This window comes from Streptomyces sp. NPDC002499 (genome assembly GCF_053595415.1).
On sequence record NZ_JBSFXO010000010.1, the window covers coordinates 169,442 to 283,221 of the forward strand.

The following is a 113,780-nucleotide window of genomic DNA, read 5'->3' on the forward strand; positions in this document are numbered from 1 at the left end:
CGCCTATCGCGCCCGCCACCACCGGGCCCACCGCGATGCCGCCGCTCACGAACGCTCCCCACACACCCGTCGCGTGCAGCCGTCCGCGCGGACTCGGGAAGGCGTGCACCAGCAGGCCCAGGCTGCTCGCCAGGACGGCCGCGCTCGCCGCGCCCTGCGCGACCCGGGCCAGCGTGAACAGCAAGGTGGAGGAGGCCAGGGCGCCCAGCGCCGTCGTGATGCCCAGCGTCAGCGTGCCGGCCAGGAAGATCCGCCGGCGGCCGTAGTCGTCGGCGAGGCTGCCGGCGACCAGGAGGAGGGCGGCGAGGCCGAGCGGGGTGCCGTTGATGAGCCACGCCTGCGCGGAGACCGCGGTGTGCAGGTCGGCCGCCGTGTCCGGGAGCGTGACCAGCGGCGCGGTGTACGTCATCAGCGCCACGGCGGTCGCCGCGCTGGTCAGGGCGAGGGTGGCCCGTGGGTGCGGGGGCGCCTCGGCGGCGGGCGGGGCTGGTGTCGGGCTGATCGGCGCGTTGGCCGGTGCGTCGGTCGATGCGTCGGCCGATGTGTCGGCCCCCGTGAGGGTTCGTTCATTGAACCTTGTCATGTGGAGCACCGTAGCATCGTGGGTTCATTCATCGAACCAAGACGTCGAAAAGTCGCTACAGTGGACGCCATGGCACTCGGCAAGGACTACGCGACCCAGGAGTGCTCACTCGCCCGCGCCCTGGAGGTCATCGGCGAGCGCTGGACACTCCTGGTGATCCGCGACGCCCTCTACGGCGTCCGGCGCTACAACGACTTCCTCACCCACCTCGGCATCCCGCGCGCGGTCCTCGCCGCCCGCCTCCAGATGCTGACCACGGAGGGGCTCCTGGAGAAGCGCCGCTACCAGCAGTCGCCGCCGCGCGACGAGTACGTCATCACCGAGCGCGGCATCGCCCTGTGGCCGACGGTCCGCTCCCTCGGCCGCTGGGGCCGCGAGCACTTCAGCGAGACCCAGCTGCGCCGCTTCGAGCACGTCGACTGCGGCACCGAACTCGGGCCGTACGGCGAATGCCCCGCCTGCGGAGGCGTCGTACCCGTCGCGGACGTCGTCATGGTGCCGGGCGCCGGCCTCGACCCGAACCCGACGGACCCGGTCGGCCGCGCACTCCTCAAGCCGAAGCGACTGCTGGAGCCGATCGAGACGGTTCCTGTATAACGGCAGGGAGAGCAGCAGGAGTTCGGTTCGTACGGCGGACGTCGTGCGACGGATTTCGTACGAGGGATTTCGTACGACGGAAGGGGGAGGGCATGAGCAGGTACCGCGCGTTCCCGCGTCCCGCCTCCCTCGCCGCCCCCTTCTTCCTCGTCCTCCTGCTCCAGCTCGCCCTGCTCGACACCGGCAGTCTCACCGCGGCCGTCGCGCTCGCCGCCACCGCCGCAGTCGGTTCCGCGCTCGCCGCCTGTGCCCTGCTCACCGCGCGCTCCGCGCCCGCCGTACCGCCCACCCGGGTGCGTACGGCCATCCGGGACCGGGCCCGGCGTACGGCCTTCCTGCCGCAACGCGATCCCGACGCCAGGGGGCGCACCCGCCCCCGAGCCCCAGGACACGCCCTCCCGGCGACCGTCGCGTAGGGCAACTCTCTTATGTAGTCGCCCTCTTGGGTCGCCATGCCGCCATGTCCAGTTCCCGGCATGACCCTCGGAGGGCTCAACCATGTCTGTTCTCTCAGCGTTCGCCCAGGTCGTCGAGCAACTCGCCGACCTGCTTCAGCCGTTGTTCGGCGCCACTGCGGCAGCCGCCGCGATCGTCCTGTTCACCGCCTTGGTACGGCTGCTCGTCCATCCCCTGTCCAGGGCCGCCGCGCGCGGGCAGCAGGCCCAGGCCCGACTCCGGCCGCAGCTCGCCGAGTTGCGCAAGCGGTACGCGAAGCAGCCCGAGAAGCTCCAGCAGGCGGTGCTCGACCTGCATGCCGAGGAGAAGGTGTCACCGCTGTCGGGGTGCCTGCCGAGCCTTCTGCAACTGCCGGCGTTCTTCCTGCTCTACCGGCTGTTCTCGACCGAGGGGGACGCCCTGCTGTCCCACCGGCTGTTCGCCGCGCCGTTGGGTGGGCGCTGGATGGACGCCCTTGATGCCGGCGGGCTGTTCGGGGCCGCGGGGCTCGTGTACGTCGGCCTGTTCGCGGTGGTCGCGGCCGTGGCCGGCTTCAACTACCGGCGCACCAAGAGGACGATGGACACGGACGGCCCCGCGGCGTTGAAGGTCATGCCGTACATGTCCTTCTTCACGCTCGTCACCGTGGCGGTGGTGCCGCTCGCCGCCGCGCTGTACGTGGTGACCAGCACGGCGTGGAGTGCGGTGGAGCGGGCCGCGCTTTATCGATGAGCCGCGCAGACCGTCCGCCGTCGGCAGGGGAAGGCTACGGTCCAGTACGTGAACCAGCTCTTGCATACCGCACGCTGAGCTTGGAGGATCGACCAGTCCTCCGATGGCTGCACCCATCGGTCGACCGCACGCGATCGAGGGAGATGGTGACGATGAAGCTGCTGCGAGTCGGTACGGCGGGAGCGGAGAAGCCCGCGGTGCTCGACGCCGAGGGGGTCCTGCGGGACCTCTCGGGGGTCGTGGCCGACATTGACGGGGCGGTGCTCGCCGACGGCGCGGCGCTCGGTCGGATCCGGGCCGCCGCCGAGGGCGGTGAGCTGCCCGTGCTGGACGCGGCGGGGCTGCGGGTCGGGCCGCCGCTCGCGCGGATCGGCAAGGTCGTGTGCATCGGGCTGAACTACCACGACCACGCCCGTGAGACCGGGGCCCAGCCGCCCGCCGAGCCCGTCATCTTCTTCAAGGCGGCGGACACGGTGATCGGGCCGCACGACACCGTGCTGGTGCCGCGCGGGTCGGTGAAGACCGACTGGGAGGTCGAGCTGGCGGTCGTCATCGGGCGTACGGCCCGGTATCTGGAGTCCGCCGAGGACGGGCTCGCGCATGTCGCCGGGTACGCGGTGGCGCACGACGTGTCCGAGCGGGAGTTCCAGATCGAGCGGGGCGGGACCTGGGACAAGGGCAAGAACTGCGAGACGTTCAACCCGCTCGGACCGTGGCTCGTGACGGCGGACGAGGTGCCGGATCCGCAGGACCTGTCGCTGAAGCTGTGGGTCAACGGGGAGCTGAAGCAGAACGGCACCACGGCCGAGCAGATCTTCCCGGTGGGCGAAGTCGTGCGCTACGTCAGCCAGTTCATGACGCTGTACCCCGGGGACGTCATCAACACCGGTACGCCGGCGGGAGTCGCCCTCGGACAGCCCGAGCCCAAGCCGTACCTGCGGGCCGGAGACGTGGTGGAACTGGAGATCGCCGGCCTCGGCAGGCAACGACAGGAGTTCAAGAACGCGTAGGCGTTCCACCGGGTCGGCCGGGAAACAGCGGGTGGTGCGGGTGAGTTGTCGGCCGCAGGCCGTGCGTGGCTGGTCGCGCCCACGCGGCGGAGCCGCATGTCGACACAGCCCCGCGCCCCTGAAAGCCGAAGCACCGCCTCACTTCAGCAGGGCCGCCAGGCGGCGCCACGCCTCCCTCGGCAGGGTCTGGCGCGCGTTGCCGTCCACCACCTGGAGGGCCACATGGTCGGCCCCCGCCTCGTGGAAGGCGTCGACGCGCGCCCGGATCGCGTCGTCGTCGCCCCACGCGAACACCGCGTCGACCAGCCGGTCGCTGCCGCCGTCCGTGAAGTCGGCCTCCGTGAAACCGTGACGGAGGAAGTTGTTCGTGTAGTTGGGGAGCCCGAGGTAGGGGGCCAGGCTGCCGCGGGCCAGGGTGCGGGCCCGGGTCGGGTCCGCCTCCAGGACGACCTTCAACTCCGGTGCCAGCAGCGGTGCTTGCCCCAGGATCTCGCGGGCGTGGGCCGTGTGCTCGGTCGTGACGAGATACGGGACCGAGCCGGCCGCGCGCTCGCGGGTCAGTTCGAGGGACTTGGGGCCGAGGGCGGCGACGAGGCGGCGGTCGGCGGGGACGCCGGCCGCGTCCAGCGTGTCGAGGTAGGCGTTCAGCGCGGCGAGCGGCCGGCGGTAGCGGTCCGAGAGCCGGGCGTGGCTGACGCCGAGGCCCAGCACGAAGCGTCCCGGGTGGGCCGCCTCCACGTCGGTGAACTCCGCGGCGGCCGACGCCGCTTCGGCCTGCCAGATGCTCTGGATGCTGGTGCCGACGGTGATCTTAGAGGTGGCCTCGATCAGCGGCTGTGCGTTACGGGCCGTGCTGTTGCTGCCGAGCCAGACGGCGCCGTAGCCCAGCTGCTCCAACTCGGCGACGGCATCGGCGAGTTCGGCGCGCCGGCCGGGCTCCTCCGCACGCAGGCCGATGCTCCAGATGCCGTGGCGGCCGACGCGGTCCTTCAAGAAGTCGGTCATGGTCGCGGTCCCTCCGGTCGGTGAGATCTACGGCGGTCCCAACCGGAGGGGGACCCTCGATAATCCCCGGACCTAACGAAGTGTCAGCCCGAGCGGGGTATCGGCCCGAATCGAGTGTCAGCGCTTGAGGAACTCCTCCAGCGCCTCCACCACCATCCGGTGGTCCTCGAGCTGCGGCAGCCCGCTCACCGTCACCGAGCCGACGACGCCCACGCCGTCGACCGTGATCGGGAAGGAGCCGCCATGGGCCGCGTACTCGTCCGGGTCCAGACGGGAGGAATCCTCGAACGTCGTGCCCTTGGCGCGGAACCGGGCGCCGACCAGGTAGGAGGCGCTGCCGTAGCGCTCCACCACCCGGCGCTTGCGCGCGATCCACGCGTCGTTGTCCGGCGTCGAGCCCGGCAGCGCCGCGTGGAAGAGCTGCTGGCCCGCGCGGTGGATGTCGATCGCGACCGGCGCCTGCCGCTCCCTGGCCAGGTCGACCAGGAGCGAGCCGAGCGCCCACGCGTCCTCGAAGGTGAACCGGCTGAAGACCAAGTGGCGTTCCTGCGCCTCCAGTTCCTCCAGCGGCGGGGTGATCTCCGGTTGGAACTTCGGCGTGATCCCGGTGTTGTGCGTCACAGCGTCACCGCCACTCCGTCGCGGGCCGAACGACGCGCCGCCTCCAGTACGTCGAGAGCGGCCGCCGCCTCCACCGCGGTCACCGGGTTGGCGCCGCCGTCGGTGAGGGCCCTGGTCACGGCCGCATAGTACGCGGAGTAGTCGCCGGGAAGGGTCGGTACGGGGGTGCCGCCGCCGCTCAGCGGGGACTCGCCGGCGCCGAGCCGGCCCCACAGCTCCGCGGGCTCCGTGCCCCAGTCGGCGGTGGTGTCGGGGCGCCTGCCCTCGCGCAGGGCGGCCTCCTGCGGGTCGAGGCCGTACTTCACGTAACCGGCCTTCGAGCCCAGGACCCGGAAACGCGGGCCGAGTTGGGCGGTGGTCGCGGAGACGTAGAGGTGGGAACGGACGCCGTTCGCGTGGGTCAGCGCGATGAACGTGTCGTCGTCGGTCTGCGCGCCGTCGCGCCGGATGTCCGACTCGGCGTAGACCCGCGTGACCGGGCCGAAGAGGACGAGAGCCTGGTCGACGACGTGACTGCCGAGGTCGTAGAGCAGACCTCCGATCTCTGCCGGGTCGCCGGACTCGCGCCAGCCGCCCTTCAGCTGCGGGCGCCAGCGCTCGAACCGGGACTCGAAACGCCAGGCGTCGCCCAACTCGCCCTCGGCGAGCAGCGCTTGGAGGGTACGGAAGTCGTTGTCCCAGCGGCGGTTCTGGAAGACGGAGAGCAGCAGGCCGCGCGCCTCGGCCCGGGCCGCCAGCTCGCGCGCCTCGGCGGCCGTGCCGGCGACCGGCTTGTCGACGACGACCGGGAGCCCGGCGTCGAGGGCGGCGGTCGCCAGCGGGACGTGCGTCTTGTTCGGCGACGCGATCACGACCAGGTCCAGGTCGGCCGCGCGGGCGAACAGCTCGTCGGGCGTGGCCGCGATGCCGACGCCCGGGAACTCGTCGCGGGCCTGCTTCTGCCGCTCCGGGTTCGAGGTGACCACCGTGTCGAGCGTGAGGCCCTCGGTGGCGGCGATCAGCGGGGCGTGGAAGACGGAGCCCGCGAGACCGTAGCCGATCAGGCCCACGCGGAGGGGAGTAGCGGTAGCAGTCATGCCCTCCACTTTCGCAACGCTGTTGCCAAAGTGCAAGCGCGAGGGAGAATGGGGGTGTGGACGGGGCGAGGAGTTGAAGAGCGGTGGGCCGGAGAGCGGCGCGGTGACCGGCGTGGGGAGCGCTGCCGGCGGTGGAGTGAACCTGCTCGCCCTGCGCAGTCACAACAGTGCCCTCGTACTGGACCTGCTGCGCACGGCCGGCGCCGACGGCATCAGCCGGCTCGAACTCGCCGCACGCACCGGGCTGACCCCGCAGGCCGTCAGCAAGATCACGGCCCGGCTGCGCGACGACGGCCTCGTGACGGAGGCGGGCCGCCGCGCCTCCACCGGCGGCAAGCCGGCGACCGTACTGCGCCTAGTGCCGGAAGCGGGCCACGCGGTCGGACTGCACCTGGACCGCGACGAGCTGCGGGCGGTGCTGGTCGATCTGACCGGGGCCGTGGTGGGGGAGCGGCGCGCCTCGCTGGACCTGGGGGCGGGAGCGGAGGCGGTGCTGGGTGCCGTGGCGAGGGAGGCGGAGGCGCTGGTCGGGGGCGGTGGGTCCGTACTGGGTGTGGGGGTGGCCCTCCCCGGCCCTCTCGACCACACCAGCGGGGTCCTGCACCGCGTCACCGGGTTCCCCGAGTGGGACGGGTTCCCGCTGCGGGACGCGCTCGCGCGGCGGCTCGGGGTGGCGGTCGCCGTCGACAAGGACACGAACGCCGCCGCGCTCGGCCTCGCCGTCGGCGGTGAGCGCGGGTCCTTCGCCTACCTGCATCTCGGTACGGGGCTCGGGGCCGGCCTCGTCATCGGCGGCGCCGTGCACCGGGGCGCCCGCACCGGCGCGGGCGAGTTCGGGCATCAGGTCGTCCAGCTGGACGGGCCACGGTGCAGTTGCGGCAACCGTGGCTGCGTCGAGGCGCTGTGCCTGGCGGCGGTGGCGCGCGGCGACCTCGCGGAGGCGGCCCGCGTCCTCGGCACCGGCGCCGGCAACCTCGTCGCCCTGCTCGACATCGACCTCGTCCTGCTCGGCGGCCGTACCGTCACCACCACCCCGGAGCCCTTCGTACGAGGCGTGCGCGCCGTCCTCGACGAACGCGCCCGGCGCGTCGGCGAGCCCCCGGTCCCGGTCCGAGCCGCCGCCGGCGAGGTGGCCGAGGGCGCGGCCCAGCTCGTACTGGCAGGGATCTTCGGTCGCGCCGACGCGTGATGTCTCCGACGGTTCGGCAGGTGGGTGCGTGATCTCTCCGGCGGTTCGGCAGGTGGGCTCGTGATGGATTCGGCGGTACGGCAGGTGCCGGACTGGGCCGGGATCCGCCGAACGAACGGATTTCCCCCAGCCCCCGGAGCGGCGCCACCCAATACCCGTTTCCACCCGGCAGGGTCACCTGTCCATGCGACTGTGCACGCCTGTCCCCCTCTGCCTTGCAGCAGCCGCCACTCTTCTCTCCCTCTCCGCGGCACCACCGGCCGTGGCGGCCCCCAGCTGCGCCGAAGCCGCCCGCTTCCCCCTCACCACGCGCATCCAGAACGGTCCCGCCACCTACGAAGCCGGTGGCGGATACGGCCTCTGGGAGGTGCGGCTCACCAACACCACCGCCCGGACCTGCACGAACGTCCACCCGGTCGTCGTGCTCGTCGACGGGGCGCGGGCGTTGCGGCCGGCGCAGGCCCGGCTGGATTTCTACGAGGGGCAGCGGCCGCATCCCGTGCGGTTCGAGGTGAGTGACGAGGACGAGCTGGTCGGTGCCTTCGACGACGGGTTCGCGGGGTTCACCGTCGGCCCCCGCGGGACCGTCACCGTCAAGGTCAGGCTCGCGTTCACCTCGGACGCGGCGCCCGACGGTGTCACCGTGAACGCGGCCGTCGTCCAGCGGCACGACGAGGACGGCGACTGGGTCGGGCAGTCGAACGACTACCGGTTCGAGGTCGAGTCCGACCCGGCGGCCTCCGACCCCACGGACTCCGCCTCCGACCCGGCCGCGTCATCCGCCCCCGACTCCCGCCGCGACGAAGGTTTCCCCTTCACGCCGGAAGCCGAAGAACTCGCCCGCACCGGTCTCGGCACCCCGCACCGGACCCTCGCGACCCTCGCCGCCCTCCTCACCGCCGTCGGCACCCTGCTGCTGACCCGGAGGGCGTGGCGGCGCCGCTGAAACCGGGCGCGGTCCAAGAGGCACCGCCGAAGCACCCCGCACGCTCCGTCTGCGACGATCCTCGCGTGGACTACCCGAACGACCAGGCCCCCGGCGCCCCCGTCCGCTCCGGCATCCCGGAGCACGGCCGGATCCCGAAGTACTACGCGGTGAAGGCGCGGATCGACCGGCTCGTCGGTGAGCTGGGGGAGGGCGGCCTGATCCCCACCGAGCGCGATCTGTCCGAGCAGTACGGGGTCGCCCGCGAGACCGTCCGGCAGGCGCTGCGCGAGCTGGTGCTGGAAGGGAAGCTGCGCCGGCAGGGGCGCGGCACGGTCGTCGCCGGGCCCAAGCTCGCCCAGCCGCTCTCTCTCGCCAGCTACACGGAAGGCGTACGACGACAGGGCCGCACCCCCGGCCGCAGCCTGGTCACCCTCGACCGCTTCCCCTGCCCGGCCGCCCTCGCCGCCGAGACCGGCCTGGAACGCGGCGAGCCCGTCTGGCACCTGGAGCGCGTGCTGCTCGCCGACGACGAACGGGTCGGCCTGGAGAGCACCTACGTCGCCGTCGCCCGACTCCCGCACCTGGACACCGAGTTCGAGCCCGACTCCTCCTTCTACGCCTACCTCCATGAGCGCGGCATCGGCTTCGGCGACGCCGACGAGCGCATCGAGACCGTGCTGGCCACCCCGCGCGAGGCCCTCCTCGTCGGCACCCCGCCGGCCCTTCCGATGCTGCTGATCCACCGGATCTCCCGGGACACCGAGGGCCGGCCGCTGGAGCGGGTGCGGTCGCTGTACCGGGGGGACCGGTTCTCCTTCACCACGCATCTGCGCGGCTGAAAGCACCTCTCACCGCACCCGGTCGAGTATCACGAAAAGATAACGGGTCTAGCCCAAATGTGATGGCTCGTTCAGGCTCTCGTTGTCAGCCGGACCCTTCCGGTTCCCCGTGCGCGAGGAGCGTGACCGACGTGAGAGTGACAGTCGTAGGAGCAGGCGTGGTGGGCACCATGCACGCCTGGCAGGCAGTGGAACGCGGCCACGAGGTCGTGCAGATCGAGCGCGAGGCCGAGGCCCGCGGCGCCTCGCTGCGCAACTTCGGGCAGATCTGGGTGAGCGGGCGCGCAGGCGGGGACGAACTCGAAACCGCCCTGCGCGCAAGGGAGTTGTGGGAGGACATCGGCGAGCGCGTGCCCGGGCTCGGGTTCCGGGCCAACGGGTCACTGACCCCGCTGCGCGGTGCGTACGAACTCGCCGTCGCCGAGGCCGCCGTGGTCCGCGCCGACTCCGCCGCCCGGGGGCACAAGCTGCTCACGCCCGGCGAGGCCCGCGCCCTCAACCCCGCCCTGCGCGGTGCGTTCGACGCCGCCCTGTACTGCGAGCGGGACGCGGCCGTCGAACCCCGTACCGCTCAACTCGCCCTGCGCGCCGAGCTGTCGAAGTCCCCGAACTACACCTTCCTGCCGGGACGCGAGGTCCGTGACGTGGTCGGCCCCGGTGCCGTCCGCGACGACCACGGCGACGTGCACACCGCCGACGCCGTGGTGCTGTGCACCGGCGCCTGGCTCGGCGGCCTGGTGCGGGAGCTCGCCGGGCCCGAACTGCCCGTGCGGCGCGTGCGGTTGCAGATGATGCAGACCGAGCCACTGGGCGAACCGCTCACCACCTCGGTCGCCGACGCCGACAGCTTCCGCTACTACCCGGCCTACGCCTCGCCGGCCCTGGACGCGCTCAACTCCCGGCAGCCGCAGGCTCCGACCGCCGCCGAGCACCGTATGCAACTGCTGATGGTCCAGCGCGCCGACGGCGGCCTCACCATCGGCGACACCCACGAGTACGAGCACCCCTTCGCCTTCGACACCCTCGAAGATCCCTACGACCACCTCACCGAGGTCGTCGAATCCCTCCTCGGCCGCCCGCTCCCCAAGGTCCGGCGCCGCTGGGCCGGGGTGTACGCACAGTGCACCGAACCGGGCCGGGTCGTGCACCGGCAGCAGGTGCGCGACGGGGTGTGGCTGGTGACCGGGCCCGGCGGGCGCGGCATGACCTGCTCGCCCGCCATCGCCGAAACGACCGCGAACGAACTGGGCTGGTGACACCCGACATGACCGACAACACCGACGACATCCGTACGCCCGACATTCGTACGTCCGACATCCGTCTCGTCGTCCTCGACATGGCCGGCACCACCGTCGCCGACGGCGGTCTCGTCGAGCAGGCCTTCACTGCGGCGGCCCATCACCTGGACGCCGACCCCGACGAGATGATCGGCTACGTCCGCGCCACCATGGGCGAGTCCAAGATCTCCGTCTTCCGGCACCTGTTCGGCGAGGAGGCCAGGGCGCAGGAGGCCAACAAGGCCTTCGAGGCCGCGTACGCCGAACTCGTCGACGGCGGCCGGGTCGAGGCGCTGCCGGGCGCCCGCGAGACCATCGAGACGCTCAAGTCCCGTGGGCTCACCGTGGTGTTGACGACCGGCTTCGCGCGCACCACGCAGGACGCGATCCTGGCCGCGCTCGGCTGGCAGGACCTCGTGCCGCTCACGCTGTGCCCCGCCGACGCCGGGGGCCGGGGGCGGCCGTACCCGGACATGGTCCTCGCCGCGTTCCTGCGGACGGCGGCCGCGGACGACGTACGGCAGATCGCCGTCGTCGGCGACACCTCGTACGACATGCTCAGCGGGGTCCGGGCCGGGGCGGGTCTGGTCGCCGGTGTGCTGACCGGCGCGCACGACGCGGACGCGCTGCGGGCGGCCGGGGCGACCCAAGTGCTGGACGGTGTGGGGCAGTTGCCCGGAGTGCTCGCATGACCAGCGGCATCCGCTTCGACTCCGTCACGGTCGCCTACGACGGCACCGTCGTCCTCGACGCCCTCGACCTCAGCGTCGAACCGGGCGAGGTGATGGCGCTGCTCGGGCCGTCCGGGTCCGGCAAGACCACCGCGCTGCGGGCGGTCGCCGGGTTCGTACGGCCCGTCTCCGGGCGGGTGTTCCTCGGCGACCGGGACGTCACCGACCTGCCGCCGTACCGGCGGGGCATCGGGATGGTCGTCCAGCAGTACGCCCTCTTCCCGCACCTGCGCGTCGAGGACAACGTCGCTTTTGGGCTCAAGGCCCGGCGGATCGCCCGCGACGAGATACGCACGCGGGTCGGTGAGGCGCTGGAGATGACCGGCATGGCGGCCTACGCCCGCCGGCATCCACGGGAGTTGTCCGGCGGCCAGCAGCAACGGGTCGCGATCGCACGGGCGTTGGCGATCCGGCCGGAGGTGCTGCTCCTGGACGAGCCGCTCTCCGCGCTCGACGCGCAGCTGCGGTCCGGGATGCTGGCCGAACTCGCCCGACTGCACCGGGAGTTGCCGGACGTGTCGATCCTGTACGTCACGCACGACCAGGTGGAGGCGCTGACCCTGGCGGACCGGATCGCCGTCATGGACCGGGCGCGGTTGCAGGAGTGCGGTACGCCCAGGGATCTCTACCGGGCGCCGAAGAGCGAGTTCACGGCGTCCTTCGTCGGCAACGCGAATCTGTTGCCGGTCACGGTGGGGGAGCGGGGCGTGTTCTTCGGCGGGCAACGGGTCGAGGTGCGGGGCAGTGCGCGCGGGGAGGCCACTCTGTGCGTACGGCCGCACCGGGTCGGCCTCGGCACCGGACCCAATCAGCTCTCCGGGACGGTCGGCGAGGTCCAGTGGCGCGGGGCGACCCATCGGCTCCACGTCGATGTGGAGGGCCACCGGGTCATGGCGGACCTGGGGGAGTTGAGGAATCCACCGGCTCTGGGGGACCGGGTGACCCTGCACTTCGCCCCGGAGGATGCGGTGTTGCTGACGGCCGGAGCCACCCATGGTTAGAAGGTCGCTGTGGACGCTTCCCCCCATCGCCCTCCTCACCCTCTTCTTCCTCTACCCCCTCGCCCTCGTCGTCCAGCAGTCCTTCCAGCCCGACTCCGGCGGTACCTCCCTCCAGCCCTACGCCGATGTCTTCGCGTCGGAAGCGTTCCGGCACGCGCTCTGGACCACCGTCTGGATCGCCGTCGCGTCCACCGTCGGGTGTCTGGTCCTCGGGTTCGTGCTGGCCTTGGTCATCGCCTTCGTACCCTTCCCCGGGGCGAAAGCCGTGGCGCGGTTCATCGACGTGTATCTGTCCTTCCCCTCCTTCCTCATCACCCTGGCCCTGCTGTTCATCTACGGCACGACCGGCGTCATCGGGTCCTTCCAGTTCCTGACCACGCCCTGGGGCGTGCTGCTCGCCGAGGTCACCTACTTCACGCCCTTCGTGATGCGCCCGCTGCTCGCCGCGTTCTCGCAGCTCGACACCGCGCAACTGGAGGCCGCGTCCAGCCTCGGCGCCCGCGCGCCCCGCATCGTCCGGCAGGTGATCCTGCCGGAGGCGTTGCCCGCGCTGGCGGCCGGCGGGAGCCTCGTACTGGTCCTGTGCCTGAACGAGTTCGGGATCGTCCTCTTCACCGGCGCCAAGGGGGTCACGACCCTCCCGATGCTCGTCTACAGCAAGGCGATCCTGGAGTCCGACTACCCGGGCGCCTGTGTGGTCGCCGTCGTCAACGTCCTGATCTCCGTGGGTCTTTACGGCCTCTACCGGGTGGTGAGCCGTCGTGCTGGTGCATAGCCGCGGGGCCAAGTGGGCGGTGTGGGCGGTGTTCCTCGTGCTCTTCCTGCCTCTGTTCGCCCTGCCCCTCCTCGTCGTCCTCGGCGCCTCCTTCGCCACCCACTGGTCCGGCGCCCTGCCCTCCGACCTGACCACCGCCAACTACCGCACCGCCACCCGCGGCGAGGCCCTCCAGGCGCTCACCACCAGCCTGGTCACCGCCCTCACCGCGAGCCTCCTCGCACTGACCGTCGGCACCTGGGCCGCGCTGGCCGGGGCGGCCCTGAAGAAGGGCCAACGCCGGGTCCTGGACGCCCTGTTCGTGCTCCCGGTCGCCGTGCCCTCGGTGGTCGTCGGACTGTCGGTCCTCGTCGCCTTCTCCAAGCCGCCGCTCCTCCTCAACGGCACCCGGTGGATCGTGATCCTCGCCCACACGGTGCTGGTGACCGCGTTCGCGTACCAGTCGGTGTCGGCGGCGATCACCCGTCTCGACCCGGCCTACGAGCAGGCCGCCGCCTCCCTCGGCGCCCGGCCCGCCTACGTGCTGTGGCGGGTCCGCCTGCCCCTGCTGCTGCCTTCGCTGACCGCCGCCGCCGGCCTCTGCTTCGCCCTGTCCATGGGGGAGTTGAGCGCCACGATGATGCTCTATCCGCCGGACTGGACCCCGTTGCCCGTCCTCATCTACGCGGCCACCGACCGCGGCGCCCTCTTCACCGGCTCCGCCGTCGCGGTCGTCCTCATGGCGGCGACCCTGATCGCCCTGTTCGCCGTCTCCCGCATCCGCAACCGAGCTTCGTACCGCTGATCCGGAACCGCTGATCCAACACCCGTACCCACGCAAGGAGTCAGCCTCGCCATGCCCAGAAACGCGCTCAAGATCTCCGTAGCCCTCTCCCTCCTCGCCACCCCGCTGCTGTCCGCCTGCGGCGGCACCTCGGCCGCCTCCGACGAGAAGGTCGTCACTGTCTACAGCGCCGACGGACTCAAGGGCGAGAACGGCGACGGCTGGTACGACACCGTCTTCAAGGACTTCCAGAAGCAGACCGGCATCAAGGTCGAGTACGTCGAGGGCGGTTCCGGCGAGGTGGTGCAGCGCGCCCTGCGGGAGAAGAGCAACACACAGGCCGACGTGCTGGTCACCCTCCCGCCGTTCATCCAGCAGGCCGACGGCAAGGGCCTGCTCCAGAAGTACGAGCCCAAGGGCGCCGAGTCGGTCGGCGGCGCCGACAAGTCCGCCGACGGGACATGGACCTCCGTCGTCAACAACTACTTCGCCTTCGTCTACGACAAGGGGCAGTTGAAGCAGGCGCCCACGACCTGGGACGAGCTGCTCGACGGCCGGTACAAGAACAAGCTCCAGTACTCGACCCCGGGTGTCGCCGGTGACGGAACCGCCGTACTGATCAAGGCGATCCACGACTTCGGCGGCAAGGACGCGGCCCTCGCCTATCTGAAGAAGCTCCAGTCCAACAACGTCGGCCCGTCCGCCTCCACCGGCAAGCTCGCGCCCAAGGTCGACAAGGGCGAACTGCTGGTCGCCAACGGCGATGTGCAGATGAACTACGCCCAGTCCAAGACCATGCCGAACCTCGGCATCTGGTTCCCGGCGAAGGCGGGCGGCAAGCCCACCACGTTCGCGCTGCCCTACGCCGCCGGCCTCGTCACCAAGGCACCGCACAGCGCGAACGGCAAGAAGCTCCTCGACTTCATGCTCGGCCGCGCGGCCCAGCAGCAGGTCAGCGAGATCGGCGGCGGCTTCAGCGCCCGCACGGACGTCAAGGCCGTCGACGCCAACGCCGTCGCGCTGACCAAGCTGATGGCCGGCGTGGAGATCTTCACGCCGGACTGGAACGACATCGACGAGAACCTCACGTCGTACGTCGAGGACTGGAAGTCCGCGACCGGCAGCTGACGGCGGACTGGGCGGAGTCCTGACTTGCGGCAAGGCCTAGGCTGGGGGCGTCGGCACGGCGCGGTACCGGCGCCCCCCGCCTCACGCTCGTACGCAACGCCAGGAGACACGCACATGGCAGACCGCAGGCCCATCGAGTCCTGGCTCACCGACATGGACGGTGTGCTCATCCACGAGGGCGTGCCGATCCCCGGCGCCGACTCCTTCCTGAAGAGGCTGCGCGAGTCCGGCAAGCCCTTCCTGGTGCTGACCAACAACTCGATCTACACCCCGCGCGACCTGCACGCCCGGCTGCGGCGCATGGGCCTGGACGTGCCGGTCGAGTCGATCTGGACCTCGGCCCTGGCCACCGCCCAGTTCCTGGACGACCAGCGGCCGGGCGGCTCGGCGTACGTGATCGGCGAGGCGGGCCTGACCACCGCCCTGCACGACATCGGGTACATCCTCACCGACCACGAGCCGGACTACGTCGTCCTCGGCGAGACCCGCACGTACTCCTTCGAGGCCATGACCAAGGCGGTCCGGCTGATCGACGCCGGCGCCCGATTCATCTGCACCAACCCGGACGAGACCGGGCCCTCCGCCGAGGGCGCGCTGCCGGCGACCGGCGCGGTGGCCGCGCTGATCACCAAGGCGACCGGCAAGCAGCCGTACTTCGCCGGCAAGCCCAACCCGCTGATGATGCGCACCGGGCTCAACGCGATCGGCGCCCACTCCGAGACCAGCGCGATGATCGGCGACCGCATGGACACCGACGTGCTGGCCGGCATGGAGGCCGGGATGCAGACCTTCCTCGTCCTGACCGGCCTGACCCGGCCGGAGCAGATCGAGGACTTCCCGTACCGGCCGTCCAAGGTCGTCGACTCCATCGCGGACCTCGTCGACCGGATCTGAAACCCCGGCACACCCGTACGGAGCAACAGGACCCCGCTGAGGATGCGGGGGCCGCTCCCGAGGAGGAGTCTCCAGATATCTGGAGGTTCACGATGGGTTCAGCAAAGGTCACTCTCGGTGCGGCCGCGGTACTCGTGGCCGTCCTCACCCCGACGGCGTACGCGCAGGACGGCGGCATCGCGATCCGCCCGGCCTCCCCGGCTCCGGGCGCCGATGTCGCCGTACGCGTGGACGGCTGTGGGCAGCGGACGGCGACGGCGGTCTCCGCGGCCTTCGTCGCGGACGCGAAGCTGACCGGCACCGGCGGCACACTCGTCGGGGAGACCCGCGTCCGTTCCGCACTGAGCGCCGGCAGCTACGACGTGAAGGTCACCTGCGGCGACACCGAGCGCAAGGGCAGGTTCACCGTCGGCGGCGGTACGGCGGAGCCCACCGCGCCCGCGTCGCCCGTCGCCCCCGTCCACGCGGGCGGTGGCGGCACCGCGCACCTCGCCGCCGTGGACGCCGACGCCCGGGCCGCCGGGCCCGGTACGGCGCAGGCGGTGACCGGTCTCGTGCTGGCCGGGATCGCCGTCGCGGCCGTGGCGCTGCTCGGCGCCCGCCGGAGCCGCGGAACGGGCTGACCATGTCCGACCACGAGCGTTCCAGCGGCTCGGGACGGCTGCTGATGGGCCTCGCCTGGGCGCTGCTGCTCCTCGGGCTGTGGCTGTGGGGGCGGCAGGTCACCGACATACGCCAGGGGATATCCGCGCCGACCACCGGTGACATGGCCGCCGTCGGACGGCCGCCGGAGGTCGAACTGCCGCCCGCGGCAAGCCCGTTGGGCGACGCCCTGCCGCAGCGCGTGGACATCCCCGACCTCGGTGTGCAGGCGCCGGTCGTGGCCCGCGGCCTCGACGGACAGGGCGCGATCGACCCGCCGCCCTTCGACCAGGCGGGCGTCGTCGGCTGGTACGCGGCCGGCGCGAAGCCGGGCGCCAAGGGGACCGCGCTGCTGGTGGGGCACGTCGACACCGAGACCCGGCCGGCCGTCTTCTACAAGCTCAGCGCGCTCGAGCCCGGCGAGACGATCCGGGTGATCCGCGCCGACGGCAAGGTCGCCGAGTTCACCGTCGACGACGTCACGGTGCTGAACCGGACCGGCTTCGACGCCCAACAGGCCTACGGACAGCGCGAGTCGGGCCGTGCCGAGCTGCGGCTGATCACCTGCGGTGGCACCTTCGACCGGACCAGCCGCAGCTACACGGCCAACGTGATCGTGTCCGCGTATCTCACGGGGACCGGCCTCTGAGCGGGCGGCTCGTGCGCATGAGGCACCGGCTCGACAGGGCTCGATCGACTCACGCCGGATCTCTGCCGGCACCGGGCCCTGCCTCTGATGGCACCTGAGCCCGGTCGACGACCCGCTCCCCCCGAAAAAGCCGTCGACCGGGCCGGTCCTCGACCGCGCTCGCACGGGCTGCGGGAGTAGCCCGGCGACCGCGCGGGAGGCTTTGACCGACCGGGGGCCCGGGTCGTCTGGGACGACTCTAGAACGGATGAGCGCCCGGGCCTAGGGGCTGTTCGACGCCAAGTCCCCGACCGGTGGCTCTCGGTCATCCACGCAGGTGGTATGAGCCGTTACACCTGCCCCGGCCCGGACGGACCCTGAGCCTCGGCGCGCAGCTCCGCGTCGGCCACCGCCCCGTCGACGACCGCGCCCGCGACCTGGTCCATGGTCAGCCGACGGCGCCGCGCGTAGCGCCGCAGCGCCGTGAAGGCCTCAGTGGTGCCGGTGTTCCAGCGCTCGGCGAGCATGCCCTTGGCCTGTTCGATCCGGATACGGCTGGACAGCGCCTCCTGCAACTGCGCCGACAGCGTGCGGTACCGGGAGTACCCGCGATGGTTGACCAGCCCGACGGCCGCCGCGTCGGCGAGTGCCTGTGCGACCGACAGCTTCGGCTCCCAGCCGTCGTTGCCGCCGCCGGTGCCGTCCGCCGCGAACACGTTGAGCGCGCCGAGCGCCGTCCCGCGCCGGCGCAGCGGTACCGCGAACGTGGTCGTGATGCCGTGGTCGAGCGCGACGCCGGTGAAGGCCGGCCAGCGGGCGTCCGCGTGCGCCGCCCGCACGGAGACCGGTGCGACCGGGCGCCCCGAGCCGTGGCTCTCCAGACAGGGCCCGCTGTCGGACTGGGCCCGCAGCAGGTCGAGCGCGACCTCCCGTGCCCCGCCGCTGCCCGCCAGCGCCACCGTCCGCTCCCCGTCGACGAGCATGATCCCGGCCGCCCGCGTGGCCAGCAGCTCCACGCAGTGGTCGGCCACCCGCCGCAGATGGACCGTGGCCTCGAAGTCCTCGGCGAGTGTGTCCGCGGCCTCCACGAGCGCTGCCGCCAGCCGCAGTTCCCGGGTGGTGTCGTGCATGACCGCGCACTCCCTTTCCCTGAACGCCCGCCCCTGCCGCACACCTACCCCACCATGGGTGCTGTAACAGCTCCCCGACAAGGCTCGGGCGATCTCGTGGCCGTGGCGTGGCGTATGTCAGGATTGACACTTGGAACGGTGCACCCAAGGGGGAGTTGGATGTACGGCAGCAGGGGGGCCGGAGTGAGGGCTTCCGCGACAGTGCTGGGGGCGGCACTGATCATCGCGGGATGTTCCTCCTCATCGGACGACGGCGAGCAGGACGGCGCCGGCGCCACCATCACTCAACAGCCCAAGGAGAGCGACCCGTTCTGGGTCAACCCCGACGGCAACGCGGCCCAGCAGGTGGCCGCCTACGCGAAGTCCGGAAAGGACAAGGACGCCGAGCAGATCCGCAAGATCGCCGAGCAGCCGACCGGTGAGTGGATCGGCCCGGAGAACCCGAAGGACGAGGCACAGGGCTTCACGGAGGCCGCCGACAAGGCCGGCCGCACCGCGCTCCTGGTCCTCTACAACATCCCGCACCGCGACTGCGGCCAGTACTCACAGGGCGGCGCCGCCGACGGTGACGCCTACCGGGACTGGATCGACGGGGTCGCCGCGGGCATCGGCGACCGCGCGGCCACGGTCGTCCTGGAGCCGGACGCCGTACTGCACCTGGTCGACGGCTGCACCCCGGACGAGTTCCACGAGGAGCGCTACGACCTCCTCAAGGGCGCCATCAGCAAGCTCACGTCACTGAAGTCCACGAAGGTGTACCTGGACGCGGGCAACGCGGGCTGGGGCCACCCCGACGAGATCTTCGAGTCCCTCCAACTGGCGGGCGTCGAGGACGCCGACGGCTTCGCCGTCAACGTCTCCAACTTCTACTCCACCAAGGACTCCATCACCTACGGCAAGCAGCTCTCCGGCAAGGTCGGCAACAAGCCCTTCGTCATCGACACCAGCCGCAACGGCAACGGCCCCTACACAGGCGGCGACGAGGACGAACGCTGGTGCAACCCACCGGGCCGCGCCCTGGGCGAGACCCCGACGACCAAGACGTCGGACGACCTGGTGGACGCGTACCTGTGGGTCAAGCGCCCGGGAGAATCGGACGGCGAGTGCAAGGGCGGCCCGAAGGCGGGCGAGTGGTGGGCGAGTTACGCACTCGCCCTTGCCAAGGGCAGTAAGTAGTCGTGGTCCGGTGGTCGATCAACTACCGGACGGCTACGGAACCTTGACCCACTGTGCCTCGCTCGGCGTCCCCTGATCATCGTCAACGAACACCATGTACCACCCCGACTGAACAAGGTTCTTGTTCTTCGGCACGGTCACCTTGATCTTGTTCCCGGACGTCGTGAAGTCCAGCGCGATCGACCGCTGATCCACATCGGTCACGTGGGTCGACGCGCTGGGCCTGATCATCCGCACCTTCTTGATCGCCGAAGCCTGCGGAGACGTGAACGTCCCCGAAGCGCCGCGGGCAATCGTCTGCGGACCGCCCGACAGCGACGGCCGGGAGTCCCGGTACAGATACGGCGGCGTGTAGATCTCGATCCGCTGCTCGAACTTGCCCGGCTTGGTGTCGGCCTTGTCGGCGTACAGCGAGTCCGACCCGAAGAACATCACGCGCCCGTCGGGCAGCAGCAGCGACCCGGAGTGGTAGTTGCGGCCCACCAGCGGGTCGGCGACCTGGTCGAACGTGTTGGTGTCCGGGTGGTAGAGCCGCGCCTGGAGGATGTTGGAGTTGCCCCGCCCGCGGTAGTCCTGCGAGCCGCCCGACACCAGCACGCTGTCGTCGGGGAGGATCGAGGCCTGCGGATACCGCGTGCCCTTCTCCAGCGTCGGCCCGTCGGTGAACGTCGGGTTCTTGTCCTTGAGGTCGATCAGCCGCGTCTTGTTGCTGGACTCCTTGGACTCGCCGACCCCGCCGCCGCCGATCACCATGAACTTCTCGTCCTGCGCCGGCGGCAGCAGCACCGTGCCGGACGTCTCCATCTCCTTGTCGTCGCTGAGCCCTTGGAGCTTGGTGAACTTGTTGGTGTCCACGTCCCAGACGCCGGGCTCACGGCCCACGTTGTCCGGCCCGTACCCCGCGTTGGACCCCGAGTAGAAGATCTTGCCGTTCTGCATCAGGAACAGCGCCGGGTAGGTCGGGAACTGCCGGACCGTCTTCAGGTACGTCCACTTCTTGGTGGCCGGATCGAAGACCTCGTTCTTGCCCGGCACCAACTGCCCGATGTCGTCGAGCCCGGAGACGCTGAGGATCTTGCCGTCCGACAGCGTCGTCAGCGTCGGGTACCAGCGGGCCTCGTTCATCGGGTCGACCTTGATGTACTTCTCGGCCACCGGGTCGAACTCGAAGGCGTCCCTGATCCCCTGGAAGTCCTTCTTGTCCAGGGCGAGCTTCTGCGCGATGCCGTAGGTGTTGCGGGCGTCGGTGCCGGTCAGGCCCTGGATGCGGTAGTTGTCCTGGGTGCCGGTCTCGTACTTGGTGCCGCTCTGCTTGGCCTCGACGTAGATCCGGCCGAGCCCGGGGTCGTTGCGCAGGAAGACGCCGGTCTTCTTGTCGAAGACCTTCTTCGCGCGCGGCACGAGCACCGGGTCCTTCGACACGAAGGTCTTGCCGTTCTCCTTGCCGGTGAACTTGGTGCCCGCCGGCAGCGTGATCGGCGCGTCCGGGTTCTCGTTGTGCACCACCATCAGGCCACCGGCCTTGGTGACGTCACCCTTCAGCTTCTCGTACCGCTTGGTGCCGCCGGCGATCAGCAGATTGCCGTTGGCGAGCTGTGTGTGCCCGGTGCAGAACAGGTCGGCCGGGGTGGGCACCTTCTTGATGGTGCCCTTGACCGGGTCCCAGATCCGGGTGTCGAACTTCTTCGCGTCGAAGTTGTCCTGGTTGTTGCCCGAGCCGGCGACGAGCAGCACCTTGCCGGTGCGCAGCAGCGCCGCGTGGATGGTGTTCAGGCGGTACTTCTCGGGGAAGTCGACGATCTGCCAGTGGCCGTTGTCCGCTTTGTACTCGGGTCTGTTGATCTTGTACTGGTGGTATTTCTCGGTCCCGAAGCGGTACAGCCACGGCCCGTTCATCCCGGCCAGCGCGAGCACCACCACCGTGCCGATCGCGAGTCGACGGGCCCGGCGGTGGCCTGCACGGTCGTTCATTCCTTACGTCCCCCGAGTCCACCGAGTGCGATCTGCATGGTCTGGTCGTTGCCACCGCTGGAGGAGGCCCAGCTGGGCTTCTGCCCGCCGCCGTGCGGCGCGTGCTGCGCGGGCAACGGCTGCGCCTGGTACGGCTGCTCGGCGGCCGACGGCTGCGCCTGCGGCGGTATCGACGCCGGCGGCCGCTTCTTCGTCTGCCGCAGCTCGTACCGCCACGCGATGATCGGCGAGGCGGTGATCAGCAGGGCGAAGGTGGCCCACACGAGCATGGCCGGGTGGCCGTGCCCGAGGGTGAGACCGGCGGCGATCGAGGCACCGAAGACCAGGATGAAGAACAGGTGGATGCGGAAGGTCCCGAACAGCGTGTCCGGGCTGGCCGAGTCGCCCTTGGGCGTCACCACGAACTTGCTCTTGCGGCGCAGCACGGTGTCCAGCAGCGAGCGGGCGTAGATCGGCGCCGACAGCGCCGACATCACCATGCCCGCCACCCCGCCGGAGCCCTCCGGCTCGTGCGGGGAGACGTTGTGCCGGCGGTTCCAGACGTACAGGCCGATCTGGAGCGCGGACGCGTTGCCGTACAGCATCAGCCAGACCGTCGGGTCGATGTTCACGCCCGAGGCGCCCAGGCCCAGGAACAGCGCACAACTCAGCGCCGCCAGGATCCAGTTGAGGGCCGACATCGGGTAGAAGATGATCATCATCGTGTAGTTGAAGAGCTTGCTCGGCGGAAGCGAGTACCAGCCCTTCCAGTACTGCTTGAGGATCGTCTCGTACGTGCCCCGCGACCAGCGCAGCTGCTGGGTGAAGAAGTCCGTCCAGGCGCCCGGCCCCTCACCGACCGCGAGCACGTCCGGCGTGTACACCGACCGCCACTTCTTTCCCGTCGCCGGGTTCTTGGCGCGGTGCATCTCGAAACCGGTCGCCATGTCCTCGGTGATCGAGTCGTACAGGCCGCCGATCTGCTTGAGGGCCCTGATGCGTACGGCGTTCGACGTGCCCACGAACATGGGCGAGCCGTACCGGTTGCCCGCCCGTTGGATGAGGGCGTGGAAGAGGAACTGCTGGGACTCGGCGGCCTTGGTGATGGGGTTGTCGTAGTTGCCGTACACCTGCGGGCCGATGACGAAGCCGACGTCCGGGTCGCGGAAGAAGCCGAGCATCCGCTCCAGGTAGTTGGGCAGCGGCACATGGTCGGTGTCGACCGAGGCGAAGAAGTCGTACTGGTCGCCGTGCGCGTCCAGCCAGGCGTTGTAGTTGCCGTGCTTGGTCTTGGCGCGGTGCGCGCCCTTGGCCTGGTTCCACTGCGCGACGCCCTTGCGAGAGAAGTGGTGCACACCGAGCCGGGCGCAGACCGCCTTGACCTCGGCGTCGTCGCCCTCGTCCAGCAGCCAGACGTGCAGCAGACCCCGGTGCCGCAGCCGGACGGCCGCTTCCAGGGTCTTGGTCACCATCTCCAGCGGTTCCTTGCCGGGCACGTACGTCGTGATGAACGCCACTCTCGTGCCGGTCTCGGGCACCACCGGGATCGGGTCGCGGGCGACCAGGGTGGCGTGCGCGTTCGACAGCACGTTCATGCAGCGGAAGAACTCGATCAGGCCGATCGAGACGAGCATCACTATGTCGAGGGCCGGCAGGAAGGCGAAGGCCGGGTAGTCGCGCTCGGTCCAGTGCTCCGGCTGCAGCAGCCAGGCGAGCAGGACGAGAGACAGCAGCGGCGCGGCGCCCAGCATGAGCGCGGCCCGCAGCCGGTGCGGCTCCTGCGACAGCAGCGAGCGGTACTGCACCTTGTACGGCTTGCTCGGATCGGGCTGTGTGAGGGGACCGGCCAGCCGGCTGTAGTGCTCGTAGTCGTATCTCGGCAGTGTCTTCTTGATCCGGCGGAACTGGCCCGTCTGGCTGTTTCGGTGCGAAGGCACTCTGAGCTGGGTGGTTTCTGACGGGTCGAAGTTCTGCCGGGCGCCCGTCGGCGTCGACGTCATGAGTCATCCCCCCACACGCGGGTCACCCGCGTGTTGTGTCGGTTCCTTCCGTCCGCGGCGAGTCCCCCTCGACTCACCACGCACGTGTCAGTGGCGGGCCACAGTCACCACATTTTGCACACTCTTAGACATGGAACTGTGCCCTTCCGGTTGCATGATGCCCCCCTCGGCATCGCCTCGTGAACGGGGCCCCTCTCCCCGCAGACCCGGCAACCGGTTACTTGATCCCCCAACTGCCGCGTATCCGCAGCATCTTGAAAAACAGGGTTCTACGCCGTTCATCATGATCGCAAGATGCGAAACGCGGTGTTTACCGGTCATACGCGTTCATTGTGGCGCCTGTGGGGGTCTTGTGGATCGGTTGTGGACAGCCGGGGCCGGGTTGTGGACAACCGGGCGCGGATGTTCCCGAAGTGTTCCCTTATCGCCTCCTCCGCCCGTATCGCACCGCCCGAGCGCACCGCGTCGAGGATGTCCCGGTGCTGCCGGCAGGTCACTTTCGGATCCTGCGGCACGCCCCCGAGGTCCGTGTGCACCCGGTGGAAGGCGTCCCAGAACGCCTCCAGCACCTCACCGAGCAGCACGTTGTCCAACCCCCGGTAGAGAGTGGCGTGAAATGCCCGGTCGGTCTCGGCGAGACCGTCGCCTCCGGCGGCTGCCTGCCGATCCATACGTGCCACGAGCGCGTCCAGTTCAGCCAGATCCCGCTCGGGCAGCCGGCCCGCGAGCCGGGAGATCAGTCCCGTCTCCACCGCCTCGCGCAGTTCGAGCAGCTGGAGCAGGCTGTCCTCGCCGCGGTAGTGCCCGGCGACCGTACGGAAGGCGAGACCCTCGATCATCGGGGCCAGGGACATCGCGCCGACATAGGTGCCGTAGCCGTGCCGGATCTCCACGATGCCCATCGCCTGCAGCGCCTTGAGCGCCTCCCGCACCGAGTTCCGGCTCGCGCCCAGATACGCCATCAGTTCGGGCTCGGTCGGCAGCGGCGCCCCGGACCCGAGCCGGCCGTCGATGATGAGCTTCTTGATCCGCTCCTGGAGGTCACGCGCTGCCATGGCGAGAGGGTATCCGGCCATGCAGAAGAAGGTCCCCCATGTGTATGGAGGACCTTCTTCTCTACGTGCGCCGCCAGGGACTCGAACCCCGGACCCGCTGATGCTGCATCTCCCGGGGGATAACCCCCGGACCCCCAGCAGCGCGTGCGGAGCCGGCGAGAGTCCGTACCGACGACGAAGGCCCCCCGCGTCTGCGAGGGGCCTTCTCTACGTGCGCCGCCAGGGACTCGAACCCCGGACCCGCTGATTAAGAGTCAGCTGCTCTAACCAACTGAGCTAGCGGCGCGCGCTGACGGGTCAACTCTACCGGATCTCCAGGGGTGCTCCGGACCAGCCGGGCGGCCCGCCGGGACCGCTCCCCGGGGCGGCTTGTACATCATTCGGACCGTCAACATGCGCGTCGGGAAGACAGTTGGGAAACTGATCAACGTGCACACGCGCGGCCATTTCCATCTGGAGTGTGAGGGGTATCGCATGGAGACTCCGGTATTCGAGGAATTCGATCCCGCGAGCGACTGCGACTGCCCCGGATGCGCCCACTGGCGCACGGTTCTGCCGTATGCGCGAGCGTCCCGGCATCCCGCGGCGCACCGCGTGGTGATCGTGGCGGCCGCCGCCTCCGCGGCCCTCGGCGCGAGCGGTGCCGTACCCGCGATCGCCGCCCCGCACGCACCCGCGCGGCCCGGTGATCCCGCAGGTGACGAGCCCGACACCCCGCAGGGCAGCAAGGCCCCGCTGCACGGCCCGAGCGGGCACCCGGCCAGACCGCCGGCCGCGGTCAAGGCGCCCGCGACCACCCGCTCGGAGATCATCAGGCGGGCCAAGACCTGGGTCGCCGCCCAGGTGCCGTACAGCATGACCGCGTATTGGTCCGACGGTTACCGCCAGGACTGTTCGGGCTTCGTCTCGATGGCCTGGACGCTGCCCGGAAACGAATGGACGGGCAGCCTCGACCAGTACGGCGACCGCATTCCCAAGGAGGATCTTCAGCCCGGCGACATTCTCCTGTTCCACAATCCGTCGAACCCCGAAAAGGGCTCGCACGTCGTCATTTTCGGCGGCTGGACGGACTACACGCACACCTACTACATCGCCTACGAGCAGACGCCCCCGCGGGCCCGCCGACAGGCCACCCCCTACGCGTACTGGAGCCACTCGGACCAGTACGTCGCCTACCGCTACAAGGGCCTCGCGCCGGACACCGCCGGTGCGGAGGCCCCGGGCGTCCCGATCACACCCACCGTCCCGGCCAAGTCGACGCTGTACCCAGGAGCGGGGTCCTTCGGTCCCGGCGCGAACAACAAGTACGTCACCCAGCTCGGCACGATGCTCGTCGCGCGCGGTGCCGGGCGCTACTACGCGACCGGTCCCGGCCCGCGCTGGTCGGACGCGGACCGGCGGGCCACCCAGGCCTTCCAACTGGCCCAGGGCTGGCGGGGCGCCGACGCCGACGGGCTGCCCGGACCGCTGACCTGGCAGCTGCTGGTCACCGGGAAGGGCAAGAACATCACGGCCGGGGCGGCGGGCCCGCCGGCGCCCTCCTCGCACGGGACGCCCTCCTCGCACGGGACGCCCTCCTCGACCGGGTCCACCTCCCACGGACCTTCCTCGCACGGACCCTCCTCGCACGGGGTCCCCGCCTATCCGGGCCGGGCGGCGTTCCGGCCCGGCGCGAGCAGCGGCTACGTCACGCAGCTCGGGAAGCAGCTGGTGAAGAAAGGGTTCGGCAAGTACTACACGACAGGACCGGGGCCGCGCTGGGGCGAGGCGGACCGACGCAACGTCGAGGCGTTCCAGCGAGCCCAGGGCTGGCGGGGCGGCGCGGCGGACGGCTACCCGGGCCCGGAGACCTGGCGACGGCTCTTCTCCTGAGCGAGCGTCCGTTGTCCTCGGCACTCGCGGTCCTCACCATCCGCGGTCCTCACCATCCGCAGTCCTCACCACCCGCAGTCCCGATCACCCGTTGTCCCATCCGTTGTGACGCATCTGGCGCGGAGGCTGGAGGCACCCATGAGTACGACGACCACTTCACACACGCCCGAGTCCGAGGGACCCGCGGAGGGCCAGCAGGCCCGCGCCGCGCGGCTCATCCAGAACGAGGCGACCACCGAGATCCCCGTCCACCTGCTGTTCCGTGACGAGCCCGACCCGGTGTCGGTGCCGCTGAAGCCCGCCGTCGTGGGCCGCCGGCAGGGCACCGGCGAGCAGCCGCGCTTCCGGCGCCCCGCGCCCGTCGCGCCGCGTCCCGCCCCGCAGGTCGACCCCGATCTGGCGGAGCGCCCGGCGCACGTACTGCCCGCGACGCTCGGTGTCCTCGCCGGGAGCTGCGGGGCGGCCGGCTGCCTGGCCGCCTCGTGGTGGGCCGGCGTCCTGCCGCCGCTCGCCGCGCAGGCCCTGCGGCTGCCCGAGTACGCGGGGGCCGGGCTCGGTCCCCTCCAGTGGGCGGCGTACGCGGGAGCCGGGGCGCTCACCCTGTTCGGCTTCGGCGGACTGGCCCGCGGGCGGACCGGACGGGCCTGGGTGCTCGGTCTTTTCGGCCGCTACCGGGGGACCGTCCGGCGCACCGGCCTGATGTGGGTCAACCCGCTGCTGCTGCGCCGCCGGGTCGACGTACGGCTGCGGCACTGGCGCAGCGAGCCGATGCAGGCGGCCGACGGCAACGGGGTCGCGCTGCGGGTGGTCGTCCTGGTGGTGTGGCGGGTGCGGGACACCGCGCGGGCCACGCTCGGGGTCGAGGACCACGAGACGTATCTGCGCGAGTGCGTGGAGGCGGCCCTGGCCCGGGTGCCGGTGGAGCCGCCGGGCGGCGCGCGAGGGGCGGGCGACGCGGCGGCCGAGGCACTGACCCGGCTGGTGACGGCCGACGCGGCGCCGGTCGGCCTCGAGGTGTTCTCGGTACGTCCCGTGCGCACCGAGTACGCCCCCGAGGTGGCCGCCGCGATGCACCGCCGCCGGCTCACCGCGCTGGACGCCCAGCACCGGGCGTCCGTGCTGACCTCGGTCGTCGACTCGGTGGAGGACACGGTGACCCGGCTGACCATGCGGGGCCTGGTCGAACTGGACGACTACGAACGCAAGGCGCTGGTCAAGGACTTGACGGTGGCGTTCTGCGCGGGACGGGGCGAGACGGGGCAGTGACGTGCCCCGAAACGGCGCCGGTGATCGCCGCTGCCAGGCACAGATGATCGCCTCCGTCCGGCACAGATGATCGCCGCTGTCCGGCACAGGTGAACGGCCTGGAACCGCCTTCGGAATTGACCTCTGCGATTGGTATGGACATGTTCAACTAACGGCAATAACCTGGGACTTGGTCTAGACCTGCACGCCTCACGGAACTTCCCCCACGTTCTCCAGGGAGCGGCAGCATGCGCAAAAAGACCAAGGTGTCCGCAGTCGCGGTGGGTCTCGCCACCACCGGAGCCCTCGTGCTCTCCTCCGGCGGTGCGAGCAGCCACGGCTACACCGACCTCCCCATCAGCAGGCAGAAGCTCTGTCAGAACGGCACCGTGACCAACTGCGGCGACATCCAGTGGGAGCCGCAGAGCGTCGAGGGCCCCAAGGGCTTCCCGGGCGGCGGACCGGCCGACGGCCAGATCTGCAACGGCGGTGTCAGCAGGTTCTCCCAGCTCAGCTCGTCGAGGACCCCCTCGGGTGGCGCCTGGCCCACCACCAGGGTGACGGGCGGTCAGAGCTACACGTTCCGCTGGCAGTTCACCGCCATGCACGCCACCACCGACTTCAAGTACTACGTCACCAGGTCGGGCTGGAACCAGAACCACAACCTGGCCCGCTCCGACCTCAACACCACACCGTTCCTGACGGTGCCGTACAACAACCAGCGCCCGCCGTCCACGCTCTCCCACAGCGGCACCCTGCCGAGCGGGCTGAGCGGTCACCACGTGATCGTCGCCGTATGGACGATCGCCGACACGGCCAACGCGTTCTACGCCTGCTCCGACGTCACCTTCTGAACCTTCTGACCGGAGTCGTCCCACAGGTGTGCGGAGTCACGGCCGGGTCCCCGGCCGTGACGACCGCGGCGATTGCCCGAACGGGCAGTCATCGGCGGTGACGGTGGTTCGGGGAGTCGGCGGTGGCACACAATCTGGCCATCGGCGCAGCTGCTCGAAAGGAACCACCGTCATGGCGCACCACGTCTCCGGCCTGGGCATCAGTCCCACGAGCATGGACCCCCGCAGCCACATCACCGACGTCTACGTGTTCCAGAATCCGAACGACGCGGACAAGACGGTCCTCGTGATGAACATCAACCCGCACTCGCCGGTGACCGAGGACGCCGTCGACTCGGAGTCGGTCTACGAGTTCGGCGTGGACAACGACGGCGACGCGGTGAACGACCTCGCCTTCCGGGTGCGCTTCTCGCCGGTCGAGGGCGCCACGCAGAGCGCGAGCGTGCAGCAGGCCACCGGCCGGGACGCCGCGGCCGACGTCGAGGCCGGCGAGACGATCGTCTCGGACGCCCCCGTCACCTTCGGCGCCGAGCCGCAGGTCGTCACGGCCGGCGACTTCAGGTTCTTCGCCGGGCTGCGCAGCGACCCGTTCTTCGCCGACCCGATCGGCGCCGGCAACAACTTCCAGTGGACCGGCAAGGACTTCTTCGACGACAAGAACGTCTTCGGCATCGTGCTGGAGGTCCCCAGCAGCGTGCTCGGCCCGAACCCGCAGGTCGGCGTCTGGGCCCGGGTCCTGGTGCCGCACGACGGCCGACTGGTGCAGGGCGACCGGGCGGGCCGGCCCGGCATCGACAACAACTTCAACCACAGCGACGACGACAAGCGGGTCTGGAACCAGCAGGAACCGTCCAAGGACCGGGACCTCTTCCTCGACAAGTTCGCCCACATCTTCGAGCACAGCGGCTACGCCAAGGACGAGGCGACAGCCCTCGCCGAGGGTCTGCTCCCCGACCTTCTGACGTACGACCCCACGAGCGCCGCGGGCTTCCCGAACGGCCGCAACCTCACCGACGACGTCATCAACCTGGGGATCGCCCAGCTGACCCAGGGCACGGTGCCGCCCGACGGACTGAGCCCGCACGACGACCTCCGGTCCGACTTCCCCTTCCTGGGCGACCCGCACTGAACGGTGTCCGCGGACATCGCCGAAGTCATGTCCGATCTCTGAGCATTTCTTGAGCGAACACTGCCCGACCTGGGGGTACGTTCCCTGCACACCGGCCGTATCGGCTGTGCAGGGAGTTCGGGGGACCCCATGGAAGCGTTCTTCTACATCGTGCCGTCGCTCATGCTCGCCGTCGCGCTCCTGGGCGCCACCGCGGTGGTCCGCCGCGCCCGGCAGGTCGACCGCGCCTGGACCAGCGGCCTCACGGCCGAGGCCCGCTGTCTGCGGACGTACGCGACGACCAGCGGCGGCGGCGACAGCATGGTGCACACGACCCTCCACCACGTCTACGAGTTCATGACCCGTGAGGGCCGCGTCGTCCGCTTCGAGGAGGGCGGCGGACCGGGCACGATCCTGGAGGGCGACATCGTCACCGTGCGCTACGCGGCGGACCGCCCCGACCGGGCCACGGCGAAGACCCCGGCGCGCGGCAGACTCGCGGCGGGCACGGGCTGCCTGCTGGCGTTCCTCGGCGTGATGGCCGCCTTCTGCATCGCCTTCATGATCGGCGTCCACGAGGCCTTCGACCTGGCGGGCGACTTCCTCCAGCCGTAGTCTCCACATCTGACGGTACGTCAACTACCGTGCGCCCTCATGGAGTCGACAAGGCCGACCGGGCGTACCGTCGCCGAACTCGTACAGGCACGTTGGGGTGACCACCGCCCCGGGCTGTGGTGCGAGGACCTGGTCCTCACCCACCACGAGGTGGCCGCCGGTGCCGCGGCCCGCGCGGCCCTGCTGGCGGACCTCCTGCCGGCCGGCGCCGAGCCCCACGTGGGCGTGCTCCTCGACAACACCCCTGAATACCCCCTGTGGTTGAGCGCCGCCGCCCTCGCCGGGGCGGCCCTGGCGGGCATCAACCCCACCCGTCGCGGCCCCGAACTCGCCCGCGACATCCTGCACACCGAGTGCCGCGTCCTGCTCACCGAACGAGCCCACCTCCCGCTCCTCGCCGACCTCGAACTCCCGGGCGTGCGGATCCTGTTGACGGACACGGAGGAGTACGAGGCACTGCTCGCGTCGTATACGGAATCCGAGCCGGACGCCTCCCGCGCGACCCCCGCGGACCGCCTCCTCCTCTACTTCACCTCCGGCTCCACGGGCGCCCCGAAGGCGGCGATCTGCACGCAGGGCAGGCTGGCCGCGGCCGGGCGTTCCCTGGTCACCCAGTTCGGGGTGGGCCAAGGCGATGTGCACTACATCTGCATGCCGATGTTCCACGGCAACGCGGTGATCGCCGACTGGGCGCCCGCGCTGGTGGCCGGTGCGGGCGTGGCGCTCAGGCGCCGCTTCTCGGCCTCCGGTTTCCTGGCGGACGTACGCCGCTACCGGGCGACGTACTTCACGTACGTGGGCCGGGCCGTGCAGTACGTCCTGGCCACCGAGGAGCGCCCCGACGACCGCGACAACCCGCTCCGCCTCGGTTTCGGCACGGAGGCGGGAGCGGTGGACGCGGCGGCCTTCGAACGGCGCTTCGGCGTACGGCTGGTGGAGGGATACGGGTCCTCGGAGGGCGGCGCGGCGGTGCAGTGGTCCCCGGGAACGCCGACCGGGGCGGTGGGCCGGGCGGCACCTGGGCTCGCCGTACTCGATCCGGAGACGCGGGCGGAGTGCCCACCGGCGGCCTTCTCCCCATCCGGCCGACTGCTCAACGGGGAAGAGGCGATAGGGGAGTTGGTGAACCGTGCCCCCAACCCCTTCGAGGGCTACTGGCGCAACCCGGAGGCGGACGCGGAACGGCGCCGTGAGGGTTGGTACTGGACCGGCGACCTCTTCTACCGCGACCGCGAGGACTACCTCTACTTCGCGGGCCGCGCCGACGACCGCCTCCGCGTCGACAGCGAGAACCTGGCCGCCGCGATGATCGAGAACATCCTCGCCCGCTACGAGGGCGCCGACGCGGTCGCCGTGTATGCGGTGCCGGACCCGGTCACCGGCGACCAGGTCATGGCGGCCGTCGCCGGCAGGTTCGACCCGCTCGACTTCGCGAAGTTCCTGCTGGCGCAACCCGATCTGGGCACGAAGATGGCACCCCGGTTCGTACGCGTGGTGGAGCGGATGCCGATCACAGCCACGAACAAGATCCACCGGGCACGGTTACGGCGGGAGGGCATCCACTGCACGGACCCGGTCTGGTGGCGCCCACCGGGCGAACCGTCCTACCGCCGCCTGACCGAGGAGGACGACGAAGGCCCCCCGCAACCGCGAGAGGCCTTCGATCTGTGCGCCGCCAGGGACTCGAACCCCGGACCCGCTGATTAAGAGTCAGCTGCTCTAACCAACTGAGCTAGCGGCGCATGACTCACGCCGACCGCTGGATCTGTGTCTCGCGGTCGGCGACAGGAAAATACTACCTGGTGCGGAGGGGTGCTTCGGACCACGTGAGGTGGGTCAGATCGCCAGGGACAGGAGGAGGGGGGTCGCGCTCCGGTTGAGGGTGTCGGCCGCCTGGCGCAGGCGGTGGGCGTGCTCCACGGGGAGGGACAGGGCCAGGCAGCCCACCGCGGAGCCGGCCGTGATCGGGACGGCCGCGCAGACCGTGCCCACCGCGTACTCCTGGAGGTCGAGGTGGGGGACCGTCGGCGGCTGGGTCTCGAGGCGGGAGAGCAGGAGCTTGTCGCTGGTGATGGTGCGCGAGGTGAGGCGGGCCATCTTGTGCCGGGAAAGGTGCTCGCGGCGGCTGTTGTGGTCGAGCTGACCCAGCAGGCTCTTGCCGATCGCGGTGGCGTGCGCCGAGGAACGGAAGTCGACCCACTCGTGCACCACCGGGGTCGTAGGACCGTCGGCGTACTGGGAGATGCGGACCTCCCCGTCGACGTACCGGCTGAGGTACACCGCCGCGCCCACCGAGTCGCGCAGCCGGTCCAGGGTGCGCTGGAGCCGCTCGCGCAGCGCCTGTTCGCGGCCGTCGGTGGAGCCGAGCTTGGTGAGGGCGTCGCCGGTGACGTACGCCCCGTCGGTGGTCTGCTCCACGTACCCCTCGCGGCGCAGCATCCGCAGCAGGGCGGTCAGCCGCTCGGGGTCGAGGCCGGTGTGGCGGGCGAGCTCGGTGTCGGTGACTCCGGAGGTGTGCCGCGCCACCGTCTCCAGGACGCGCAGCGCGTCCTGGGCCGAGTGGTACGGCGCGGTCGGCTCGTGCTTCAGCGCCACGGTGAATCCCCCTGCGCTCGCTTGTTCGCACTGCTACTGGACCGTAACCGGACAGCGAATCCTCTCCACGATAACCGCCAAGAGGCTTGTTGTGAGCGGGTGTTGACGAGATTCCGACCCCGCCCGCACCCCTCTCAACAGGGACGAAGGCACTCTGGCATATGCCCTTGTCCTGATCCACCGCCTGGACCTCGCAGATTGAACGTCATTCAATATCCGAGGTCACAGCACCGCGCTCAGAAATTCCCGGGTCCGGTCCTGTTCCGGCTCGCTGAAGATCCGTTCCGGCGGGCCCGCCTCGATGATCCGGCCCGCGTCGAACATCAGCACCTGGTCCGAGATGTCCCGGGCGAAGTTCATCTCGTGGGTCACACAGAGCATCGTGATGTCGGTGGTGCGGGCGATGTCCCGGAGCAGATCCAGGACGCCGGCCACCAGCTCCGGGTCGAGCGCGGACGTCACCTCGTCCAGGAGCAGCACCTGCGGACGCATCGCCAACGCCCGGGCGATCGCGACGCGTTGCTGCTGGCCGCCGGAGAGCTGGGTCGGGCGGGCGTCCGCCTTGTCGGCGAGACCCACCAGGTCCAGCAGTTCGCGGGCCCGCTGCTCCGCCTCCTCCTTGGACAGGCCGAGGACCGTCACCGGCGCCTCGGTGATGTTGCGCAGCGCGCTCATGTTCGGGAACAGGTTGAACTGCTGGAACACCATCCCGATGTTCTTGCGCAGCTCGCGGAGCTGCTTCTCGGACGAGGGGAACAGCTTCTCGCCGGCGACGGTGATCGTGCCCTCGTCGGGCTTGGTCAGCGTCATCAGCATGCGCAGGATCGTGGTCTTGCCGGAGCCCGACGGACCGATCAGCGTGACGTGCTTGCCGGACTCGACCGAGAAGTCGAGCTGGTCCAGGACCGTGTTGGAGCCGAACCGCTTGGTGACCGAGTCGAACCTGATCAGCTCGCTGCCGTCCACCGGCGGGTTGGCGTGGGAGTCGGGATCTTTCATGAGGGGGGCGTCAGTGGACAAGACGTCGCTCCAGAGCTCGCAGAAGAAGGGAGGCCAGGTAGGAGATGACGATGAAGGCGACGCCGATCACCGTCAGGGGCTCGGTGAACTGGAAGTGCTCCTGGGAGTACAGCCGCGCCTGGCCGAGCATCTCCAGCACGGTGATCGCCATCAGCATCGGCGTGTCCTTGAGCATCGCGATCACGTAGTTGCCGAGCGCGGGCACCACCCGCCGGATCGCCTGCGGCAGGATCACCACCTGCCAGGTCCGCACCCGCGGCAGGTTCAGCGCCGTCGCCGCCTCCCACTGACCGGCCGGCACCGCCTCGATGCCGGCCCGGTAGACCTGCATCGTGTACGTCGAGTAGTGCAGCCCGATCGCGAAGACACCGGTGGTCAGCGCCGAGAAGGTCAGACCCCACTCGGGCAGCACGTAGAAGAGGAAGAACAGCTGCACCAGCAGCGGGGTGTTGCGCACGAACTCCGTGACCACCCCGACCGGCCAGCGCACCCAGCGCGTCGGCGTCCGCATCAGCAGCGCCCAGACCAGGCCCAGCGCGAACGAGATCAGCGAACCGAGCGCGAGCGCCTGAAGGGTGACGACCAGGCCGTCCCAGAAGTGCGGCATGAAGTCGCCCACCGCGTTCCAGTCCCACTTCACGCGACACCACCTCCGACCCCGCTCGTCTCGGCCCGCTGGAGCTCACCCGCGACCGGCCCGCGCTGCGGGGCCTTGCCGACACCGGCCTTGAGCTTCTTCTCCAGACCGCGCATCACCCGCGTCAGCAGGAAGGCGATCACGAAGTAGATGAGCAGCAGATACGTGTAGATCTCGGCGCTCTCCTGGAGCGCGAGCCGCACCAGGTTGCCGCTGAAGGCGAGATCGCCCATGCCCATGACGGACACCAGCGCGGTGCCCTTGAGCAGTTCGATCAGCAGGTTGGAGAACGGCGGGATCATCTCCGGCACCGCCTGCGGCAGCAGGATCAGCCGCATCCGCTGCCAGGGCGTGAAGCTGAGCGCGATCCCGCCCTCCTGCTGCGCCGGGTCGACCGCCTTCAGCGCACCCCGCACGATCTCGGAGCCGTAGGCACCGTAGGTCAGCCCGAGCGCCAGCGTGCCCGCCCACATCGGCACCAGCTGCCAGCCGAAGGCCGGGGGCAGCACGAAGAACACCCAGAAGATCATGACCAGCGCCGAGGTCCCGCGGAACACCTCGGTGTAGACGCCCGCCAGGAAGCGGACGATCCACCGGCGGTGGGTGCGCGCGACACCGGCCACGAAGCTGACGGCGGCCGCCAACAGGGCGCTGAACACGAGGAGTTGGATCGTGGTCCAGACGCCCTTGAGTACGAGGTCCCACAGTCCCGAGGTCATCCGCTCGCCCCTTCCCCGCACAGCTCCTTCGCGGTCAGGTCGGTCATCTCGGCCTTGGTGAACCCGAACGGCCGCAGCACGCGGAAGAGTTCGCCGCTCTTCTTCATCGCGCGCAGCTCCACGTTGAACGCGTCGCGCAGCTTCGTCTCGGTGGGCCGGAACGCGAACGCGCCCCCGTCGACATGGGGTTTGCCGTCGACGAGCGGCGCGAAGGCCTCCGTGGCCTCGGCCTTGCCCGACTTCTTCACCACTTCGCGGGTGGTCAGCGCCGTACCGGCGAAGGCGTCGACGCGTCCGGCCTCGACCGCGTTCAACCCCGCGACCTGGTCCGGCACGATCAGAATGTCGCTCTCCTTGTACCCCGCCTCGACGGCGTACTGGATCTCCGCATAACCGGTCCCCGTCGCGAACTTGGCCTTCTTCGCGACGATGTCCTTGTAGTTGTGAAGACCTTTGGGATTTCCCTTGCGCACGATGAAGGAATCGAGCATCTGATAGTCGGGATCGGCGAAGATCACCTGTTCGCAGCGTTCCGCGTTGACATACATCCCGGCCGCCACGACGTCGAACTGCTGTGAATTCAGGCCGGGGATCAGCGAGCCGAACTCGGTCGGCACGGGCTGCACCTTGTCCACCCCGAGCCGTTTGAAAATGACCCGGGCGAGTTCCGGCGCCTCACCGGTCAGTTCGCCGTCCTTGTCGATGTAGCCGAACGGGATCTCACCGGCGATTCCCAGCCGTACGACACCCGCCGCCTTGAGCCGGTCGAGCAGGTCACCGCCGTCCGTGGTCGACGCCGTGGCCACGCGCGTGCAGCCCGCGGCCCCCAGCGCACCGAGCGCCGCCACCCCCGCGAGCAGCGATCGGCGGCTGGTCCCGGCGGTGGCGCCGGATGGGCCTGGCTTGTTTGTGCCTCTGTCGTTCCGAAGTGGTGGAGCCATGGCGGCGCGGCTACCCGAGACGATGCGATGTATGCACCATGGATGACATGACCGACCGCTACATAGAAGTCTCCCTGGTCAAACGCGGAATCACCGGCAGGGCGAAACTGCTGGACGACCGCGCCCCTCTCACCTGCGCCGCGGTATGGGACGCCCTGCCACTCGGCAGTGACGTCTATCACGCCAAATACGCGCGCAACGAGATCTACGCCCTGTTCCCGCCGTTCGCGGAATCGGAGCCGCCCCTGGAAAATCCGACAGTTACCCCGATTCCCGGAGATCTCTGTTATTTCTCCTTCGCCGGATCGGAACTCGGCACCAAGGCCTACGGCTATGACCGCGAGGTCCGCGCCGGTACGACGGTGGTCGACCTGGCCCTGTTCTACGAGCGCAACAACCTGCTCCTGAACGGCGATGTGGGCTGGGTGCCCGGCATCGTCTGGGGCCAGGTCGTCGAGGGCCTCGAAGAGCTGGCCGAGGGCTGCAACGACCTGTGGCGGACCGGGGCGGCGGGGGAGACGCTCAGCTTCCGGCGGTTGTGAGACCGGCCGGGACGGGCGCGGCGATCCCCGCCTCGTACAGCGCGTGCGCCGCGCGCAGCACCAGGTCGTCCCGGTGCCGCGCGGCCACGATCTGCAGTCCGACCGGCAGCCCGGCGCCGTCCGTGCCGACCGGCACGGTCGCCGCCGGCTGCTGGGTCATGTTGAAGGGGTACGTGAACGGCGTCCACCCCGTCCAGCGGCGCAGCCCGGAGCCCTTCGGCACCTCGACGCCGGCCTCGAACGCCGTGATCGGCAGCGTCGGCGTGACGAGGAGGTCGTAGGACTCGTGGAAGCGGCCCATCCGGCGGCCGAGCTCCATCCGGACGTCCACCGCGGCGAGATAGTCGAGCGCGGAAAGGCGGGTGCCGGTCCGGCAGATGTCCCGGAGCCCGGGGTCCAGCAACTCCCGCTGCTGCGGCCCCAGTCGCTGGGTCACCCGGGCCGCCCCCGCGAACCACAGGGCGTGGAAGGCGTCCACCGGATCGGCGAAGTCGGGGTCGGCCTCCTCGACGTACGCGCCGAGCCCGGCCAGCCCCTGCACCGCCTGCCGGACCGCCGCGGCGACCGCGGGCCGCACCGCCACCTGCCCGCCCAGCGTCGGCGAGTACGCGACCCTGAGCCCCCGCACCCCCGCGCCGAGCCCCGCCGCGAACGACCCCGGCGGCGGGCCGAGCGCCGACCAGTCGCGGGCGTCCGGCACCCCGATGACGTCCAGCATCAGCGCCGCGTCCGCCACGTCCCGGGTCATCGGCCCCACGTGCGACAGCGTGCCGAACGCGCTCGCCGGGTACAGCGGCACCCGGCCGTAGGTCGGCTTCAGCGCGAAGATCCCGCAGAAGGCGGCCGGGATACGGACACTGCCGCCGCCGTCGGTGCCGAGCGCGAGGGGGCCCGCCCCGAGGGCCACGGCCGCCGCCGCGCCGCCGCTGGAGCCGCCCGCGGTGCGCGTGCGGTCGTAGGGATTGCAGGTCACCCCGGACGCCGGTGAGTCCGTGACGCCCTTCCAGCCGAACTCGGGTGTCGTCGTCTTGCCGAGGAAGACGGCGCCGTGCTCGCGCAGCCGGGCCACCGAGGGCGCGTCCTCGTCCCAACTGCCGTTCTCCGAGATCGTCCTGGAGCCGCGCAGGGTGGGTGAGCCGCGCAGCAGCAGGATGTCCTTCACCGTGACCGGCACGCCGTCGAGCAGGCCGGACGGTTCGCCGCGCCGCCACCGTCCCGTCGACTCCCGGGCCTGGGCGATGGCCTCGTCGGCCAACAGGCGCACGAACGCGTTCACTTCGGGCTGGATCCGCTCGGCCCGTTCCAGGGTCGCGCGGGTGGCTTCCTCGGGGCTGAACTCGCCCTTGCGGTAGCCGTCGAGGAGTTGTGCGGCGGTCAGCTCGGCGAGGTCCGTCATCTGCCCTCCAGCGTCCGGGTGTTCGGCGTCCGGGTGGTCAACCACCCGTGTGCTCAACGTCCTGGTACATACCCGCGGTTCTTGTCGACCACGTTCAACAGAGGCCGTCCGGCCTCCCAGCGGTCGTACAACTCCACGAACTGCCGGCCCAGTTCGTCCCGCCAGCCGACCGTGTCGCCGCTCATGTGCGGGGACACGATCAGGCCGGGCACCTGCCACAACGGGCTGTCGGGGGTGAGGGGTTCGTGCTCGAAGACGTCGAGCGCGGCGCCCGCGATCCAGCGCTTGGCGAGCGCCTGGGCGAGCGCCTCCTCGACGACCAGCGGCCCGCGCCCGACGTTGATGAACCGCGCGGACGGCTGCATCACCCCGAAACGGCGCTCGTCGAACATGCCCCGCGTCTGCTCGGTGAGCGGTGCGGCGGCGATCACCCAGTCGGCGCGGGCGATCAGCCGGTCCAGGTCGTCGGGGCCGTGGATACCGGTGTGCGGGGTGCGGCCGACCAGCGCCGTGGTGATGTCGAGCGCCTTGAGCGTGCGGGCGATGGTCCGCCCGATCGGCCCGGACCCCACCACGCACGCACGCGTGCCCGCCACCCGCTGCGTCTCCCGGTGCCGCCAGGTCCGCTCCCGCTGGAACTCCAGGGTCCGCGGCAGATCCTTGGCCATGCCGAGGACGAGCGCGGCGACGTACTCGGCGATCGGCTGATCGAAGACGCCCCGCGCGTTGGTCACCACCGTGTCGGACGCGGCGAGTTCGGGACACATCAGGTGGTCCACGCCCGCGCTCGCCGTGTGCACCCAGCGGGGCCTCGGCCCCTCGCCGGGCCACGCGGACCGCACCACGCGCGAGGCGAAGTCCCACACCAACAGGACGTCGGCGTACGGCAGTCGCTCGGCGAGCGTCGACTCGTCGGCATGCTCGACGCTGGCGCGTCCGGTGAGACTGCCGAGCCGGGGAAGCGGTTCGGCGTCCAGCACGAGAAGGGTGGTCCGGGACAGGGGAGCGGGTGCGGTCATGGGGGCCGTTTCTGCGTGCGGGTGGGTCTCGGCAGCCGTCTGACATGCGGGGTTTGACCACGCTCGCACCCGAACCTACCTTCGTCAACACGGGCGTTCGTACGGTCCGTTGCTCACCCTGTTTCGTACTGTGAGGGCGGTGCCCGTCATGGACGTCTCCTTTCTCGGTGGACCTCGCCCGCAGCGTGGCGTCGGCGTCGTTGCCCCGTTCGACTTCGCTCTGGACCGCGAGCTGTGGCGCTGGGTCCCGGACGAGGTCTCCCTGCACCTGACCCGCACGCCGTACGTGCCGGTCGAGGTGAGCCTGGATCTGGCCCGCCTGGTGAGCGAGCACGAGACCCTGGAGGACGCGGTCCGCACCCTGACCGCGATCTCCCCGGAGGTGGTCGGCTACGCCTGCACCTCCGGCAGCTTCGTCGGCGGGATCGCCGGCGAGCGGGCGATGTGCGAGGCGATGACCCGGGCCGGCGCGGTCCCCTCGATCACCACCTCGGGCGCGCTCCTGGAAGCGCTGACCGAGCTCGGCGCCCGCCGGGTGGCCCTGGTGACCCCGTACACGGTGTCGGTCACACGGGCCCTGGAGGAGTACGTGGCCGAGGCGGGCGTCACGGTCGCCGGCTGCTCCTTCATGGGCCTGACCCGGCACATCTGGAAGGTCCCGTACCGCGAGGTGGCCGACATGGCCCGCACGGCCGTCCGCGGCGACGCCGACGCCCTGTTCATCAGCTGCACCAACCTCCCGACCTACGACGTCATCCCCCAACTGGAGGCGGAACTGCGCATACCGGTGATCTCGGCCAACCAGGTGACGATGTGGGCCGCGCTGCGCCGACTGGGTACCCGGGCGGTGGGCCCGTACCAAGCGCTGATCGATCCGGCGGCGCGCCCGGGCCCCGTACTGCCGGCCGAAGAACAGCAGCAGGAAGGCTCACCATGACGTCACTCGGATTCCTCTACCCCGGCCACTCCGCCGAGGACGACTATCCGCGCATCGAGCAGTTGCTCGGCAGCGACATCCGCCTGGACGTCGTCCACACCGACATCGGCGAGGACGCGCACCGGGTGGACGCGCTGCTGGAGATGGGCTCGGCCGACCGGCTCGCGGCGGGCGTCGGCGAGCTGCGGATGGCGGGCGCGGACTCGGTGGTCTGGGCCTGCACCAGCGGCAGCTTCGTGTACGGCTGGGAGGGCGCCCACGAGCAGGTCCGCGCCCTCGCCCGCACGGCGGGTCTGCCGGCCTCCTCGACGTCCTTCGCCTTCGTGCACGCGCTCCAGGAGCTGGGCCTGCGCCGGGTCGCCGTCGGCGCGACCTACCCGGACGACGTGGCCGAACTCTTCGCGGAGTTCCTGCGGGCCGGCGGCGCGGAGGTGACCGGCGTCCGCGGCGCCGGCATCGTCACGGCCGCCGAGGTCGGCACCTGGGACGAGAAGGAGGTCCTCGCGCTGGCCCGCGAGGCGGACTCCCCGGACGCGGAGGCGATCCTCCTCCCGGACACGGCCCTGCACACCGCCGCCCACATCGAGACCCTGGAACGGGAGTTCGGCAAGCCCGTCCTCACCGCGAACCAGGTCACGGTCTGGGAGGGCCTACGCCTGGCGGACCGCAGGGTGAACGCACCGAGGCTCGGGACCCTCTTCACGCGCGAGCCCCTGGTGCAGGCATCTTTTAGCCCGTCCGGCGTTTGAGGACGAGGCCGTCCAGGCCGAAGCGGGGTCTGGGGCGCAGCCCCAGGGAATAAAGCGGAGAGTGCCTCCTGTTAGGCCGGGAAGTACAGGCACGCCCAAAACCAGGAGGCACTCACCGTGACGGCAGACGAGATCCGGGGCACCGCACAGGGCACCGCCCCCGTACCCCTCTCCGTACTGGACCTGGTCACCGTCGGCGCGGGCCGCACCGCCACGGAAGCCCTGAAGACCAGCGTCGAGATCTCCCGCCTCGCGGAGTCACGCGGCTTCCACCGCTACTGGGTCGCCGAGCACCACTCCATGCCCGGCGTCGCCTCCTCGTCGCCCGCCGTGATCCTCGCCCACCTCGCCGCCCACACCGACCGCATCCGGCTCGGCTCGGGCGGCGTCATGCTGCCCAACCACGCCCCGCTGGTCATCGCGGAGCAGTTCGGCACGCTGGAGGCGCTGGCCCCCGGCCGCGTCGACCTGGGCCTGGGCCGCGCCCCCGGCACGGACGGCGCCACCGCGGCCGCCCTGCGCCGCACGGAACGCCTCAACGAAGGCGCCGACGACTTCCCCGAGCAGCTCGCGGAGCTGACCCGCTTCCTGGACGACGACTTCCCCGACGGCCACCCCTACCGCCGTATCCACGCGGTCCCCGGCCCGATCCAGTCGACCTCGCCCGGCGGCGTACAGTCCCCGCACCGCCCGCCGATCTGGCTGCTCGGCTCCTCCGGCTTCAGCGCCCGCCTGGCCGGCGTGCTGGGCCTGCCCTTCGCCTTCGCGCACCACTTCTCCGCGCAGAACACCGTCCCGGCGCTCGACCTCTACCGCGAGTCCTTCCGCCCGAGCGCGGTCCTGGACGCCCCCTACGCCCTCATCGGCGTCTCCGCCCTCGCCACCGACGACGAGAAGGACGCCCGCCGCCAGGTGCTGGCCGCCTCCCTCAACATGGTCCGTCTGCGCACCGGCCGCCCCGGACTCGTGCCCACCCCGGAAGAGGCCGAGGCGTACGAATTCAGCCCGATGGAGCGGGAGTTCATCACCTCCTGGAACGCCAACGTCATCCACGGCACCGTCGACGAGGTCCGCGCCGGCCTCGACGACCTCCAGAAGCGCACGGGCGCCGACGAGTTGATGCTCACGTCCCACGCCCACAACGGCGACCTGCGCCTGCGTTCGTACGAACTGATCGCGGACGCCTACGGGTTGCCGACCACCTGATCCCCGGAGCGGGTCCGGGGGCCGATCAGCTCGGAGATACGATCCGGCGACACCGGCCGTGAGTACAGCCACCCCTGGCCGGTGTCGCAGCCGATCCGGCGCAGCCGCGAGGCCTGCGCCGAGGTCTCCACGCACTCCGCGGTGACGGTGAGCCCGAGCCGGTGCGCGAGCTGGATCATCGCCTCCACGATCACCTCGTCGGCGGGGTTCGGGGGCGCGCCCGTGGTGCCGTCGCTCTCGTACTGGAAACCGCGTACGAACGAGCCGTCCAGCTTCAGCACCGACACCGGCAGCCGGCTGAGGTAGGCGAGGTTCGAGTAGCCGGTGCCGAAGTCGTCGATGGCGATCCCGACGCCCATGTCGCTGAGGGCCTGGAGCACCTGGAGGGGCCGGCCTGCCGAGCCCATCACCGCCGACTCGGTCAGCTCCAGCTGGAGCAGGTGCGGCGCGAGGCCGGTGTCCGCGAGGGTCTTGGCCACGTCCGCGACCAGGTCGGAGTCCCAGACCTGCCGGACCGCCACGTTGACGCTGACGAACAGCGGCGGCTGGTCCGGGTGCTCCAGCTGCCAGCGGCGGGCCTGCCGGCAGGCGGTGACCAGCACCCAGCGGCCGAGCTGCACGATCGAGCCGTCCTCCTCGGCCAGTGTGATGAAGCGATTCGGCGTCAGCATGCCGAACTGCGGGTGGTTCCAGCGGACCAGCGCCTCCACCCCGCGCAGCCGCCCGTCCTCCATCCCCACCAGCGGCTGGTACTCCAGCGCGAACTCGCCCCGCTCGACGGCCGGGCGCAGCGAGGACGAGAGCGCCTGGCGGGTCATCCGGTGGGCGTTGCGCTCCGGGTCGAAGAGCGTCCAGCGGGCCTTCCCGTCGGCCTTCGCCCAGTACAGCGTGGTGTCGGCGGCCTGCATCAGGGCGGTCGCGGTGGTGCCCGTCGCGAGCCGCTCGACGACGCCGATGGACGCCGACACCGACACCCGCTGACCGCCGAGGTCGAACGGGGCCTGGACCGACTCCAGGACGGACTCGGCGAGGTCGGCCAGCTGCTCGGTGCCGGTCGAGTCCTCCACGAGGAGCGCGAACTCGTCACCGCCGAGCCGGGCCACCAGCGTGGCGCCCGCCCGGCCCTGACCGACCTCGTCGGCGCAGCGCGTGAGGCGTTCGGCCACGGCGGACAGCAGCCGGTCGCCGACGCGGTGGCCGAGCGTGTCGTTGACGGCCTTGAAGCCGTCCAGGTCCAGGTAGCACAGCCCGATCCGCCCGGTGCCGCCGTCGGCGTAGGACTCCGCGTCCAGCGCGGCCGTCAGGCGCTCGAAGAACAGGGTGCGGTTGGGCAGCCGGGTCACCGGGTCGTGCATCTGCAAGTGCCGCAGCCGGTCCTGGAGTTCGTGCTGGGCGCTGATGTCGGCGACCGACAGCAGGATGCCCTCCCCGGGCGCGGCCAGGGGTGCGACGGCGATCTGCGCCCACACCGATTCGCCGTTCGGCCGCTTCAGCCGGCGGGTGCAGCGCAGTCTGGCCTCCCGGCCGCGCAGCACCTCGCGGTAGGCGTGCCAGGTGCGCGCGTCGGACGCCAGGTCGACGAGGTCGGCGGCGACCCGGCCGGTCAACGCGTCGGGCGCGCTGCCGAACAGGGCGCCGAAACCGTCGTTGGCGCTGACGACGAGACCCTCGCGGTCGACGACGGCCATCGCGAGGGAAGAGGTCCTGAAGACGGACCGATAGATGGTGTCACTCTCTGTGACGGCGGACCGATCGAGGTCTGCCGCGGGCGCCGGCCCTTCGGACGTTCCGCTCACCGCTCGCTCCCGCAGTGCATTCGATCTCTGTCCGTGCAGGAAAGTGTGCCGATCATAGAGGCAGACCCAAGGGCCTTCCAGCCACTGTCCAGTGTCCAGGATCGGGCGACCGTTCTGACAGATCGTTTCTGCCCGCACCTGGACGTGTTCATCTGGCCTCCGACCAGTTGTGACGTTCCGTGAGCGGTTCGGGGTGTCGTCTCTGACGGTCTTTCGGCTGACTCACTCTTCTGGTGCAGACAAACAGGGCGTAGTACGACAATCTCCAAGAGGCTGGGTGCGGTGTCCCGTGATCCGCTCCCGGAGGTTCAGTTGCCGCGTCAGTTCCCCCGGCCCCGACTGCGCAGCACCGCCGCGGTGTTCACCACCCTCTCGGCACTCGCGGCGACCTCGCTCTTCACCGGGCCCTCGGTCGCCGAACCGTTCTCGGCGGCCCCGTGCGCCCTCCAGCGCACCGACGCCCACCACTCGGAGGGCGTCGACACCTGGAACGCGGCATACCCGCGACCCGCCCGCCGGCTGGACGCCGTGATGGTCTTCCTCTCCTTTCCCGACGCGGCCCCGCGCACCACGCCGGCCCAGCTCGCCGCCGACCACTTCCCGGCCACCAGCCGCTTCTTCGAGCGCGCCTCCTACGGCCGGTTCTCGCTCGACCCGCACCCGCTGAACCACTGGATCCGGATGCCGCGGCCGTCCACGGCGTACGCCATACAGCGCGACTGGCACGCCGCGGACCGCGCCGCCTATCTGCGCGACGCGCTCGCGGCCGCCGACCCCGAGGTCGATTTCTCCCGGTATGACGTCGTGTACTTCGTCGCCGACCCGGACGCGCCCGGCGTGGACTCGGACGCCACGAAGGTCGTCAACATGGACACCCCGCTGCGGGCCGACGGCACGGACATCCGGCGGGTCGTCACGGTCTTCGAGAAGCATCCGCCGGACCGGCTGGTGCTGGCCCACGAGACCGGGCACGTCTTCGATCTGCCGGACCTCTACCACCGGCCGGTCGACGGCAAGGGCGACTGGGACACGTACGTGGGGGACTGGGACCTGATGGGCAGCCAGTTCGGCATGGCGCCCGACCTCTTCGGCTGGCACAAGTGGAAGCTGGGCTGGCTGGAGCCGCGCCAGGTGGTGTGCGCGCGAGGACAGGGCACCACCCGGCTGACCCTCGAACCGCTCGGCGCCGGGCCGGGGCTGCCGGTGACGGGCGCGGCCGGTTCGCCGGCCTTCGGCCTCGGACGCGGCACCAAGCTCGCGGTGGTGCGCACCGGCCCCGACAGCGCGCTCGCCTTCGAGGCGCGCGGTCCGGTCGGCAACGACACCGCCGTGTGCCGGTCCGGCGTCCTCGTCTACCGCATCAGCAGCGGCGCCCAGTCCGGCGACGGCCCCATCCAGGTCATCGACGCCCACCCGCGCACCGAGGCCTGCTGGGAGAACTCGGTCTACCCCCCGCTCGCCGACGCCCCGGTCGCCCTGGGCGAGAACTTCACCGTCCCGGGCGGCACGGCACGGGGCGGAAAGGTACGGGTGGCGGTGGAGGGGAGGACGGCTTCGGGGGCTTGGACGGTCAGGATCTCGGTGGGGTAGCGCCGAGCATGCGAAAAGCCCCTCGCAATTGCGAGGGGCTTTCACTGTCTGTGCGCCGCCAGGGACTCGAACCCCGGACCCGCTGATGCTGCATCTCCCGGGGGATAACCCCCGGACCCCCAGCAGCCCGCGCGGAGCCGGAGAGAACTTGTACTGACGACGAAGGCCCCTCGCGTTTGCGAGAGGCCCTCGGTGTCTGTGCGCCGCCAGGGACTCGAACCCCGGACCCGCTGATTAAGAGTCAGCTGCTCTAACCAACTGAGCTAGCGGCGCCTGCTGACGTCGTAGACCTTAGCATCCTGATCGGCGGGAGGAAAAATCGATATCCGCACGGCTGAGCGGGCCGCTCGGACGGCCGCCCAGAGCACGATTTCGGGGCCTGGCAGCCACGGGTGACGGGTGTCCGGGGCGACCAGCCAACGGGAGGCGGGCGCGCCGGCCAGCGGCGCCGGCACGGTCACCGCGTCGCCGTTGCCGTGGCACAGCAGGGACGGGATCGCGCCCGTGCGGCCGAACTCCTCCCAGCGCAGCAGCGACGGCAACCGCTGCGCCGTACCCGGCGCGGCGAACAACAGCGTCCGGCCCCGGAACACCGCCACCGGCCCCGATCCCGGCCCCTCCTCCCACAGCCGGTCGAGCATGCGGCGTCCGAAGACCGCGGGCACGCTGACGACGTCGAAGACGGAACCGCACGGTAAGACGACGGGTGCGTCGGGCCGCTCTTCCCAGAGGGCGAGCGTGCTGCGCGGATACGTTCCTGCCGAGGCGAGCCAGATCGCGCCGTCCCGGGTGACTCCGTGGACGTCGCAACGGTCGGAGAAGGGCTGGTCGGGTTCGGTGCTCATGGCATCAAGATCTACCGGGCGTGAGCGTTCCGTTTCTGAGAGTTGCCGGAAATCGGGACAGGGGAGGGTGGGGCGGAGTATCTTGCCCGCCTGGCATATGCCGACATGGGTGGTTGGGGAGAGGGCAGGTCCCCCTCGCCTCAGACCGGGTCGGGGCCGCCGCCGCCCTCCGCGCCGCGCATCAGGCGCTGCCCGTACTCGACCATCTTCTTGGCATAGTCCTCGGTCCACTCGGCCCGCTCCGCGATGTCCGCGGCCGTCAGCCGGTCGAACCGCCGCGGATCCGCGAGCTGCGCCGCCGCCATCGCCTGGTACTCCACCGCCCGGTCCGCCGCCGCGCGGAACGCCTGCGCCAGCTCCGTGGAGCGGGCCAGCAGCGCGTGCGGGTCGTCGATCGACTCCAGGTCGAAGAAGTGCTCCGGATCGGCGGCCGCCTCGGCGGGCTCGAAGAGCAGGGGCGCGGGGCGTAGCCGCGGTTCGTTCCGACGCGGCGTGGGCTCCGCCATGTCTTCTCCTCCTCGTACGTACGTCGCGGGCGCCCTGTCATGTGACCGGGCCACCGTCCATTGTCTCGTGCCCGCGCAAGACCACCACGACGGCTCACATCAGCCGGCCGGCGGCCCCGGCTCAGGGCCGCCGGCTCACCCGGTGTTCGGCCGGTCTTGCCAGCACCGCGTGGTTCGCCTCCCAGCCGTCCGGGCTGTATTCATCGGCCGCCTCCGGCGGAGTGCCGGACTCCGTCCGGCGAGGGGCGGCGTGCGGAGGAGCGCCCGCTGATCAGGGCCGCCAGCTCACCCGGTGTTCCGCCAGTCTTGCCAGCACCGCATGGTTCGCCTCCCAGCCGTCCGGGAACTTCACCAGCGTTCCCAGCTGGACCGGTTCCGTGGACGGGTAGTCGTCCAGGAGGTCGGTCACGCCGGCGCGGCAGACCACGATGCAGGCGTGCCGGTGGCGGGAGGCCAGGACGCACAGGCGGCCCGTCTCCAGGTGGAAGGCGGTGGCGTCGGGGCGGCCCGAGAGCGGGTGGAGGACGACCGTGACGTCGTACTCGCGGCCCTGGAGACGGTTCGCGGTGTCGACGGTGACGTCCGTGACGCCGAGTTCCGTGAGTGCCGCCCGGACCGCGGCCGCCTGGTCACGGTGGGCCGTGCCGACGGCGATGCGGTCCGCGGTGAGCGGGGTCGGATCCGGTGAGCGCTCCGACGTGGCCGCGCCGCCCCGGTCCAGGAGTCGTCGTACGACCGTCGCCACCGCCCGTACCGCCTCCGGGTCCGTCCGCGGGGTGTGCCGCGCGGGCAGCTCCAGCAGGCCCCAGCCGGACTCCGCGGCCTCGTCGATCACCCGGTCGGGCCCCGAGCCGTCGGCGGGGACGCCGAAGGACAGGCGACGGTCGCCGTGGTCCGTGCCGCTGCGGAAGGGCGTGTACGGGTAGAACGCGTCGGAGACCAGCGGCGCCGCCGATGCCGGCAGGCGCCAGGACACCGGGAGGCGGTGCTGGGGCAGCTCGGGGTTGTGCGCGAGCAGCGTGGTAACGGCGGAGGCCGAGGGGTCGTACGACAGTCCCGCCCACTGCTCGCTGCCGACGATGGCGAACGGGTCCAGCTGGCCCGGGTCGCCCACGAACAGCGCCCGCTCGAACAGCCCGGCCACGGCGAGCAGCGAGTCCGAGCGCATCTGGTACGCCTCGTCCACGATCGCGTGCCGCCACGGCTCGTCGACCTTCACGTGCCCCCACTTGGCGGCCGTGGAGACGACGACCGACAGCCCGGCCAGGTCCGCCGCCTTCGCCGACTTGCGTACGTTCGGCAGGTCGTCGAGCGCCTTGTCGTACGGGTCGGCGTCACTGCTGTGCAGCCGCCCGACGGGGAGTTCGGGGTTCTTCTCCGCGAGGCGCAGGACGAGGTCGTCGACCTGCGCGTTCGTCTGCGCGACCACCATCAACGGGCGCCCCGCGTCGGCCAGTTCGAGCGCGGCGCGCACGACGAGCGTGGACTTGCCGGCGCCGGGCGGGGAGTCGACGACCACGCCCCGGTGGCTGCCGTGCAGGGTGTCGTGGAGGATCGCGTCGGTCGCCCGGGTCGCCGCGGCACCGGGGTCGAAGGCGGCGGTCACAGGACGTCCTCCGAGGTCAGGGGATCGGCGGCCTCCGTGACGGCCTCACCGGGCGGGCCGCCGTGCGTCCACGGGGTCGCCTCCGGGTCGGGCAGCTTCGGGCCGCCCCGCTGCTCGTGCTCGAACAGCGTGAAGCAGAGCCGGTCACCCTTCTCGGGCACGGAACCGGTCTCGGGCTCCTTGCCGCGCCCCATCTTGTCGAGGACGCGCAGCACGATCAGCGCGTCGCCCGACGGGGATTCCTCGTGGCCGACGTACTCCGCGGCCTGCGGCTTGCCGCCGAGCGACCGGAACACCTTGGCCCGCTCGCCCAGGTGCGGCCGGTCGTCCGTGCGGACGGTGACCAGCGGGCGCGGGCTGGGGCGCTTGCCCTCGCTGTACGCCATGACCACGTCCGTCACCTCACCGGCGAACGCCTCCCCGGACAGCCGCCGCCCCGCCATCACCAGCGGGTCGTCCAGGGCCTCCTGCGCCTCCAGGCGGGCCTGTTCGCGCTCGCGCGCGGCGAGCTTGTTGGCCGCGGTCACCGCGTCGTCGCGGCGCGGCTGCGGGGGCTCGCCCGCGACGATCCGGTCGCGGTGCGCGGTGAACGACCACCGGTCCCGGGTCCACCGCTCCTCGACCCGGGCGCCCTCGGGCAGCGCCCGCACCAGGTCGAGGCCGTGCCACACCGCGTCCCAGGCGGGCCGGGTCCGGCTCTCGACCAGGGCGCGGATCTCCCGCTCGGCGGCGGTGAGTTCACCGAGCCGGTCGTCCGCCTCAAGACCGTCCTCGGCGGCGGCGAGCGCGGTACGCGCGCGGTAGTGCCGGTCCAGGGCGGGGGCGAGCAGCTTGTTGTCGAACGCCGGGTCGGTGGCCGGACCGGCCGGCGGGCACAGCAACTGGCCCTTCGCGTCCCGCGCGAGCTCGGCGCGCAGCGCGGCCTCCGCGCCGGTCGTGCCCTCCGGCGGGTCGATCCAGGCGAGCAGCGCGCCCAGGTGCTGGTCCTCCAGGGTGGACTGTCCGGTCGCCCAGTGCCGGGCCAGGACGTCCGTCATCGCCAGCAGCAGCGAGGAACCCGGCACCCGGGACCGCTCCCCGTAGTGCGTCAGCCAGCGGCCGAGCAGCGGCACGCGCGGGGGCGCGGGATACGGCGTCTCCGGGTCCTGCTCGGCCGTACGGCGAAAGCGCATGGAGCGGCCGAGCAGCCGGACGAAGTCCAGGCCCGCGCGGCTGGGCACGATCAGCTGCGGGGCGTCCGCGCACAGCTCGACCTCGACCTTGACACGCTTGCCGGTCTCCGGATCGGTCTCGTTGCGCTCGGCGGCCTCCACGTCCTCCGCGAACCCGTCGATGTACGGCAGCACGATGTCCGCCAGCTCGGCCAGGAACGCGAACCTGAGGTCACGGTCCCGGGGCTGCGGCACGACCAGCAGGCGCGGCGCGTCCCGGTCCGTGCCCACCAGCGCGCCGAGCGGCGCCCCGGCCTCACCGGCGGTGGTGAGCGGCACGAACACCAGGGGCTGCCCGGACAGATGCCGGTGCCGGACGGTCGCGGCGGGCTGGGCACGGCCGGTGCTGACGGCTTCGAGCCGGGCGAGTGTGGAGATCAGCGACACTGGGCGCTCTCCGAGGGGGTGCGGGGAGGCTGCACGGGGCCGGTCCGTGAGGTGGCCGGGGGCGGCTGTGCCGGGTCGCCGGCGGAGGCGGGGTCGGGGTGTGCCGGGTCCTGCTCTCCCGGCTCTCCCGCGGAGCGGAGGCGCCGGGTCGGTGCGTGCTCTCCGTCGAAGGGGAGCGGTGTCGCCCGGTCGTCGGCCGGGTGCGTCGCCGCCAAGGCCTCCGCCCGCAGCGCCGCGGCCCTGCGCAGGGCCGCCACCGCCGGGTCGTCGGGGTCTCCGGTCTCGCCGCGGGACGCCGCCAGGACGTCCTCGACCGTCGTCAGGCCGCCCAGTTCGGCGCGGACCGGGCGGCCCAGGGTGGTCACCGCGCCGGCCGCGCGCGAGTGGTCGCGGCAGTGGAAGGCCAGCTCGCAGGCGGACAGGCATTCGGGCGCGTAGGCCGCGGGCACCGACTCGACGGCGGCCGTCAGCTCGGCGGCGGGCAGCTCGGGGGAGAAGCAGGTGTCCTCGGGGAGGGCGTCGGCGATGTCCTGGATGCGGGTGAGGCGGGCCAGCTGGCGGGCGGTGACCGCGCGCTGCTTGCGGACGTCCACAGCGGAGGCGGTGGGCCGGTTGGAGAAGTCCTTCGGGCACACGAGGAGCACCCGGTGCCGTACCGAAGGCGCCGGGTCGAGGCGGGCGGCGACCTGCTCCAGGGCCAGCACGTACACCGCGGCCTGGCGGGCGGCGGCGCCGACCTTCGCCGGGTCCGCCGAACCGTCCAGCATCGGGAAGGACTTGATCTCCACGACCGTCCAGCTGCCGTCCGGGTGCACCACCACGGCGTCCGGCTCCAGGAAGGCGGGGGAGCCCGCCACGTCCAGTGCCAGCATCGGGTGGTCGAGCAGCGTCCAGGCACCGGGCGCCTCACCGGCCTCGCGCAGCGCCAGCGCCGTACGGGCCGCGCGGCCCTCGGGGCCGATCGCCGCGAGGTCGGGTACGCGCGCGTCGGCGGGCGGTTCGGCCCCGGCGTCCAGCCGCTCGTGCACCAGCCGCAGCAGCTCCGCGCCGCCGTCCGCCTTGACCTTCGCCTCGAACGCGTTGCCCCGCGTGATCGCGAACTGGGACTGGCCGAAGGCGGCCGGGGAGCCCAGCGCCCCGGCCACCGCCGTCTTGTCCACCCCGGCCCCGTCGAGGATCGCGCGCCGTCTGCACCCCGGGTTGGCTGCCAGCGCCGCCAGGGCGCGGGCGTCGAGGGCCTTGGCCGGTACGCCGGGACCGCGCAGCTCAGCGAGCCGCTGCCGCAGCGCCTTCTCCCGCGTCGGTGGAAGAGGCGTCGGGCTCGGCTCCGGAACCGATCCGGGACTCGCGCTGCCGTGGAAATCGCTCACCTGCGGAAGTCTGGCATCCGGCACTGACAATCGGGGAACCTGCGCCGGGAGAGGGTGCTGAGGCGAAGGGCAGCCGCTTGCGGATCCGGTTCGCCACCCGCATCACGTACGGCGTCAGGAGGAAGCCGGCGCCCATCACGGCCGCGCCCGCCACCGCGTCGAGGAAGTAGTGGTTCGCGGTGCCCATCACGACGATCGTGGTCAGCAGCGGGTAGGCGACGGCCGCGGCCTTCGTCAGCCGCGTCCCGCCGAACCGCCACAGCACGACCCCGCACCACAGCGCCCAGCCCACGTGCAGGCTCGGCATCGCCGCGTACTGGTTGGTCATGCCGCCCAGGCCCCGCGGGGCACTGGCGTCGCCGCCCCACCAGCCGTACGAGCTGTACTGGGCCATCGTGTCGACGAAGCCGTGGCCCGCGGACAGCAGCCGGGGCGGGCAGGTCGGCAGCAGGGTGAAGCCGATCAGGCCCATGAACGTGGACGTCATCAGCCAGGTGCGAGCCGCGCGGTAGTGCACCGCACGCGACCTGAACAGCCAGATCAGGATCACGGGCGTGACCATGTAGTGCAGCGACGCGTACCAGAAGTCGGCCGGCACGCCGAGCCACGCCTCGCGCGTGAAGAGCCGGTTCAGCGGGTGCTCGGCGTTGAGGTGCAGGGCCTTCTCGATGCGCAGGATCGTCAGGCCGTGGTCGACGGCGCCGATCTCGTTGCCGCGGGCGAGCAGCCGGCCGGCCGAGTAGCACGCGTACACCAGCAGGATCAGCGGCAGCTCGGTCCACCAGCGCAGGCGGGCGCGCGGGGCTGTCTCGGTGCCTGGTGTCTCGGTCATCGGCTTCCGATCCCCTCCCCCTTCGTCTCGTGCGGCGCCCGGTGGTCCGGCCGTGCCACTTTACGGCGTATGCGCGCGCCCTCGTGGCGCGGCCCCCGGCCCTCAAAGACGCTGAGATCGGCCGTCGGGTTGCCCTCCTCCAGGGTGCGCGATGATGGATCCGGTCCGCCTCTGGTTATCCCGGAAAGGTTTCCTCACCCATGGCTGCGCGCATCCTGCTGGCCCGCCACGGACAGACCGAGTGGTCGCTGTCCGGCAAGCACACGGGCAGGACCGATGTGCCGCTCCTGGAGGAGGGCCGCCGGGGCGCCAAGCTGCTCGGCGAGCGCCTGCACCGGGCCCCGCTCGGCGGGCTGCCCGGCGTCGAGGTGCGCACCAGCCCGCTGGCACGCGCGCGTGAGACGTGCGAACTCGCCGGGTTCGGCGAGCGCGCCCAGCCCTGGGACACGCTCATGGAGTGGGACTACGGCGCCTACGAGGGCATGACCCCGGACGACATCCAGGCCGTCCGCCCCGGCTGGTTCATCTGGCGCGACGGCGTCCCGGACGGCGAGTCCCTCGCCGACGTCACCGCCCGCGCCGACGAGGTGGTCGCCTGGGCCCGCGCCGAGGACCGCGACGTCCTCGTCTTCGCCCACGGCCACATCCTGCGCTCCATAGGCGCCCGCTGGCTCGGCCTCCCCCTCGACTTCGCGGCCCGGATACGCCTCAACCCGACGTCCCTGTCGGTCCTCGGCTGGGCCTACGGCGAACCGGCGATCGAGAGCTGGAACGACTTGGGGCACTTGACGAACTGACGGCGCGCGAGGCTCCGCCCGTACGCCCCACGCTCGCGCCCCCGTCACGCCATCCGCGGACGTGAAGCGTGCCTCTCCAGGAACGTCGACACACCCGAGGCCCGGCGGTGCGGCAGCAGCACGCGCGCGGTGGTCGCGAGCATCGTCTGGACGCGGGAGGACTGGACCTGGTCCAGGAGGTCCATGACGCGCAGGCCCGCCGTCGCGGCCTCGTCGGGGTGGCCGCCGCGGGCCAGGTCGTCGGCGAGTTCCGCGGTGTAGAGGGCGATGTTCCGGGTGAAGTGCGGGTCCTGGAGACGGGCCGCACGGCGCGCGTGGCGGGCGGCGCGGGACCAGTCGCCCAGCGTCGACCAGCACTGCGCCTCCAGGCCCTCCAGTTCGGCCTCCCCGTAGAAGGTCATCCACTCGGGGTCGGTGTCCGAGGGGCCGCGCTCGTAGAGGGTCTGCGCGCGGGCCAGCGCCTGTTCGCAGGCGACGCGGTCGGCGAGTCCGGCCCAGCCGCCCGCCTCGCGCAGCGCGAGCAGCGACATCAGGCGGGACGAACCCAGGGCCCGCCCCACGCGTTGCGCGGCCTGCGCGGCCCGCACCGCCTCGCGCGGCCGGCCGGCGTCCCGCGCGAGGAACGCCGTGTTGCAGAAGGCGTGCGCCTCCAAGGCGTCGTCGCCGGTCATCCGGGCGGTCGCGAGCGCCTCCGCGTAGTGCGAACGCGCGTCGTCCCAGCGCCCCGAGTCGTGCGCCAACCAGCCCACCGAGATGGCGAGTTCACCCGCGCCCGAGTGCAGCCGGTCGGCGGTGGTCTGCCGGGTCGCGCCGGCGTCGAGCAGCGCGTAGGCGGCGCGCAGCGGAGCCGCCGCGCGCCGGTAGAGGCCGTCCGCGCCGTGCCGGTCGTCGAGCAGCCGGATCCTGCGGACGGCTTCCTCCAGGGCGCCCGCGTCGCTCGCCCCGGCCCGGCGCACGGGACGTTCCGCGGCGGCCGCGTCGAAGGCGAGCCCGAAGGGGCCCAGCGAGGCGGCGGCCACCGTGGCGCCCCCGCCGGTCATGAATGCGCGACGTAGCACGTCGCTCTCCTCGTCGTTCTCGTCGTTCTCGTGAAGCCCGTCGTTCTCGTGGAGCTCACGGTTCTCGTGATGGTCGGGCGGGTCGTACGCGTGCGTGCGGTACGGGTCCCCCTCATGCGGGTGTGTATCGCGCGCGCCCTGCGGGTTCTTCGTGTCATACGGATCGCGCGCCCCCTGCGTCTCATCCGTGGCACGCGCCCCACGGCCGCGTACGGACGAGCGGGGTGCGAAGCCCAGGTCGGCGAGCGTGCGGCCGGGGAACATGTGCAGGAACACCCGTTCGTACGCGTAGTTGGGGCAACGGATCTCGCCGGCCTCGACCCGGCCGACATAGCGCGCGTCGCAGCTCACCCGCTCCCCGATCTCACGGGCCGAGCGCCGTACGGCCGCCGCGAACTCGGCCGGTGAGCGCCGGCCGCGCAGCTGTCGGAAGGCCAGATTCGGCCGTGGTGGGCGGGTGGGCTGGGACGAGGTCACCTTTGACGACGCCATGGCCGGGTCCTCTCGTGCGAACCGTCGAACCAAGCCGGATTCCGGGCGACTTGAGCTGGTTGTCAACGGGATCGCCCTTGATTTCCGGCGGGCATGAACGTACCCGCTGTCACCGACCCGGCACGCAGGGTTTGGCTACAAACCGGATATCTCATCCGGGATCTGCCATGAACTGCCATCCTTTGCGGCGGATTTCCGCCGTAGCCGTTGACGCGGCGGCGCGTTGAACCCGGCAGGACCGGGAGCCACCCGACTCCCGAGCCGCTTCGTCCAAGGAGGGGTTCCGTGGTGGAGTCCAGGATGCGAACCAGGCAGAGCAGCGATCCTCGTACGCCGGTGACGACGGCGGGGTTCACGTCCGCACCGGACGGCGGCGCACCGCCCGGCACGGACTCCGCCTGCGACCTGGTGACGGTGCCGACGCGGCAGGGTCTGGAGGCGGTCGACATCCTGCGCCGGGGCGCCTGCGACGCGATGGGCCCCGTACTCCACGACGACGGCTGCGGCACCCTCGGTTTCGTCGTCCCCTCCGGCACCGCCGCCGCCTGGGACGTCCCCGGCAGCACCTGTACGGAGACCGACGGCCGCGGCCTGCGCCTGCCCCCCGAGCCCCCCGTCGAGGGCTCCGACTGGCTCCTCCCACCCGGCGACACCGACCTCGCGACCGACCCGGCGGTCCTGCGCCAGGCACTGGGCGAGGCGGCCCGCTTGATCGAGGCGGCCGACAACTGCCGCTGACGTCGTCCACGGCGGCCACGCGCGCGCAGGCGGCGGCTCCCGCGCCCGTCGATAATGGGTCCATGGGAAAGTCCAGGAACGCGCGGCGCGGGTCGGCCGGTGCTGAAGCCGTCGTCGAGGCCGTCGACGGTGGGCTCGCCGAGCTCATACCCGATCGGGACCGGGCGCGGGGCTGGACGCTGTTGATCGACGGGGCGCCGCAGTCGCACGTGGATCTGGACGATCCCGCGTATCTCTCCTTCGAGTACCAGCGCCGGCTCGGGCACGTCGTCGATCTCGTCGCGCCGGCCGGCAAGCCCGTGCACGTCGTGCACCTCGGGGGCGGTGCGCTGACCCTCGCCCGCTATGTCGCCGCCACCCGGCCGCGGTCCACCCAGCAGGTCGTCGAGTGGGACGCCTCGCTCGTCCAACTGGTGCGCCGGCAGCTGCCGTTGGACACCACCGCCCGGATCAGGGTGCGGTCCGCCGACGCGCGCGAAGGGCTCGCCAAGGTGCTCGACGGATGGGCCGACCTCGTCGTCGCGGACGTCTTCAGCGGGGCCCGTACGCCCGCCCACCTCACCTCGACGGAGTTCCTGGACGAGGTCCGCCGCGTGCTGCGCCCGAGCGGCTGCTACGCCGCCAACCTCGCCGACGGACCGCCGCTGGCCCATCTGCGCGGCCAGATCGCCACCGCCGCCGCCCGCTTCCCCGAACTCGCCCTGATCGCCGACCCGACCGTGCTGCGCGGCAAACGGTTCGGCAACGCGGTCCTGGTCGCCTCCGACACTCCGCTGCCGCTCGCGGAACTCGCTCGCCGCGCGGCCTCCGACCCGCACCCCGGCCGCGTCGAACACGGCCGCGCCCTGCTGGACTTCACCGGCGGCGCGGCCCCCGTCACGGACGCGGCGGCCGTGGCCTCGCCGGCCCCGCCACCCTCGGTGTTCCGCTGACGGCCGCCAACTGCCGTCTCACGGTCAGTAGTTCTCGACGTCCACCCGCGGCGGCCCGTCGTGCCACGTGCAGAACACCGACACCCGGTCCGCGCCCGAGGAGAACTCCAGCCGGATCCACGTCTCCGTCTTCCACACCTGCATCGACCAGCCAGGACCCGGCGTCGCCGACACCAGCGTCGCGTACGTGTCGGCGAGGTCGAAGACCACCCGGCCGCCGTCGGTGTCGTAGCTCTTGACCTGGCCGGCGGCCGAAGTGCTCGGCGAGGGAGTGGTGGTGGGGGTCTTGGAAGGGGTCGGCTTCGGCGCGGCGGACGTCTTCGACGGCGTCGGCTTCGGCGGGGGAGTGGACCTGCTCGGCGACGACGTCGCGAGCGGCTTCGACTCCTGAGTGGTCGCCCGGCCCGCCGTGATGGGCAGGGCGCGCGGCGGATCGTAGGCCGTGCCCGCCATCACCGTGTGGACACCCCACCACGACAGCGTGACCGCCGCGCCCGTGGCGAGCGACCAAGCCAGTACGTGTGCGAGTCCTCTGAGCATCGCGGCCATACTGCCTCACGCGCCCCACAGGTGTCGCCCGTCCGAAGTTATCCACAGGCCCGGATCCGGCTCGCCCGGATGGCGTACGGTGCGGCGCATGGCAAGTGTGCTCGTGGTCGAGGACGACCAGTTCGTCCGCTCGGCGCTGATCCGGCACCTGACCGACGCCGCCCACACGGTGCGCAGTGTCGGGACGGCACTGGAGGCGCTGCGCGAGGTCGCCCATTTCCGTTTCGACGTGGTCATCCTCGACCTCGGACTGCCCGACCTGGACGGGTCCGAGGCGCTGAAGATGCTGCGCGGGATCACGGACGTACCCGTGATCATCGCCACCGCGCGCGACGACGAGACGGAGATCGTCCGGCTGCTGAACGCGGGCGCGGACGACTACCTGACCAAGCCGTTCTCGGTCGAGCACCTGTCCGCGCGCATGGCGGCGGTCCTACGACGCTCCCGCGCCGGCACCGGCGAGGCCCCGCCGTCCAGCGTGCTGCGCGTCGGCGGTCTGACCGTCGATCCGCTGCGCCGCCAGGCCGAGTTGGACGGCGTACGGCTCGACCTCACCCGCCGCGAGTTCGACCTGCTGGCCTTCCTGGCCGGCCGGCCCGGCGTCGTCGTGCCCCGCAAGGAGCTGCTCGCCGAGGTGTGGCAGCAGTCGTACGGCGACGACCAGACCATCGACGTCCATCTGTCCTGGCTGCGCCGCAAGCTGGGCGAGACCGCCGCCCGACCGCGCTATCTGCACACCCTGCGCGGCGTCGGCGTGAAGCTGGAACCACCCGGGGGAGCGGAGCCGCCGCGATGAGATGGGCACTGGTCAAGGTCTGCCTGGCGGTCACCGCCATGGTCGTGGTCGCCTTCGCGGTCCCGCTCGGTCTGGTCATCAAGGAGATGGCCCGGGACCGCGCGTTCTCCAACGCCGAGCGGGAGGCCGCCGCGGTCGCCCCGGCGCTGTCCATCACCACCGACCGCGACCAGCTGGAGAAGGTCGTCGCCTCCGCGGGCTCCGACTCCGGAATGGCCGTCCACATACCCGCCGTCGACGGCGGCAAGGCCGTCGACATCGGGCGCAGGCGCGCGGCCGACGACGCCATCGCGACCGTACGCAAGCTCGGCCGGGCCTCCACGACCGAGGTCGAGGGCGGCTCCACGCTGCTCCAGCCGGTCGCGCTGAGCTCCGGCGCGATCGCGGTCGTCGAGGTGTTCGTGCCCGACGCCGAGGTCAGGCACGGCGTGGGCACGGCCTGGGCGGTGCTCGCCGCGGTCGGTGTCGCGCTGATCGTCGGCTCGGTCGCGGTCGCCGACCGGCTGGGCGTACGGATGGTGAAGCCCGCCCGGCGCCTGGTCGAGGGCGCGCACGAGCTGGGGGAGGGCAAGCTGGGGGCCCGGGTGCCGGAGGAGGGGCCGAACGAACTGCGCCTGGCCGCCGTCGCGTTCAACTCGATGGCCGACCAGGTCGTCCAACTGCTGGCGAACGAACGGGAGTTGGCGGCCGACCTGTCCCACCGGCTGCGTACGCCGCTGACCGTGCTGCGGCTCAACGCGGCCTCGCTCGGCGACGGGCCGGCCGCCGAGCAGACCCGGGAGGCGGTCGCCCAGTTGGAGCGCGAGGTCGACACCATCATCCGGACCGCGCGGGACGCCAAGCCGCAGACCGCGGCGGCCCTGCCCGGCGCCGGGTGCGACGCGGCCGAGGTGGTCCGGGAGCGGATGGTGTTCTGGTCGGCGCTCGCGGAGGACGAGGGCCGCAAGTGGCGGGTGGCCGGCGCCGACCGGCCGGTGCGCATACCCGTGGCCCGCGCCGACCTCGCCGCCGCGCTCGACGCCCTGCTCGGCAACGTCTTCCGGCACACCGTCGAGGGCACGGCCTTCGCGGTCGATCTGCACAACGGCGAGGACGCGGTGATCGTCCTGGTCTCCGACGCGGGCCCCGGCATCATCGACCCCGTGGCCGCGATGGCCCGCGGGCGCGGCTCGGGCAACGCCGGCTCCACCGGCCTCGGCCTGGACATCGTGCGCAGGCTCGCGGAGTCGACCGGCGGGGACGTACGGATCGGGTCGTCCGTGCTGGGCGGGACCGAGGTGCGGATCTGGATCCAGGTGGACGGCCGGGAGCCGGAACGCAGAGGTCACCGGGGGTCCGTACGACGGCGTCGGCGCGGCAGATTGGTCTCGACCTTTAACCGCCCCCGATCCCTTCCTTAAGCGCACCCTAAGATCCGCAACCCCCGCCCGGATCAGGCACTTTGCCCGATTCCAGGTCGCTAGCGTGCTGCCGCACCCCACCCCCAGAACGAAGGCAGGCACGCGATGACCACGCACCGGCGCAAGCTGAGCGGCAGAAACAAGGTGATCGGCGGAGTGGTCGCCGCGGCCGTGGTCGGCGGTGGCGCGGTCCTGCTCACGGGCACCGCCCAGGCGGCCGGCATCGGCGCCGCGTACACCAAGACCAGTGACTGGTCGACGGGTTACACCGCGCAGTACGTCGTCACCAACAACAGCGGCGGCACCGAGAAGACCTGGAAGCTGCAGTTCGACCTGCCCTCCGGCAGCAAGCTCAGCTCGCTGTGGAACGCCGAGTCGAGCGTCAGCGGGCAGCACGTCACCGTGACACCGCCGAAGTGGGACACCGACGGCCTGGCCGCCGGCGAGTCCGTCACCGTCGGCTTCGTGGTCAACGGCACCGCGAACCCGACGGCCTGTCTCATCGACGGTGCCAAGTGTTCGGCGGACGGCACCGCCACGCCCGAACCGACCGGCCGCCCCACGGAGACCACGACCCCGAAGCCCACCCCGACGCCGACCTCCACCCCCACTGCCACCCCGACCAAGACGGCCACCCCCACGCCGACGCCGACCCCCACCTCGACCACCGGCACCGGCACCACGGCGAGCGCCGGTTTCGCGCCCTACGTCGACACCTCCCTCTACCCGGCCTTCGACCTCCTCGCGAGCGCGACGGCGACCGGCGTCAAGAACTACAACCTCGCCTTCATCACCGACGGCGGCGGCTGCACCCCCAAGTGGGGCGGCGTCAGCGACCTCGGCACCGACGCCGTGGCCGCCCAGATCGGCGCCCTGCGCGCCAAGGGCGGCGACGTCCGCGTCTCCTTCGGCGGCGCCTCCGGCTCCGAACTGGCCACGACCTGCTCCTCGGCGGACGCGCTGGCGACGGCGTACGGCAAGGTCGTGGACGCCTACAAGCTCACCAAGGTCGACTTCGACGTCGAGGGCGGCGCGCTGCCCAACACCGCGGCGAACACCAACCGCGCCAAGGCGATAGCCAAGCTCCAGGCCGCGCACCCGGGCCTGGACGTCTCGTACACCCTCCCGGTCATGCCCGAGGGCCTCACCCAGGACGGCGTGAACCTCCTGTCCAACGCCAAGTCCAACGGCGTGAAGATCAACACGGTCAACATCATGGCCATGGACTACGGCCCCGCCTACAGCGGCGACATGGGCACCTACGCCGAACAGGCGGCCACCGCCACCCAGGCCCAGGTCAAGAGCGTGCTCGGCCTCTCGGACGCCGCCGCCTGGAAGACCGTCGCCGTCACCCCGATGCTCGGCGTGAACGACGTGGCCGCCGAGATCTTCAAGGTCGACGACGCCACCCAACTGGTGAACTTCGCCAAGTCCAAGGGCCTCGGCTGGCTCTCGATGTGGTCGGCCGGCCGCGACCAGCAGTGCACCGGCGGCACCAAGCCCACCGCCGACGCCACCTGCAGCTCGATCCTCCAGGACAAGTTCGCGTTCTCGAAGGCGTTCGGCACGTACAACTAGTCGCGCGTTTTATTGATACGTGAATGACGGGCCCGGCGGATCGAATTCGCCGGGCCCCGCCTCATTTTCCTCTGCACGCGTGCCTCTGTTCCTCCGTGGGGCGTTCCTTTGTGACACCGATCGGTACGTTCAGCGTGAACGCCGGTGTGGAACACCAGTTCGCGGTGAGTCCGAAGGGATATCTCACCGCCGTCATCCGGTACGTCGACCAAAAGCTGGGGCTGGCCGAGGCCGGTTATGTGATCCATCCAGCTGAGCCTCGCCGACGGCGGCACGGGCTGGGTCACCGGCACCGCGTTCGGCGACGCCCCCGAGACACTCGTCCCCGCCACCTGCTGACGCCGGGGTGCGGCCCGCCCCCACGACGGCCCGCACCCCGGCTCCCCGCCGAGCAGGCCGGCCCGATTCGGCCAAGGGCCCGCCAACGTCCCAGGGGCGCGGGGAACTGCGCGACCAGCCACAACGGCGCCGCGGACAACGACGGAGCACCGCGCCACCTCCGACGAGACGCTCAGACGTCCGTGGCAGGCGGCAACGCCCCCGACCGAGCCGCCCGCCCGTACCAGAGCGCGCTCGACTTCGGTGTCCGGGCCAGCGTCGCGTAGTCCACGTACACCGCCCCGAACCGCTTCTCATAGCCGTACGCCCACTCGAAGTTGTCCAGGAGCGACCACAGGTAGTAGCCCCGGACGTCCGCGCCGTCCGCGATCGCGCGCCGGACCGCCGCGAGGTGTCCGTGCAGATACGCGATGCGCTCCGGGTCGTGGACGCGGCCGTCCGGGTCGGGCTTGTCGTCGTAGGCCGCGCCGTTCTCGGTGATGTAGAGCGGCAGGCCCGGGGCCTCGCGGGAGTAGCGCATGATCAGCTCGTGCAGGCCCGTCGGGTCGATCGTCCAGCCCATCTCCGTGCGCTCGCCCGGGGTTTGGTGGAACGTGACGTCGTCCGCGCCCGGCCAGGGCGAGTGCGCGCTCGCGCCGTGGCCGTCGGCGCGCGGACCGGGACCGGCCGACTCGGCCGCCGAAACCAGCGTGGGCGTGTAGTAGTTGAGGCCCAGCGCGTCCAACGGCTGGTGGATCGCCCGCAGATCGCCGTCAAGGACGTACGACCAGTCGGTCACCGACGAGGTCGCCGCCAGCAGTGTCCGCGGGTACGCGCCGTGCAGGATCGGGCCGTGGAAGACGCCGTTGGCCAGGTCGTCGATCTTCTGGGCCGCCGCCAGATCCGCGGGGTCCTGCGAAACCGGCCTGACCACCGAGGAGTTGAGGCTCAGCGCCACCGAGTTGCGGGACGGCATCGAGGAGCGCAGGGCCGTGGTGCCGAGGCCGTGCGCCAGGTTGAGGTGGTGCGCGGCCCGCAGCGAGGCCTCCGGGTCCGTGCGGCCCGGCGCGTGCACGCCCGAGGCGTAGCCCAGAAAGGCGCTGCACCAGGGCTCGTTGAGGGTGATCCACTGCTCCACCCGGTCGCCCAGCGCCTCGCCCACGATCTGCGCGTACTCGGCGAACCGGAACGCCGTGTCGCGCTCCGGCCAGCCGCCCGCGTCCTCCAACTCCTGCGGCAGATCCCAGTGGTAGAGGGTGACGGCGGGCTTGATGCCGTGTGCCAGCAGTTCGTCGACCAGCCGGCGGTAGAAGTCCAGGCCCACCTGGACCGCCGGACCCCGGCCCGTCGGCTGCACCCGCGACCAGGAGATCGAGAAGCGGTACGCCGTCAGGCCCAGGTCGGCCATCAGCGCCACGTCGTCGCGGTAGCGGTGGTAGTGGTCGACAGCGATGTCACCGTGCTCGCCGCCGGCCGTCCGGCCCGGCGTATGGCTGAAGGTGTCCCAGATCGAAGGCGTACGGCCGTCCTCCCGCACCGCACCCTCGATCTGGTACGCGGAGGTCGCCGCGCCCCAGAGGAAGGCGGGAGGAAAGGTCACCGGGGTCGCCGGCGTTGCGGGCTCAGACATGGAAGCGCTCCCATAGGAGGTCGTGGAGACCGACGTGTAAAGAAGGAGGAGAAAGCAGGAGAAGAGGGGTGTACGCGGAGAGGGACGGGGCCGAGTCGACGCTGACCCGGCCCCTGCCCTCGACGGGACGGGCGGACGAGCGGGTCAGCCCTTGACCGCGCCCTGCATGATGCCGCCCACGATCTGCTTGCCGAAGATCGCGAAGACGACCAGCAGCGGCAGCGTGCCCAGCAGCGCGCCCGCCATGATCAGCGACTGGTCCGGCGTGTAGCCGCGGCCCAGACCCGCGACCGCCACCTGCACGGTCGGGTTGCCGTTCTGGCTGAGCACCAGGAAGGGCCACAGGAAGTCGTTCCACGTCTGCACGAACATCAGCATGCCCAGCACGGCCATCGCGGGGCGTGCCGCCGGGAACACGATGTGCCAGATCACCCGCCAGCTGCTCGCGCCGTCCACCCGGGCCGCCTCGATCAACTCGTCCGGCAGCGCCTGGATCAGGTACTGCCGCATGAAGAACACACCGAACGCGCTGACCAGACCGGGCAGGATCACCGCCTGGAGCTGGTCGGACCAGTCCAGCTTCGCGACCAGCATGTACAGCGGGATGATGCTGAGTTGGGGCGGCACCACCATCGTGCCGATCACGATCAGCATCATCGCCTGCCGCCCTCTGAACCGCAGCTTGGCGAAGGCGAACCCGGCGATCGTCGACAGGACCACGATGGTCACGGCACAAGTGCCCGCCACGATCGTGGTGTTGACGAACGCCTTGCCCAGGTTGGCGTCGTTCCAGGCGATGTCGAGGTTGTGCATGAGGTTCGAGCCGAACCAGAACGGCGGCGGCGTCTGCGCCAGCCGGTTGTTGTCACGGGACGCGGCGATCGCCGTCCACACCAGTGGGAACAGCGAGCCGAGCGTGAACAGGATCAGCACGACGTACGCGATCGGGCCGGCGTGCAGTGTGCCACCCGCCCGCGCGGCCTTGGGTCGGCGGACGCGCCGAGGTTCCTCGGGAGCGGCGTCCGCGGGTTTCGTCAGGGTCGTCGTCACGGCCGGGTCTCCTTAGGAACTGGAACTGGCGCGCAGCCGGCGCGAGATGACGTAGTTGACGATCCCGACCACGATGAGAATCAGGAACATCGTCCAGGCGATCGCCGAGGCCCGGCCCAGGTGCTGGTTCACCCAGCCCTGCTCGTACAGGTACAGACCCAGCGTCTGGAACTGGTGCTCCGCACCACCGGACGCGCCCTTGTTCGCGTCGAACAGCAGCGGCTCACCGAAGACCTGACTCGCGCCGATCGTCGAGACGACGACGGTGAACAGGATCGTCGGCCGCAGCGAGGGCAGCGTGACGTGGAAGAACTGCTGCCACCGGTTGGCGCCGTCCAGCGCCGCCGACTCGTACAGATCCTGCGGGATCGCCTGCATCGCGGCCAGATAGATCAGCGCGTTGTAGCCGGTCCACCGCCAGATGATGATCGACGAAACGGCTATCTGCGAGGGCCACTTGCTCCCCTGCCAGTCGATCGCGCCGATCCCGACCTGGTGCAGCACCCAGTTGATCATGCCGTAGTCGCGGCCGAAGAGCAGCGCGAACACCAGCGAGGCCGCGGCGATCGAGGTCGCGTACGGCGCCAGCATCACGACTCGGTAGAAGGTCGAGGCACGCAGCTTGTAGTTGAGGATGTGGGCGAGCCCCATCGCCATGAACAGCTGCGGAACGGTCGAGATGATCCCGATCGTCAGGGTGTTCTTCGCCGCGTTCCAGAAGAAGTCGTCGTCGAAGATGCGCGTGTAGTTGCGCAGCCCCGCCCAGTGCATGTCCGTCGGCGCGGTCAGCTCCACCGTGTGCAGCGAGGCCCACGCGGTGTAGATCAGCGGGAACAGACCGAACGCCACGAACAGCAGGAAGAACGGCGAGACGAACGCGTACGGACTCCAGCGCACGTCCCGCTGCCAGCGACGCGACAGCCGGGCGCGGCGCCGCGCGTCCGCCTCGACGGCCGCGCTCCCGCCGTTCTCGGGCGAGCGGCCCGGGGCCGCGCCCCCCTCCTTCTCGGGGGGCGCGGCGGTGTCGTGCCGGGTTGACATACCGGTCACTGCTCCAGGTTGTTGTCGATGGTCTTGGTGGCCGTGTTCCAGGCCTCCTCGGGCGACTTGCCCTTGGTCACCAGGATCACGCCGTTGTCGGTCAGACCCTGCTGGATGATCTGGTCCTTCGGACCGATCACCTGCACCGGGCTGGCCTTGGCGGCCTCGGCGAAGATCGTGCCGATCGGTGCGTCACCGGTCATGTCGTTCTTCGCGCCGGTGACCTCCGAGGAGGTGTACGCGGCCTGCGCGCTCGGGAAGCTGCCCTGTACGGCGAACAGCTTCGCCTGCTGCTCGGGCGCGGTCAGCCAGGCGGCCAGCGCCTCGGCCTCCTTCACGTGCTTGCCGCCCTTGGGCACGGTCAGGAACGAACCGCCCCAGTTACCGGACTTGGGCGCCACGGCGACGTCCCACTGGCCCTTGGCGGCCGGCTTCGACTTGCCCTTGATGTAGCCGAGCATCCACGGCGGGCAGGCCATCGCGGCGAACTTCACGTTGGCGATGGTCGTGTCCCAGGCCGGCTGGAACTGCGTCTGCGCACCGACCAGGCCCTCCTGGGCGGCCTTCGCGGTGAGGTCGAAGGCGGCGCGCACGGCCGGGTTGGTCTTGTAGATGACCTTGCCGGAGGAGTCGTAGAACTTCTCCTTCTCGCTGCTGAGCACCGCGTTCAGCAGACCGCCGGGGGAGTCCATGAAGGTGGTGCCCTTGGGCGCCTTCTTCTTGTAGTCCTGGCCGACCGTGACGAACTTGTCCCAGCTGCCGGCCCACAGCTTGCCGACCGCGTCGCGGTCGGTGGGCAGTCCGGCGGCCTTGAACAGGTCCTTCCGGTAGCAGATGGCCATCGGCCCGACGTCCGTGCCAAGACCGATGGTCTGGCTGTCCTTGGTCGTGGCCTGCGCCCACTTCCAGTCCAGGAAGTCGCTCTTGTTCACACCCGAGACCTTGGAGAGGTCCTCCAGCTTGGCGGCCTGGGTGTTCACGATCTCGGCGATGTTGCCGACTTCGACGGCCTGGATGTCCTGAAGGCCGCTGCCGGTGGTGAGGTGGTTGAGCAGAGCGGGGTAGTAGTTCTCGTTCCGCTCGGTGACGTTCTCGGTGATCTTGATGTCGGGGTGGAGCTTCTCGTACTCGGCGTACAGGCCGGCTTCCTTGAAGCCGAACGTGCCGAAGAGTCCGAGACTGACCGTGGTCTTGCCCTTGCCGCCGCCGCTGTCGTCCGACGACCCGGACTTGTCACCACCGTCGTCGGCACACCCGGCCAGCAGCCCGGCGCCCAGCGTTGCGACCACCGCCAAGGCCACCGCCCTGTGGACGGTACCGGTTCGGGTCCGTGCGCGCATTGCGTCCTCCTGTTGCCCTGACGTGCCGACCCCCCGGCCAACTGCATTGTTGGGCCCGTTAGTTCACGCTGCGGCTCGGGCGGGGAACGTGCGGGATGTGTATGTGTCAGGTACTGTGGGAGCGCTCCCACCAGTGATGTGTTGAAGGTTGGCGGGTCCGGGCGGGGGTGTCAAGGGAGTGAGCGTGGCGAGATGCGTTCAGTTATCGGGCTGTTAAGTGGAGGCGATAAATCCGCAGCTTCTTTCGCTGCCGCCCACTCTCAGCCCGTCCGGCGTTCGAGGACAAGGCCCCTTCAGGGCCGGAGCGGGGGTCTGGGAGCGGCAGCACCCAGGGGCGTCCACTGGTTGGGCGGGACTGTTAGATTCCAGGCCAAGGCAGGGTTCAACGGCGGAAAGGCGGAGCCATGTCGCGGAGCCGGAGTGGTGGCAGGCCCACCCTCGAAGAGGTCGCCGCGCGTGCCGGTGTCGGTCGTGGCACGGTCTCCCGGGTGATCAACGGCTCGCCGCGGGTCAGCGACGCGACCCGCGCGGCGGTCGAGGCCGCGGTCGCCGAGCTCGGCTATGTCCCGAACACCGCGGCCCGGGCACTCGCCGCCAACCGCACGGACGCGATCGCGCTGGTCGTCCCCGAGCCGGAGACGCGGTTCTTCGCGGAGCCGTACTTCTCGGACATGCTGAAGGGCGTCGGCGCGGAACTCTCGGACACCGAGATGCAGTTGCTGCTGATCTTCGCGGGCAGCGACCGTGAACGGCGGCGCCTGGCCCAGTACTTGGCCGCGCACCGGGTGGACGGCGTCCTGCTGGTCTCGGTCCACGCGGACGACCCGCTCCCCGACCTCCTCTCCCAGTTGGAGATCCCGGCGGTGATCAGCGGCCCCCGCTCGGCCGCGGAGACCCTCACCTCCGTGGACTCGGACAACTACGGCGGCGGCCGCTCGGCCGTGGAACACCTGCTCTCCGGCGGCCACCGCACGATCGCCCACATCACGGGCCGCCTGGACGTGTACGGCGCCCAGCGCCGCGTCGACGGCTACCGCGACGCCCTGCGCGACGCGGGCCACCCGGCGGACGAACAGCTCATCGAGCCGGGGGACTTCACCGAGGAGGGCGGCCGCAGAGCGATGACGACCCTGCTCGCCCGCCGCCCCGACCTGGACGCGGTCTTCGCCGGCTCGGACGTCATGGCGGCCGGCGCCCGCCAGGTGCTGCGCGAGGAGGGCCGCCGCATCCCCGACGACGTGGCCCTCGTCGGCTACGACGACTCGGCCATAGCCCGCCACATGGACCCACCCCTCACCAGCGTCCGCCAGCCCATCGAGGAAATGGGCCGCCGCATGATCGACCTCCTCCTCGAAGAGATCGCGGACCGCCGTCCGGCGGTTTCACGGGGCCTGGAACGCCGACAGGTGGTACTGGCAACGGAGTTGGTGACGCGGGCGTCGTCCTGATCGCCTTGATGACGGCCTGCGCGGTGTCGGCCTAGCCTTCCGCTCGTGACCTCCTCGGACGACGACACCGACGACAGAGCCGGCGTGACCATCCGCTGCCAGGACAACGCGTCCGTCGGCGTGACGTTCCGCGACCGGATCGGCTTGGACGCGGACGCGGTGCACTATGCCGCAGAGCTGCATGCCCCGGGTCTGACCGCTCGCGTCGACGAGGTCGTCGCCTGGATCCGGGCCGACGATCTCGCGCGGTTCCTGGAGGGGTTGGCCGCCGACTACCGGGGTTGGGACGGCGCACGGAGCTGGCAGACCGACGACCAGGACCTGGCGGTGTCAGCCGTCTTCCGGTCCGGCGGGTACGTCGGGCTGACCTGGACCCTGCGGCCCTGGCCGAAGGCCGCCGGCGGCTGGAGTTCATCGGTCACCACTTGGCTGGAGGCCGGCGAGCAACTGGCTTCCCTGGCAGCCGACATCCGGTATTTTCTCGCCGAGGAACGACGGTGACATCCGGGATCCACCAGATGACTTCAGCCGGTCAGCACCAACCGCCAGCGCCGCTCCCCGTCCTGTTCCTCGGCCGTCGGTTGCAGGCCCGCCGCTCGGGCCACTGCCTCCGACGCCAGGTGGGCGGGGTGGATGTGGGCGATGGCCGTACGGACGTGCTGTTCGGTGAGCCAGGTGATCAAGGCGCGTACCGCCTCCGAGGCGTAGCCCTTGCCCTGCCAGGGGGTGCCGGTGATCCAGGCGATCTCTGCCGTCTCGCCGGTGACCGTGGCCTGGACCGTGCCGAGGAGGTGGGTGTCGGTGCGGTGGCGCAGGACCCAGTTGAGCCAGGTCACGGACGGGTCGGGGGAGCCGGTGACCAGGCGTTCGTAGCGGGCGCGCAGGGCGGTGGGGGAGGAGGGGGTGCCGCCGATGTAGGTGTGCAGGGCCGGGTCGGAGAGGACTTCGGCCATCTCGGGGGCGTGGTCGACGCGGAGGGGGAGGAGGTCTAGGTGGGGGGTGTGGATCGTGGTGGGGTTCATGGCCGGTAGATGTCCACTTTGATGTCCGCTGGAAAACGAAGCGGCCGGTGGTCCCGAATCAACGGAGCCACCGGCCGATTGCCTGGGGTGAGTGACGGGACTTGAACCCGCGACTTCCTGGACCACAACCAGGTGCTCTACCAGCTGAGCTACACCCACCACGCCCGGTCGTTCAATCAGTGATTTTCCGACCGGCCGAGAAAAAGTGTACAGGGTCCGAAGGGGTGCTCGCGCACGGCTTTTACCGTGCGGGCAGCACGTGCTTCGCGGCGATGGTCCGGGCCGTGTCCGAGTCGGGGCCCGGCTGCGGTACGAAGATCGCCTCGCGGTAGTAGCGCAGCTCAGCGATGGACTCGCGGATGTCGGCGAGGGCGCGGTGGTTGCCGTTCTTCTCCGGGCTGTTGAAGTACGCCCGCGGGTACCAGCGTCGGGCCAGCTCCTTGACGCTGGACACGTCGACGATGCGGTAGTGGAGGTACTCCTCCAGCGTCGGCATGTCACGCAGCAGGAAACCGCGGTCGGTGCCGACCGAGTTGCCGCACAGCGGGGCCTTGCCGGGCTCCTTGACGTGTTCCCGGATGTAGGCGAGCACCTGCTCCTCGGCGTCGGCCAGCGTCGTACCGCCGTCGAGTTCGTCGAGCAGTCCGGAGGAGGTGTGCATCTGGCGCACCACGTCCGGCATCGTCTCGAGGGCCTCGGCCGGCGGACGGATGACGATGTCCACGCCCTCGCCGAGCACGTTCAGCTCGGAGTCGGTGACCAGGGCGGCCACCTCGATGAGCGCGTCGTCGGACAGCGAGAGGCCGGTCATCTCGCAGTCGATCCACACCATGCGATCGTTCATGCGACCACCCTAAAGGTGACGTCGGCTTTTAGGTGCCCCGCGTTGTCGTGGACGTCACTGGGGGCCGCGCCCCCCAGACCCCCGCTTTCGGCCTGGACGGCCTCGTCCTCAAACGCCGGACGGGCTGAGATTGCCTGGACCGGCGCTGAGAAGTGCCGACCTCCTCGGTAAGGGCCCGCGCCTCCTCGGCAAGGTCCCGTGCCTCCACGGCCGTGGAAACGACCTCGAACGCCGGACCGGCTGTGTGAGACAGCCTGTCCGGCGTTCGAGGTGCGACGTCAGCTACCCGTGCGTGGGCCCGGCACGCTTGCCGACAGTGACGACGCCGTGCCGATCGCGCTGGCCGCCGTGCGGCGGGTCTGCATCGGGACCGGGCCCTCGGGCGGGAGCGCGGTCAGCGGGCCCGAAGGGATGGACGGGCCGGTGGGGCCCGACGTGCCTTCGGGATCGGTCGGGCGCTCGCTCTGCGGGCGACGGGCTCGGTACGCGGCACGGTACGCCGCCGGCGACGAACCGAGCTGGCGGCGGAAGTGCCCGCGCAGGGCGACGGGGGAGCGGAAGCCGCAGCGGCCCGCCACCTCGTCCACCGAGTAGTCCGACGTCTCCAGCAGACGCTGTGCCTGTAGGACCCGCTGCGTGATCAGCCATTGCAGCGGGGCACTGCCCGTGAGGGAGCGGAAGCGGCGGTCGAACGTACGACGGCTCATGTACGCGCGTGCCGCCAGCGTCTCCACGTCGAACTGCTCGTGAAGGTGCTCCAGCGCCCAGGCGACGACCTCGGCCAGCGGGTCGGCACCGATCTCCTCTGGTAAAGAGCGGTCCAGGTATCGCTCCTGACCTCCCGTCCGGCGCGGCGGGACGACCAGACGACGGGCCAGCGCACCGGCCGCCTCGTTGCCGTGGTCGGTCCGCACGATGTGGAGACAGAGGTCGATGCCCGCGGCCGTACCGGCGGACGTCAGCACGTCTCCGTCGTCCACGAACAGTTCTCTCGGATCCACGTGCACCGACGGATAACGCTTGGCCAGCGTCGGTGCGTACATCCAGTGTGTGGTCGCGGGACGGCCGTCCAGCAGGCCCGCCGCGGCGAGGACGAAGGCGCCGGTGCACAGTCCGACGATGCGGGCGCCTTCCTCATGGGCCCGACGCAGTGCGTCGAGCGCGTCCTCCGGCGGTGGTGAAGTGATCGAACGCCAGGCCGGTACGACGACCGTGCCGGCGCGTGAGATCGCTTCCAGGCCATGTGGCGCGGTGAGTTCCAGGCCCCCTGTGGTCCGCAGTGGGCCTTCTTCGCCGCCGCACACCAGCAATCGGTAGCGCGGCACGCCGGCGTCCTGGCGGTCGATCCCGAACACCGACAGCGGTATGGAACTCTCGAAGATGGGGCCGCCGCTGAACAGCAGCACCGCGACGATCTCCTTGCGGCGTCGCCCGGAAAGCTTCCGGGCCGCGGCTTCCGGCGCGGCAGCGGAGTCGTGGCTCATACTGCTAAGCCCCCCTCGGTGGTCGCGGCTCCTCGGTTGTGTCGCTCCTGCACGTTTCCCCTCGGTCCTGCACGAGTCCCCCGCCGTAAGACGTCAAGATCGAATCTACTGTGTCGCGTGGTGCCGGGGTGACCCAGTTCGGGAACCGGCACATTGTCGACATGGCAACTTGGCGTGAAGCATTCGATCACGAAGCGTTGCACTCGTGGGCCGTGCAGGGAAGTGCGCCTTGTCGCAGTGGCCAATCCACGTAGGGTGCGCAGGGTCTCCGGGACCCTTTCCGTGCAGGTGGAACGGGGGTTGGGGGGTACCGGGGGTAAGGAACGCGCCCTGGCCGGAAGTTGGCTGAAAAGCGCTGTGCGTGTGCGCGGAAACCGGTCAGCCGACCGGTGTACTTCCCCCAGTGTGCCGCCCGCTCCTGCGGGCCCCCGTGCCGGCCCGGTGCCGGTGTCCACGAGCCGGTGTCCGCTCCTCCGCCCGCAGCTGCGCGGCACCGCGTTCGGACTGCCGCAGCAGCAGCCGGCACACGGCGGTGACGGCGGCCAGTCCGAGGGCCGTACCTGCGGCGCCGGCGAGCGAGCCGCCGTACCAGAGGAGAACCACGGGGACCAGGACACAGCTGAAGGCGGCCCAGCGGACGACGTCGGTCACGGAGTCCTGGGGCGGGGTGGTCTCGGGGGTGGCGTGCGGTCCGGACATGCGTGCTCCCTGGGGCGGCGGCTCACGGGGTTCAACGCCTGTTCGAGCGGTCGGTCACTGTACGCCCCCCTCTTACCGGCCGCACGGTAAGTGAATCCTGTGCAAACCGCCTGTACAGCGCAGCAACCATTGCGTTACGGGCGCCCCCTCGTGCATGCTCCCTGGAACCCCCACGCACGGGGGGCGGGATCTGCGCTAAGGAGGCGTGCCGCCGTACCCTTGGGGGTATGGGGTTGGGAAGATAATTCCCGGACACAGCTCCGCCGCACTCTGTCGTCCCTCCCAAAAAGGATCAAAACGCCGAGACAGCCATGGCCGGTCACGAATACTTCGAACCCGCGGACCGCAAGCGGCCCGTCGCCGACCCCACGGCGGCCGAGCCCCAGGCGGCGGAAGAACCACGCCATTCCTGCGATCCAGCCTTCAAGCACGGCGTCGTCGTCGGCTTCGACGGCTCCACCTCCAGCGAGCGCGCCCTGGCGTACGCCATCGGCATGGCCCACCGCTCCGGCTCGGGCCTGATCATCGTCCACGTCGCCAACCGGCTGCCCACCACGGTGTGGGCCGGCTGCGAGCCACCGGTCTTCGTCGACGTGCCGGACCACCGCACCGAGGTGCTCGGTCTGGAGCTGGCGTGCGCCGAGTACTTGGCGGAGGTGCCCTGGATCCTCGTCGAGCGCGGTGGCGACATCTGCCACGAACTCGAAGAGGTGGGGCGGGAGTACGAGGCGGACGCGATCGTCGTCGGCTCGACCCACGGCATCGTCGGACGCATCTTCGGCTCCGTCGCGGGGCGGCTCGCCAAGCGGGCGCAGCGGCCTGTCGTCGTCATCCCGTGACCCATAGGCCGTTATCCCGTAACTCGTAGGTCCAACTCGCCGGTCGGCTCCGAATTCCCTGCTGTGCAGAGGTGTTTGTGTCCTTGTGAAGGGCATATATCGGTCACACCGCACAAACGCACATGCATGAAGGGAGCCCGCCGTGGACAATGACGTCTCTGCGGGAAGTACCACCTCGATCGTCGGCCGACTGGCCCTGGGAATCACTCTGTTGGCGTTCGGCCTCGGGTATGCCGACGTGATCGACGGGGTGTCGGCGGCTGACGCCGTGTCACTGGCCCACTACGTGGGTGGAGTTGCCCTCTTCGTCGCCGGACTGTTCGCCTTCCGCGACGGCGACGCCCTGACCGGTACGGCCTTCTCGGCCTTCGGCGCGCTCTGGTTCACCTGGGCCGTCACCGCGGGTGACTCCGTCTCGGACAACGCGGCCGGGTTGTTCCTGGTCCTGTTCGCTCTCGTGGCCCTGTCCGTGACCCTCGCGGGTGGGGATCAACTGACGCAGGGTACCTACGGGTTGTTCTTCGTCTCCCTCGTGCTGCTCGCCGTCGCCCAGTTCGCCGGGAGTGACGGTCTGAGCAAGGTCGGTGGATGGTTCTCCGTTGCGGCGGGGGCGGTTGCCTGGTACTCGGCGACGGCTGCGTTGGCTCACTGGCCGACGGTGCTTCCGCGGCGGGCTGCTGGCCGGGGTGTGACGGCCACCGGCTGATCGGCAGCGGAAAGGACCCCCACGTGTAGGAGGCACACGTGGGGGTCCTTTCTGTCGTCTTGCCTCTGCGGGCGCGTGGGGGCTTGTCGCGCAGTTCCCCGCGCCCCTAAAAGCCAAAAGCCAAAAGCCTCTACTCCACCGTCACCGACTTCGCCAGGTTCCGCGGCTTGTCGATGTCGCGGCCCAGGGCCAATGCCGTGTGGTAGGCGAGGAGTTGGAGGGGGATGCCCAGGAGGATCGGGTCGAGTTCGGGCTCGTTCCTGGGGACCACGATCGTCTCGTCGGCCTTTTCCTGGGGCTGGTGGGCGACCGCCAGGATGCGGCCGCTGCGGGCCTTGATCTCCTCCAGGGCGGCGCGGTTCTTCTCCAGGAGGTCGTCGTCGGGGACGATCGCGACCGTCGGGAGCGCGGGCTCGATCAGCGCGAGGGGGCCGTGCTTCAACTCCGAGGCGGGATAGGCCTCGGCGTGGATGTACGAGACCTCCTTGAGCTTCAGGGAGGCCTCGCGGGCCACCGGGTAGCCCCGGACGCGGCCGATGAAGAGCATCGAGCGGGCGTCGGCGTACTGCTCCGCCAGCTTCTTGACCTCCTCCTCCTTCGCCAGGATCTCGGTGATCTGGGCCGGCAGCTTGCGCAGGCCCTCGATGATCCGCTTGCCGTCGCGGACCGAGAGGTCGCGGGTGCGGCCCAGGTGCAGGGCGAGCAGGGCGAAGGCGACCGTGGTGTTGGTGAAGCACTTCGTGGAGACCACGCAGACCTCGGGGCCCGCGTGGACGTAGATGCCGGCGTCCGCCTCGCGGGCGATCGCCGAGCCGACCACGTTCACGACGCCGAAGACCCGCGCGCCCTTGCGCTTCAGCTCCTGGACGGCGGCGAGGACGTCGTAGGTCTCACCGGACTGGGAGACGGCGACGTACAGGGTGTCGGGGTCGACCACCGCGTTGCGGTAGCGGAACTCGGAGGCCGGCTCGGCGTCCGCGGGGATGCGCGCCAGCTCCTCGATCATCTGGGCGCCGATCAGGCCCGCGTGGTACGAGGTGCCGCAGCCGAGGATCTTCACGCGCCGGATCTGCCGGGCCTCGCGGGCGTCCAGGTTCAGGCCGCCGAGGTGCACGGTGGAGAAGCGGTCGTCGATGCGGCCGCGCAGGACGCGGTCGACGGCCTCGGCCTGCTCGTGGATCTCCTTGTGCATGTACGTGTCGTGGCCGCCCATGTCGTAGGAGGCCGCCTCCCACTCCACGGTGGTCGGCTCCGACGTCGTACGGGTGCCCTCGGTGGTGTACGTGCGGAAGTCGTCGGCCTTGAGGGTGGCCATCTCGCCGTCGTCCAGGGTCACTATCTGCCGCGTGTGGGCGACCAGGGCGGCGATGTCCGAGGCGACGAACATCTCCTTCTCGCCGATGCCGAGGACGACCGGGGAGCCGTTTCGCGCCACCACGATGCGGTCGGGGAAGTCGGCGTGCAGCACGGCGATGCCGTACGTGCCCTCGATCACCCGGAGGGTCTCGCGGACCTTCTCCTCCAGGGTCTCGGCCTGGGCCCGGGCGATGAGGTGGACCAGGACCTCGGTGTCGGTCTCGGAGAGGAAGACGACACCGTCCGCCTCCAGCTTGCGGCGGAGGTCGGAGGCGTTGTCGATGATGCCGTTGTGGACGACCGCGACCTTGCCCTCGGCGTCCAGGTGCGGGTGCGCGTTCACGTCGGAGGGGGCGCCGTGGGTGGCCCAGCGGGTGTGGGCGATGCCGGTGGTGCCCTTGAAGCGGGCCGGGACCTTGGCCTCCAGGTCGCGCACCCGGCCCTTGGCCTTGACCGACTTCAGGCCTGCCGTCTTCGGTGAGGTGACGGCGATGCCCGCCGAGTCGTAGCCGCGGTACTCCAGCCGCTGCAAGCCCTCCAGCAGCAGCGGGGCCACGTCACGCCTGCCGATGTATCCGACGATTCCGCACATGTATACGTGTTCCTAGCCGTAGACGATGCGGCGCAGCTGCCTGAGCGTGAGCTCCGGCGGCGCGACCGCCCGGTATTTCAGGTCCGCCTCGATCCGGTCGAAGATCTCCACGTTCACCAGACCCTGGGCCTGGAGCTCGCGGTGGCGGCGACGGACGTACTCGGTGGTCGTCTCGTCGAAGTAGGCGAGCACCTCCTGGATCACCCGCAGCGCCTCGCCCCGGCTCAGGGGTGAGGAGCGCGTCAGATGATCAACGAGTTCGTCGTGCACCCGGTCGATCCTGGGGTACCGGAGAGCGTTTCGCAAGAATCCTGCCCGATATCGGGCAGCGGTCTGTTGGCAAGCTTTGGGAGAACGTTGAATCTCTCATGGACCTCTGTTCGCAGGCCGTCCATTCCGCGTCTGGCGCCTCGTTGTCTGAGGGGACGAGTTTCAGACGCCATGGACATTCCTCGTATGGGCGTACCCGAAGAGCTGGCCGAGCGCATGAGCATGGCCGAGCAGCACGAGTACCTGCGCGCCAAATTCTCCCGGCGCAACGTGATGAGAGGCGGCGCCGTGACGATCGGCGCCGTCGCCGGTGGCGCGTTCGTGCCGGGTGCGGTCGCGCAGGCCGCGGTTCCCACCCAGCGCACCGCCCCCGCGACCGAGACCGTCGACGGCTCGCTCGTCTCCCCCTTCGGCCGCCACCTCGCCTTCGGCACCGACGCCAGCACCGAGATGACCGTCTCGTGGCAGGTGCCGCTCCCGGTGAAGAAGCCCTTCATCCGCATCGGCGCCCACCCCTGGGACCTCTCGCGCAAGATCGAGGCCGAGGTCCGCTCGCTCTACACGCCGGCCGGCGTGGGCGCCAGCGCCGACCACACCCAGTACTACGTACACGCCAAGCTGACCCACCTGCGCCCGGGCAAGACCTACTACTACGGCGTCGGCCACCAGGGCTTCGACCCGGCCGAGCCGCACCTGCTGGGCACCCTGGGCACCTTCACCACCGCGCCCGACCGCAAGAAGTCGTTCACCTTCACCGCCTTCGGCGACGAGGGCGTCGGCTACCACGGCCTGGCCAACAACAGCCTGCTGCTCGGCCAGAACCCGGCCTTCCACCTGCACGCCGGCGACATCTGCTACGCCGACCCGTCCGGCGGCGGCGTGACCTCCGACACCGGCTTCGACTCGCGGGTGTGGGACCAGTTCCTCGCCCAGACCGAGTCGGTCGCCAAGTCCGTGCCGTGGATGCCCGCCTACGGCAACCACGACATGGAGGCCTGGTACTCGCCCAACGGCTACGGCGGCGAAGAGGCCCGCTGGAGCCTGCCGGACAACGGCCCCGACCCCAAGAACCTGCCGAGCGTCTACAGCTTCACCTACGGCAACACGGCGGTCATCTCGCTCGACGCCAACGACATCTCCTTCGAGATCCCGGCCAACCTCGGCATCTCGGGCGGCACGCAGACCAAATGGTTCGAGAAGCAGCTGAAGAAGTACCGCGCCTCGAAGGACATCGACTTCATCGTCGTGTTCTTCCACCACTGCGCGTACTGCACCTCCACGGCGCACTCCTCGGAGGGGGGAGTGCGCCAGGAGTGGGTGCCGCTGTTCGAGAAGTACACGGTGGACCTGGTCATCAACGGCCACAACCACCAGTACGAGCGCACCGACGTCATCAAGGGCGACAAGGTCGTCAAGAAGCTCCCGATCGGCGAGACCGCCTACCCCGAGACCGAGGGTGTCGTCTACGTGACGGCGGGCGCGGCCGGCCGCAGCCTGTACGCGTTCAGCGCGCCGGACTCCTACGAGGGCCACGTGAAGGACGTCGAGTCCGTCGCCGCCTTCGTCAACACCAAGTCCGGCAAGGTCAACGAGACCGTCACCTGGTCCCGGGTCCGCTACCTCAACTACTCGTTCCTGCGCGTGGACGTGGAGCCCGCCGCGCGCGGACACCTGGCCAAGCTGAAGGTGTCGGGCATCGCCGAGACCGGCGACCGCATCGACCACTTCACGATCGCCCGCAAGGCCAAGTAACACCCGCCGGGCGCCCGGAAGGCGGGGCGCGGCGGCAGACACGGTGAACCGACAGGCGGTCCTCGCGCGCTACATGCGCTTGAGGATCGCCTGTTTGGCCAAGGCGAACTCCTCGTCCGTCAGCACACCCGTGCTGCGCAGCTCGCCCAACTCGCGCAGCCGGCGCAGCAACGCGTCGTGGCCGTCCTCAACGGGGTCGGCGGCGGGCGCGAGTTGACGGGGACGGGCGTCCTGCGGCGGTACGTCCGCGGGGGCGGCGGCCGGATGCGGGAGACGGGCCCGGACGGCCGCCGCGACCAGGGCCATCAGCGGATCCTTCTTGAAGCCCCACAGCTCCACCGAGTTGGGGTCGTACTTCGGCGGCGCCTTGGTCGGCGCGTGCCGCACGGTGAAGCGCAGATGCCCGTTCTCCAGACCGACCGCGGGCTGCCACTCGACGTCGATGATGTCGGCGACGGCGAGGCTGCGCACCCCGGCGGCGGCCTTGGCGTCCTCGGTCTTCCAGTTCCACTCCAGCCGGACGCGCTCCCCGTCGAAGCTCGCCGTGCCGTCCCCGGCGGACACCGACAGCGGGACGGACGGGCCGGGCAGCAGATAGCCGTCCACCGGGTCGGCCGGCACCTCGTCCAGCAGCAGCGCGTTGCGGACCTCGTCCACGAAGTACTCGGCGACGCCGTAGCGGTCGGACTCCACCACCAGTTGGTACGGGTCGTTCGGCTCGGCCAGCCGGCCCCCGGTGGCGTGCAGCAGCGGGTCGGCGCCGTCGCGCAGCCGCAGTCTGAGTCGGCCCGACTTGCGGCCCTGTTCGAAGGACACGCCCGCCAACGCGCCCAGCGGCACGATGAGTTCGCCCAGGGTCCTGCGCAACAGGCTGACGTTCTTGTCCCGTCCGGGAGTCAGTCGCAGGGCGTCGCCGTCGAACGCCCACGTGCCGTCCTTCTGGAGGATTTCCGCCATGGAGGGATTGTTTCACCGGATCTGCGGGAGAGTGGTCTTGACCAATCTGTCCCTCCACTCTGGTCACAGTAGAAGGGAGCGCATGTGAGACGGCACCACAGAACGACTCCCCGCATGGTCCGGGTCCTCGGATCCCTGCTGCTCGTCGCCGCGGCCGGCACGTTCACGGCCGGCGCGGCACCCACCCCCACGACACCCGCCGCGACCCCGCTCGACCGGATCGTCCCCGCGCCCGCCTCGGTCAGCCCGGGCGGAGCGCCCTACCGGATCACCCGTGACACCGCCATCAAGATCAGCGACCACCGCGAGGTCCGCCGGGTCGGCGAGTACCTGGCGGCCGTGCTGCGCCCGTCCACCGGCTATCCGCTGCCGGTGACCACCAAGGGCCGCGGCGGCATCCGGCTGCACCTCGACCCCGGACGGTACGGCGCCGAGGGCTACCGCCTGGACAGCGGCAGCGGCGGCGTCACCATCACCGCCGGCGCCCCCGCCGGCCTCTTCCACGGCGTGCAGACCCTGCGCCAACTGCTGCCCGCCGCCATCGAGTCGAAGTCCGTGCGGCACGGCCCGTGGACCGTCGCGGGCGGCACCGTCGAGGACCGGCCGCGCTACTCCTACCGCGGCGCGATGCTCGACGTCTCCCGGCACTTCTTCACCGTCGACCAGGTCAAGCGCTACATCGACGAACTCGCCCTCTACAAGATCAACAAACTCCATCTGCATCTCAGCGACGACCAGGGCTGGCGCCTGGCGATCGACTCCTGGCCACGCCTTGCCACATACGGCGGTTCCACCCAGGTCGGCGGCGGTCCCGGTGGCTACTACACCAAGGCCGAGTACAAGGAGATCGTCCGGTACGCCTCCTCGCGCTTCCTGGAGGTCGTCCCCGAGATCGACATGCCCGGCCACACCAACGCGGCCCTCGCCTCGTACGCCGATCTCAACTGCGACGGGGTCGCGCCCCCGCTCTACACCGGCACCGAGGTCGGCTTCAGCTCGCTGTGCGCGGGCAAGGAGGTCACCTACGACTTCGCGGAGGACGTGATCCGCGAGCTGGCCGCCCTCACTCCCGGCCGCTACCTGCACATCGGCGGCGACGAGGCGCACTCCACCAGCCATGAGGACTATGTGAAGTTCATGGACCGGGTGCAGCCGATCGTCGCCAAGTACGGGAAGACGGTGATCGGTTGGCACCAGCTGACCGGCGCGCACCCGGCCAAGGGGGCCCTCGCCCAGTACTGGGGTCTGGACGACGCCAGTGCCGAGGAGAAGGCACAGGTCGTGGCGGCGGCACGGAACGGGACCGGACTGGTCCTCTCGCCGGCCGACCGGCTCTACCTCGACATGAAGTACACCGACGACACCCCGCTCGGCCAGGACTGGGCCGGACTGGTCGAGGTCCGGCGGGCCTACGACTGGGACCCGGGCACCTACCTCGCCGGGGCGCCGAGTTCGTCCATCAAGGGCGTGGAGGCCCCGCTGTGGACCGAGACGCTCGTGACGAGCGCCGACCTCGAGTACATGGCCTTCCCGCGGCTCGCGGGTACGGCCGAACTCGGCTGGTCGCCGGCCGCCACGCACGACTGGGACGCCTACAAGGTGCGGCTCGCGGCGCAGGCTCCGCGGTGGGACGCGCTGGGGATCTCCTACTACCGGTCCCCGCAGGTGCCATGGCCCAGCAGCGGCTGAAGCGCCTTGTAGTCACTAGGAGTTGAGAAAAAGACGGGCACCCCGGAGGACCGTACTCCGGGGTGCCCGCCGTCTTGGGGTCAGAACCCGGCGATCGGGTTCTTCAGGGTGCCGATCAGCTGAAGCGCGCCCGCCGGGTCGGCCAGGTCGACCATCTGCTGGTTGTTGCGCAGCTGGAGCCGGTTGAGGCAGGACAGCGCGAACTCGGGCGCGAACATGTCGTACTGCGCGAACTTCTCGGCGAGTTCGGGCAGCGACGCCTGGTACTCGCGGGTGACGTCGGCGACCGTGCGCCAGAAGTCGTCCTCCGTCAGGACTCCCTCGGTCGCGAGGTTCGCGGCGAGGAAGCGGAAGAAGCAGTCGAAGACGTCCGTGAAGATCGACAGGAGCTTCTTCTCCTCCGGGACCTCCACGCGGATCCGCCGGACCTCGGGCGGCAGCACCGCGTCCGGGTCCATGACGGCGATCTCCTCGGCGATGTCCTTGTAGATCGCGCGCTGCACGACCCCGTCCTTCAGGACCAGGATCACGTTCTCGCCGTGCGGCATGTAGACCAGGTCGTAGGCGTAGAAGCTGTGCAGCAGTGGGGTGAAGTAGGCCCGCAGATAGTGCCGCAGCCACTCGGCCGGCGCGAGGCCCGACCGCTCGATCAGCGCGCCCGCGAAGGACGCGCCCTCGTGGTCGACATGGACCAGGGAGGCCATGGTCGCCAGCGACTCGCCCTCCTGGAGGGAGGAGACGGGACTCTCGCGCCACAGCGCCGCGAGCATTTTCCGGTACGGCGAGTAGCGGTCGGTCGCCTTCTCGTACTCCAGGTGCCGGTACCCGACGGCCGCCCGCTCCCGGATGATCGACAGGCCCGTCGATTTCAACACCGGGTCGCCCTCGACGAGTTGGGCGAGCCAGTCGTTGATGGCCGGGGTCGCCTCCATGTACGCGGCCGAAAGTCCGCGCATGAAGCCCATGTTGAGGACCGACAGGGCCGTCTTCACATAGTGCTTCTCGGGGTGCGAGTCGTTGAAGAAGGTCCGGATGGACTGCTGGGCCAGGTACTCGTCGTCGCCCTCGCCGAGGCAGACGAGGTGCCCGCGGGCGATCTCGGCCGCGAAGGTGACGCTGAGCTTGTTCCACCACTGCCAGGGGTGGACCGGGATCAGCAGATAGTCCTCGGGGTCCAGGCCCCGCCCGGTGAGCACTTCGCGGAACCGCTCGACCGTCGCCTCGCCCAACTCCTCGCGCAGGAACGACTCGTACTCGATGCCGACGCCCGCGGTGAACGCGGCGCGCGAGCGGTGCGCGGCCAGCCACACCAGGCGGACCGGGCTCGCGGTCTCGGGGGCGTATGCGAGGTACTCGTGGATGCCGAAGCCGAGCCGGCCGTTGTTGGCGACGAAGCAGGGGTGGCCCTCGGTCATGCCGGTCTCGATGGCCTGGAAGTCGCTCTTCACAAGGTCGGCGGCGGTCACTTGGGGCTTGGTGAGCTTGAAGCAGGTGCCGGAGAGGGTGGAGGAGATCTCCTCCAGGTAGACCGGCAGGATCTCCTCGCTCAGGCCCAGCGTCTGCTGGAGCTCGATGAAGAAGTCCAGGGCGGCGAGCGGGAGTTCGGTGTCGTCCCGGCTGCGGGTGATCGAACCGGCGTCCACCTGCCAGTGGTCGAGGGCGTGGCGCGCGGCGGCGAAGCGGTAGCGGGTCAGCCCGTCGTCACTGCGGACGACGTACAAGTCCCCATCTTTTTCAGGGGTGATGAGCCGTTCGTGCGCGAACTCGGCGAGCGCCTTGCGGATCAGCCGGCGGTTGGCCTGCTCCCAGCGCTCGGGGGAGAGGTGGGCCACGGCGTCGGCGAGGCTCATGCGGGCACCCCCGTCGTCGCCAGGCGGAACTGCTCGCGGGTGCAGAAGCTCAACAACGCCATTTTCTCCGGCTTCTGGATCTCACGCTCGGGCACGAACCCGACCGCTTCGTTCAGGGCGTGCACGGCCGTGTTGGACACGTCCGGCTCGACGACCACACGCTCGGTCGCCGGATCCTCGAAGAGGTGCGCCAGTACGGCGGTGATGACGGCCCGGGTGAACCCGTGGACGGGCGTGTCGGTCGCCGGGGTGAGGAAGTGCATGCCGACGTCTCCGGGCAACGGCTCGTACAGCCCGACCAGTTCGCGGTGCGCGGGGTCGTACTTCTCCATCAGGAAGACCGGCACGCCGTCCCGCAGCCCGAGCAACGCGTGGTGGTGCGGGTCGGCCGTGATCTCCATGTACGCGCGCTCGACGTCCTCGAGGCGGGCGTCCTGCATCATCCAGTAGGCCGCCTTGGGATGCGTGACCCAGGAATGCAGCAACTCGGCGTCCTGGAGCGGGTCCAGGGGGCGGAAGGTGAAGGTCATACGGCGAACTCCTGGAACGCGATCGTCTTCTCGACCGGGTAGTACTCGCTGCCGAGCAGCTCACGGATGATGGAGCTGTTGCGGTAGGCGCCCATGCCCAGGTCGGGGCTGGTGATGCTGTGGGTGTGCACGCCGGCGTTCTGCAGGAAGACACCCCGGCCCGTGGTGTCGATCGCGTAGTTGCGGGCCACGTCGAAGTTGCCGTGCACGTCGTAGCACAGCCGGTTCCTGATCGGGCGCAGGAACTCGGGCTCGGCGTACCGGTAGCCGGTGGCCAGCACCAGGCCCTGCGAGTCGAGGTCGAACTCCTTGCCCTGCTCCTCCTGGCGGAACGAGAGCGTGTACGTGCCGTTCTCGTGCCGCGCGCCGGTCAGCGCGGAGTTGGTGAGCAGGCGCGTGGGCACCGGACCGCCGAGGTTCTTCTGGTAGAGCAGGTCGAAGATCTCGTTGATCAGGTCGCCGTCGATGCCCTTGAACAGGCCCTTCTGCTCGCTGGTGAGCCGGTAGCGGGTGGCCTCGGGCAGCTCGCGGAAGTAGTCGATGTACTCCGGGGAGGTCATCTCCAGCGTGAGCTTGGTGTATTCGAGCGGGAAGAAGCGCGGCGAGCGCGTGACCCAGTTCAACCGGTAGCCGTGCACGTCGATCTCACTGAGCAGGTCGTAGTAGATCTCGGCGGCGGACTGCCCCGAGCCCACCAGCGTGATCGACTCCTTCTTGACCAGCTCCTCCCGGTGCTGCACATAACGGGAGTTGTGGATGAAGTCGCCGCCCAGACCCTCGCAGGCCTCGGGAATGTACGCCGGGGTGCCGGTCCCCAGGACCAGCCGGCGGGCGCGGAACACCTCGCCGGCCGCGGTCGTCACGGCGTACAGCCCGTCCTCGTCCTGGTACGTCACCTCGGTCACCGTGGTGCTGAAGCGGACGCTGCTCAGCTGGTTCGCGGCCCAGCGGCAGTAGTCGTCGTACTCGACGCGCAGCGGGTAGAAGTTCTCCCGGATGTAGAACGAGTAGAGCCGGCCGCGCTCCTTCAGGTAGTTGAGGAAGGAGTACGGGGAGGTCGGGTCGGCCAGCGTGACCAGGTCCGACATGAACGGGGTCTGGAGGTGCGCGCCCTCCAGGAACATGCCCGCGTGCCACTCGAAGTCCGGCTTCGACTCCAGGAAGACGCCGTCGAGTTCGTCGATCGGCTCGGTCAGACAGGCGAGGCCGAGGTTGAAGGGACCGAGCCCGATCCCCACGAAGTCATGGATTTTGGCAGGGGTTTCAGGACGCGCGGTCAAGGGACTCTCCCAGGTACTGCTCGGCGTGGCCGGCGATCAGGTCGAGGACGGCGGCGATGTCGGCCGCCGTGGTCTCGGGATTGAGCAGGGTGAACTTCAGGTAGTGGCGGGCGCCCACCTTGGTGCCCGCGACCACCGCGTCGCCGGAGGCGAACAGGGCCTTGCGGGCGTACAGGTTGGCGCGGTCGATCTCGGCCGGGTCGGTGACCGCGGCCGGTATGTAGCGGAAGACCAGGGTGGAGAGCGTCGGCTCGACCACGACGTCGAAGCGCGGGTCGGCGGCGAGCAGCTGCCAGCCCTCGACGGCCAGATCGCAGACCTCGTCGAAGAGTTCGCCGATGCCGTCGGCGCCCATCACGCGCAGCGTCATCCACAGCTTGAGCGCGTCGAAACGGCGGGTGGTCTGAAGGGACTTGTCGACCTGGTTGGGGATGCGCTCGGAGACCATGCGGCGCGGGTTGAGGTACTCCGCGTGGTAGGTCGCGTGGCGCAGGGTCGAGGCGTCCTTGACCAGCACGGCGGACGAACTCACCGGCTGGAAGAAGGACTTGTGGTAGTCGACGGTGACCGAGTCGGCGCGCTCGATGCCGTCGATGCGGTGCCGGTGCTTGAGCGAGGCGAGCAGTCCGCAGCCGTAGGCCGCGTCGACGTGCATCCAGACGCCGTACTGCTCGCACAGCTCGGCGATCTCGGGCAGCGGGTCGATGGAGCCGAAGTCGGTGGTCCCGGCGGTGGCGACGACGGCCATCGGGACCAGGCCGTCCTGCTTGCAGCGCTCCAACTCCCGGGCGAGGGCGACCGTCTGCATCCGCTTGTCGTTGCCGACAGGGATCGAGACGACCGAGTCCTGGCCGAGGCCCAGCAGTTTCGCGGACTTCTTCACGCTGAAGTGGCTGACCTCGGAGGCGAAGATACGCAGTTCGGCGAGCGAGTCGGTCTTGGACTCCTCCCTCGCCAGCAGCAGGGCCTGGAGGTTGGACTGGGTGCCGCCGGAGGTGAACACACCGTCGGCGTTCTCGCCCAGGCCGATGCGGGCGTTGGTCCAGTCGATGAGCTTGCGCTCGATCAGGGTGCCGCCGGCCGACTGGTCCCAGGTGTCCAGGGAGGAGTTGACGGCGGACAGGACGGCCTCGCCGAGCACCGCCGGGATGACGACCGGGCAGTTGAGGTGCGCGAGGTAGCGGGGGTGGTGGAAGTAGATCGCGTCCCGGAGGTAGACCTCCTCCAGTTCGTCGAGCACGGCCGCGGTGTCGAGCAGCGGGGTGTCCAGGTCGATCCGCTCGATACGGGGAGCGAGGGCGTCGACCGTGACGCCGGTGAACGGACGGTCGGTGGCGGCGAGTTTGGCGGCCACCCGCTCGACGCCGTCGGTCACGGAGCGGCGGTACTGCTCCGCGGTCGTGTCATTGAGCAGGTGCGAGCGCATGGTGCGTGGTCCTCCGGTGGGGGCGGGGAAAGGGGGTCCGGGGTGTTACTTAGGTTAGCCTAACCTAAGTAACGCGAACGAAACCCTGCCTCTCCCGTGACTGTGATCACGTGAGTCCCAGCTGCAACAACCCAGCTGCAACGGCCCAGCCGCACCTACCCGGCCGCGCGCAGCTCTTCCTCGTTCATCCCGTACCGCCAGTACCCGACGAACGTCACGCGCCGCCGGTCGATCCCGCGCTCGTGGACGACGTGCCGGCGCAGCGCCTTCACGCAGCCGGACTCGCCGGCGATCCAGACGTACGGCCGCTCGGCGTAAGGGAGTTGGGCGGCCCGGAGCGCGGCGAGGGCCATGGGGGACCCCTCGCCGCGGGTCTGATGGCCGGTCAGCCAGGTGATCTCGGCGTCCGCCGCCGTCGCCAGATCCTGGATGTCGCCCGCGTCGGGCACCTCCAGCCAGGCCCGGACCCGCTGCCCGGCGGGGAGGTCCTCGAGGATCGCCGAGACGGCGGGCAGCGCGGTCTCGTCGCCCCACAGCACCACCAGGTCGGCATCCTCGGGCGCCCGGAAGCGGATCGCGCGGTTGTCCGCGATCGCCGGACCGAGCAGCACGACCCGGTCACCGGCGGCGGCTTCGGCGGCCCAGGCCGAGGCGGGCCCGGCCGGGGTGTGCAGCACGAAGTCGATGTCGATGTCGACGGTGTCGCCGCGGGCGTCGCGACGCAGCCCCCGGAGCGTGTACGACCGCATCACGGCCCGTACGTCGTCGGGGAGCGCACGCCACGCCTCGTACCACCCGTCGCCCAACTCGTAGGGAACGGCGGGCTGTTCCTGCCCGGGATGCGGCAGGAAGAGGGAGAGCGACTGATCGCGCCCGTCGGAGAGGAAGTGCCGCAGATCCTCCCCGGCGAAGCCGACCCGGACCAGAGACGGACCGAGCCGCCTCGTCCGTACGACTCGAAGGGAGAAGAAACGGAACGGGGCGGCTACGGCCGTCGACATGCGTACTCCTCAAGGGGCAGGACCGAAGGGGCGTGGCCCGGTTGGGGGCCGTGCCTCGGGTCAGCCGACCTTCTTCGCGTTCTCGATCGCCTCGGCGAGGGCGGTGAGCTGCGGGGTGACCTTGGCGTAGGACAGGATCGGCTCGGTGGAGCGGGGGATGACCTGGCCGGCCTTGACGGCGGGCAGCTTCTTCCAGGTGGCCTCGGTGATGTCGGCCGGCTGGATGGCGGAGGTGCGGTCGTCCATCATGATGACGTCGGCCTTGTACTTGTCGACGTTCTCCCAGCTCAGGCTCTCGTACCAGCCGCCGCTCGCCTTCAGGACCTTGGCCGGCGGCTCGACGAAGTTCACGCCGAGCGCCTTGTAGTACTCCAGGTCGATGGAGAGGTTGCTGCCGGAGACGTAGAACAGGTCCTGGCTCGCGGAGCCGACCAGCACCTTGATGTCGGGGTGGGCCTTCGCGGCGGCGCGCAGCCGGGTGGCGGCGGCCTCGAAGGCGGTCTTGGACTCCTTGACCCGGGCGGCCGTCATGTCCGCGCCGAGCGACTCGGCCAGCGACCACATGCGCTGGAGCGGCTCGGTGATCTGGCGGTCGAAGACGGAGATGCCGACGCTGGGCGCGAGCTTGGCGATCTTGTCCTTGGAGGCCTCGGGGACGTACCAGAGGGTGCCGGCGTCGTCGAACATCGTGGTGATGAGCAGCTGCGGGCCGAAGGCCGCGTACTCCTCCACGTTGAACTGGTCCCACACGTTGCCGAAGACCGTCAGCTTGCTGACGTCCATGTCGCCGGCCTGGACGTCGGCCTTGCCGTCCTTGGTCCTGGTCGGGCCGAACACGCCCTTGACGTCGATGCCGTAGTCGTGGAGGGCGGCGGCGACGCCGACAAAGGCGACGATCTTCGTCGGGACGGCGTCCAGCTTCACGGTCGTACCGCGGTCGTCCTTGAAGGTCCAGGCGCCGGACTCGGCACCCGCGCTCTCCGAGCCGGAGCCGCCGCTTTTCGCGTCGTCGTCACCGCAGGCCGCGAGCGCGGCCCCGAGTCCGAGGGCACCACCGGCGGCGAGGAGGCCGCGGCGGGTGAAGTGGCTGGCACGGGCATTGGACATGGGTATGGCTGCTTTCGAACGGGGCGGAGCGTCCGCCGGACAAGTTCGAAGGTAGGTTAGCCTAACCTCACATGAGGCCCGGGGGGTGGGGCCTGCGGTTCTCTCCCGAGGATTACCGTCGAAGGCTGAAGTGGCCCTGATTGATACGCCGAACCTTAACTTTTCGTTCACCTCTATTTCTTGAATAACCGGCCATTTGTTTCGGCGGGTTGGTGATTCGGAATCCGATTCCCGAATAAACCTTGACCGTGTTCGATCAACGCGGATAGAACTGGCGATCGGTTGTGTGAATTCTGGGCTCACGGGGGCGGACATGGCGCCAGATGTGAAGAACCGTCAAGGAGCGTTGCGCAGAAGGAGATTGAGCGCGGTGACCGCTTGCGCGGTTTCCTTCGCCGTGCTCGCCGGGATTCCTGTGATCGGCACCACGGTCGCTCATGCGGAACCGGTCGTCGGCAGCACTGAGGCGCAGCTTGCCGTGCAGACCGGTGAGCGGGTGGAGATCCCTGCTAAGCGAACCGAATACACGACGACGTACGCCAATCCGGACGGGACCACCTTCTCCCTCAGCATGTCCACCACCCCGGTGCGGGTGCGGCAGGGCAACGACTCCTGGGCGACCCCGGATCCGACGTTGGAGCGGAGGCCTGACGGCACGGTCCGTCCGAAGGCTTCTGTGGCGGACGTCTCGTTCTCGGGTGGCGGGGACGGCTCGGATCTGGTGTCGGTGGCCGAGGACGGCAAGTCGCTGACGGTCGGCTGGCCGGGCGAACTTCCCGAGCCGACCCTGGACGGCGCCTCCGCCGTGTACGCGGATGTACTGCCCGGCGTGGATCTGCGGATGACCGCGACCACCGAGGGCTACCGCGAGGTGCTGGTCGTCAAGTCCGCCCAGGCGGCGGCCGATCAGCGACTGAAGACACTGGACTTCCCCGTCGAGGCCGAAGGCCTGACCCTGCGGGGCGGCTCCGGTGGTGGCCTGGACGCGGTCGACGAGAACGGCAATGCGGTCTTCCGTAGTCCCACTGCACGGCAGTGGGACTCGGCAGGCGACTCGGCCGCGTCTGCCGGTCTGTCCGCGATGTCTCTGCGCACGGTCGACGGTGGGACTTCGCGGGAGGACGGCGACCACACCCCCGACCCGACAGCCGGCCCCAGTGACGGAGACGCCTCCGCGGTGCTGCCGGTGACCGCGGATGCCGATTCCATCAGCGTGGTGCCCGACGCCGGTCTGCTGACCGGCGACGACACGATCTACCCGGTGTACGTCGATCCGGACGTGTCCTGGGGCGAGTCGGAGCGGACTCTGTTGTCGTCGGACGGCGACACCTTCTACAACTTCTCCGGCGGAGACGACGGTGAGGGTGTGGGTTACTGCGGCACGTACGTGACGGGGGGCTACGCGTACGTCTGCGGTTCGGGCTACAAGCAGCGCATGTACTTCGAGTTCGCGCCGACCGCGCTGCGCGGCAAGCGGGTGCTGGACGCCACGTTCCGGGTGACCGAGCGTTGGTCGATGTCCTGCACGCACACGACGGTGCAGTTGGTGCGGACGCCGAACATCTCGTCCGCGACCCGGTGGCCGGGGCCGACCAGCAACTGGGACGTCATGGGCGACCGTACGGTGTCCGCGGGCCGGGGCACCGCCTGCGATCCCAGTCAGCCGGACGCGCCGATCGAGTTCAACGACGACCCGGCGCAGAGCTACGAGAACCTCACCAACACGGTCAAGTCCTTTGCCGCGGGTGACTTTTCGCGGCTCACGCTGATGCTGAAGGCGTACAACGAGTCGGACCCCAACGGGTGGAAGCGGTTCGACGACGACGCCGTTCTGGACGTCGACTACGTGGGTGTCCCGGCGCCGCCGACCAGCCCGGGTGTGCTCTCGGGGGAGATCGCCTCGTGCCAGACGGACGAGGACGACCCGGACGTGCTGTCGGACCCGACGCCGACGTTCACCGCGGTGGCGCAAACAGCCCCCGGTGGGGAGAGCGAGGCGAACCTGCGTACCCGGTTCTACGTGCAGAAGAAGAACGGCAGTACGTGGGACGTGGTCACGGAGCCGGTACGGCCGGTGAGCCCCGCCTACACGGGGGACGGAAAGTCGGTCTCGGTCAGTTCGCCAGTGACACTCAAGGACGGCGGCACGTACCGGATGGCGGTGTTCACCCGTTCCTACTACAACGGTGGTGCCAGTTATCTGGAGTCGCACAGCACGGTGACGACCAAGGGCTGGTGCAACTTCAAGATCGACACGACAGCGCCGAAGGCGCCGGTGATCACGTTCGGCACGAAGTACACGCCGTGCACGGCCAATGCCTGTGATCCGGCCGGTGGTCCAGGCGTCAAGGACAACTTCACCTTCTCGCCGGCCTCGGGCGACGCGGCCACGATCGCCGGGTACCGCTACAAGCTGTCCTCTTCCAAGACCTGGTCGTCCACGGTCACCGGGACGACGGTCACAAAGGCGATCGCGCCGGACCTGGCCGGCACCCAAGTGCTCCAGGTGCGGGCGTTGGACAATGTGGGCAGCGGACGCCTGGGCGCCATCGGGAGCGTGCGGTTCAAGGTTCAGGAGAGCAAGGGCGCCTCGGGCCGCTGGCACTTCAACGACAGCGCGGTCGGCTCGGGCGAGACACTTGCCTCCGACTCCGCGACGACCGACGGAACGCGACATCCAGCTACTCTCTACACCACTGGCGCCGCGTGGTCCGGGCTGGGCCGCCGAGGTTCCAGTGATCGCTCGCTCTGGCTCAACGACACGTCCGACACCACCCGGCAGTCGGGATATGCGGCGACCTCGGCTGCGGCTGTCAACACCCAGTCCTCCTACACCGTTTCGGCATGGGCGTATCTGACGGAGAGCAGCGAGTATCGGGCCGTCCTGTCCCAAACTGGTAGCGACCATTCCGGATTCGTCCTCTATTACTCGGCCGGGGTCAAGCGGTGGGTGTTCCGCTACAACTGGTCCGACCAGGCAGGCACCCGGCACTTCGTCACCCAGAACGCTGCGGCCGAAGGACCGGTGCTGAAGGTATGGACCCATGTGGCGGCCGTCTATGACGCCGACGCGAAGACCATCCAGCTGTACGTCAACGGCCGAGCGCAGGGGGATCCGGTCACTGTGCCGACCGGAGGTGAGATCCAGACTCCGGACGGAGCGCTGCAGATCGGGCGGGCGAGCTATGTGTACGGCACCTATACGCAGTACTGGCGTGGCCGTATCGACGAAGTCGCGGTGTTCCAGGAGGCGCTGCAGCCCAGCGCCGTGGCCAACGAAGCCAGATTGTTGGATTCCACCGGCACCACGACGGCCACCGAACTCGTCGCCGCCTGGAACCCGGAGGGGGCGAGCGGCACTGCGCTGCCTGACACCCTTACCGGCTACGGGCGTTCGCTGACTCTCACCGGCGGCGCCTCGCCCGACGGTGAGGCGATCGTGCTGGACGGCACCGACGATGCGGCCACCACCGCGGGCCCGGTGGTCGACGAGACCGGCTCCTTCACCGTCACCACCGAGGTCGAGCTCGACCAGGCAGCCCTGAACACCAAGGGCACCGGCTTCATCGGCCAGGTACTGGGTCAGCGCACCGCGAACGGCTCGGCATGGGGCCTGTGGTATCAGACGACCGGCACCGAGACCCGGTTCGACGACGACGACAATCCCTACGAAGTTCCCGTCGGCTTCTGGCGGTTCGGCCGACTGGCCGCCGACGGGACTTTCACCGCCGTCGACTCCGACACCGCCGCCGTGGTCGGCAGCCGAGTGCGGCTGACCGGGGTGTACGACGCCCAGGCCGGCACTGTTGCCCTCTACCTCGACTCGACGCAGAACGGCACCGACCTCGCGTACACCGCGGTCGTGGGCTCCGGTGAACTCTCCGTCGGCAAGGACTACGTGGGTGGCGCCTGGGGCCACTACCTCCCCTGCCGGATCTCCGACATCCGGATCTGGGTGGGCGCGGCAGCCGACGGCACCCAACTCGACACCATGATCGGCGGCTGATCGCCGCGTTCTCCGCCCTGCTTCGACTCCGTTCCCTCCGTGGCCGCCTGCGCGGCCGTGCCTTGACAGGGGTGTGTCGTGAACACCGGTACGAGAGTGATTCGTTGGCTGCGCGGCAGACGCGCCGGAATCGTCGTGACGCTGGCCGTCGCCCTGGCCACAGGGGCGTTGCCCGCAGTGACCGCCCAACCGGTGCAGGCCGCGACGGGCGGTCTGGGCCGACCCGACCTGCCTGAGCAACGAGACAGCGACGTCCGTGCGGTGACGGGCCTGGGCGCGACGAAGGCTCGCGCGGCCGTCGCCGCGGCCAAGAGGCGCAACGCAGCCCAGGTGGACCGTGCGACCGCCGAACAGCACGCGGCCTGGCCTGAGCCGGGCCGCACCACGGTGGCGGTGCCCGGCACCCGTTCCGGTCGCGCGAAGGCGCGCGCGGGCGGGCTGCCGGTTGCGGTGGGCCGTGGCAGTGTGGGCAACGTGGCGACGGGCCGCTCGACGATCACCGTCCTGGACCGCGCGACGACGGCCGAGGCCGGCGTCAAGGGCGTGCTGCTGACGGCGACGGCCACCGAGCCCGGGCGGGCCCGACTCACCCTGGACTACTCGGCGTTCGCCTCCGCGTACGGAGGCGGCTGGTCGGGTCGCCTGGGCCTGGTGCGGTTGCCGGCGTGCGCGCTGACCACGCCGGAGAAGGCGGCCTGCCGGACGCGCACGGTGCTGACGTCGGACAACGACCCGGTCGGACAGACCGTCTCCGCCGACGTGGCGATGGCCTCGGCCTCCTCCGCCACCGTGCTGGCCCTGGCCGCCACCTCCGGCACCTCGACCTCGGGAGCCGGCGACTTCTCGGCAACTCCGCTGTCGTCGTCGTCCACTTGGGAGGCCGGCAGCTCGTCCGGGTCGTTCTCCTGGTCCTACCCTCTGGACACCCCACCCGCCGCGATCGGGCCCGAGCCCGATCTGGAGCTGTCGTACGACTCCGGCGGCATCGACGGCCGCACCGCCTCCACCAACAACCAGGCGACCCAGGTCGGTGAGGGCTTCGACCTCTCCTCCGGTTCCTATGTCGAGCGGTCGTACGGCTCATGCGACAAGGACGGGCAGGACGGCAAGTCCGACCAGTGCTGGAAGTTCGACAACGCCTCCCTCGTCCTCAACGGCAAGTCCACTGAACTGGTCAAGGACGACACCAGCGGACTCTGGCGGCTGAAGAACGACGACGCCTCGACCGTCACGCACTCCAGCGGCGCCGACAACGCCGACGGCAATGGCGAGTACTGGACCGTCACGACCGGCGAGGGGACCAAGTACGTCTTCGGCCAGAACAAGCTCCCCGGCGCCGGCACTGAGCGCACCAACTCGGTCTGGACCGTGCCCGTCTACGGCGACGACTCCGGTGAACCCGGCTACGACCAGGGCCCGGCCTTCGCGGACCGCTCGGTCGTCCAGGCCTGGCGCTGGAACCTCGACTACGTCGTGGACCTCAACGGCAACGCGATGTCGTACTGGTACACGCCGGAGACCAACTACTACGGCAAGAACGGCGCCACGACCGCCACCACGGGGTACATCCGCGGCGGCTACCTCGACAAGATCCTCTACGGCCAGCGCTCCAACGCCCTGTTCAGCGGCGTCACTTCCGACAAGGTCACCTTCACCTACGACGAGCGCTGCACCGCCGCCGACTGCTCGGAGCTGAAGGACTCCACCGCCGACAACTGGCCGGACGTGCCGTACGACGCGATCTGCAAGAAGGACGCCGACTGCGACGTTCGAGGCCCGTTCTTCTTCACCCGCAAACGGCTCACCCAGGTCGACACCTACGCCTGGTCGGCGACATCCGGCGGGTTCACGGCCGTCGACTCCTGGGCGTTCGCGCAGGAATTCCTGGACGGCGGGGACATCGGCGACACCAGCGACCAGACGCTGACGCTGACGAGCATCAAGCACACCGGGAAGAACGGCACGGCCATCGCCCTGCCCCCGGTGACCTTCACCTACCAGATGCGCGAGAACCGTGTCGACGCCACCGACAACATCCTGCCGCTGAGCCGCCCCCGCATCGAGAGCGTCACCTCGGAGACCGGTTCCATCACCCGGGTCACGCTCTCCGAGCCGGAGTGCGTACGCGGTTCGAACATGCCGAGCTCGGCCGACCACAACTCCAAGTCCTGCTACCCGCAGTACTGGAACATCAACGGCGCCGAGGAGGCGTCGATCGACTGGTTCCACAAGTACCGGGTCCTGGCCGTCAATGTCTCCGACCCCACCGGCAAGAACGACGCGGTCGAGAACCAGTACGCGTACGCCGACCCCGCCTGGCACTACAACGACGATCCCTTCACGCCCGCCGACGAGCGCACCTGGTCCGTCTTCCGCGGCTACGGGCAGGTCACCGCGACCAAGGGCACGGGCTCCACCCGGACCAAGACCGTCTCGGTCTACCTCCAGGGCATGAACGGCGACCGCCTGCTCGACTCCGACGGCAAACTCGACGCCACCGCCCGCCGTTCGGCGACCGTCGACGGCATCGATCTCACCGGCCTCGACGTCCCAGGGCAGACCGACAGCGAGCCCTACGCGGGCTTCCTGCGCGAGAAGATCACCTACGACGGCTCGACGGCGATCGGGGTCACCGTCCATGACCCCTGGTCCAAGAAGACGGCCACCCAGCACAAGTCGTACGCGGACACCGAGGCCTACTACGTCCGCCAGGCCAAGGCTTACACCCACACCTATCTGACCGCCACGGCGAAGTGGCGGACCCGCACCGCCGCGACCACCTACGACGACTTCGGCATGGCCGCCACCGTCGATGACGCGGGCGACAGCGCCAAGTCGGGCGACGAGACCTGCACCCGCAGCTGGTACGCCCGCAACGACACCCTGGGTATCACCGCTCTGCCCGCCCGCACCAGGGTCGTCGGCCGGCCCTGTTCCGTCGCGGAGACCTCGCTGAACCTGCCGACGTCCGCGGCGAGCCGGGGCGATGTGCTCTCCGACACCGCGACCGTCTACGACACCACCTCGGCGACCGCCTGGAGTGCCGCTCAGACCCCGACCCTGGGACTGCCCACCTGGACCGGCCGCGCCTCCGCGTACCCGGCCGCCGCGACCGGCGGGGAGCGCGCTCCCACTGCCTGGCAGACCGTCAACAGGACCACGTACGACACCTCGACGGCCCAGCTGGGCCGCCCGATCTCGGTCACGGACGCGGCCGGCAACACCACCGGTTCCGCCTACACCCCGACCGACGCCGGTCCACTGACCCGGGTCGTCCTCACCAACGCCAAGAGCCAGAAAAGCTACGTCTACCTGGACCCGGCGCGCGGCTCCAAGACCAAGACCTACGACGTCAACATCAAGCTGACCGAGACGGAGTACGACGCGCTGGGCCGGGTCACCGCGGTCTGGCTGCCCAACCGCGCCCACGCCTCGGACCAGTCGGCGAACTACACCTACGCCTACTCCGTCACCCCTGACGCCCCCTCCTGGACCTCCACCTCGACCCTCAAGGCGGACGGGGACACCTACAACACCGCCTACACCGTCTACGACGCGCTGCTACGGCCCCTGCAGACCCAGTCCCCGAGCCCGCTCGGCGGCCGGCTGCTGACCGACACCCGCTACGACAGCCGCGGGCTCGCGTACGAGAGGTACGCGCAGATCTTCGACCAGGACAAGACCCCGAGCGGGACCTACACCCGCGCCGAGTACGGAGAGGCCGCCCAGCAGACCGCGACCACTTTCGACGGCGCGGAACGGGCCACCGTCAACTCGTTCTATGTCTACGGCGTCAAGCGCTGGACCACCACCACCAGTTACACCGGCGACTCCACCGCGACCACGGCCCTGGCCGGCGGCTCCGCGACCCGCGTGATCACCGACGCCCTGGGCCGAACTGCCGAACGGCGCGAGTACGCAGGCACCTCCCCGGCCGACGCGGCCTACGGGGCCGGCACCGGAACGCCCTACACCACCACTGCGTTCACCTACACACTCGACGACAAGGAAGCCACGGTCACCGGACCCGACAACTCCGTCTGGTCCTACACCTACGACCTCTACGGCCGAAAAGTCACCTCGACCGACCCTGACAAGGGGAAGACCACCACCGGCTACACACCTCTCGACCAGGTCTCCTGGCTCAAGGACGCGGCCGGCCGCGTGGTGATCTCCGCCTACGACACCCTGGGCCGGGTCTCCGGCACCTGGAGCGCCCCGGCCACGGCCGACCTGACCTCCACCACCGAGGAGCAGGTCGCCGCCAACCAGCTCACCGCCTACACCTACGACACCCTGGCCAAGGGGCAGTTGGACACCGCCGTCCGCTACATCGGTGGCAGCGGCAGCTCCGGAGCGTCGTACACCAAGAAGATCACCGACTACGACGCCCTGTACCGCCAGACAGGCACGCAGCTCGTGCTGCCCGCCGGTGACGCCCTGGTCACCAAGGGCGCGGTGCCGTCCAACACGCTCGACTTCTCCTCGTACTACAACATCGACGGCAGCCTTCAGTACACCAAGGAGCCCTCGGCAGGCGGCCTCGCGACCGAGCAGGTCACCACCAAGTACAACGACGTCGGGCTGCCCACCACCGTCTCCGGTGCCAGCGGCTATGTCCTCGGTACCGGTTACTCCGCGCTGGGCCAGACCGAACTGCTGACCCTGGGCACGTCGCCGGCCACGGGCACCAAGAAGGCGTACATCGGCAACACCTTCGAGGAGGGCACCGGTCGGCTCACCCAGTCCGTGGTCACGGACCAGACCCACGGCTATGAACTCCAAGAGCTGAACTACGGCTACGACGACGCGGGCAACGTCACCTCCGTCACCGACCCGACCACCCTGGGCGGCACGTCGGCGGCGGACAACCAGTGCTTCACCTACGACGGCCACCAGCGGCTGACCGAGGCATGGACCCCGAAGACGGCCGACTGCTCGGCCACCGGCCGCACGGCGGCCAACCTCGGCGGGGCGAGCCCGTACTGGACCTCGTACACGTACCAGGACTCGGGGCTGCGGAGCACCGAGACCACCCACGCCACCGGCGGGGACGCCAAGAAGACCTACTGCTACGACAGCACCCGAATCCACACTCTGTCGGCCGTCACCACTGCCGCCTCCTGCACCGGTGTCACCGCCGCCTACGCGTACGACGCCACGGGCAACACCACCACCCGCCCCGACGGCACCGCGGCCCAGTCCCTCGTCTGGAACGAGGAGGGCGACCTCGGCAAGCTCGTCGAGGGCAGCAGCACCACGGGCTACGTCTACGACGCCGACGGGGCGCTCCTCATCCGCCGCAACACCGCCGGTGAGACCGTCCTCTACCTCGGTGCCACCGAGGTCCACCTCGACACCAGCACCGCCACAGCCAAGTACTGGGCCCAGCGCTACTACAGCTCCGGCGACTCCACCGTCGCCCTGCGCAGCAACAAGTCCGGCGCCAACACCCTGACCTGGCTCGCCGCCGACCGGCACGGTACGTCGGGGCTGGCGATCGAAGCCACCGCCCAGGGCATCACCAAGCGGTACTCGACTCCGTTCGGCGCCGCCCGCTCCGGCTCCACCGGGACCTGGGCCGACGACAGGGGCTTCCTCGGCAAGAGCGCCGACTCCGGCACCGGTCTGACTCACCTGGGCGCGCGGGAGTACGACCCGGTGACCGGCCGCTTCATCAGTGTCGACCCCGTCCTCAGCACGGACCAGGCTCAGTCCCTCAACGGCTACACCTACGCCAACAACAACCCGGTCACCCAGTCGGACCCGACCGGCTTGGAGTCGTGCGGCCCTGTGCACTTCTGCTCAGGCAGCAACGGCACGTACGGCACGTACAAGCCGGAGAACGACCCGGGGTCGGACCAGTACGACGGGTCGAGTCACGATGACGACGACGGTGGGACGCCGCTGCTTGGTGCGGCCACCGGTAACAAGACCACCCGGCACAACCAGGCTCGGGACGTCGCCATCGAAGTGATCGAAATGCAGGTCAAGAAGCTTGGCGTGAAGAACTTCGTGATTTACAAGAACCTGAAGGTCAACGGGGCAGCCAAGAAGTGCATGAAGACCCCCACCGCGCCGTGCAACAGTTATGGTGTGCCGGACATCGTCGGCTACGACCCGAACCATGACGTGTACTACGTCTGGGAGGTCAAGTCGGCGGGTGTGGCTTCCAAAGCCGTGCCAGAAGCCACTTGGTACGTGAACAAGATGCGGGCGAACGGCGAGCAGGCAGTACTGGGCTGGACCATTGGCGGCCCCTATCCCGTAGTGGCCAACGGAGTCGCCAACGGAGACCATGTGATCGGCCCCGAGCCCGGCGCCGTCATCTACGGCAAACCCAATGACAAGAAGTTCAAGCGGATACCGACCCCCAGCCCAATGACCACAATTCAGCAGGCGCAACCTGCACAGCCCACGCCACAGCCCACCCCGGGACCGACAAGTGGTCCATACCCGGGAACCATCGACCAGCCAGGGCTCGGGGTCGTTCCCCAGGCGACGGACGGAGTAAACCAGTGGCCGCTCCTGGTGCCGATGGTCATCGTCGGGGCGCCCTTTGCTGTCGAAGCGGGCGGGACGGCAGCCGCAGTGTCGATCAGCGCGGGTGCTGCCGCTAGCCTCTTCGAACTGGCGGCGTGAGCAGGAAAGGGCATGCGGCGTATATGAATCCCTTGGACTCTCTCATTCGAGAGCATGTGGTGCCGGTCATGAAGGCGGCCGGCTTCGCCAAGAAGGGCCGGAGTTTCCGGCTCGCAGCGTCGAACGGTGATCATGCCATCGTGCTGGTCGATGCCGACGCGGTGGATCCGGAGAGGTACGTCTTCGACGTGAGTTTCTGGATGGTTCCGCTGCCGTACTGGGAGTTTCTTCGCAGGGATTCCGAGAAGCCTTCACCGCTCGACACGAGCGGCGCTCTGGCGACCTGCCCGGTGGTGCCGCCGAAGAAGGTCGCCTACCGGCCGGATGACGACGGGCACTTCCGCAATCGGTGGGCGTTCACGGAACCGGACACACGGGACCTCTGCGGTCGGGAACTGGCGCGTGTCCTCGTCGAAGAGGCGATTCCGCGCATGGTGCGACTCCTGGACCGAGGGACTCTGCTGGCGGAGACCCGCAGCAATCCGAACGAAGGGCTTGTGCGGCTGAAGAACGAGCGCATGAGCCGGATCGTCCTGCGCATTGACGACGATCCGGTCGCAGAGGTGACGGACCTGATCGACAAAGCCGAAGCGGACGGACTCTTCCCTCCCTTCGTCCTCTGGGCTCGCGAACGGCTGGCCCGCCGGGCCGCACAGGAAGGCTGACCCTGAACCATGGGTTTCTGGGGCTCCTACGTCGTATGCCGCAGCACCACCCCGCTCGACGGCATCCAGGCCGTCGTCGAGCGGCTCGACGGCATCGACGAGCACGAACTCCGGCCGGGTGGCTGGCAGATCGGCCGCTACCCCGGCCCGGAACTCGCGGACGAGGGGCCGGTCCTGCTCCCCGAACTCACCGAGGAAACGGGCGCACCGGCGTTGATCGGCTTCGTCCTTGACAGTGACACGGTGTTTGTCGAGGGCTTCTCCACCGAGGGCGGTTACTGGCGAGCCTGTCTCGCGCGGGAGGCCGCCGAGGCGTACTGCGAGGACGACGACGAGGATTTCGAGGCCGAGTTCCCGCCCCCGGGGGAGGCCGCGCGGGCGGCGGCCGTCTGGGCGAGGGATGCGGGCCTCACGCCTGACCCGCCCGGTCTGCTCGCCGTCTTCGCCGTGGAAGACAGCGATTCCGCGGAGGAGTTGTTCTTCCGGTTGCTGGATGTGCTGGGTGTCGCGCCGACGACATGACCACGGGGAGCCCGTCGTGGCGGACGAGGTGCCCACGATGGACGTGACCATCTGGGCCACGCTCGACGGGCAGGCCGCCGCGCCGCGCGAGGACTTGGTCCTCCGGTGATCCCGTACCGCGATGAACGTCTTCTTCGCCGGCGAAGTGCAGGAAGGCCGCGACTCGTACGCAGTCGTCGCGAGGTCCCTCGCCGGCGGCTCGGACAGCAGGACAAGGAATGTTCCGGAGAACCGGCCGGCACTCGCTGACGAGTTGCCCTCGAACCCGTCCTACGCATGCGCAGGATCGGCGACCCGGACCGGGACGTCTTCGACGTGACGTTCATGTTGGTTCCCCAGTCGCACCGGGCGTTCGTGAACCGCCAGAACGTGGAACTGCCGCAGCCGGACAGCAGCGGTGCCTTGGCGACCTGGCCGGTGATGCCGCCGGCCGAGGTTGCCCACGTGCCCGACGAGGAGATGCCGTTCCGGTCCCGGTGGGCATTCTCCGACCGGACACGGGCGACCTGTGCGGGCGCGAGCTGGCGCGGCTCCTCGTCGAGGACGCCATCCCGTACATGGTGCGTCTTCTCGACTGCAGGGCACTGTTGGAGGAGACCCGGGTCAATCCGAGCGGGGAACTGGTCCGGCTCCGGGGCCGGCCCATGACCGAGATCCTCCTGCGTATCGACGACGACCCGATCGCGGACGTGTCGGCCTCGGTGGACAAGGCCGAGGTGGACGCCGTCTTCCCGCCCTTCGTCGCCTGGGCCCGCGACCGGCTCGCCCGGCGGGCCGCCGAGGAGTACTGAAGTCGACGCCCCGGCCCTCAGCCGGCGAGCCCCAACTCCCGAGCGATCAGCATCCGTTGCACCTCGCTCGTGCCCTCCCCGATCTCCAGGATCTTCGAGTCCCGCCACATCCGGGCCACCGGGTACTCGTTCATGAAGCCGTACCCGCCGTGGATCTGGGTGGCGTCGCGGGCGTTGTCCACCGCGATCGTGGAGGAGTAGAGCTTGGCGAGGGCGGCCTCCTTCTTGAAGGGGGCGCCGGAGACCAGGCGGGCCGCGGCGTCGCGCCAGGCGAGGCGGGAGGTGTGGGACTTCATCTCCATGTCGGCGATCTTGAACTGGATGGCCTGGTTGGCGCCGATCGGGCGGCCGAACGCGTGCCGCTCCTTGGCGTACTTGACCGACTCGTCGACGCAGCCCTGGGCCAGGCCGGTCGCCAACGCGGCGATCGCGATGCGGCCCTCGTCCAGGATGCGCAGGAACTGCGCGTAGCCACGGCCCAGTTCGCCCAGCAGGTTGGCCGCGGGGACGCGGACGTCCGCGAAGGACAGTTCGCGGGTGTCCGAGGCGTTCCAGCCGACCTTGGAGTACGGCGCCGCGACGGTGAAGCCCGGTGTGCCGGACGGGACGATGATCGACGAGATCAGGGGGCGGCCGTCGGGCTTGCGGCCCGTCACCGCCGTGACCGTGACCAGGCCCGTGATGTCCGTGCCCGAGTTGGTGATGAAGCACTTGGTGCCGTTGATCACCCACTCGTTCGTCGACTCGTCCAGCTTCGCCGTCGTGCGGGTCGCGCCCGCGTCCGAGCCGCCGTCCGGCTCGGTGAGGCCGAAGGCGCCGAGCATCTCGCCCGAGCAGAGACGCGGCAGCCACTCCTGCTTCTGCGCGTCCGTGCCGAAGAGGTGGATCGGCATCGCGCCCAGGGAGACGCCCGCCTCCAGCGTGATGGCGACCGACGAGTCGACCCGGGCCAGCTCCTCCAGGGCCACGCCCAGCGCCAGGTAGTCGCCGCCCATCCCGCCGTACTCCTCCGGGAACGGCAGGCCGAACAGGCCCATGCGGCCCATCTCGCGGACGATCTCGTACGGGAACTCGTGCCGCTCGTAGAGGTCACCGATCTTGGGGGCCACGACGTCGTGCGCGAACTCCTCGACGGTGCGCCGGAGTTCTTCGAGTTCGGGGGAGAGCCGGAAGTCCATGAGTGATCACTGGTCCTTGTGGGAGAGGGCCCGGACGGTGCGGGAAGGGCTGGGTCGGCCCAGTTGTTCGGCCATCCACACGCTGGTGGCGACGAGGCGGCCGAGGTCGACTCCGGTCTCGATGCCGAGACCCTGGAGCATCCAGACGAGGTCCTCGGTGGCGAGGTTCCCGGTGGCCGACTTGGCGAACGGGCAGCCACCGAGGCCTCCGGCGGAGGCGTCGACGGTGGTGACGCCGTGCTGGAGCGCGGCCAGGGTGTTTGAGAGGGCCTGGCCGTAGGTGTCGTGGAAGTGCACGCCCAGGACGTTCGTCGGCACGCCCTGTTCGTTGAGCGCGGAGAGCAACTCCAGTACGTGGCCCGGGGTCGCCACGCCGATGGTGTCGCCGAGGCTCAGCTCGTCGCAGCCCATGTCGACCAACGCCCGGCAGACACGCACCACTTGCGAGATGGGGACCTCGCCCTCCCACGGGTCGCCGAAGCACATGGAGAGATAGCCCCGCACATGGGCGCCCTCGTCCTTGGCGCGGGCCACGACAGGGGCGAACACGGCCAGCGACTCGTCCACCGTGCGGTTGAGGTTGGCCTTCGCGAAGGACTCGGTGGCGCTGGCGAAGACGGCGACCCGGTTCGCGTCCAGGGCCAGCGCCCGGTCGAGTCCGCGGCCGTTCGGCACGAGGACGGGGAGGTCCACCCCGGGCAGGTCGCGCACGAGCGGGAACAGCTCCTCCGCGTCCGCCAGTTGAGGCACCCACTTGGGGTGGACGAAGCTCGTGGCCTCGATCGTCGTCAGGCCCGCGTCGGCGAGGCGGCGCACGAACTCCGCCTTCACCTGCGTCGGTACGGTCGACTTCTCGTTCTGGAGTCCGTCGCGGGCGCCGACCTCGTGGATGCGCACCCGGGCGGGCAGATCGGCGGCCGGTACGACCATCGGGAGTGTCACTGGTCCTCCTCCACAGGTGTGACGACGGCCAGCACCTGATCCATGGCGACCGTCGCGCCGGGCGTCACGTCGAGTTCGGCGACAATGCCGGCGTGCGGCGCGGAGACGACGTGCTCCATCTTCATCGCCTCGACCACCAACAGGCTCTGCCCGGCGGCCACTTGATCCCCCACGGCGACCTTCACCACGGTCACCGTCCCCGGCATGGGTGCGGTGAGCGAACCGGCACCGGAACGGTCGGCCCCGCCGAGCGAGGCGGCCACCGGGTCGTGGTCCCGTACCTGCCAGGCGTCACCGTCGCGGCCGAGCCAGTCACCGGCCCGGCGGAAGGTGTGCCGGACCCCGTCGAGGGTGACGGCGACCTGGTCCTCGGTGACGGTGTGGTCGCCGCGCGGAACGTACTCCACGGGCTCGGTCACCCGTAGCTGGAAGCCGACGGGCTTGGGAGCACCGCCCAGCCGCCAGCCGCTCGGCACCGAGAACGGGTCGGTCCAGCCCGCACCCTTCGGACGCAGCGCCTCCAGCCGTACGGCGGCCGCCGCCTCGTACACCTCCTCGGGCACCTCGTCCGGGACGAGGGAGTCCGCCTCGCGCTCGACGAGCCCGGTGTCCAACTCGCCCGCCACGACCGCCGGATGGGCGAGCAGCCGCCGCAGAAAACCGGCGTTGGTCGGCACGCCCAGCGTGACCGTGTCCGCGAGGGCGGCCCGGAGCTTCCTGAGCGCGGTCGCGCGGTCGGGGCCGTAGGCGATGACCTTGGAGAGCATCGGGTCGTAGAGACTGCCGACCTCGGTCCCTTCGGAGAGCCCGGAGTCGGTGCGGACGCCGTCGCCCTGGGGTTCGCGGAGCATGACCACCGTGCCGCCGGACGGCAGGAAGCCGCGTGAAGGATCCTCCGCGCAGATCCGCGCCTCGATCGCGTGCCCGGTGAGCGTGATGTCGTCCTGCGCGAAGGGCAGTCGCTCGCCCGCCGCCACCCGCAGCTGCCACTCCACCAGGTCGAGACCGGTCACCAACTCCGTGACCGGGTGCTCCACCTGGAGCCGGGTGTTCATCTCCATGAAGTAGTACGAGGACGGGTCGACGCCCGGCACGATGAACTCCACCGTGCCCGCGCCCCGGTACCCGCACGAGCGCGCCGCCTGTACGGCCGCCTCGCCCATCGCCGCGCGCGTGGCCTCGTCGAGGAGCACGCTCGGCGCCTCCTCGACGACCTTCTGGTGCCGGCGCTGCAACGAGCACTCGCGCTCGCCGAGGTGCACCACGTTCCCGTGGCCGTCGGCCAGCACCTGGATCTCGATGTGCCGGGGCCGTTCCACCCACCGCTCCACCAGGAGCGTGTCGTCGCCGAAGGAGGCGCGGGCCTCACGGCGGGCAGCGGCGATCTCCTCGGCCAGCGCCGACGTCTCGCGCACCAGTCGCATGCCCTTGCCGCCCCCGCCGGCCGACGGCTTCAGCAGCACCGGCATCCCGATCTCCCGGGCCGCGTCGGCGAGTTGGGCGTCCGTCAGGCCGCTGCCGCTGGATCCGGGGACGACCGGCACGCCGGCCGCCTTCACCGTCTCCTTGGCGTGGATCTTGTCGCCCATCAACGCGATGGACTCCGCGGTCGGGCCGATGAAGACGAGCCCCGCGTCGGCGCACGCGCGCGCGAAGCCCGCGTTCTCCGCGAGGAAGCCGTAGCCCGGGTGCACGGCCTGGGCGCCGGTGCGGGCGGCCGCCTCCAGGATCCGCTCCACCGACAGATAGCTCTCGGCCGCCGGTGCCGGACCGATCCGTACCGCCGTGTCGGCCTCCCGGACGTGCCGGGCGTCCGCGTCGGCGTCGGAGAAGACGGCCACCGAGCGCACACCGAGCGAGCGCAGGGTGCGGATCACGCGGACCGCGATCTCGCCCCGGTTGGCCACCAGGACCGTGTCGAACATCTCGACCATCTTGGGCACCCTCATCACATCCGGAAGACGCCGAACCGGGGCTCACCCAGCGGCGCGTTGGCACAGGCGGTCAGGGCCAGGCCCAGCACCTGGCGGGTCTCCAACGGGTCGATGACGCCGTCGTCCCAGAGGCGGGCGGTCGCGTAGTAGGCGTTGCCCTGGTGCTCGTACTGCTGCCGGATCGGGGCCTTGAAGGACTCCTCGTCCTCGGCGGGCCACTCCTCCCCGCGGCCTTCCAGCTGGTCCCGCTTCACGGTCGCGAGGACCGACGCGGCCTGTTCGCCGCCCATGACGGAGATCTTGGCGCCGGGCCACATCCACAGGAAGCGGGGGGAGTAGGCCCGGCCGCACATCGAGTAGTTGCCCGCGCCGTAGGAGCCGCCGACCACGACCGTCAGCTTCGGCACGCGCGTGCAGGCCACCGCCGTGACCATCTTGGCGCCGTGCTTGGCGATACCGCCGGCCTCGTAGTCCTTGCCGACCATGAACCCCGAGATGTTCTGGAGGAACACCAGCGGGATCCCGCGCTGGTCGCACAGCTCGATGAAGTGGGCGCCCTTCTGGGCGGACTCGGAGAACAGGATGCCGTTGTTGGCGATGATGCCGACCGGGTGGCCGTGGATCCGGGCGAACCCGGTGACCAGGGTCTGCCCGAACTCTGACTTGAACTCGGCGAACCGGGAGCCGTCGACCACGCGCGCGATGATCTCGCGGACGTCATAAGGGGTGCGGGAGTCGACCGGGACCGCGCCGTAGAGCCCGTACGGGTCGACCTTCGGCTCGACCGCCCCGGTGACCTCCCAGGGCAGCGGTCCGCGCGCGGGGAGCGTCGCGGCGATGTTCCGGACGATCCGCAGCGCGTGCGCGTCGTCCTCCGCGAGGTGGTCGGTCACGCCCGACACGCGTGCGTGGACGTCGCCGCCGCCCAGCTCCTCGGCGGTCACGACCTCGCCGGTGGCCGCCTTCACCAGCGGCGGGCCGCCCAGGAAGATCGTGCCCTGGTTGCGGACGATGACGGCCTCGTCGCTCATGGCCGGGACGTACGCGCCGCCCGCCGTGCACGAGCCCAGCACCGCGGCGATCTGCGGGATGCCGGCGCCCGACATCCGGGCCTGGTTGTAGAAGATCCGCCCGAAGTGGTCGCGGTCGGGGAAGACCTCGTCCTGCATCGGCAGGAAGGCGCCCCCGGAGTCGACCAGGTAGATGCAGGGCAGGCGGTTGTCGAGAGCCACCTCCTGGGCGCGCAGGTGCTTCTTCACCGTCATCGGGTAGTACGTGCCGCCCTTGACGGTGGCGTCATTGGCGACGATCACGCACTCGCGCCCCGACACCCGCCCGATCCCGGCGACCACCCCGGCGGCCGGCGCCTGGCCCTCGTACATCCCGTCGGCCGCCAGCGGAGCCAGCTCCAGGAACGGCGACCCCGGATCCAGCAGGGTGTCCACCCGGTCCCTGGGCAGCAGCTTGCCGCGCGCGGTGTGCCGCGCCCGCGCCTTCTCGCCGCCGCCGAGCCGGGCCGCGGCCAGCTTGCCGCGCAGCTCCTCGGCGAGCGCCCGGTGCGCCGCCTCGTTGGCCCGCCACGCCTCCGACGCGGGATCTGCCGCGCTCGTCAGCTCCGGTGCCTCTTGCATCCTGCGGTCCCCTCACCCAGCGATCCACTGTTAATGAGCGTTAACCATTTCCTTCAGGTTAACGACCGCTAACCTTCCTGTCTAGAATTGCTTCCATGGCCACCAGAACCGACGCCCCCACCCGCCGTGAGCAGATCCTCAAGGAAGCCGCGCGGCTCTTCGCCGAGCGCGGTTTCCACGGCGTCGGGGTGGACGAGATAGGCGCCGCGGTCGGCATCAGCGGCCCCGGTCTCTACCGCCACTTCCCGGGCAAGGACGCGATGCTCGCCGAACTCCTCGTCGGCATCAGCGGCCAGCTCCTGACCGGCGGCAAGCGCCGGGTCGCGGAGACCGACGGGAACCCCGAGACCCTCCTGGACTCCCTCATCGAGGGCCACATCGACTTCGCCCTCGACGACCGCCCCCTCATCACCCTCCACGACCGCGAGCTGGACCGCCTCCGCGACAGCGACCGCAAGCTGGTCCGCCAGCTCCAGCGCCAGTACGTCGAACTGTGGGTGGAGGTGCTCCGCGAGGTGTACCCGGGCCTGGCCGAGCCCGCCGCGCGTTCCGCGGTCCACTCCGTCTTCGGCCTCCTGAACTCGACCCCGCACCTGGGCCGTCCCGGCTCGCTCCCGGGGCGCGGGACGACGGCGGAGCTGCTGCACCGGATGGCGCGGGGGGCGTTCGCGGCGGCGGGTGGATGATGGACGTGGCTGCCGGGAGCGTGACGAGCGTTACGGGGGCGCTCCACTGGACGCTCTCCCTACCCGCCGGTACCGTTGGGTTCTGAGCAAGCGCTTAGACATTGACCCTTGAGGCAGCTGGAGGTGGCGGCGGTGCGCCGTACGGTGTTTGACGAGGACCACGAGGCGTTCCGGGAGACCCTGCGCGCCTTCATCGAGGCCGAGGTCGTCCCCGTCTACGACGAGTGGTTCGCCGCCGGCCAGGCGCCGCGCGACTTCTACTACAAGCTCGCCGAGCTCGGCGTCTTCGGCATCCGCGTGGACGAGGAGTACGGCGGCGCCGGCATCGACTCGTACAAGTTCGAGGCCGTGATGTACGAGGAGACCGCGCGCGCCGGTGTCCAGTTCGGCGGCTCCGGTGTGCACGTGCTGCTCGGCCTGCCGTACATCAAGTCGCTCGCCACCGACGAGCAGAAGAAGCGCTTCCTGCCGAAGTTCGTCTCCGGCGAGGAGATGTGGGCGCTGGCGATGACCGAGCCGGGCACCGGCTCCGACCTCGCGGGCATGAAGACCACCGCCAAGCTCTCCGAGGACGGCACGCACTACGTCCTCAACGGCTCCAAGACCTTCATCACCGGTGGTGTGCACGCCGACCGCGTGATCGTCTGCGCCCGCACCTCGCCGTCCACCGCCGAGGACCGCCGCTTCGGCATCTCGCTCTTCGCCGTGGACACCAAGTCCGAGGGCTACTCCATCGGCCGCAAGCTGGACAAGCTCGGCCTGAAGACCTCCGACACCGCCGAGCTGGCGTTCGTCGACGTCAAGGTGCCCGCCGAGGACCTGCTGGGCGAGGAGAACAAGGGCTTCTCCTACCTCGGCCACAACCTCGCCTCCGAGCGCTGGGGCATCGCCTTCGGCGCGTACGCGCAGGCCAAGGCGGCCGTGCGGTTCGCCAAGGAGTACGTCCAGGAGCGGACCGTCTTCGGCAAGCCGGTCGCGTCCTTCCAGAACACCAAGTTCGAACTGGCCGCCTGCCAGGCCGAGGTGGACGCCGCCGAGGCCGTCGCCGACCGCGCCCTGGAGGCCCTGGACGCGGGCGAGCTGACCCCGGCCGAGGCCGCCAGCGCCAAGCTGTTCTGCACCGAGGTCGCGCACCGCGTCATCGACCGCTGCCTCCAGCTGCACGGCGGCTACGGCTTCATGAACGAGTACCCGATCGCCCGCCTGTACGCGGACAACCGCGTCAACCGCATCTACGGCGGCACCAGCGAGATCATGAAGACGATCATCGCGAAGAACATGGGTCTGTAAAGTCCCCGAAATTACTGGCCGGTAGAAACGATCACATGAGCCAGGCACTACAGGATCTCCTCGATCTGCTCGACCTCGAGCCGATCGAGGAGAACATCTTCCGCGGCCAGTCCCGCTCCGCCGTCGTCCCCCGTGTCTTCGGGGGCCAGGTGGCGGCGCAGGCGCTGGTCGCCGCCGGGCGTACGGTCCCCGCCGACCGGTACGCCCACTCCCTGCACGCGTACTTCCTGCGCACCGGCGACCCGGGCGCGCCCATCGTCTACACCGTCGAGCGGATCCGCGACGGCCGCTCCTTCACCACCCGCCGTGTGCTCGCCGTCCAGCACGGCCGGCCGATCTTCGCGCTGTCGGCGTCCTTCCAGTCGTACGAGGAAGGCCTCGACCACCAGGCGCCCATGCCGCCCGCCCCCGATCCGGAGACGGTCCCCACGGGTCGCGAGCGGCTGCTCGGCTACGACCACCTCGACCAGCGGATCGTTGAACGATTCCTGGAGGCCCGCGAGGCGATCGACCTCCGCTACGTCGACGACCCGCCGTACGGCCGCTTCGGCGAGCCGCGCGAGCCGCACTCCCAGGTCTGGTTCCGCACCAACGGCAAGCTGGTGGACGACCCGCTCCTCCACGTGGTCCTCGCGACCTACGTCTCCGACATGACCCTGCTCGACTCGATCCTGCTCGCGCACGGCCGCGGCGGCTGGGCGGTCGGGGATGTCGTAGGAGCGTCGCTCGACCACGCGATGTGGTTCCACCGGCCGTTCCGCGCGGACGAGTGGCTGCTCTACGACCAGGAGTCGCCGTCCGCGCACGGCGGCCGGGGGCTGGGCCAGGCCCGGATCTACACCCAGGACGGCCGGCTGGCGATCTCGGTGATCCAGGAAGGCGTGGTCCGCGTCCCTCGGTGAGACTGTGGGGCATGGGGCAGACGCAGCAGCAGACGGAACGTCAGGAAGACGGCGGCGGCGAGAGCACGTTCACGGTGATCGTCGCCGCCGTGGCCAATCTCGGGATCGCACTCGCCAAGGCGGTCGCCGGCGTCATCAGCGGATCCAGCGCGATGCTCTCCGAGGCCGCGCACTCGGTCGCCGACACGGTCACCGAACTCCTGCTGCTCACCGCGCTCAAGCGCAGCGAGAAGCCGGCCGACGAGGACCACCCGCTCGGCTACGGCCCCGAGCGCTACATCTGGGCCATGCTCGCCGCCGTCGCCACCTTCGTCGGCGGCGCGGTCTTCTCGCTCTACGACGGCATCCACACCCTGGTCGCCGGCGAGGACCTCGGCGACCCGCTGGTGTCGTACATCGTCCTGGCGGTCGCCTTCGTGCTGGAGGGCTACTCGCTGCGGACGGGACTGAAGCAGGCGAAGGGGGAGGCGGCGCGGTTCCGGGCGCCCTTCCGCGTCTACTTCCGCCGCACCCCGGACACCGCCGTGAAGGCGGTCGTGCTTGAGGACTCGGCCGCGCTGGTCGGCCTGGTCCTGGCGGCGGGCGGGCTGCTGGGCGGCCAGCTCACCGGCTCGGGCGTCTGGGACGGCCTCGCCTCACTGCTCATCGGTCTGCTCCTGCTCGTCGTCGCCTGGGTGCTGGGCCGCTCCAATGCGGAGTTCCTCATCGGGCGCCCACTGCCCAAGCCCATGCGGGACCGGATCCGCGCGGAACTGCTGGCGGACGAGCACATCGAGGCCGTACTGGAACTGACGACCCTCGTGCAGGGCCCGCGCGAGGCGCTGGTGGCGGCCAAGATCGACTTCCGGGACGCGTCGACGGCGGCCGAGATCGAGTGGGCCTGCGAACGGGCGGAGGAGCGGCTGCGGGAGGCGTTCCCCGGGATCGGGCGGGTGTACCTGGACCCGACGCCGGGGTATGCGCAGCGGCGTGACGAGGGGCTGAATCCCTGGCCGTGAGACGGCTGACCTGGCGAGATGGCCGAGGAGAAGGACAGCCCGAACGGTTCGTCCCGCCATGGAAGTCGGGACCTGGTGGTCTTCACCGTGCAGATGGAACTCGCCGGCCTGGCCCTCGCCGGGATCGTCGCCCTGGTGGGGTGGGCGGCGTTCGGGTGGCTGCCCGACGCCGACCTGGTCGGGCTCATGACGGGCATACTCGCGGTCGGTCCCTGGCCGCGGTGACGCTGCTCGTGGCCGCGGCGGCGAACTGGGCCGTCCCGGCACTGGACGACCCGGACCTCGGCATGTTCATCGGCTTCCTCGTCGGCCTCCCCGCGGGCATGGCCGTACTGGCCCGGCTCCTCGACCGGGCGGCCACCGCCTGACCCGGCCTCAGGCCAGCTCCGCCGCCGCCAGCAGGAACGCCGTCATCGGGTCGTAGTAGCGCGGGCTGACGACGTGGTCGTCGAGCGGGACCGCCACCTGAAGGGTGCCTTCGGACTCGGCGAGGAAGAGGGCCGGGTCGTTGGAGTCGGCGTAGCCCACGGAGTCCACGCCGTGCTGTCCGGCGTAGCCCGCCCAGCCGTGGTCGGCGACGACCAGGTCGGGCAGCGGGCGGCCCTCGCGCTCCAGCGCCGTGAGGATGGCCTTCATCGGCTCGCCCGAGTGGGTGTGCCACAGGGTGGCGCCGTGCTCGAGGACGGCCACGTCCGCGAACTGCATGACGTACCCCTCCTCCGTCTGCAGCCCGTCCGGGATCACGACGATCTCGCAGCCGGCGGTGCGCAGCGCGGCGGCCGTGGCACGGTGCACGTCCAGCAGGCCGCCCGGGTGACCGGTCGCGAACAGCACCCGCTGCTCGCCGTCCGCCGCCTTGCGCAGCCGCGCCGCGAGCCGCTCCAGCGCGTCCACCGTCAGCTCGGCGTCGATGGTGTCCTGGCCGTAGCGGTACTCCGGATCGTCGTTGACACCCACCCGCTCCGCCATCACCGCGAGCACGTCCTGCTCGTCGCTCCAGCGGTCGCCGAACTCCAGGCCGAACCAGTAGTGGCGGTCGCCGTTCGCGAGCTTGCGGTAATGGCTGAGGTTGTTCTCGCGCGGGGTGGCGACATCGCCCGCGATGCGGGTCCTGACGAGGTGCTCGACGAGCTCGGCGCGGTGAGGTGTCCCGGGTATCGGCATGATTCCCATTGTGAGGCAGCCGACTGTGCGCGTCCCTGACGTACCGAACGCTGGGACGTGCGTCACGTACTCATGCCGGTTGTGCCTCGTACTCATTGCGTTCCGCCGCCCGGACCCCTATGGACCCCGCAGCGCGAACCACAGCTCCATGCGGACGTCCGGGTCGTCCAGGTCGGCTTCGAGGAGCGCGGCGCAGCGGGCGACGCGTTGGCGGACGGTGTTGCGGTGGACGGCCAGGGCGACGGCCGTACGGTCCCAACTGCCGTGCAGGGAGAGCCAGGTGCGCAGGGTCTCGGTGAGCGCGGGGGTGCCGGCGATCGGGGCGAGGAGCGTGCGGGCGTGGGCGGCGGCCTCGTCCGGCGGGACCAGGTCGCCGAGCCCGGCGCGCTCGCCGTGGCGGACCAGGTCCGTCCGGGTGGCCCGGGCCCGGGCCAGCGCGCGGGCCGCCTGGGTGTCGGCGGACGGCCACCCGGGCGGGGCGGCGGGGGCGCTGACGCCGAGGGTCCAGCCGGGCTGCGGGGCCGGTTCGCGAGCGGCGGGCACCAGGACCCGTACGACGTCCCGGGCCACGTCGACCAGCGGCGAGCCGAGCGCCGTGCCCAGCGCGGAGGCGGCCACCGGGTCGGGGGAGTGGGTGTCCGGCCGCGCGTGCACGACGAGCCACGGACCGGACCCGAGCAGCGGTGCGACGTCCTCCGCCGGTGCCCCGAGCAGCAGCCGGACCAGGGCCGAGGAGCGGGCGGCGCCCGTGCCGCTGTGGTGCTCGCCGGTGAGGAGGGAGAGCAGGACGGCGGCCACGGAGGCGATGGCCTGGTCGCCGCTCTCGCGGCCCGGCGCGGCCACCCCGAGCACGAAACCCCGGTCGACGCCGAGGGCGTAGGCGGCGAGGTGGGTGTCGGCGGTGGTGTCGCTCGCGGTGGTGGAGGTACGGCTGGTGACGACCCGGGCCAGCTCCGCCAGCGCCAGCCGCACCTCGGCTCCCGGCTGCCGCCCCGCCGCCGAGATCTCGGCGCCCTCGGGACCGTACAACACCGCCCGTCCGCCCACCCGTTGGGCCAGTTGCCGCAGCACGGCGGGCACCGGGTCCTGGCGGGCCGCCGCCGCGGCCAGGCTCTGCTGGGCCTCGCTGATCCGGCGCAGTTCGGCGAGCCGGGCCTGGGCCATGAGCTGCCAGACGGCGCGGGCGACGCCGGAGAAGGTGGTCTGCGGCGGCACCTCGACGAGCGGCAGGTCGTACGCCTCGCAGGCGGCGACCAGCGCCCGCGGCACCGTGTCGTGCACGGGCGCCACCCCGAAGCCGAGCGCGGCCCCGCCCGCCGCCACGATCCTCGACACGTAGTCGTCGAAGTACGTCCCCGACCCGGCCGCCTCCGGAATGTGCACCCCCGCCGTCAACAGCAGTTCGCCGCCCAGCAGATACGGGTACGGGTCGGCCATCTCCGAGGTGTGCGCCCAGTGGATGACGATGCCGGTGTCGACGGGCCCCGCGATCTGCCGCAGAGCCAGGTCCTCGCGGGCCAGAAGTGCCGCGAGGGGCACCGGGGGAGTAGGGGGAACAGCGGGATCCGGCATGGTGTGCGATTCCTCCACTCAGGCCATCTCGAATGGATGAAACGTACACTTCGCAGCCACTTTCCGGCCACCTATGGTCGAGGAAACCTCTGGCCGAGAAGGCCTCTCGCTCGAGAAAACCTCTGGTCCAGGAACCTGCGAAGGAGGGACCTCCGTGGCTGTCGACTACGCGGTGATCGTCGTCTATCTGGCCGGCATGCTGGCGATGGGCTGGTGGGGCATGCGCCGCGCCAGGTCGAAGAGCGAGTTCCTGGTGGCCGGCCGGCGCCTGGGGCCCGCGATGTACTCCGGCACCATGGCCGCCATCGTCCTCGGTGGCGCGTCCACCATCGGCGGGGTGGGCCTGGGCTACAAGTACGGCCTCTCCGGCGCCTGGATGGTCTTCACCATCGGCCTCGGGCTGCTGGCCCTGTCGGTCTTCTTCTCGGCCCGGATCGCGCGCCTCAAGGTGTACACGGTCTCCGAGATGCTCGACCTGCGCTACGGCGGCCGGGCCGGCGTGATCTCCGGCGTCGTCATGTGGGCGTACACCCTCATGCTCGCCGTCACCTCGACCATCGCCTACGCCACGATCTTCGACGTCCTCTTCGACATGAACCGCACGGTCGCGATCATCCTCGGCGGCTCGATCGTCGTCGCGTACTCGACGCTGGGCGGCATGTGGTCGATCACCCTCACCGACATGGTGCAGTTCGTGGTGAAGACGATCGGCGTGCTCCTGCTCCTGCTGCCCATCGCGGTCGTCAAGGCCGGCGGCTTCAGCGAGATGAAGGCGAAGCTGCCGACCGAGTACTTCGACCCGCTGGGCATCGGCGGCGAGACGATCTTCACGTACGTCCTGATCTATACGTTCGGCATGCTCATCGGCCAGGACATCTGGCAGCGGGTGTTCACGGCGGGCAGCGACAGGACGGCCAAGTGGGGCGGCACGGTCGCCGGTACCTACTGTCTCGTCTACGCCCTCGCCGGCGCCGTCATCGGCACGGCGGCCAAGGTCCTGTACCCGAACCTCGGCAGCCCGGACGACGCCTTCGCGACCATCGTCAAGGACGAACTCCCGGTCGGCGTACGGGGACTGGTGCTCGCCGCCGCCCTGGCCGCGGTGATGTCCACCTCCTCCGGCGCGCTGATCGCCTGCGCCACGGTCGCCAACAACGACATCTGGTCGAAGCTGCGGGGCGCCATCCGGCGGGACGGCGCGGACCTCGGCGAGGAGCGCGACGAGGTCCGGGGCAACCGCGCCTTCATCCTCGTCATGGGCGTCGCGGTGATCGTCACGGCGATCGCGCTCAACAACGTCGTCGAGGCGCTGACGGTCGCGTACAACCTGCTCGTCGGCGGTCTCCTCGTCCCGATCCTCGGCGGACTGCTGTGGAAGCGCGGCACCGCGCAGGGCGCGCTCGCCGCCGTGATCGTCGGCGGTCTCGCGGTCGTCGGCCTGATGGCGGGCTACGGCATCCTCGCCAACGAGCCCATCTACTACGGCCTGTTGTCGTCCCTCGTCGTCTACGTCGTCGTGTCACTGGCGACACCGGCGACCGACGCGGCGGTGCTGGCCGCGTGGCGCGAGCGGCTCGCCGGGCGCGGTGCTCCCGAACTCGCGTCCGAACCGGTCGCCGCGCACCAGTAAAGTCGTATCCGGACGCGCAAAGATCCACAGAGACCCACAAGGCCTCACGGAGATGTACATACGCGACGAAGCGTAGGAAAGAAGGCAGTTCCCATGACCAGCAACGAGGCGCCCCGCGGTCCCGTCGACTCCTCCCGCGTCCCGCGGTACGCCGGACCCGCGACCTTCGCCCGGCTGCCGCGCCTGGACGAGGTCGGCCGCGCCGATGTCGCCGTGGTCGGGGTGCCGTTCGACTCGGGCGTCTCGTACCGGCCGGGCGCCCGCTTCGGCGGCAACGCGATCCGCGAGGCGTCCCGGCTGCTGCGGCCCTACAACCCGGCGCAGGACGCGTCGCCGTTCGCGCTGGCGCAGGTGGCGGACGGCGGTGACATCGCCGTGAACCCGTTCAACATCAACGAGGCCGTGGAGACGATCGAGGCGGCGGCCGACGAACTGCTGGGAACGGGCGCGAGGTTGATGACCCTGGGCGGCGACCACACCATCGCGCTGCCGTTGTTGCGGTCGGTCGCGAAGAAGCACGGCCCGGTCGCCCTGCTGCACTTCGACGCCCATCTCGACACCTGGGACACGTACTTCGGGGCGGAGTACACGCACGGGACGCCGTTCCGGCGGGCGGTGGAGGAGGGGATCCTCGACACGGAGGCGCTGTCGCACGTCGGTACGCGCGGACCGCTGTACGGCAAGCAGGACCTGACCGACGACGCGAAGATGGGCTTCGGGATCGTGACGTCGGCGGACGTGATGCGCCGAGGCGTCGACGAGGTCGCCGACCAACTGCGCCAACGCATCGGGAACCGCCCCCTCTACATCTCCATCGACATCGACTGCCTCGACCCGGCCCACGCGCCCGGCACCGGCACGCCCGAGGCCGGCGGCATGACCTCCCGCGAACT

The 113,780-nt window shown here is 70.4% G+C and carries 99 protein-coding genes, 4 tRNA genes and 1 pseudogene (2 of these 104 running past the window's edge); 53 read left to right on the forward strand and 51 right to left on the reverse strand.

Annotation, left to right across the window (positions count from 1 at the left end; translation table 11 throughout):
* Window positions 1-583: the 5' portion of an MFS transporter gene (locus ACWD5F_RS28390; RefSeq protein ID WP_451258497.1), read on the reverse strand. It extends 866 nt beyond the left edge of the window; the window shows 583 of its 1,449 coding nt (coding positions 1-583); its start codon is at window positions 581-583; the stop codon falls past the left edge of the window.
* A 69-nt stretch (window positions 584-652) separates the two neighbouring features.
* Here ACWD5F_RS28390 and ACWD5F_RS28395 point away from each other — a divergent pair, with 69 nt between their 5' ends.
* From ACWD5F_RS28395 to ACWD5F_RS28410, 4 genes are all read left to right on the forward strand, one after another.
* Window positions 653-1,180 carry a winged helix-turn-helix transcriptional regulator gene (locus ACWD5F_RS28395; protein WP_401726954.1) on the forward strand — a complete coding sequence of 176 codons (528 nt, stop codon included), beginning with the start codon at window positions 653-655 and terminating at the stop codon, window positions 1,178-1,180.
* Window positions 1,181-1,272: 92 nt separating this feature from the next.
* Window positions 1,273-1,596, forward strand: coding sequence for a DUF6412 domain-containing protein (locus tag ACWD5F_RS28400; protein WP_451258499.1), 324 nt, complete (start codon window positions 1,273-1,275; stop codon window positions 1,594-1,596).
* Window positions 1,597-1,678: 82 nt separating this feature from the next.
* Window positions 1,679-2,347, forward strand: a complete 669-nt coding sequence (locus tag ACWD5F_RS28405) for a YidC/Oxa1 family membrane protein insertase (protein WP_451258501.1) — start codon at window positions 1,679-1,681, stop codon at window positions 2,345-2,347.
* Window positions 2,348-2,499: 152 nt separating this feature from the next.
* The gene (locus ACWD5F_RS28410; protein ID WP_451258503.1) at window positions 2,500-3,357 is read left to right on the forward strand and encodes a fumarylacetoacetate hydrolase family protein; all 858 of its coding nucleotides are present in this window, start codon (window positions 2,500-2,502) and stop codon (window positions 3,355-3,357) included.
* A gap of 138 nt (window positions 3,358-3,495) precedes the next feature.
* Here ACWD5F_RS28410 and ACWD5F_RS28415 read toward each other — a convergent pair whose 3' ends face one another.
* The 3 genes from ACWD5F_RS28415 to ACWD5F_RS28425 all read right to left on the reverse strand — a co-directional run bounded on the left by ACWD5F_RS28415 (window position 3,496) and on the right by ACWD5F_RS28425 (window position 6,059).
* Window positions 3,496-4,362, reverse strand: coding sequence for an LLM class F420-dependent oxidoreductase (locus ACWD5F_RS28415; RefSeq protein ID WP_451258505.1), 867 nt, complete (start codon window positions 4,360-4,362; stop codon window positions 3,496-3,498).
* Between the two features lie 117 nt (window positions 4,363-4,479).
* Window positions 4,480-4,983 carry a heme-degrading domain-containing protein gene (locus tag ACWD5F_RS28420; protein WP_401726946.1) on the reverse strand — a complete coding sequence of 168 codons (504 nt, stop codon included), beginning with the start codon at window positions 4,981-4,983 and terminating at the stop codon, window positions 4,480-4,482.
* On the reverse strand, window positions 4,980-6,059 hold the full coding sequence (locus ACWD5F_RS28425) for a Gfo/Idh/MocA family protein (RefSeq protein WP_451258507.1): 1,080 nt from the start codon (window positions 6,057-6,059) through the stop codon (window positions 4,980-4,982). Before ACWD5F_RS28425 ends, ACWD5F_RS28420 begins: the two co-directional genes overlap by 4 nt.
* 112 nt (window positions 6,060-6,171) lie before the next feature.
* On the opposite strand from ACWD5F_RS28425, the gene ACWD5F_RS28430 reads away from it, so the two are divergent.
* The 12 genes from ACWD5F_RS28430 to ACWD5F_RS28485 all read left to right on the forward strand — a co-directional run bounded on the left by ACWD5F_RS28430 (window position 6,172) and on the right by ACWD5F_RS28485 (window position 16,875).
* The gene (locus tag ACWD5F_RS28430; protein WP_451258509.1) at window positions 6,172-7,248 is read left to right on the forward strand and encodes an ROK family transcriptional regulator; all 1,077 of its coding nucleotides are present in this window, start codon (window positions 6,172-6,174) and stop codon (window positions 7,246-7,248) included.
* Between the two features lie 184 nt (window positions 7,249-7,432).
* Window positions 7,433-8,194, forward strand: coding sequence for a hypothetical protein (locus ACWD5F_RS28435; RefSeq protein WP_451258511.1), 762 nt, complete (start codon window positions 7,433-7,435; stop codon window positions 8,192-8,194).
* A gap of 65 nt (window positions 8,195-8,259) precedes the next feature.
* Window positions 8,260-9,015, forward strand: coding sequence for a GntR family transcriptional regulator (locus ACWD5F_RS28440; RefSeq protein WP_451258513.1), 756 nt, complete (start codon window positions 8,260-8,262; stop codon window positions 9,013-9,015).
* Window positions 9,016-9,146: 131 nt separating this feature from the next.
* Window positions 9,147-10,271, forward strand: coding sequence for a TIGR03364 family FAD-dependent oxidoreductase (locus ACWD5F_RS28445; RefSeq protein WP_451258515.1), 1,125 nt, complete (start codon window positions 9,147-9,149; stop codon window positions 10,269-10,271).
* 8 nt (window positions 10,272-10,279) lie between these two features.
* A complete protein-coding gene (locus tag ACWD5F_RS28450) occupies window positions 10,280-10,984 on the forward strand; it encodes a phosphonatase-like hydrolase (protein ID WP_451258517.1) in 705 nt (234 codons plus the stop codon).
* Entirely contained in the window at window positions 10,981-12,024 is a 1,044-nt protein-coding gene (locus ACWD5F_RS28455; protein WP_451258519.1) for an ABC transporter ATP-binding protein, read from the forward strand. The genes ACWD5F_RS28450 and ACWD5F_RS28455 overlap by 4 nt, the downstream gene beginning before the upstream one ends.
* A complete protein-coding gene (locus tag ACWD5F_RS28460) occupies window positions 12,017-12,799 on the forward strand; it encodes a 2-aminoethylphosphonate ABC transporter permease subunit (protein WP_451258521.1) in 783 nt (260 codons plus the stop codon). Before ACWD5F_RS28455 ends, ACWD5F_RS28460 begins: the two co-directional genes overlap by 8 nt.
* Window positions 12,786-13,583: an ABC transporter permease gene (locus ACWD5F_RS28465; RefSeq protein ID WP_451258523.1), complete on the forward strand. Its 798-nt coding sequence runs from the start codon at window positions 12,786-12,788 to the stop codon at window positions 13,581-13,583. The genes ACWD5F_RS28460 and ACWD5F_RS28465 overlap by 14 nt, the downstream gene beginning before the upstream one ends.
* Before the next feature lie 51 nt (window positions 13,584-13,634).
* Window positions 13,635-14,690, forward strand: coding sequence for a 2-aminoethylphosphonate ABC transporter substrate-binding protein (locus ACWD5F_RS28470; RefSeq protein ID WP_451258525.1), 1,056 nt, complete (start codon window positions 13,635-13,637; stop codon window positions 14,688-14,690).
* A 114-nt stretch (window positions 14,691-14,804) separates the two neighbouring features.
* Complete coding sequence (locus ACWD5F_RS28475; RefSeq protein ID WP_401726928.1) at window positions 14,805-15,584, forward strand: HAD-IIA family hydrolase; 780 nt, start codon at window positions 14,805-14,807, stop codon at window positions 15,582-15,584.
* A gap of 92 nt (window positions 15,585-15,676) precedes the next feature.
* Window positions 15,677-16,207 (forward strand): hypothetical protein, encoded by a 531-nt coding sequence (locus tag ACWD5F_RS28480; protein WP_401726926.1) that lies wholly within the window; start codon window positions 15,677-15,679, stop codon window positions 16,205-16,207.
* 2 nt (window positions 16,208-16,209) lie between these two features.
* Complete coding sequence (locus ACWD5F_RS28485) at window positions 16,210-16,875, forward strand: class F sortase (protein ID WP_451258527.1); 666 nt, start codon at window positions 16,210-16,212, stop codon at window positions 16,873-16,875.
* 329 nt (window positions 16,876-17,204) lie between these two features.
* On the opposite strand, the gene ACWD5F_RS28490 is transcribed toward ACWD5F_RS28485, so the two are convergent.
* Window positions 17,205-17,984, reverse strand: coding sequence for a GAF and ANTAR domain-containing protein (locus ACWD5F_RS28490; protein ID WP_451258529.1), 780 nt, complete (start codon window positions 17,982-17,984; stop codon window positions 17,205-17,207).
* Window positions 17,985-18,143: 159 nt separating this feature from the next.
* Between ACWD5F_RS28490 and ACWD5F_RS28495 the strand changes: the two genes are divergently transcribed.
* Entirely contained in the window at window positions 18,144-19,160 is a 1,017-nt protein-coding gene (locus ACWD5F_RS28495; RefSeq protein ID WP_451258531.1) for a glycoside hydrolase family 6 protein, read from the forward strand.
* Between the two features lie 33 nt (window positions 19,161-19,193).
* Here ACWD5F_RS28495 and ACWD5F_RS28500 read toward each other — a convergent pair whose 3' ends face one another.
* The 4 genes from ACWD5F_RS28500 to ACWD5F_RS28515 all read right to left on the reverse strand — a co-directional run bounded on the left by ACWD5F_RS28500 (window position 19,194) and on the right by ACWD5F_RS28515 (window position 24,451).
* Window positions 19,194-21,131, reverse strand: a complete 1,938-nt coding sequence (locus ACWD5F_RS28500; protein ID WP_451258533.1) for a galactose oxidase-like domain-containing protein — start codon at window positions 21,129-21,131, stop codon at window positions 19,194-19,196.
* Entirely contained in the window at window positions 21,128-23,110 is a 1,983-nt protein-coding gene (locus ACWD5F_RS28505; RefSeq protein ID WP_451258535.1) for a glycosyltransferase family 2 protein, read from the reverse strand. The genes ACWD5F_RS28500 and ACWD5F_RS28505 overlap by 4 nt, the downstream gene beginning before the upstream one ends.
* A 317-nt stretch (window positions 23,111-23,427) precedes the next feature.
* Complete coding sequence (locus ACWD5F_RS28510; RefSeq protein ID WP_401726915.1) at window positions 23,428-24,165, reverse strand: FadR/GntR family transcriptional regulator; 738 nt, start codon at window positions 24,163-24,165, stop codon at window positions 23,428-23,430.
* Between the two features lie 212 nt (window positions 24,166-24,377).
* Window positions 24,378-24,451, reverse strand: a tRNA-Lys gene (locus ACWD5F_RS28515).
* Between the two features lie 188 nt (window positions 24,452-24,639).
* Here ACWD5F_RS28515 and ACWD5F_RS28520 point away from each other — a divergent pair.
* The 6 genes and pseudogenes from ACWD5F_RS28520 (at window position 24,640) to ACWD5F_RS28545 (ending at window position 31,562) form a co-directional block, all read left to right on the forward strand.
* Window positions 24,640-26,037: a peptidoglycan-binding protein gene (locus tag ACWD5F_RS28520; RefSeq protein WP_451258537.1), complete on the forward strand. Its 1,398-nt coding sequence runs from the start codon at window positions 24,640-24,642 to the stop codon at window positions 26,035-26,037.
* A 138-nt stretch (window positions 26,038-26,175) separates the two neighbouring features.
* Window positions 26,176-27,303 (forward strand): SPFH domain-containing protein, encoded by a 1,128-nt coding sequence (locus ACWD5F_RS28525; protein ID WP_451258538.1) that lies wholly within the window; start codon window positions 26,176-26,178, stop codon window positions 27,301-27,303.
* 227 nt (window positions 27,304-27,530) lie between these two features.
* Window positions 27,531-28,136 (forward strand): lytic polysaccharide monooxygenase auxiliary activity family 9 protein, encoded by a 606-nt coding sequence (locus tag ACWD5F_RS28530; protein WP_451258540.1) that lies wholly within the window; start codon window positions 27,531-27,533, stop codon window positions 28,134-28,136.
* A gap of 172 nt (window positions 28,137-28,308) precedes the next feature.
* On the forward strand, window positions 28,309-29,265 hold the full coding sequence (locus ACWD5F_RS28535; protein WP_451258542.1) for a DUF4331 family protein: 957 nt from the start codon (window positions 28,309-28,311) through the stop codon (window positions 29,263-29,265).
* 129 nt (window positions 29,266-29,394) lie between these two features.
* Window positions 29,395-29,859, forward strand: coding sequence for a DUF3592 domain-containing protein (locus tag ACWD5F_RS28540; RefSeq protein ID WP_451258544.1), 465 nt, complete (start codon window positions 29,395-29,397; stop codon window positions 29,857-29,859).
* 39 nt (window positions 29,860-29,898) lie between these two features.
* Window positions 29,899-31,562 (forward strand): annotated as a pseudogene (locus tag ACWD5F_RS28545) (long-chain-fatty-acid--CoA ligase).
* Here ACWD5F_RS28545 and ACWD5F_RS28550 read toward each other — a convergent pair.
* From ACWD5F_RS28550 to ehuB, 6 genes are all read right to left on the reverse strand, one after another.
* Window positions 31,528-31,601, reverse strand: a tRNA-Lys gene (locus ACWD5F_RS28550). The pseudogene ACWD5F_RS28545 and the gene ACWD5F_RS28550 overlap by 35 nt on opposite strands.
* Before the next feature lie 94 nt (window positions 31,602-31,695).
* The gene (locus ACWD5F_RS28555) at window positions 31,696-32,454 is read right to left on the reverse strand and encodes an IclR family transcriptional regulator (protein WP_451258546.1); all 759 of its coding nucleotides are present in this window, start codon (window positions 32,452-32,454) and stop codon (window positions 31,696-31,698) included.
* Between the two features lie 222 nt (window positions 32,455-32,676).
* The gene (gene ehuA, locus ACWD5F_RS28560; RefSeq protein WP_451258548.1) at window positions 32,677-33,453 is read right to left on the reverse strand and encodes an ectoine/hydroxyectoine ABC transporter ATP-binding protein EhuA; all 777 of its coding nucleotides are present in this window, start codon (window positions 33,451-33,453) and stop codon (window positions 32,677-32,679) included.
* A 10-nt stretch (window positions 33,454-33,463) separates the two neighbouring features.
* Entirely contained in the window at window positions 33,464-34,114 is a 651-nt protein-coding gene (gene ehuD / locus ACWD5F_RS28565) for an ectoine/hydroxyectoine ABC transporter permease subunit EhuD (protein WP_124000211.1), read from the reverse strand.
* Entirely contained in the window at window positions 34,111-34,830 is a 720-nt protein-coding gene (gene ehuC, locus ACWD5F_RS28570; RefSeq protein ID WP_451258550.1) for an ectoine/hydroxyectoine ABC transporter permease subunit EhuC, read from the reverse strand. Before ehuC ends, ehuD begins: the two co-directional genes overlap by 4 nt.
* Window positions 34,827-35,771, reverse strand: a complete 945-nt coding sequence (gene ehuB, locus ACWD5F_RS28575; RefSeq protein WP_451258552.1) for an ectoine/hydroxyectoine ABC transporter substrate-binding protein EhuB — start codon at window positions 35,769-35,771, stop codon at window positions 34,827-34,829. Before ehuB ends, ehuC begins: the two co-directional genes overlap by 4 nt.
* A 47-nt stretch (window positions 35,772-35,818) precedes the next feature.
* On the opposite strand from ehuB, the gene ACWD5F_RS28580 reads away from it, so the two are divergent.
* The gene (locus tag ACWD5F_RS28580) at window positions 35,819-36,313 is read left to right on the forward strand and encodes a DUF3830 family protein (protein ID WP_401726894.1); all 495 of its coding nucleotides are present in this window, start codon (window positions 35,819-35,821) and stop codon (window positions 36,311-36,313) included.
* Here the strand turns inward: ACWD5F_RS28580 and ACWD5F_RS28585 are convergent.
* On the reverse strand, window positions 36,294-37,709 hold the full coding sequence (locus ACWD5F_RS28585) for an amidase (RefSeq protein WP_451258554.1): 1,416 nt from the start codon (window positions 37,707-37,709) through the stop codon (window positions 36,294-36,296). The genes ACWD5F_RS28580 and ACWD5F_RS28585 overlap by 20 nt on opposite strands.
* 53 nt (window positions 37,710-37,762) lie before the next feature.
* A complete protein-coding gene (locus ACWD5F_RS28590; protein WP_451258556.1) occupies window positions 37,763-38,728 on the reverse strand; it encodes a D-2-hydroxyacid dehydrogenase in 966 nt (321 codons plus the stop codon).
* Between the two features lie 148 nt (window positions 38,729-38,876).
* On the opposite strand from ACWD5F_RS28590, the gene ACWD5F_RS28595 reads away from it, so the two are divergent.
* The 3 genes from ACWD5F_RS28595 (at window position 38,877) to ACWD5F_RS28605 (ending at window position 41,620) form a co-directional block, all read left to right on the forward strand.
* Entirely contained in the window at window positions 38,877-39,665 is a 789-nt protein-coding gene (locus ACWD5F_RS28595) for a maleate cis-trans isomerase family protein (RefSeq protein WP_451258918.1), read from the forward strand.
* The gene (locus ACWD5F_RS28600; RefSeq protein WP_451258558.1) at window positions 39,662-40,414 is read left to right on the forward strand and encodes a maleate cis-trans isomerase family protein; all 753 of its coding nucleotides are present in this window, start codon (window positions 39,662-39,664) and stop codon (window positions 40,412-40,414) included. Before ACWD5F_RS28595 ends, ACWD5F_RS28600 begins: the two co-directional genes overlap by 4 nt.
* A gap of 117 nt (window positions 40,415-40,531) precedes the next feature.
* A complete protein-coding gene (locus tag ACWD5F_RS28605) occupies window positions 40,532-41,620 on the forward strand; it encodes an LLM class flavin-dependent oxidoreductase (RefSeq protein WP_451258560.1) in 1,089 nt (362 codons plus the stop codon).
* On the opposite strand, the gene ACWD5F_RS28610 is transcribed toward ACWD5F_RS28605, so the two are convergent.
* Window positions 41,599-43,416 (reverse strand): putative bifunctional diguanylate cyclase/phosphodiesterase, encoded by a 1,818-nt coding sequence (locus ACWD5F_RS28610; protein WP_451258562.1) that lies wholly within the window; start codon window positions 43,414-43,416, stop codon window positions 41,599-41,601. The two genes, ACWD5F_RS28605 and ACWD5F_RS28610, sit on opposite strands and share 22 nt — an antisense overlap.
* Before the next feature lie 312 nt (window positions 43,417-43,728).
* On the opposite strand from ACWD5F_RS28610, the gene ACWD5F_RS28615 reads away from it, so the two are divergent.
* A complete protein-coding gene (locus ACWD5F_RS28615; protein ID WP_451258564.1) occupies window positions 43,729-45,006 on the forward strand; it encodes a M6 family metalloprotease domain-containing protein in 1,278 nt (425 codons plus the stop codon).
* A gap of 199 nt (window positions 45,007-45,205) precedes the next feature.
* Here the strand turns inward: ACWD5F_RS28615 and ACWD5F_RS28620 are convergent.
* The 7 genes from ACWD5F_RS28620 to ACWD5F_RS28650 form a co-directional block, all read right to left on the reverse strand.
* Window positions 45,206-45,279: transfer RNA gene (locus tag ACWD5F_RS28620), tRNA-Lys, on the reverse strand.
* Window positions 45,270-45,851: a bifunctional DNA primase/polymerase gene (locus ACWD5F_RS28625; protein ID WP_401726879.1), complete on the reverse strand. Its 582-nt coding sequence runs from the start codon at window positions 45,849-45,851 to the stop codon at window positions 45,270-45,272. The genes ACWD5F_RS28620 and ACWD5F_RS28625 overlap by 10 nt, the downstream gene beginning before the upstream one ends.
* A gap of 140 nt (window positions 45,852-45,991) precedes the next feature.
* Complete coding sequence (locus tag ACWD5F_RS28630) at window positions 45,992-46,357, reverse strand: hypothetical protein (RefSeq protein ID WP_451258566.1); 366 nt, start codon at window positions 46,355-46,357, stop codon at window positions 45,992-45,994.
* A gap of 271 nt (window positions 46,358-46,628) precedes the next feature.
* Window positions 46,629-47,963 (reverse strand): AAA domain-containing protein, encoded by a 1,335-nt coding sequence (locus ACWD5F_RS28635; protein ID WP_451258568.1) that lies wholly within the window; start codon window positions 47,961-47,963, stop codon window positions 46,629-46,631.
* Window positions 47,960-49,561, reverse strand: a complete 1,602-nt coding sequence (locus ACWD5F_RS28640) for a hypothetical protein (RefSeq protein ID WP_451258570.1) — start codon at window positions 49,559-49,561, stop codon at window positions 47,960-47,962. Before ACWD5F_RS28640 ends, ACWD5F_RS28635 begins: the two co-directional genes overlap by 4 nt.
* A complete protein-coding gene (locus ACWD5F_RS28645) occupies window positions 49,552-50,931 on the reverse strand; it encodes a hypothetical protein (RefSeq protein ID WP_451258572.1) in 1,380 nt (459 codons plus the stop codon). The genes ACWD5F_RS28640 and ACWD5F_RS28645 overlap by 10 nt, the downstream gene beginning before the upstream one ends.
* A complete protein-coding gene (locus ACWD5F_RS28650) occupies window positions 50,828-51,763 on the reverse strand; it encodes a phosphatase PAP2 family protein (RefSeq protein ID WP_451258574.1) in 936 nt (311 codons plus the stop codon). Before ACWD5F_RS28650 ends, ACWD5F_RS28645 begins: the two co-directional genes overlap by 104 nt.
* 200 nt (window positions 51,764-51,963) lie before the next feature.
* Between ACWD5F_RS28650 and ACWD5F_RS28655 the strand changes: the two genes are divergently transcribed.
* On the forward strand, window positions 51,964-52,560 hold the full coding sequence (locus ACWD5F_RS28655; RefSeq protein ID WP_401726869.1) for a histidine phosphatase family protein: 597 nt from the start codon (window positions 51,964-51,966) through the stop codon (window positions 52,558-52,560).
* Window positions 52,561-52,604: 44 nt separating this feature from the next.
* Here the strand turns inward: ACWD5F_RS28655 and ACWD5F_RS28660 are convergent, their stop codons facing one another.
* On the reverse strand, window positions 52,605-54,110 hold the full coding sequence (locus ACWD5F_RS28660; RefSeq protein WP_451258576.1) for a tetratricopeptide repeat protein: 1,506 nt from the start codon (window positions 54,108-54,110) through the stop codon (window positions 52,605-52,607).
* A 300-nt stretch (window positions 54,111-54,410) separates the two neighbouring features.
* Between ACWD5F_RS28660 and ACWD5F_RS28665 the strand changes: the two genes are divergently transcribed.
* Entirely contained in the window at window positions 54,411-54,848 is a 438-nt protein-coding gene (locus tag ACWD5F_RS28665) for a hypothetical protein (RefSeq protein WP_451258578.1), read from the forward strand.
* Between the two features lie 62 nt (window positions 54,849-54,910).
* Window positions 54,911-55,780, forward strand: a complete 870-nt coding sequence (locus ACWD5F_RS28670) for a spermidine synthase (protein ID WP_451258580.1) — start codon at window positions 54,911-54,913, stop codon at window positions 55,778-55,780.
* 24 nt (window positions 55,781-55,804) lie between these two features.
* On the opposite strand, the gene ACWD5F_RS28675 is transcribed toward ACWD5F_RS28670, so the two are convergent.
* On the reverse strand, window positions 55,805-56,320 hold the full coding sequence (locus ACWD5F_RS28675) for a hypothetical protein (RefSeq protein WP_401726861.1): 516 nt from the start codon (window positions 56,318-56,320) through the stop codon (window positions 55,805-55,807).
* 97 nt (window positions 56,321-56,417) lie between these two features.
* On the opposite strand from ACWD5F_RS28675, the gene ACWD5F_RS28680 reads away from it, so the two are divergent.
* The 3 genes from ACWD5F_RS28680 to ACWD5F_RS28690 all read left to right on the forward strand — a co-directional run bounded on the left by ACWD5F_RS28680 (window position 56,418) and on the right by ACWD5F_RS28690 (window position 60,103).
* Window positions 56,418-57,125 (forward strand): response regulator transcription factor, encoded by a 708-nt coding sequence (locus tag ACWD5F_RS28680; protein WP_401726859.1) that lies wholly within the window; start codon window positions 56,418-56,420, stop codon window positions 57,123-57,125.
* The gene (locus tag ACWD5F_RS28685; protein ID WP_451258583.1) at window positions 57,122-58,525 is read left to right on the forward strand and encodes a sensor histidine kinase; all 1,404 of its coding nucleotides are present in this window, start codon (window positions 57,122-57,124) and stop codon (window positions 58,523-58,525) included. The genes ACWD5F_RS28680 and ACWD5F_RS28685 overlap by 4 nt, the downstream gene beginning before the upstream one ends.
* 105 nt (window positions 58,526-58,630) lie before the next feature.
* Complete coding sequence (locus tag ACWD5F_RS28690; protein ID WP_451258585.1) at window positions 58,631-60,103, forward strand: glycoside hydrolase family 18 protein; 1,473 nt, start codon at window positions 58,631-58,633, stop codon at window positions 60,101-60,103.
* 511 nt (window positions 60,104-60,614) lie between these two features.
* Here the strand turns inward: ACWD5F_RS28690 and ACWD5F_RS28695 are convergent.
* The 4 genes from ACWD5F_RS28695 to ACWD5F_RS28710 all read right to left on the reverse strand — a co-directional run bounded on the left by ACWD5F_RS28695 (window position 60,615) and on the right by ACWD5F_RS28710 (window position 65,482).
* Complete coding sequence (locus ACWD5F_RS28695; RefSeq protein ID WP_451258587.1) at window positions 60,615-62,051, reverse strand: GH1 family beta-glucosidase; 1,437 nt, start codon at window positions 62,049-62,051, stop codon at window positions 60,615-60,617.
* A 144-nt stretch (window positions 62,052-62,195) separates the two neighbouring features.
* A complete protein-coding gene (locus tag ACWD5F_RS28700) occupies window positions 62,196-63,101 on the reverse strand; it encodes a carbohydrate ABC transporter permease (protein WP_451258589.1) in 906 nt (301 codons plus the stop codon).
* Between the two features lie 12 nt (window positions 63,102-63,113).
* On the reverse strand, window positions 63,114-64,142 hold the full coding sequence (locus tag ACWD5F_RS28705; protein ID WP_451258920.1) for a carbohydrate ABC transporter permease: 1,029 nt from the start codon (window positions 64,140-64,142) through the stop codon (window positions 63,114-63,116).
* Between the two features lie 5 nt (window positions 64,143-64,147).
* A complete protein-coding gene (locus ACWD5F_RS28710) occupies window positions 64,148-65,482 on the reverse strand; it encodes an ABC transporter substrate-binding protein (protein WP_451258591.1) in 1,335 nt (444 codons plus the stop codon).
* 404 nt (window positions 65,483-65,886) lie between these two features.
* On the opposite strand from ACWD5F_RS28710, the gene ACWD5F_RS28715 reads away from it, so the two are divergent.
* Both ACWD5F_RS28715 and ACWD5F_RS28720 read left to right on the forward strand, forming a co-directional pair.
* On the forward strand, window positions 65,887-66,930 hold the full coding sequence (locus ACWD5F_RS28715) for a LacI family DNA-binding transcriptional regulator (protein ID WP_451258593.1): 1,044 nt from the start codon (window positions 65,887-65,889) through the stop codon (window positions 66,928-66,930).
* 45 nt (window positions 66,931-66,975) lie between these two features.
* Window positions 66,976-67,431 (forward strand): DUF6228 family protein, encoded by a 456-nt coding sequence (locus ACWD5F_RS28720; protein ID WP_451258595.1) that lies wholly within the window; start codon window positions 66,976-66,978, stop codon window positions 67,429-67,431.
* A 23-nt stretch (window positions 67,432-67,454) separates the two neighbouring features.
* Here the strand turns inward: ACWD5F_RS28720 and ACWD5F_RS28725 are convergent, their stop codons facing one another.
* From ACWD5F_RS28725 to ACWD5F_RS28745, 5 genes are all read right to left on the reverse strand, one after another.
* Window positions 67,455-67,952 carry a GNAT family N-acetyltransferase gene (locus ACWD5F_RS28725; protein WP_451258597.1) on the reverse strand — a complete coding sequence of 166 codons (498 nt, stop codon included), beginning with the start codon at window positions 67,950-67,952 and terminating at the stop codon, window positions 67,455-67,457.
* Window positions 67,953-68,035: 83 nt separating this feature from the next.
* Window positions 68,036-68,111: transfer RNA gene (locus ACWD5F_RS28730), tRNA-His, on the reverse strand.
* Between the two features lie 82 nt (window positions 68,112-68,193).
* Window positions 68,194-68,796 (reverse strand): oligoribonuclease, encoded by a 603-nt coding sequence (gene orn, locus ACWD5F_RS28735; RefSeq protein WP_401726845.1) that lies wholly within the window; start codon window positions 68,794-68,796, stop codon window positions 68,194-68,196.
* A gap of 278 nt (window positions 68,797-69,074) precedes the next feature.
* On the reverse strand, window positions 69,075-70,280 hold the full coding sequence (locus ACWD5F_RS28740; RefSeq protein ID WP_401726843.1) for a helix-turn-helix domain-containing protein: 1,206 nt from the start codon (window positions 70,278-70,280) through the stop codon (window positions 69,075-69,077).
* A 378-nt stretch (window positions 70,281-70,658) separates the two neighbouring features.
* Window positions 70,659-70,979, reverse strand: a complete 321-nt coding sequence (locus ACWD5F_RS28745) for a hypothetical protein (RefSeq protein WP_401726841.1) — start codon at window positions 70,977-70,979, stop codon at window positions 70,659-70,661.
* A gap of 311 nt (window positions 70,980-71,290) precedes the next feature.
* Here ACWD5F_RS28745 and ACWD5F_RS28750 point away from each other — a divergent pair, with 311 nt between their 5' ends.
* Together ACWD5F_RS28750 and ACWD5F_RS28755 are read left to right on the forward strand one after the other, a co-directional pair.
* The gene (locus ACWD5F_RS28750) at window positions 71,291-71,818 is read left to right on the forward strand and encodes a universal stress protein (protein WP_401726839.1); all 528 of its coding nucleotides are present in this window, start codon (window positions 71,291-71,293) and stop codon (window positions 71,816-71,818) included.
* Between the two features lie 142 nt (window positions 71,819-71,960).
* The gene (locus ACWD5F_RS28755) at window positions 71,961-72,524 is read left to right on the forward strand and encodes a GPR1/FUN34/YaaH family transporter (protein WP_451258600.1); all 564 of its coding nucleotides are present in this window, start codon (window positions 71,961-71,963) and stop codon (window positions 72,522-72,524) included.
* Between the two features lie 130 nt (window positions 72,525-72,654).
* On the opposite strand, the gene glmS is transcribed toward ACWD5F_RS28755, so the two are convergent.
* Together glmS and ACWD5F_RS28765 are read right to left on the reverse strand one after the other, a co-directional pair.
* The gene (gene glmS, locus ACWD5F_RS28760; protein ID WP_451258602.1) at window positions 72,655-74,472 is read right to left on the reverse strand and encodes a glutamine--fructose-6-phosphate transaminase (isomerizing); all 1,818 of its coding nucleotides are present in this window, start codon (window positions 74,470-74,472) and stop codon (window positions 72,655-72,657) included.
* A gap of 12 nt (window positions 74,473-74,484) precedes the next feature.
* Window positions 74,485-74,742, reverse strand: coding sequence for a hypothetical protein (locus tag ACWD5F_RS28765; RefSeq protein WP_451258604.1), 258 nt, complete (start codon window positions 74,740-74,742; stop codon window positions 74,485-74,487).
* Window positions 74,743-74,928: 186 nt separating this feature from the next.
* On the opposite strand from ACWD5F_RS28765, the gene ACWD5F_RS28770 reads away from it, so the two are divergent.
* Entirely contained in the window at window positions 74,929-76,494 is a 1,566-nt protein-coding gene (locus tag ACWD5F_RS28770) for a purple acid phosphatase family protein (protein ID WP_451258606.1), read from the forward strand.
* 69 nt (window positions 76,495-76,563) lie between these two features.
* Here the strand turns inward: ACWD5F_RS28770 and ACWD5F_RS28775 are convergent, their stop codons facing one another.
* The gene (locus ACWD5F_RS28775; RefSeq protein ID WP_451258608.1) at window positions 76,564-77,451 is read right to left on the reverse strand and encodes a DUF4429 domain-containing protein; all 888 of its coding nucleotides are present in this window, start codon (window positions 77,449-77,451) and stop codon (window positions 76,564-76,566) included.
* Between the two features lie 84 nt (window positions 77,452-77,535).
* Here ACWD5F_RS28775 and ACWD5F_RS28780 point away from each other — a divergent pair, with 84 nt between their 5' ends.
* Complete coding sequence (locus ACWD5F_RS28780) at window positions 77,536-79,140, forward strand: beta-N-acetylhexosaminidase (protein WP_451258610.1); 1,605 nt, start codon at window positions 77,536-77,538, stop codon at window positions 79,138-79,140.
* 80 nt (window positions 79,141-79,220) lie between these two features.
* Here the strand turns inward: ACWD5F_RS28780 and ACWD5F_RS28785 are convergent, their stop codons facing one another.
* From ACWD5F_RS28785 to ACWD5F_RS28810, 6 genes are all read right to left on the reverse strand, one after another.
* Window positions 79,221-80,990 carry an IucA/IucC family protein gene (locus tag ACWD5F_RS28785; RefSeq protein WP_451258612.1) on the reverse strand — a complete coding sequence of 590 codons (1,770 nt, stop codon included), beginning with the start codon at window positions 80,988-80,990 and terminating at the stop codon, window positions 79,221-79,223.
* Window positions 80,987-81,520: a GNAT family N-acetyltransferase gene (locus ACWD5F_RS28790; RefSeq protein WP_451258614.1), complete on the reverse strand. Its 534-nt coding sequence runs from the start codon at window positions 81,518-81,520 to the stop codon at window positions 80,987-80,989. The genes ACWD5F_RS28785 and ACWD5F_RS28790 overlap by 4 nt, the downstream gene beginning before the upstream one ends.
* Complete coding sequence (locus tag ACWD5F_RS28795) at window positions 81,517-82,800, reverse strand: lysine N(6)-hydroxylase/L-ornithine N(5)-oxygenase family protein (RefSeq protein WP_451258616.1); 1,284 nt, start codon at window positions 82,798-82,800, stop codon at window positions 81,517-81,519. The genes ACWD5F_RS28790 and ACWD5F_RS28795 overlap by 4 nt, the downstream gene beginning before the upstream one ends.
* The gene (desA, locus tag ACWD5F_RS28800) at window positions 82,784-84,226 is read right to left on the reverse strand and encodes a lysine decarboxylase DesA (RefSeq protein ID WP_451258618.1); all 1,443 of its coding nucleotides are present in this window, start codon (window positions 84,224-84,226) and stop codon (window positions 82,784-82,786) included. Before desA ends, ACWD5F_RS28795 begins: the two co-directional genes overlap by 17 nt.
* Window positions 84,227-84,381: 155 nt before the next feature.
* Window positions 84,382-85,227 (reverse strand): siderophore-interacting protein, encoded by an 846-nt coding sequence (locus ACWD5F_RS28805; protein WP_451258620.1) that lies wholly within the window; start codon window positions 85,225-85,227, stop codon window positions 84,382-84,384.
* Between the two features lie 60 nt (window positions 85,228-85,287).
* Complete coding sequence (locus tag ACWD5F_RS28810) at window positions 85,288-86,334, reverse strand: ABC transporter substrate-binding protein (protein ID WP_451258622.1); 1,047 nt, start codon at window positions 86,332-86,334, stop codon at window positions 85,288-85,290.
* Window positions 86,335-86,704: 370 nt separating this feature from the next.
* On the opposite strand from ACWD5F_RS28810, the gene ACWD5F_RS28815 reads away from it, so the two are divergent.
* The 5 genes from ACWD5F_RS28815 to ACWD5F_RS28835 all read left to right on the forward strand — a co-directional run bounded on the left by ACWD5F_RS28815 (window position 86,705) and on the right by ACWD5F_RS28835 (window position 98,960).
* A complete protein-coding gene (locus ACWD5F_RS28815) occupies window positions 86,705-90,340 on the forward strand; it encodes a LamG domain-containing protein (RefSeq protein WP_451258624.1) in 3,636 nt (1,211 codons plus the stop codon).
* A 78-nt stretch (window positions 90,341-90,418) separates the two neighbouring features.
* Window positions 90,419-96,982, forward strand: a complete 6,564-nt coding sequence (locus ACWD5F_RS28820; protein ID WP_451258626.1) for an RHS repeat-associated core domain-containing protein — start codon at window positions 90,419-90,421, stop codon at window positions 96,980-96,982.
* 68 nt (window positions 96,983-97,050) lie between these two features.
* Window positions 97,051-97,647 carry a hypothetical protein gene (locus tag ACWD5F_RS28825; protein ID WP_451258628.1) on the forward strand — a complete coding sequence of 199 codons (597 nt, stop codon included), beginning with the start codon at window positions 97,051-97,053 and terminating at the stop codon, window positions 97,645-97,647.
* A 9-nt stretch (window positions 97,648-97,656) separates the two neighbouring features.
* Window positions 97,657-98,169, forward strand: coding sequence for a hypothetical protein (locus ACWD5F_RS28830; RefSeq protein ID WP_451258630.1), 513 nt, complete (start codon window positions 97,657-97,659; stop codon window positions 98,167-98,169).
* A 476-nt stretch (window positions 98,170-98,645) separates the two neighbouring features.
* Window positions 98,646-98,960 carry a hypothetical protein gene (locus tag ACWD5F_RS28835; RefSeq protein WP_451258632.1) on the forward strand — a complete coding sequence of 105 codons (315 nt, stop codon included), beginning with the start codon at window positions 98,646-98,648 and terminating at the stop codon, window positions 98,958-98,960.
* 17 nt (window positions 98,961-98,977) lie between these two features.
* Here ACWD5F_RS28835 and ACWD5F_RS28840 read toward each other — a convergent pair whose 3' ends face one another.
* From ACWD5F_RS28840 to ACWD5F_RS28855, 4 genes are read right to left on the reverse strand one after another with little or no spacing between them, the layout of a single operon-like run.
* Window positions 98,978-100,138, reverse strand: a complete 1,161-nt coding sequence (locus ACWD5F_RS28840) for an acyl-CoA dehydrogenase family protein (RefSeq protein ID WP_451258634.1) — start codon at window positions 100,136-100,138, stop codon at window positions 98,978-98,980.
* A 6-nt stretch (window positions 100,139-100,144) separates the two neighbouring features.
* Entirely contained in the window at window positions 100,145-101,068 is a 924-nt protein-coding gene (locus ACWD5F_RS28845; protein ID WP_451258922.1) for a hydroxymethylglutaryl-CoA lyase, read from the reverse strand.
* Window positions 101,069-101,076: 8 nt separating this feature from the next.
* Window positions 101,077-103,005, reverse strand: a complete 1,929-nt coding sequence (locus tag ACWD5F_RS28850) for an acetyl/propionyl/methylcrotonyl-CoA carboxylase subunit alpha (RefSeq protein ID WP_451258924.1) — start codon at window positions 103,003-103,005, stop codon at window positions 101,077-101,079.
* Between the two features lie 23 nt (window positions 103,006-103,028).
* Complete coding sequence (locus ACWD5F_RS28855; RefSeq protein WP_451258636.1) at window positions 103,029-104,645, reverse strand: carboxyl transferase domain-containing protein; 1,617 nt, start codon at window positions 104,643-104,645, stop codon at window positions 103,029-103,031.
* Window positions 104,646-104,740: 95 nt separating this feature from the next.
* Here ACWD5F_RS28855 and ACWD5F_RS28860 point away from each other — a divergent pair, with 95 nt between their 5' ends.
* From ACWD5F_RS28860 to ACWD5F_RS28885, 6 genes are all read left to right on the forward strand, one after another.
* A complete protein-coding gene (locus ACWD5F_RS28860) occupies window positions 104,741-105,331 on the forward strand; it encodes an SACE_7040 family transcriptional regulator (protein WP_402349732.1) in 591 nt (196 codons plus the stop codon).
* Window positions 105,332-105,463: 132 nt separating this feature from the next.
* A complete protein-coding gene (locus ACWD5F_RS28865; protein ID WP_124000459.1) occupies window positions 105,464-106,621 on the forward strand; it encodes an acyl-CoA dehydrogenase family protein in 1,158 nt (385 codons plus the stop codon).
* 35 nt (window positions 106,622-106,656) lie between these two features.
* Window positions 106,657-107,523, forward strand: a complete 867-nt coding sequence (locus ACWD5F_RS28870; protein ID WP_401726808.1) for an acyl-CoA thioesterase — start codon at window positions 106,657-106,659, stop codon at window positions 107,521-107,523.
* An 11-nt stretch (window positions 107,524-107,534) separates the two neighbouring features.
* A complete protein-coding gene (locus ACWD5F_RS28875) occupies window positions 107,535-108,521 on the forward strand; it encodes a cation diffusion facilitator family transporter (RefSeq protein ID WP_451258638.1) in 987 nt (328 codons plus the stop codon).
* 18 nt (window positions 108,522-108,539) lie between these two features.
* Window positions 108,540-108,746, forward strand: coding sequence for a hypothetical protein (locus tag ACWD5F_RS28880; RefSeq protein WP_451258640.1), 207 nt, complete (start codon window positions 108,540-108,542; stop codon window positions 108,744-108,746).
* Window positions 108,743-108,889 (forward strand): hypothetical protein, encoded by a 147-nt coding sequence (locus ACWD5F_RS28885; RefSeq protein WP_451258642.1) that lies wholly within the window; start codon window positions 108,743-108,745, stop codon window positions 108,887-108,889. The genes ACWD5F_RS28880 and ACWD5F_RS28885 overlap by 4 nt, the downstream gene beginning before the upstream one ends.
* A gap of 7 nt (window positions 108,890-108,896) precedes the next feature.
* Here the strand turns inward: ACWD5F_RS28885 and ACWD5F_RS28890 are convergent, their stop codons facing one another.
* Window positions 108,897-109,685, reverse strand: a complete 789-nt coding sequence (locus ACWD5F_RS28890; RefSeq protein WP_451258644.1) for a phosphatase — start codon at window positions 109,683-109,685, stop codon at window positions 108,897-108,899.
* A gap of 117 nt (window positions 109,686-109,802) precedes the next feature.
* A complete protein-coding gene (locus tag ACWD5F_RS28895; protein ID WP_451258645.1) occupies window positions 109,803-111,257 on the reverse strand; it encodes a PucR family transcriptional regulator ligand-binding domain-containing protein in 1,455 nt (484 codons plus the stop codon).
* A 154-nt stretch (window positions 111,258-111,411) separates the two neighbouring features.
* Here ACWD5F_RS28895 and ACWD5F_RS28900 point away from each other — a divergent pair, with 154 nt between their 5' ends.
* On the forward strand, window positions 111,412-112,887 hold the full coding sequence (locus tag ACWD5F_RS28900; RefSeq protein ID WP_451258646.1) for a sodium:solute symporter: 1,476 nt from the start codon (window positions 111,412-111,414) through the stop codon (window positions 112,885-112,887).
* Between the two features lie 93 nt (window positions 112,888-112,980).
* A protein-coding gene (speB, locus tag ACWD5F_RS28905; RefSeq protein WP_451258648.1) for an agmatinase crosses the window boundary here: on the forward strand, window positions 112,981-113,780 show its 5' portion. It continues 169 nt past the right edge of the window; 800 of the gene's 969 nt are visible here — the first part of the coding sequence; its start codon is at window positions 112,981-112,983; its stop codon lies off the right edge, out of view.

Excerpts from the sequence above, each read along its gene's own strand:
- ACWD5F_RS28395 (WP_401726954.1), top strand. The coding sequence starts at position 653 with ATGGCACTCGGCAAGGACTACGCGACCCAGGAGTGCTCACTCGCCCGC.
- ACWD5F_RS28400 (WP_451258499.1), top strand. The coding sequence starts at position 1,273 with ATGAGCAGGTACCGCGCGTTCCCGCGTCCCGCCTCCCTCGCCGCCCCC.
- ACWD5F_RS28405 (WP_451258501.1), top strand. The coding sequence starts at position 1,679 with ATGTCTGTTCTCTCAGCGTTCGCCCAGGTCGTCGAGCAACTCGCCGAC.
- ACWD5F_RS28410 (WP_451258503.1), top strand. The coding sequence starts at position 2,500 with ATGAAGCTGCTGCGAGTCGGTACGGCGGGAGCGGAGAAGCCCGCGGTG.
- ACWD5F_RS28415 (WP_451258505.1), bottom strand. The coding sequence starts at position 4,362 with ATGACCGACTTCTTGAAGGACCGCGTCGGCCGCCACGGCATCTGGAGC.
- ACWD5F_RS28425 (WP_451258507.1), bottom strand. The coding sequence starts at position 6,059 with ATGACTGCTACCGCTACTCCCCTCCGCGTGGGCCTGATCGGCTACGGT.
- ACWD5F_RS28435 (WP_451258511.1), top strand. The coding sequence starts at position 7,433 with ATGCGACTGTGCACGCCTGTCCCCCTCTGCCTTGCAGCAGCCGCCACT.
- ACWD5F_RS28450 (WP_451258517.1), top strand. The coding sequence starts at position 10,280 with ATGACCGACAACACCGACGACATCCGTACGCCCGACATTCGTACGTCC.
- ACWD5F_RS28455 (WP_451258519.1), top strand. The coding sequence starts at position 10,981 with ATGACCAGCGGCATCCGCTTCGACTCCGTCACGGTCGCCTACGACGGC.
- ACWD5F_RS28460 (WP_451258521.1), top strand. The coding sequence starts at position 12,017 with ATGGTTAGAAGGTCGCTGTGGACGCTTCCCCCCATCGCCCTCCTCACC.
- ACWD5F_RS28470 (WP_451258525.1), top strand. The coding sequence starts at position 13,635 with ATGCCCAGAAACGCGCTCAAGATCTCCGTAGCCCTCTCCCTCCTCGCC.
- ACWD5F_RS28475 (WP_401726928.1), top strand. The coding sequence starts at position 14,805 with ATGGCAGACCGCAGGCCCATCGAGTCCTGGCTCACCGACATGGACGGT.
- ACWD5F_RS28480 (WP_401726926.1), top strand. The coding sequence starts at position 15,677 with ATGGGTTCAGCAAAGGTCACTCTCGGTGCGGCCGCGGTACTCGTGGCC.
- ACWD5F_RS28485 (WP_451258527.1), top strand. The coding sequence starts at position 16,210 with ATGTCCGACCACGAGCGTTCCAGCGGCTCGGGACGGCTGCTGATGGGC.
- ACWD5F_RS28490 (WP_451258529.1), bottom strand. The coding sequence starts at position 17,984 with ATGCACGACACCACCCGGGAACTGCGGCTGGCGGCAGCGCTCGTGGAG.
- ACWD5F_RS28495 (WP_451258531.1), top strand. The coding sequence starts at position 18,144 with ATGTACGGCAGCAGGGGGGCCGGAGTGAGGGCTTCCGCGACAGTGCTG.
- ACWD5F_RS28500 (WP_451258533.1), bottom strand. The coding sequence starts at position 21,131 with ATGAACGACCGTGCAGGCCACCGCCGGGCCCGTCGACTCGCGATCGGC.
- ACWD5F_RS28505 (WP_451258535.1), bottom strand. The coding sequence starts at position 23,110 with ATGACGTCGACGCCGACGGGCGCCCGGCAGAACTTCGACCCGTCAGAA.
- ACWD5F_RS28510 (WP_401726915.1), bottom strand. The coding sequence starts at position 24,165 with ATGGCAGCGCGTGACCTCCAGGAGCGGATCAAGAAGCTCATCATCGAC.
- ACWD5F_RS28520 (WP_451258537.1), top strand. The coding sequence starts at position 24,640 with ATGGAGACTCCGGTATTCGAGGAATTCGATCCCGCGAGCGACTGCGAC.
- ACWD5F_RS28525 (WP_451258538.1), top strand. The coding sequence starts at position 26,176 with ATGAGTACGACGACCACTTCACACACGCCCGAGTCCGAGGGACCCGCG.
- ACWD5F_RS28530 (WP_451258540.1), top strand. The coding sequence starts at position 27,531 with ATGCGCAAAAAGACCAAGGTGTCCGCAGTCGCGGTGGGTCTCGCCACC.
- ACWD5F_RS28535 (WP_451258542.1), top strand. The coding sequence starts at position 28,309 with ATGGCGCACCACGTCTCCGGCCTGGGCATCAGTCCCACGAGCATGGAC.
- ACWD5F_RS28540 (WP_451258544.1), top strand. The coding sequence starts at position 29,395 with ATGGAAGCGTTCTTCTACATCGTGCCGTCGCTCATGCTCGCCGTCGCG.
- ehuA (WP_451258548.1), bottom strand. The coding sequence starts at position 33,453 with ATGAAAGATCCCGACTCCCACGCCAACCCGCCGGTGGACGGCAGCGAG.
- ehuC (WP_451258550.1), bottom strand. The coding sequence starts at position 34,830 with ATGACCTCGGGACTGTGGGACCTCGTACTCAAGGGCGTCTGGACCACG.
- ehuB (WP_451258552.1), bottom strand. The coding sequence starts at position 35,771 with ATGGCTCCACCACTTCGGAACGACAGAGGCACAAACAAGCCAGGCCCA.
- ACWD5F_RS28580 (WP_401726894.1), top strand. The coding sequence starts at position 35,819 with ATGACCGACCGCTACATAGAAGTCTCCCTGGTCAAACGCGGAATCACC.
- ACWD5F_RS28585 (WP_451258554.1), bottom strand. The coding sequence starts at position 37,709 with ATGACGGACCTCGCCGAGCTGACCGCCGCACAACTCCTCGACGGCTAC.
- ACWD5F_RS28590 (WP_451258556.1), bottom strand. The coding sequence starts at position 38,728 with ATGACCGCACCCGCTCCCCTGTCCCGGACCACCCTTCTCGTGCTGGAC.
- ACWD5F_RS28595 (WP_451258918.1), top strand. The coding sequence starts at position 38,877 with ATGGACGTCTCCTTTCTCGGTGGACCTCGCCCGCAGCGTGGCGTCGGC.
- ACWD5F_RS28600 (WP_451258558.1), top strand. The coding sequence starts at position 39,662 with ATGACGTCACTCGGATTCCTCTACCCCGGCCACTCCGCCGAGGACGAC.
- ACWD5F_RS28625 (WP_401726879.1), bottom strand. The coding sequence starts at position 45,851 with ATGAGCACCGAACCCGACCAGCCCTTCTCCGACCGTTGCGACGTCCAC.
- ACWD5F_RS28630 (WP_451258566.1), bottom strand. The coding sequence starts at position 46,357 with ATGGCGGAGCCCACGCCGCGTCGGAACGAACCGCGGCTACGCCCCGCG.
- ACWD5F_RS28650 (WP_451258574.1), bottom strand. The coding sequence starts at position 51,763 with ATGACCGAGACACCAGGCACCGAGACAGCCCCGCGCGCCCGCCTGCGC.
- ACWD5F_RS28655 (WP_401726869.1), top strand. The coding sequence starts at position 51,964 with ATGGCTGCGCGCATCCTGCTGGCCCGCCACGGACAGACCGAGTGGTCG.
- ACWD5F_RS28660 (WP_451258576.1), bottom strand. The coding sequence starts at position 54,110 with ATGGCGTCGTCAAAGGTGACCTCGTCCCAGCCCACCCGCCCACCACGG.
- ACWD5F_RS28665 (WP_451258578.1), top strand. The coding sequence starts at position 54,411 with ATGCGAACCAGGCAGAGCAGCGATCCTCGTACGCCGGTGACGACGGCG.
- ACWD5F_RS28670 (WP_451258580.1), top strand. The coding sequence starts at position 54,911 with ATGGGAAAGTCCAGGAACGCGCGGCGCGGGTCGGCCGGTGCTGAAGCC.
- ACWD5F_RS28675 (WP_401726861.1), bottom strand. The coding sequence starts at position 56,320 with ATGCTCAGAGGACTCGCACACGTACTGGCTTGGTCGCTCGCCACGGGC.
- ACWD5F_RS28680 (WP_401726859.1), top strand. The coding sequence starts at position 56,418 with ATGGCAAGTGTGCTCGTGGTCGAGGACGACCAGTTCGTCCGCTCGGCG.
- ACWD5F_RS28685 (WP_451258583.1), top strand. The coding sequence starts at position 57,122 with ATGAGATGGGCACTGGTCAAGGTCTGCCTGGCGGTCACCGCCATGGTC.
- ACWD5F_RS28690 (WP_451258585.1), top strand. The coding sequence starts at position 58,631 with ATGACCACGCACCGGCGCAAGCTGAGCGGCAGAAACAAGGTGATCGGC.
- ACWD5F_RS28695 (WP_451258587.1), bottom strand. The coding sequence starts at position 62,051 with ATGTCTGAGCCCGCAACGCCGGCGACCCCGGTGACCTTTCCTCCCGCC.
- ACWD5F_RS28705 (WP_451258920.1), bottom strand. The coding sequence starts at position 64,142 with ATGTCAACCCGGCACGACACCGCCGCGCCCCCCGAGAAGGAGGGGGGC.
- ACWD5F_RS28710 (WP_451258591.1), bottom strand. The coding sequence starts at position 65,482 with ATGCGCGCACGGACCCGAACCGGTACCGTCCACAGGGCGGTGGCCTTG.
- ACWD5F_RS28715 (WP_451258593.1), top strand. The coding sequence starts at position 65,887 with ATGTCGCGGAGCCGGAGTGGTGGCAGGCCCACCCTCGAAGAGGTCGCC.
- ACWD5F_RS28725 (WP_451258597.1), bottom strand. The coding sequence starts at position 67,952 with ATGAACCCCACCACGATCCACACCCCCCACCTAGACCTCCTCCCCCTC.
- orn (WP_401726845.1), bottom strand. The coding sequence starts at position 68,796 with ATGAACGATCGCATGGTGTGGATCGACTGCGAGATGACCGGCCTCTCG.
- ACWD5F_RS28740 (WP_401726843.1), bottom strand. The coding sequence starts at position 70,280 with ATGAGCCACGACTCCGCTGCCGCGCCGGAAGCCGCGGCCCGGAAGCTT.
- ACWD5F_RS28745 (WP_401726841.1), bottom strand. The coding sequence starts at position 70,979 with ATGTCCGGACCGCACGCCACCCCCGAGACCACCCCGCCCCAGGACTCC.
- ACWD5F_RS28750 (WP_401726839.1), top strand. The coding sequence starts at position 71,291 with ATGGCCGGTCACGAATACTTCGAACCCGCGGACCGCAAGCGGCCCGTC.
- glmS (WP_451258602.1), bottom strand. The coding sequence starts at position 74,472 with ATGTGCGGAATCGTCGGATACATCGGCAGGCGTGACGTGGCCCCGCTG.
- ACWD5F_RS28770 (WP_451258606.1), top strand. The coding sequence starts at position 74,929 with ATGGGCGTACCCGAAGAGCTGGCCGAGCGCATGAGCATGGCCGAGCAG.
- ACWD5F_RS28775 (WP_451258608.1), bottom strand. The coding sequence starts at position 77,451 with ATGGCGGAAATCCTCCAGAAGGACGGCACGTGGGCGTTCGACGGCGAC.
- ACWD5F_RS28785 (WP_451258612.1), bottom strand. The coding sequence starts at position 80,990 with ATGAGCCTCGCCGACGCCGTGGCCCACCTCTCCCCCGAGCGCTGGGAG.
- ACWD5F_RS28790 (WP_451258614.1), bottom strand. The coding sequence starts at position 81,520 with ATGACCTTCACCTTCCGCCCCCTGGACCCGCTCCAGGACGCCGAGTTG.
- desA (WP_451258618.1), bottom strand. The coding sequence starts at position 84,226 with ATGCGCTCGCACCTGCTCAATGACACGACCGCGGAGCAGTACCGCCGC.
- ACWD5F_RS28805 (WP_451258620.1), bottom strand. The coding sequence starts at position 85,227 with ATGTCGACGGCCGTAGCCGCCCCGTTCCGTTTCTTCTCCCTTCGAGTC.
- ACWD5F_RS28810 (WP_451258622.1), bottom strand. The coding sequence starts at position 86,334 with ATGTCCAATGCCCGTGCCAGCCACTTCACCCGCCGCGGCCTCCTCGCC.
- ACWD5F_RS28825 (WP_451258628.1), top strand. The coding sequence starts at position 97,051 with ATGAAGGCGGCCGGCTTCGCCAAGAAGGGCCGGAGTTTCCGGCTCGCA.
- ACWD5F_RS28830 (WP_451258630.1), top strand. The coding sequence starts at position 97,657 with ATGGGTTTCTGGGGCTCCTACGTCGTATGCCGCAGCACCACCCCGCTC.
- ACWD5F_RS28840 (WP_451258634.1), bottom strand. The coding sequence starts at position 100,138 with ATGGACTTCCGGCTCTCCCCCGAACTCGAAGAACTCCGGCGCACCGTC.
- ACWD5F_RS28845 (WP_451258922.1), bottom strand. The coding sequence starts at position 101,068 with ATGGTCGTACCGGCCGCCGATCTGCCCGCCCGGGTGCGCATCCACGAG.
- ACWD5F_RS28850 (WP_451258924.1), bottom strand. The coding sequence starts at position 103,005 with ATGTTCGACACGGTCCTGGTGGCCAACCGGGGCGAGATCGCGGTCCGC.
- ACWD5F_RS28855 (WP_451258636.1), bottom strand. The coding sequence starts at position 104,645 with ATGCAAGAGGCACCGGAGCTGACGAGCGCGGCAGATCCCGCGTCGGAG.
- ACWD5F_RS28860 (WP_402349732.1), top strand. The coding sequence starts at position 104,741 with ATGGCCACCAGAACCGACGCCCCCACCCGCCGTGAGCAGATCCTCAAG.
- ACWD5F_RS28870 (WP_401726808.1), top strand. The coding sequence starts at position 106,657 with ATGAGCCAGGCACTACAGGATCTCCTCGATCTGCTCGACCTCGAGCCG.
- ACWD5F_RS28875 (WP_451258638.1), top strand. The coding sequence starts at position 107,535 with ATGGGGCAGACGCAGCAGCAGACGGAACGTCAGGAAGACGGCGGCGGC.
- ACWD5F_RS28880 (WP_451258640.1), top strand. The coding sequence starts at position 108,540 with ATGGCCGAGGAGAAGGACAGCCCGAACGGTTCGTCCCGCCATGGAAGT.
- ACWD5F_RS28890 (WP_451258644.1), bottom strand. The coding sequence starts at position 109,685 with ATGCCGATACCCGGGACACCTCACCGCGCCGAGCTCGTCGAGCACCTC.
- ACWD5F_RS28895 (WP_451258645.1), bottom strand. The coding sequence starts at position 111,257 with ATGCCGGATCCCGCTGTTCCCCCTACTCCCCCGGTGCCCCTCGCGGCA.